This is a genomic window from Blastococcus capsensis, assembly GCF_030165005.1.
GTDB lineage: Bacteria > Actinomycetota > Actinomycetes > Mycobacteriales > Geodermatophilaceae > Blastococcus > Blastococcus capsensis.
The window spans coordinates 1-111172 of the sequence record NZ_JASNNW010000010.1 but is presented as its reverse complement, the minus strand read 5'-3'; the positions used below and the strand labels follow the sequence as shown (position 1 = coordinate 111172).

General features: G+C 74.4%; 110 protein-coding genes, 5 pseudogenes and 2 riboswitches (1 of these 117 cut by a window edge). Of the genes and pseudogenes, 62 read left to right on the top strand and 53 right to left on the bottom strand.

Features of this window, described 5'->3' with window-relative positions; genetic code table 11:
* Positions 1-1050, bottom strand: partial view of a phosphoglycerate dehydrogenase gene (gene serA, locus QOZ86_RS10520; protein WP_284491912.1) — the 5' portion only. The gene continues 159 nt to the left of window position 1, outside the view; 1050 of the gene's 1209 nt are visible here — the first part of the coding sequence; it begins with the start codon at positions 1048-1050; its stop codon lies off the left edge, out of view.
* Between the two features lie 89 nt (positions 1051-1139).
* Positions 1140-1964, bottom strand: a complete 825-nt coding sequence (locus tag QOZ86_RS10515) for a sulfite exporter TauE/SafE family protein (protein ID WP_284491911.1) — start codon at positions 1962-1964, stop codon at positions 1140-1142.
* Positions 1965-2122: 158 nt separating this feature from the next.
* Here QOZ86_RS10515 and QOZ86_RS10510 point away from each other — a divergent pair, with 158 nt between their 5' ends.
* Positions 2123-2995, top strand: coding sequence for a polysaccharide deacetylase family protein (locus tag QOZ86_RS10510; protein WP_284491910.1), 873 nt, complete (start codon positions 2123-2125; stop codon positions 2993-2995).
* A 175-nt stretch (positions 2996-3170) separates the two neighbouring features.
* On the opposite strand, the gene QOZ86_RS10505 is transcribed toward QOZ86_RS10510, so the two are convergent.
* Positions 3171-3926 carry an alpha/beta hydrolase gene (locus QOZ86_RS10505; protein ID WP_284491909.1) on the bottom strand — a complete coding sequence of 252 codons (756 nt, stop codon included), beginning with the start codon at positions 3924-3926 and terminating at the stop codon, positions 3171-3173.
* Positions 3927-4046: 120 nt separating this feature from the next.
* On the opposite strand from QOZ86_RS10505, the gene kynU reads away from it, so the two are divergent.
* Complete coding sequence (gene kynU / locus QOZ86_RS10500) at positions 4047-5300, top strand: kynureninase (RefSeq protein ID WP_284491908.1); 1254 nt, start codon at positions 4047-4049, stop codon at positions 5298-5300.
* Here the strand turns inward: kynU and QOZ86_RS10495 are convergent.
* On the bottom strand, positions 5220-5579 hold the full coding sequence (locus QOZ86_RS10495; RefSeq protein ID WP_284491907.1) for a hypothetical protein: 360 nt from the start codon (positions 5577-5579) through the stop codon (positions 5220-5222). The two genes, kynU and QOZ86_RS10495, sit on opposite strands and share 81 nt — an antisense overlap.
* A gap of 206 nt (positions 5580-5785) precedes the next feature.
* On the opposite strand from QOZ86_RS10495, the gene QOZ86_RS10490 reads away from it, so the two are divergent.
* Both QOZ86_RS10490 and QOZ86_RS10485 read left to right on the top strand, forming a co-directional pair.
* Positions 5786-6748 carry a coiled-coil domain-containing protein gene (locus QOZ86_RS10490; RefSeq protein WP_284491906.1) on the top strand — a complete coding sequence of 321 codons (963 nt, stop codon included), beginning with the start codon at positions 5786-5788 and terminating at the stop codon, positions 6746-6748.
* A 60-nt stretch (positions 6749-6808) separates the two neighbouring features.
* Positions 6809-8215: a DUF2252 domain-containing protein gene (locus tag QOZ86_RS10485; RefSeq protein ID WP_284491905.1), complete on the top strand. Its 1407-nt coding sequence runs from the start codon at positions 6809-6811 to the stop codon at positions 8213-8215.
* On the opposite strand, the gene QOZ86_RS10480 is transcribed toward QOZ86_RS10485, so the two are convergent.
* The 3 genes and pseudogenes from QOZ86_RS10480 to QOZ86_RS10470 all read right to left on the bottom strand — a co-directional run bounded on the left by QOZ86_RS10480 (position 8206) and on the right by QOZ86_RS10470 (position 11219).
* Positions 8206-9279, bottom strand: coding sequence for a YihY/virulence factor BrkB family protein (locus QOZ86_RS10480; protein ID WP_284491904.1), 1074 nt, complete (start codon positions 9277-9279; stop codon positions 8206-8208). The two genes, QOZ86_RS10485 and QOZ86_RS10480, sit on opposite strands and share 10 nt — an antisense overlap.
* A 24-nt stretch (positions 9280-9303) precedes the next feature.
* A pseudogene (locus tag QOZ86_RS10475) lies at positions 9304-9822 on the bottom strand (UGSC family (seleno)protein).
* Positions 9819-11219 (bottom strand): thioredoxin family protein, encoded by a 1401-nt coding sequence (locus QOZ86_RS10470; RefSeq protein WP_284491903.1) that lies wholly within the window; start codon positions 11217-11219, stop codon positions 9819-9821. The pseudogene QOZ86_RS10475 and the gene QOZ86_RS10470 overlap by 4 nt, the downstream one beginning before the upstream one ends.
* A gap of 110 nt (positions 11220-11329) precedes the next feature.
* On the opposite strand from QOZ86_RS10470, the gene QOZ86_RS10465 reads away from it, so the two are divergent.
* Positions 11330-11587: a hypothetical protein gene (locus QOZ86_RS10465; RefSeq protein ID WP_284491902.1), complete on the top strand. Its 258-nt coding sequence runs from the start codon at positions 11330-11332 to the stop codon at positions 11585-11587.
* Between the two features lie 136 nt (positions 11588-11723).
* Positions 11724-13214 carry a GGDEF domain-containing protein gene (locus QOZ86_RS10460; RefSeq protein ID WP_284491901.1) on the top strand — a complete coding sequence of 497 codons (1491 nt, stop codon included), beginning with the start codon at positions 11724-11726 and terminating at the stop codon, positions 13212-13214.
* A 23-nt stretch (positions 13215-13237) separates the two neighbouring features.
* On the opposite strand, the gene QOZ86_RS10455 is transcribed toward QOZ86_RS10460, so the two are convergent.
* Positions 13238-13882: a TetR/AcrR family transcriptional regulator gene (locus tag QOZ86_RS10455; protein ID WP_284491900.1), complete on the bottom strand. Its 645-nt coding sequence runs from the start codon at positions 13880-13882 to the stop codon at positions 13238-13240.
* A 161-nt stretch (positions 13883-14043) separates the two neighbouring features.
* On the bottom strand, positions 14044-15384 hold the full coding sequence (gene paaK / locus QOZ86_RS10450; RefSeq protein ID WP_284491899.1) for a phenylacetate--CoA ligase PaaK: 1341 nt from the start codon (positions 15382-15384) through the stop codon (positions 14044-14046).
* A 123-nt stretch (positions 15385-15507) separates the two neighbouring features.
* Between paaK and paaA the strand changes: the two genes are divergently transcribed.
* From paaA to paaE, 5 genes are all read left to right on the top strand, one after another.
* Entirely contained in the window at positions 15508-16479 is a 972-nt protein-coding gene (paaA, locus tag QOZ86_RS10445; RefSeq protein ID WP_284491898.1) for a 1,2-phenylacetyl-CoA epoxidase subunit PaaA, read from the top strand.
* Between the two features lie 82 nt (positions 16480-16561).
* Positions 16562-16978, top strand: coding sequence for a 1,2-phenylacetyl-CoA epoxidase subunit PaaB (gene paaB / locus QOZ86_RS10440; RefSeq protein WP_348637964.1), 417 nt, complete (start codon positions 16562-16564; stop codon positions 16976-16978).
* Positions 16979-17020: 42 nt separating this feature from the next.
* On the top strand, positions 17021-17932 hold the full coding sequence (paaC, locus tag QOZ86_RS10435) for a 1,2-phenylacetyl-CoA epoxidase subunit PaaC (RefSeq protein WP_284491897.1): 912 nt from the start codon (positions 17021-17023) through the stop codon (positions 17930-17932).
* Positions 17929-18435: a 1,2-phenylacetyl-CoA epoxidase subunit PaaD gene (paaD, locus tag QOZ86_RS10430; protein WP_284491896.1), complete on the top strand. Its 507-nt coding sequence runs from the start codon at positions 17929-17931 to the stop codon at positions 18433-18435. Before paaC ends, paaD begins: the two co-directional genes overlap by 4 nt.
* 147 nt (positions 18436-18582) lie before the next feature.
* On the top strand, positions 18583-19620 hold the full coding sequence (gene paaE, locus QOZ86_RS10425) for a 1,2-phenylacetyl-CoA epoxidase subunit PaaE (RefSeq protein ID WP_284491895.1): 1038 nt from the start codon (positions 18583-18585) through the stop codon (positions 19618-19620).
* Positions 19621-19641: 21 nt separating this feature from the next.
* Here paaE and QOZ86_RS10420 read toward each other — a convergent pair whose 3' ends face one another.
* Positions 19642-20670, bottom strand: a complete 1029-nt coding sequence (locus QOZ86_RS10420; RefSeq protein ID WP_284491894.1) for an ATP-dependent 6-phosphofructokinase — start codon at positions 20668-20670, stop codon at positions 19642-19644.
* A gap of 94 nt (positions 20671-20764) precedes the next feature.
* The gene (locus tag QOZ86_RS10415) at positions 20765-21598 is read right to left on the bottom strand and encodes an acyl-CoA thioesterase (protein ID WP_284491893.1); all 834 of its coding nucleotides are present in this window, start codon (positions 21596-21598) and stop codon (positions 20765-20767) included.
* Between the two features lie 115 nt (positions 21599-21713).
* On the opposite strand from QOZ86_RS10415, the pseudogene QOZ86_RS10410 reads away from it, so the two are divergent.
* Positions 21714-22139, top strand: a pseudogene (locus tag QOZ86_RS10410) (siderophore-interacting protein); the annotation flags it as partial.
* A gap of 4 nt (positions 22140-22143) precedes the next feature.
* Here the strand turns inward: QOZ86_RS10410 and QOZ86_RS10405 are convergent.
* The 11 genes from QOZ86_RS10405 to QOZ86_RS10355 form a co-directional block, all read right to left on the bottom strand.
* Positions 22144-23652 carry a class I adenylate-forming enzyme family protein gene (locus QOZ86_RS10405; RefSeq protein ID WP_284491892.1) on the bottom strand — a complete coding sequence of 503 codons (1509 nt, stop codon included), beginning with the start codon at positions 23650-23652 and terminating at the stop codon, positions 22144-22146.
* Between the two features lie 28 nt (positions 23653-23680).
* Positions 23681-24805 carry an acyl-CoA dehydrogenase family protein gene (locus QOZ86_RS10400; protein WP_284491891.1) on the bottom strand — a complete coding sequence of 375 codons (1125 nt, stop codon included), beginning with the start codon at positions 24803-24805 and terminating at the stop codon, positions 23681-23683.
* Positions 24802-25992: an acyl-CoA dehydrogenase family protein gene (locus QOZ86_RS10395; protein WP_284491890.1), complete on the bottom strand. Its 1191-nt coding sequence runs from the start codon at positions 25990-25992 to the stop codon at positions 24802-24804. The genes QOZ86_RS10400 and QOZ86_RS10395 overlap by 4 nt, the downstream gene beginning before the upstream one ends.
* Before the next feature lie 48 nt (positions 25993-26040).
* Entirely contained in the window at positions 26041-27078 is a 1038-nt protein-coding gene (locus tag QOZ86_RS10390) for an ABC transporter ATP-binding protein (RefSeq protein WP_284491889.1), read from the bottom strand.
* Positions 27079-28191 (bottom strand): ABC transporter ATP-binding protein, encoded by a 1113-nt coding sequence (locus QOZ86_RS10385; protein WP_284491888.1) that lies wholly within the window; start codon positions 28189-28191, stop codon positions 27079-27081. It abuts the gene before it with no gap.
* Positions 28188-29177: an ABC transporter permease gene (locus QOZ86_RS10380; protein WP_284491887.1), complete on the bottom strand. Its 990-nt coding sequence runs from the start codon at positions 29175-29177 to the stop codon at positions 28188-28190. Before QOZ86_RS10380 ends, QOZ86_RS10385 begins: the two co-directional genes overlap by 4 nt.
* Complete coding sequence (locus tag QOZ86_RS10375; protein ID WP_284491886.1) at positions 29164-30129, bottom strand: ABC transporter permease; 966 nt, start codon at positions 30127-30129, stop codon at positions 29164-29166. The genes QOZ86_RS10380 and QOZ86_RS10375 overlap by 14 nt, the downstream gene beginning before the upstream one ends.
* 47 nt (positions 30130-30176) lie before the next feature.
* Positions 30177-32015: an ABC transporter substrate-binding protein gene (locus QOZ86_RS10370; protein WP_284491885.1), complete on the bottom strand. Its 1839-nt coding sequence runs from the start codon at positions 32013-32015 to the stop codon at positions 30177-30179.
* Between the two features lies 1 nt (position 32016).
* Entirely contained in the window at positions 32017-32316 is a 300-nt protein-coding gene (locus QOZ86_RS10365) for a hypothetical protein (protein WP_284491884.1), read from the bottom strand.
* A 128-nt stretch (positions 32317-32444) separates the two neighbouring features.
* Positions 32445-35414, bottom strand: coding sequence for an ATP-binding protein (locus tag QOZ86_RS10360; protein WP_284491883.1), 2970 nt, complete (start codon positions 35412-35414; stop codon positions 32445-32447).
* An 86-nt stretch (positions 35415-35500) separates the two neighbouring features.
* Entirely contained in the window at positions 35501-36049 is a 549-nt protein-coding gene (locus QOZ86_RS10355) for a DUF1643 domain-containing protein (RefSeq protein ID WP_284491882.1), read from the bottom strand.
* A gap of 48 nt (positions 36050-36097) precedes the next feature.
* Here QOZ86_RS10355 and QOZ86_RS10350 point away from each other — a divergent pair, with 48 nt between their 5' ends.
* On the top strand, positions 36098-36568 hold the full coding sequence (locus tag QOZ86_RS10350) for a heme-degrading domain-containing protein (RefSeq protein ID WP_284491881.1): 471 nt from the start codon (positions 36098-36100) through the stop codon (positions 36566-36568).
* A 123-nt stretch (positions 36569-36691) separates the two neighbouring features.
* On the top strand, positions 36692-37936 hold the full coding sequence (locus QOZ86_RS10345; protein ID WP_284491880.1) for an MFS transporter: 1245 nt from the start codon (positions 36692-36694) through the stop codon (positions 37934-37936).
* Positions 37937-37953: 17 nt separating this feature from the next.
* Here QOZ86_RS10345 and QOZ86_RS10340 read toward each other — a convergent pair whose 3' ends face one another.
* Positions 37954-38931, bottom strand: a complete 978-nt coding sequence (locus tag QOZ86_RS10340; RefSeq protein WP_284491879.1) for a patatin-like phospholipase family protein — start codon at positions 38929-38931, stop codon at positions 37954-37956.
* A 171-nt stretch (positions 38932-39102) separates the two neighbouring features.
* Between QOZ86_RS10340 and QOZ86_RS10335 the strand changes: the two genes are divergently transcribed.
* Positions 39103-39492 (top strand): universal stress protein, encoded by a 390-nt coding sequence (locus tag QOZ86_RS10335; RefSeq protein ID WP_284491878.1) that lies wholly within the window; start codon positions 39103-39105, stop codon positions 39490-39492.
* Between the two features lie 30 nt (positions 39493-39522).
* On the opposite strand, the gene QOZ86_RS10330 is transcribed toward QOZ86_RS10335, so the two are convergent.
* Complete coding sequence (locus QOZ86_RS10330) at positions 39523-41655, bottom strand: ATP-binding SpoIIE family protein phosphatase (RefSeq protein ID WP_284491877.1); 2133 nt, start codon at positions 41653-41655, stop codon at positions 39523-39525.
* A gap of 670 nt (positions 41656-42325) precedes the next feature.
* Here QOZ86_RS10330 and QOZ86_RS10325 point away from each other — a divergent pair.
* From QOZ86_RS10325 to QOZ86_RS10310, 4 genes are all read left to right on the top strand, one after another.
* Positions 42326-42613, top strand: coding sequence for a Dabb family protein (locus QOZ86_RS10325; RefSeq protein ID WP_284491876.1), 288 nt, complete (start codon positions 42326-42328; stop codon positions 42611-42613).
* A gap of 329 nt (positions 42614-42942) precedes the next feature.
* A complete protein-coding gene (locus QOZ86_RS10320; RefSeq protein ID WP_284491875.1) occupies positions 42943-43542 on the top strand; it encodes a TetR/AcrR family transcriptional regulator in 600 nt (199 codons plus the stop codon).
* Positions 43543-43548: 6 nt separating this feature from the next.
* Entirely contained in the window at positions 43549-45744 is a 2196-nt protein-coding gene (locus QOZ86_RS10315) for an MMPL family transporter (protein ID WP_284491874.1), read from the top strand.
* 146 nt (positions 45745-45890) lie between these two features.
* The gene (locus QOZ86_RS10310) at positions 45891-47699 is read left to right on the top strand and encodes a helicase-related protein (RefSeq protein ID WP_284491873.1); all 1809 of its coding nucleotides are present in this window, start codon (positions 45891-45893) and stop codon (positions 47697-47699) included.
* Here the strand turns inward: QOZ86_RS10310 and QOZ86_RS10305 are convergent, their stop codons facing one another.
* A complete protein-coding gene (locus QOZ86_RS10305) occupies positions 47700-48587 on the bottom strand; it encodes a mechanosensitive ion channel family protein (RefSeq protein WP_284491872.1) in 888 nt (295 codons plus the stop codon).
* A gap of 205 nt (positions 48588-48792) precedes the next feature.
* On the opposite strand from QOZ86_RS10305, the gene QOZ86_RS21180 reads away from it, so the two are divergent.
* Positions 48793-49158, top strand: coding sequence for a WhiB family transcriptional regulator (locus tag QOZ86_RS21180; RefSeq protein WP_284491871.1), 366 nt, complete (start codon positions 48793-48795; stop codon positions 49156-49158).
* Between the two features lie 60 nt (positions 49159-49218).
* Here QOZ86_RS21180 and QOZ86_RS10295 read toward each other — a convergent pair whose 3' ends face one another.
* The 3 genes from QOZ86_RS10295 to QOZ86_RS10285 are packed head-to-tail and all read right to left on the bottom strand — an operon-like array spanning position 49219 to position 51307.
* Positions 49219-50490, bottom strand: a complete 1272-nt coding sequence (locus QOZ86_RS10295) for a cytochrome P450 (RefSeq protein ID WP_284491870.1) — start codon at positions 50488-50490, stop codon at positions 49219-49221.
* Positions 50487-50693 carry a ferredoxin gene (locus QOZ86_RS10290; protein ID WP_284491869.1) on the bottom strand — a complete coding sequence of 69 codons (207 nt, stop codon included), beginning with the start codon at positions 50691-50693 and terminating at the stop codon, positions 50487-50489. Before QOZ86_RS10290 ends, QOZ86_RS10295 begins: the two co-directional genes overlap by 4 nt.
* The gene (locus tag QOZ86_RS10285; protein WP_284491868.1) at positions 50690-51307 is read right to left on the bottom strand and encodes a TetR/AcrR family transcriptional regulator; all 618 of its coding nucleotides are present in this window, start codon (positions 51305-51307) and stop codon (positions 50690-50692) included. The genes QOZ86_RS10290 and QOZ86_RS10285 overlap by 4 nt, the downstream gene beginning before the upstream one ends.
* Before the next feature lie 61 nt (positions 51308-51368).
* Here QOZ86_RS10285 and QOZ86_RS10280 point away from each other — a divergent pair, with 61 nt between their 5' ends.
* The 4 genes from QOZ86_RS10280 to QOZ86_RS10265 all read left to right on the top strand — a co-directional run bounded on the left by QOZ86_RS10280 (position 51369) and on the right by QOZ86_RS10265 (position 55105).
* A complete protein-coding gene (locus tag QOZ86_RS10280; protein ID WP_284491867.1) occupies positions 51369-52283 on the top strand; it encodes an acyl-CoA thioesterase in 915 nt (304 codons plus the stop codon).
* A gap of 53 nt (positions 52284-52336) precedes the next feature.
* Positions 52337-53815: a protein adenylyltransferase SelO gene (locus QOZ86_RS10275; RefSeq protein WP_284491866.1), complete on the top strand. Its 1479-nt coding sequence runs from the start codon at positions 52337-52339 to the stop codon at positions 53813-53815.
* Between the two features lie 50 nt (positions 53816-53865).
* On the top strand, positions 53866-54021 hold the full coding sequence (locus QOZ86_RS10270) for a hypothetical protein (RefSeq protein ID WP_284491865.1): 156 nt from the start codon (positions 53866-53868) through the stop codon (positions 54019-54021).
* A 115-nt stretch (positions 54022-54136) separates the two neighbouring features.
* Positions 54137-55105: an NADPH:quinone oxidoreductase family protein gene (locus QOZ86_RS10265; RefSeq protein WP_284491864.1), complete on the top strand. Its 969-nt coding sequence runs from the start codon at positions 54137-54139 to the stop codon at positions 55103-55105.
* A gap of 7 nt (positions 55106-55112) precedes the next feature.
* On the opposite strand, the gene QOZ86_RS10260 is transcribed toward QOZ86_RS10265, so the two are convergent.
* The 4 genes from QOZ86_RS10260 to QOZ86_RS10245 all read right to left on the bottom strand — a co-directional run bounded on the left by QOZ86_RS10260 (position 55113) and on the right by QOZ86_RS10245 (position 60982).
* Positions 55113-56978: a serine/threonine-protein kinase gene (locus tag QOZ86_RS10260; RefSeq protein ID WP_284491863.1), complete on the bottom strand. Its 1866-nt coding sequence runs from the start codon at positions 56976-56978 to the stop codon at positions 55113-55115.
* 225 nt (positions 56979-57203) lie between these two features.
* On the bottom strand, positions 57204-58133 hold the full coding sequence (locus QOZ86_RS10255) for a VldE C-terminal domain-containing protein (RefSeq protein ID WP_284491862.1): 930 nt from the start codon (positions 58131-58133) through the stop codon (positions 57204-57206).
* A gap of 281 nt (positions 58134-58414) precedes the next feature.
* Positions 58415-58576, bottom strand: a riboswitch (cyclic di-AMP (ydaO/yuaA leader).
* 152 nt (positions 58577-58728) lie between these two features.
* Entirely contained in the window at positions 58729-60387 is a 1659-nt protein-coding gene (locus QOZ86_RS10250; RefSeq protein WP_284491861.1) for a bifunctional 3'-5' exonuclease/DNA polymerase, read from the bottom strand.
* 46 nt (positions 60388-60433) lie between these two features.
* Positions 60434-60982 (bottom strand): DNA-directed RNA polymerase subunit alpha C-terminal domain-containing protein, encoded by a 549-nt coding sequence (locus QOZ86_RS10245; RefSeq protein ID WP_284491860.1) that lies wholly within the window; start codon positions 60980-60982, stop codon positions 60434-60436.
* Positions 60983-61071: 89 nt separating this feature from the next.
* Between QOZ86_RS10245 and QOZ86_RS10240 the strand changes: the two genes are divergently transcribed.
* The 5 genes from QOZ86_RS10240 to QOZ86_RS10220 all read left to right on the top strand — a co-directional run bounded on the left by QOZ86_RS10240 (position 61072) and on the right by QOZ86_RS10220 (position 65170).
* Complete coding sequence (locus QOZ86_RS10240) at positions 61072-61272, top strand: hypothetical protein (RefSeq protein ID WP_284491859.1); 201 nt, start codon at positions 61072-61074, stop codon at positions 61270-61272.
* Positions 61273-61527, top strand: a complete 255-nt coding sequence (locus tag QOZ86_RS10235) for an OsmC family protein (RefSeq protein WP_284491995.1) — start codon at positions 61273-61275, stop codon at positions 61525-61527. It begins immediately after the preceding gene.
* Between the two features lie 453 nt (positions 61528-61980).
* Complete coding sequence (locus QOZ86_RS10230) at positions 61981-63243, top strand: globin domain-containing protein (protein ID WP_284491858.1); 1263 nt, start codon at positions 61981-61983, stop codon at positions 63241-63243.
* A 29-nt stretch (positions 63244-63272) separates the two neighbouring features.
* Positions 63273-64412, top strand: a complete 1140-nt coding sequence (locus QOZ86_RS10225; protein WP_284491857.1) for a globin domain-containing protein — start codon at positions 63273-63275, stop codon at positions 64410-64412.
* Positions 64409-65170 carry a DivIVA domain-containing protein gene (locus QOZ86_RS10220; RefSeq protein WP_284491856.1) on the top strand — a complete coding sequence of 254 codons (762 nt, stop codon included), beginning with the start codon at positions 64409-64411 and terminating at the stop codon, positions 65168-65170. The genes QOZ86_RS10225 and QOZ86_RS10220 overlap by 4 nt, the downstream gene beginning before the upstream one ends.
* Before the next feature lie 37 nt (positions 65171-65207).
* On the opposite strand, the gene QOZ86_RS10215 is transcribed toward QOZ86_RS10220, so the two are convergent.
* Entirely contained in the window at positions 65208-66437 is a 1230-nt protein-coding gene (locus tag QOZ86_RS10215) for a saccharopine dehydrogenase family protein (protein WP_284491855.1), read from the bottom strand.
* 146 nt (positions 66438-66583) lie between these two features.
* On the opposite strand from QOZ86_RS10215, the gene QOZ86_RS10210 reads away from it, so the two are divergent.
* Positions 66584-68215, top strand: coding sequence for a glycoside hydrolase family 13 protein (locus QOZ86_RS10210; protein ID WP_284491854.1), 1632 nt, complete (start codon positions 66584-66586; stop codon positions 68213-68215).
* A gap of 63 nt (positions 68216-68278) precedes the next feature.
* Positions 68279-69898, top strand: a complete 1620-nt coding sequence (locus tag QOZ86_RS10205; protein WP_284491853.1) for a tetratricopeptide repeat-containing diguanylate cyclase — start codon at positions 68279-68281, stop codon at positions 69896-69898.
* 100 nt (positions 69899-69998) lie between these two features.
* Here QOZ86_RS10205 and QOZ86_RS10200 read toward each other — a convergent pair whose 3' ends face one another.
* Positions 69999-70379: a hypothetical protein gene (locus tag QOZ86_RS10200; RefSeq protein WP_284491852.1), complete on the bottom strand. Its 381-nt coding sequence runs from the start codon at positions 70377-70379 to the stop codon at positions 69999-70001.
* Positions 70380-70592: 213 nt separating this feature from the next.
* Here QOZ86_RS10200 and QOZ86_RS10195 point away from each other — a divergent pair, with 213 nt between their 5' ends.
* Entirely contained in the window at positions 70593-71009 is a 417-nt protein-coding gene (locus tag QOZ86_RS10195; protein ID WP_284491851.1) for an alpha/beta fold hydrolase, read from the top strand.
* Positions 71010-71018: 9 nt separating this feature from the next.
* Here QOZ86_RS10195 and QOZ86_RS10190 read toward each other — a convergent pair whose 3' ends face one another.
* Positions 71019-71855, bottom strand: coding sequence for an HpcH/HpaI aldolase/citrate lyase family protein (locus QOZ86_RS10190; protein ID WP_284491850.1), 837 nt, complete (start codon positions 71853-71855; stop codon positions 71019-71021).
* Between QOZ86_RS10190 and QOZ86_RS21175 the strand changes: the two genes are divergently transcribed.
* Positions 71819-72391: an ATP dependent DNA ligase gene (locus QOZ86_RS21175; RefSeq protein WP_431521213.1), complete on the top strand. Its 573-nt coding sequence runs from the start codon at positions 71819-71821 to the stop codon at positions 72389-72391. The genes QOZ86_RS10190 and QOZ86_RS21175 overlap by 37 nt on opposite strands.
* Positions 72392-72482: 91 nt before the next feature.
* Here the strand turns inward: QOZ86_RS21175 and QOZ86_RS10180 are convergent, their stop codons facing one another.
* The 4 genes from QOZ86_RS10180 to QOZ86_RS10165 all read right to left on the bottom strand — a co-directional run bounded on the left by QOZ86_RS10180 (position 72483) and on the right by QOZ86_RS10165 (position 76079).
* On the bottom strand, positions 72483-73511 hold the full coding sequence (locus QOZ86_RS10180) for an LLM class flavin-dependent oxidoreductase (RefSeq protein ID WP_284491848.1): 1029 nt from the start codon (positions 73509-73511) through the stop codon (positions 72483-72485).
* A gap of 231 nt (positions 73512-73742) precedes the next feature.
* The gene (locus QOZ86_RS10175; protein ID WP_284491847.1) at positions 73743-74792 is read right to left on the bottom strand and encodes an alpha/beta fold hydrolase; all 1050 of its coding nucleotides are present in this window, start codon (positions 74790-74792) and stop codon (positions 73743-73745) included.
* 28 nt (positions 74793-74820) lie between these two features.
* Positions 74821-75456 carry a DUF2238 domain-containing protein gene (locus tag QOZ86_RS10170; RefSeq protein ID WP_284491846.1) on the bottom strand — a complete coding sequence of 212 codons (636 nt, stop codon included), beginning with the start codon at positions 75454-75456 and terminating at the stop codon, positions 74821-74823.
* A gap of 158 nt (positions 75457-75614) precedes the next feature.
* Positions 75615-76079: an SRPBCC family protein gene (locus QOZ86_RS10165; RefSeq protein ID WP_284491845.1), complete on the bottom strand. Its 465-nt coding sequence runs from the start codon at positions 76077-76079 to the stop codon at positions 75615-75617.
* A gap of 48 nt (positions 76080-76127) precedes the next feature.
* Between QOZ86_RS10165 and QOZ86_RS10160 the strand changes: the two genes are divergently transcribed.
* Both QOZ86_RS10160 and QOZ86_RS10155 read left to right on the top strand, forming a co-directional pair.
* Positions 76128-76598 carry a DUF1622 domain-containing protein gene (locus QOZ86_RS10160; protein WP_284491844.1) on the top strand — a complete coding sequence of 157 codons (471 nt, stop codon included), beginning with the start codon at positions 76128-76130 and terminating at the stop codon, positions 76596-76598.
* The gene (locus QOZ86_RS10155) at positions 76595-76942 is read left to right on the top strand and encodes a DUF1622 domain-containing protein (RefSeq protein ID WP_284491843.1); all 348 of its coding nucleotides are present in this window, start codon (positions 76595-76597) and stop codon (positions 76940-76942) included. The genes QOZ86_RS10160 and QOZ86_RS10155 overlap by 4 nt, the downstream gene beginning before the upstream one ends.
* Positions 76943-76972: 30 nt before the next feature.
* Here QOZ86_RS10155 and QOZ86_RS10150 read toward each other — a convergent pair whose 3' ends face one another.
* On the bottom strand, positions 76973-77914 hold the full coding sequence (locus tag QOZ86_RS10150) for a Gfo/Idh/MocA family protein (protein ID WP_284491842.1): 942 nt from the start codon (positions 77912-77914) through the stop codon (positions 76973-76975).
* Between the two features lie 170 nt (positions 77915-78084).
* Here QOZ86_RS10150 and QOZ86_RS10145 point away from each other — a divergent pair, with 170 nt between their 5' ends.
* The 6 genes from QOZ86_RS10145 to QOZ86_RS10120 all read left to right on the top strand — a co-directional run bounded on the left by QOZ86_RS10145 (position 78085) and on the right by QOZ86_RS10120 (position 83272).
* Positions 78085-79737 carry a RecQ family ATP-dependent DNA helicase gene (locus QOZ86_RS10145; RefSeq protein ID WP_284491841.1) on the top strand — a complete coding sequence of 551 codons (1653 nt, stop codon included), beginning with the start codon at positions 78085-78087 and terminating at the stop codon, positions 79735-79737.
* 52 nt (positions 79738-79789) lie between these two features.
* Positions 79790-80623: a dihydropteroate synthase gene (folP, locus tag QOZ86_RS10140; RefSeq protein ID WP_284491840.1), complete on the top strand. Its 834-nt coding sequence runs from the start codon at positions 79790-79792 to the stop codon at positions 80621-80623.
* Between the two features lie 14 nt (positions 80624-80637).
* Entirely contained in the window at positions 80638-81255 is a 618-nt protein-coding gene (locus tag QOZ86_RS10135; protein WP_284491839.1) for a DNA-methyltransferase, read from the top strand.
* 57 nt (positions 81256-81312) lie between these two features.
* Positions 81313-81474 (top strand): zinc ribbon-containing protein, encoded by a 162-nt coding sequence (locus tag QOZ86_RS10130; protein WP_014376651.1) that lies wholly within the window; start codon positions 81313-81315, stop codon positions 81472-81474.
* A 141-nt stretch (positions 81475-81615) separates the two neighbouring features.
* Entirely contained in the window at positions 81616-82827 is a 1212-nt protein-coding gene (locus QOZ86_RS10125) for a zinc-dependent alcohol dehydrogenase (RefSeq protein WP_284491838.1), read from the top strand.
* 133 nt (positions 82828-82960) lie between these two features.
* Positions 82961-83272 (top strand): DUF2795 domain-containing protein, encoded by a 312-nt coding sequence (locus tag QOZ86_RS10120; protein WP_284491837.1) that lies wholly within the window; start codon positions 82961-82963, stop codon positions 83270-83272.
* Here QOZ86_RS10120 and QOZ86_RS10115 read toward each other — a convergent pair.
* Both QOZ86_RS10115 and QOZ86_RS10110 read right to left on the bottom strand, forming a co-directional pair.
* Entirely contained in the window at positions 83244-83954 is a 711-nt protein-coding gene (locus tag QOZ86_RS10115; protein WP_284491836.1) for a dienelactone hydrolase family protein, read from the bottom strand. The two genes, QOZ86_RS10120 and QOZ86_RS10115, sit on opposite strands and share 29 nt — an antisense overlap.
* Positions 83944-85239, bottom strand: coding sequence for an erythromycin esterase family protein (locus tag QOZ86_RS10110; protein WP_284491835.1), 1296 nt, complete (start codon positions 85237-85239; stop codon positions 83944-83946). Before QOZ86_RS10110 ends, QOZ86_RS10115 begins: the two co-directional genes overlap by 11 nt.
* A 231-nt stretch (positions 85240-85470) precedes the next feature.
* Here QOZ86_RS10110 and QOZ86_RS10105 point away from each other — a divergent pair, with 231 nt between their 5' ends.
* On the top strand, positions 85471-86133 hold the full coding sequence (locus QOZ86_RS10105) for a phosphoribosyltransferase (protein ID WP_284491834.1): 663 nt from the start codon (positions 85471-85473) through the stop codon (positions 86131-86133).
* Between the two features lie 546 nt (positions 86134-86679).
* On the opposite strand, the pseudogene QOZ86_RS10100 reads toward QOZ86_RS10105, so the two are convergent.
* Positions 86680-86757 (bottom strand): annotated as a pseudogene (locus tag QOZ86_RS10100) ((2Fe-2S)-binding protein); the annotation flags it as partial.
* A 144-nt stretch (positions 86758-86901) separates the two neighbouring features.
* Here QOZ86_RS10100 and QOZ86_RS10095 point away from each other — a divergent pair.
* The 6 genes and pseudogenes from QOZ86_RS10095 (at position 86902) to QOZ86_RS10070 (ending at position 91595) form a co-directional block, all read left to right on the top strand.
* Complete coding sequence (locus QOZ86_RS10095; protein ID WP_284491833.1) at positions 86902-87609, top strand: DsbA family oxidoreductase; 708 nt, start codon at positions 86902-86904, stop codon at positions 87607-87609.
* Entirely contained in the window at positions 87606-88103 is a 498-nt protein-coding gene (locus tag QOZ86_RS10090) for a periplasmic substrate-binding domain-containing protein (RefSeq protein WP_284491832.1), read from the top strand. Before QOZ86_RS10095 ends, QOZ86_RS10090 begins: the two co-directional genes overlap by 4 nt.
* Positions 88104-89216: an ABC transporter substrate-binding protein gene (locus QOZ86_RS10085; protein ID WP_284491831.1), complete on the top strand. Its 1113-nt coding sequence runs from the start codon at positions 88104-88106 to the stop codon at positions 89214-89216.
* Between the two features lie 280 nt (positions 89217-89496).
* The gene (locus QOZ86_RS10080; protein ID WP_284491830.1) at positions 89497-90219 is read left to right on the top strand and encodes a DUF4383 domain-containing protein; all 723 of its coding nucleotides are present in this window, start codon (positions 89497-89499) and stop codon (positions 90217-90219) included.
* Positions 90220-90340: 121 nt separating this feature from the next.
* Positions 90341-90640 (top strand): annotated as a pseudogene (locus QOZ86_RS10075) (MFS transporter); the annotation flags it as partial.
* 85 nt (positions 90641-90725) lie between these two features.
* Positions 90726-91595 carry an acyl-[ACP]--phospholipid O-acyltransferase gene (locus QOZ86_RS10070; RefSeq protein ID WP_284491829.1) on the top strand — a complete coding sequence of 290 codons (870 nt, stop codon included), beginning with the start codon at positions 90726-90728 and terminating at the stop codon, positions 91593-91595.
* Positions 91596-91602: 7 nt separating this feature from the next.
* On the opposite strand, the gene QOZ86_RS10065 is transcribed toward QOZ86_RS10070, so the two are convergent.
* The 3 genes from QOZ86_RS10065 to QOZ86_RS10055 all read right to left on the bottom strand — a co-directional run bounded on the left by QOZ86_RS10065 (position 91603) and on the right by QOZ86_RS10055 (position 93749).
* On the bottom strand, positions 91603-92220 hold the full coding sequence (locus tag QOZ86_RS10065; RefSeq protein ID WP_284491828.1) for a flavodoxin family protein: 618 nt from the start codon (positions 92218-92220) through the stop codon (positions 91603-91605).
* A gap of 112 nt (positions 92221-92332) precedes the next feature.
* Complete coding sequence (locus QOZ86_RS10060; RefSeq protein WP_284491827.1) at positions 92333-93088, bottom strand: maleylpyruvate isomerase family mycothiol-dependent enzyme; 756 nt, start codon at positions 93086-93088, stop codon at positions 92333-92335.
* Positions 93089-93104: 16 nt separating this feature from the next.
* Positions 93105-93749, bottom strand: coding sequence for a TetR/AcrR family transcriptional regulator (locus QOZ86_RS10055; RefSeq protein ID WP_284491826.1), 645 nt, complete (start codon positions 93747-93749; stop codon positions 93105-93107).
* 273 nt (positions 93750-94022) lie between these two features.
* Positions 94023-94174: riboswitch (cyclic di-AMP (ydaO/yuaA leader) on the top strand.
* 14 nt (positions 94175-94188) lie between these two features.
* On the opposite strand from QOZ86_RS10055, the gene QOZ86_RS10050 reads away from it, so the two are divergent.
* From QOZ86_RS10050 to QOZ86_RS10015, 8 genes are all read left to right on the top strand, one after another.
* Positions 94189-95553, top strand: coding sequence for a C40 family peptidase (locus QOZ86_RS10050; protein WP_284491825.1), 1365 nt, complete (start codon positions 94189-94191; stop codon positions 95551-95553).
* Between the two features lie 81 nt (positions 95554-95634).
* Positions 95635-96864, top strand: coding sequence for an MFS transporter (locus tag QOZ86_RS10045; protein WP_284491824.1), 1230 nt, complete (start codon positions 95635-95637; stop codon positions 96862-96864).
* Positions 96865-96999: 135 nt separating this feature from the next.
* Positions 97000-97614 carry a DUF4178 domain-containing protein gene (locus QOZ86_RS10040; RefSeq protein ID WP_284491823.1) on the top strand — a complete coding sequence of 205 codons (615 nt, stop codon included), beginning with the start codon at positions 97000-97002 and terminating at the stop codon, positions 97612-97614.
* Complete coding sequence (locus tag QOZ86_RS10035) at positions 97611-98120, top strand: DUF2617 family protein (protein WP_284491822.1); 510 nt, start codon at positions 97611-97613, stop codon at positions 98118-98120. Before QOZ86_RS10040 ends, QOZ86_RS10035 begins: the two co-directional genes overlap by 4 nt.
* 5 nt (positions 98121-98125) lie before the next feature.
* A complete protein-coding gene (locus QOZ86_RS10030; protein WP_284491994.1) occupies positions 98126-98527 on the top strand; it encodes a DUF4247 domain-containing protein in 402 nt (133 codons plus the stop codon).
* Positions 98528-98576: 49 nt separating this feature from the next.
* Entirely contained in the window at positions 98577-99041 is a 465-nt protein-coding gene (locus QOZ86_RS10025) for a DUF350 domain-containing protein (protein ID WP_284491821.1), read from the top strand.
* Positions 99042-99046: 5 nt separating this feature from the next.
* Positions 99047-100621, top strand: coding sequence for a polyamine aminopropyltransferase (locus QOZ86_RS10020; protein ID WP_284491820.1), 1575 nt, complete (start codon positions 99047-99049; stop codon positions 100619-100621).
* Between the two features lie 153 nt (positions 100622-100774).
* Positions 100775-102394 (top strand): peptide chain release factor 3, encoded by a 1620-nt coding sequence (locus QOZ86_RS10015; protein ID WP_284491819.1) that lies wholly within the window; start codon positions 100775-100777, stop codon positions 102392-102394.
* Positions 102395-102398: 4 nt separating this feature from the next.
* Here QOZ86_RS10015 and QOZ86_RS10010 read toward each other — a convergent pair whose 3' ends face one another.
* The gene (locus QOZ86_RS10010; protein WP_284491818.1) at positions 102399-103271 is read right to left on the bottom strand and encodes an alpha/beta fold hydrolase; all 873 of its coding nucleotides are present in this window, start codon (positions 103269-103271) and stop codon (positions 102399-102401) included.
* 78 nt (positions 103272-103349) lie between these two features.
* Here QOZ86_RS10010 and QOZ86_RS10005 point away from each other — a divergent pair, with 78 nt between their 5' ends.
* Both QOZ86_RS10005 and QOZ86_RS10000 read left to right on the top strand, forming a co-directional pair.
* Positions 103350-103823, top strand: a complete 474-nt coding sequence (locus QOZ86_RS10005) for a hypothetical protein (protein WP_284491817.1) — start codon at positions 103350-103352, stop codon at positions 103821-103823.
* Positions 103824-103854: 31 nt separating this feature from the next.
* Positions 103855-104625, top strand: a complete 771-nt coding sequence (locus QOZ86_RS10000; RefSeq protein ID WP_284491816.1) for an SDR family oxidoreductase — start codon at positions 103855-103857, stop codon at positions 104623-104625.
* Between the two features lie 30 nt (positions 104626-104655).
* Here the strand turns inward: QOZ86_RS10000 and QOZ86_RS09995 are convergent, their stop codons facing one another.
* From QOZ86_RS09995 to QOZ86_RS09985, 3 genes are all read right to left on the bottom strand, one after another.
* Positions 104656-106305 carry a thiamine pyrophosphate-binding protein gene (locus QOZ86_RS09995; RefSeq protein WP_284491815.1) on the bottom strand — a complete coding sequence of 550 codons (1650 nt, stop codon included), beginning with the start codon at positions 106303-106305 and terminating at the stop codon, positions 104656-104658.
* On the bottom strand, positions 106302-107078 hold the full coding sequence (locus tag QOZ86_RS09990) for a cyclase family protein (RefSeq protein ID WP_284491814.1): 777 nt from the start codon (positions 107076-107078) through the stop codon (positions 106302-106304). Before QOZ86_RS09990 ends, QOZ86_RS09995 begins: the two co-directional genes overlap by 4 nt.
* Positions 107079-107149: 71 nt before the next feature.
* Complete coding sequence (locus QOZ86_RS09985; protein WP_284491813.1) at positions 107150-107332, bottom strand: PspC domain-containing protein; 183 nt, start codon at positions 107330-107332, stop codon at positions 107150-107152.
* A 319-nt stretch (positions 107333-107651) separates the two neighbouring features.
* Here QOZ86_RS09985 and QOZ86_RS09980 point away from each other — a divergent pair, with 319 nt between their 5' ends.
* Positions 107652-107843, top strand: a complete 192-nt coding sequence (locus QOZ86_RS09980) for a hypothetical protein (protein ID WP_284491812.1) — start codon at positions 107652-107654, stop codon at positions 107841-107843.
* Positions 107844-107972: 129 nt separating this feature from the next.
* On the opposite strand, the gene QOZ86_RS09975 is transcribed toward QOZ86_RS09980, so the two are convergent.
* A complete protein-coding gene (locus QOZ86_RS09975) occupies positions 107973-108125 on the bottom strand; it encodes a hypothetical protein (RefSeq protein ID WP_284491811.1) in 153 nt (50 codons plus the stop codon).
* 278 nt (positions 108126-108403) lie between these two features.
* On the opposite strand from QOZ86_RS09975, the gene QOZ86_RS09970 reads away from it, so the two are divergent.
* Positions 108404-108607 (top strand): cold-shock protein, encoded by a 204-nt coding sequence (locus tag QOZ86_RS09970; RefSeq protein WP_041775763.1) that lies wholly within the window; start codon positions 108404-108406, stop codon positions 108605-108607.
* A gap of 481 nt (positions 108608-109088) precedes the next feature.
* Here QOZ86_RS09970 and QOZ86_RS09965 read toward each other — a convergent pair whose 3' ends face one another.
* Positions 109089-109529, bottom strand: a complete 441-nt coding sequence (locus QOZ86_RS09965) for a flavodoxin family protein (protein WP_284491810.1) — start codon at positions 109527-109529, stop codon at positions 109089-109091.
* 9 nt (positions 109530-109538) lie between these two features.
* Between QOZ86_RS09965 and QOZ86_RS09960 the strand changes: the two genes are divergently transcribed.
* A complete protein-coding gene (locus tag QOZ86_RS09960; protein WP_284491809.1) occupies positions 109539-109937 on the top strand; it encodes a YciI family protein in 399 nt (132 codons plus the stop codon).
* Here QOZ86_RS09960 and mug read toward each other — a convergent pair.
* The gene (gene mug, locus QOZ86_RS09955) at positions 109855-110379 is read right to left on the bottom strand and encodes a G/U mismatch-specific DNA glycosylase (protein ID WP_284491808.1); all 525 of its coding nucleotides are present in this window, start codon (positions 110377-110379) and stop codon (positions 109855-109857) included. The two genes, QOZ86_RS09960 and mug, sit on opposite strands and share 83 nt — an antisense overlap.
* A 280-nt stretch (positions 110380-110659) precedes the next feature.
* Here mug and QOZ86_RS09950 point away from each other — a divergent pair.
* Positions 110660-111172 (top strand): annotated as a pseudogene (locus QOZ86_RS09950) (hypothetical protein); the annotation flags it as partial.

The following is a 111172-nucleotide window of genomic DNA, read 5'->3' as shown; positions in this document are numbered from 1 at the left end:
CACCCCGGCGAGGTGGGCCAGGGCCCCGGGCTGGTTCCGGTGCAGGAGAAGCAGCCGGGTGGCGCCGTCCAGTCGCGGCAGCTGCACCTCGGGGAGGTTCACCGACAACCCCGTGGCCCCGGCGCGCAGGTACCCCAGCAGCTTGCCTGCGACGAAGTCGCCGATGTCCTGCTGCGCCTCCTCCGTGGAGCCTCCGACGTGGGGCGTCAGGATGACGTTGGGCAGCCCCCGCAGCCCCGACTCGAAGGGGTCCCCCGGCCCGGCCGGCTCGTTGGGGAAGACGTCGACCGCGGCGCCGGCCAGGTGGCCGCTGACGATCCGCTCGCGCAGGGCCGAGTGGTCGACGAGGAAGCCTCGGGACAGGTTGAGGAAGACCGCGCCCCGGGGCATCAGCCCGAACTGGGCGTCACCGAACATCCCGCTGTTGCCCGGTCGGCCGTCGACGTGCAGCGAGACGACGTCGGAGTCGCCCAGCAGCTCCTCGAGGGTGGCGCACCGGCGGGCGTTGCCGAGGGCGAGCCGGTCGGCGGTGTCGAAGAAGCGCACGTGCATGCCCAGCGCCTCCGCCAGCACGGACAGCTGGCTGCCGATCTTGCCGTACCCGACGATGCCCAGCCGCCGGCCGCGCAGCTCGTGGCTGCCCTTCGCCGACTTCCGCCACTGCCCCGCGTGCATCGCGTCGTCCTGGACGGTGAGCCGCCGGGTCAGCGCGATGATCTCGGCGATGGCGAGCTCCACGACGCTGCGGGTGTTGGAGAACGGCGCGTTGAACACCGCGATGCCGCGCTCCGTGGCGGCCTGCAGGTCGATCTGGTTGGTGCCGATGCAGAAGGCGCCGATGACCCGGAGGTCCGGCGCCTGCGCGAGCACCTCGGCGGTCACGTGCGTGCCCGAGCGCAGCCCGAGCACCTGCACCCCTGCCAGCCGGGAGACCAGCTCCTCGCCACTCAGGGCCCGGCTCTCCCGGTCGACCTCGATACCGGACGAGGCCAGCACGTCGACGGCGACGGGATGGATCCCTTCGACCAAGAGTGCCTTCAAGTCGTTCACCCGTTCTCCCCTGCTGATCAGCACCGCCGTCGACGGTGGGCGTCTGCCCGCCCAGCGCCCGAGGGCACGCCAAGCATGCCCGACCGCTGTCAGGCCAGGAGCGGGCGGAGGTTCTCCGTCCACACGTCCCAGCCGAGCCGGCAGATCAGCGCGGTGACGACGACGAGGAAGACGACCCGGATGAAGCGGGTCCCTCGCGCGGTCGCCGCCCGGGCGCCGAGGTACCCGCCGAGCATGTTGGCCAGGCCCATGAGGATCCCGAGCCCCCAGAAAACCGCACCATGGGGGACGAAGAACAGCAGCGCCCCCACGTTGGTGGCGACGTTGACGATCTTCGCCTTGGCACTGGCGTTCAGGAAGTCGTAGCCCAGCAGCGAGACCATGGCGAACACCAGGAACGACCCGGTGCCCGGGCCGAGGATGCCGTCGTAGAACCCGATGGCGGCCCCGACCGCTGCCGCGATGCCGTGATGCCGACGGCCGCTGTGCCGCAGCGCGGTCACCTCTCCCAGCGAGGGACGCAGCACGGTGAACGCGGCGATGCCGACGAGCGCGACGACGATGACCGGTTTGAACACGCTGGCCGGCAGCGCGGCGGCGACCGACGCGCCGGCGAAACTGCCCACCAGGGCTATCCCGGCCATCGGGAGTGCGGTGCGCAGATCGGGGTGGACGCGGCGGTAGAAGGTGGTGGCGCTCGTGGCGGTGCCGAAGATCGAGGCGAGCTTGTTCGTCGCCAGTGCCTGCACCGGGCCGATCCCGGGAACCAGGAGCAGCGCGGGCAGCTGGAGGAGACCGCCGCCCCCGACGACGGCGTCGATCCACCCGGCGGCGAGCGCGGCGAGCAGCAGGAGCAGGAGGACGCCGCCGCTCAGGTCGGCGGGCAGCAGATCGGAGGGGAAGGCATCCACCATCCCCCGGCCGCCCCCTCGTCTCCCCTGCCCACCCCGGGCACGCCAGCAGAACGGTAGGACGCGCCGGCTCCCCACCGAACGGCGGGTTCCGGGCCGGTCCGCGCGGCCGGGGTCGGCGGGTCTTGCCCCTTCGTCGGCCACCCGTGAGGGTTGCGGGCATGCGCAGACGGACGTTCCTCGCCGCAGCCGGGACGGTGCTGCTCGGCGCCTGCTCGGCACCGACCACCGACCGGTCGACCGCGCCGACGGCCCGCGCCCCCCGCTCGCCGGCGCAGTCATCACCGGCCGCTCCCAGCACGCCGCCGGCCAGCAGCGCCCCGCCTCCGCCCGCGACGGCGGAGGAGCTGCTGGCCCGCTCCACCGTGCCGGTGCTGTGCTTCCACCAGCTGCGCGAGTTCCGTGCCGGCGACAGCGCGTACGCCCGCACCATCATCACCCCGCCGTCGGTCTTCCGCGCACAGCTGCAGGCGCTGCGCGACGGCGGCCGGACACCTATCGGCACGGCCCAACTGCTGGACCACCTGCAGTTCGGCGCGCCCCTCCCCGACCGGCCGGTGCTGCTGACCTTCGACGACGGCTCGGCGACCCACCATTCCGTCGCCCTCCCGGTGCTGACCGAGTTGGGCTTCCCGGCGGCGTTCTTCCCGATGACCGTCGTCCTGGGCAAGCCGGACTGGCTGAGCGCGGACCAGCTGCGCGATCTCGACCGGGCCGGCATGACCATCGGTGCGCACAGCTGGGACCACCAGCGGGTCGATCGGCTCACCGGCGACCAGTGGGCGACCCAGCTGGACCGGCCGCGCGCCGAGCTGGCCGGGATCCTCGGCCACCCCGTGGACCTGCTGGCCTATCCGCACGGCGTCTGGTCACCCGAGGCGCTGCCCCGGGTCGAGGCGGCGGGCTACCGGGCGGCCTTCCAGCTTGCCGACCCGCAGGATCCGGCGTTTCCACTGTTGACCATCCGCCGGATCATGCCGCCGCCGACCTGGGACGGCGCCACGCTGCTCGCCCGGCTGGATGCCGCGTTCTGATGCGGCTACCGCTCGGGGTGAGCCCCTCCCCCGGCGGCCCGGGACCGCAGCATGGCCTGCCGGCGGCGTCCTCGGGTCGGCGTCGATCGGGCGCCGTCGATGCTGTCCGCGTCCCCCGGGGCGGCACATGGTGCAGACGTCCCCATGGCGGTCCCGATCGCGGGTGCTCCCACGGTCAGCGCGAGTCGAGCTCCTCGAGCGTCGCGAGCACCGTGGGCCAGACGACGCTGAGCGGGTCGATCACGGCGAAGTGCCCGGCCGGGACGGGCAGGAGGACCGCACCGGGACGGCGCCTGAGGTAGCACTCGCTCACCTCGATCGGGACGATCCCGTCCTCGGTGCCGTGCACGATCCGCACCGCGCCCGCCGGGGCCGGCAGCCGGGCCGGGTCCAGGTCGGGGCGGCCTGCGGCGTCCTGCCCGAGGAAGGCCAGGACGGCGTCGTTCCCGAGCCCGAGCCGCTGTCCCTGCCGGAGATCGGCCACCGGCGCCAGGGCCAGCACCCCGGCGGGCACGTGCGGAGCGTCCAGGGTCGCGGCCGCCTGCAGCGCCAGGTGCCCGCCGGCGGAGTGCCCGACGAGCAGCACCCGCGGGTCGCCCCGCCGGCCCAGCTCGAGCCGTGCCGCGACGCTGCGCACCGCGGCGTGGACGTCCGCCACGGTCAGGTCGGGCCGGCCGGGGATGCGCCGGTACTCCGGCGTCAGCGTCGGCCAGCCGGCCGCGGCCAGCGCCTCGGCCATCGGCCCCAGGTGCGCCCGGTCGTACTCCGGCCGCCAGAAGCCCCCGTGCACGACCACCAGCACCGGCCGATCGGGCGCTGCGGCCGGGGGGAACCGGACGTCGGCCACCTGGTCCGGGCCGGGGCCGTAGCCGAGCACCGCGTCCGGAGCGGCGGCGGGCCGGGTGAGCACCGACCGGTCCTCCGAGCCCACGGCCCTGATCATCGACGGCGCCGCCTGCCGCGTCCAGCCGGTCCGGGCGGGAACGCCGGACGGCGCTACCGTGCCGGGGAGCTCAGCCCCCCGCTGAGCGCCGCCGACCCGAGGACACCCATGTCACCGCCCGACCCGATGGAGCTGCTCCCCCCGGAGTTCGTCCGGCTGGCGGCCGACCTCGACGAGCGGGACCCGCTGGCGGCCTGCCGCGCCGAGTTCGTCCTGCCCGAGGACGTCGTCGCCTACCTCGACGGCAACTCGCTCGGCCGGCCTCTCCAGATCACCCGGGATCGTCTTTCCGCGTTCGTCGACCACGACTGGGGCGAGCGGCTCATCCGCGCCTGGGACGAGCAGTGGATGGACCTCCCGACGGCCGTCGGCGACCTCATCGGAAGCGCCGTGCTGGGGGCGGCGCCCGGTCAGACCGTCGTCGGCGACTCGACGACGGTGCTGCTCTACAAGCTCATCCGGGCCGCGGTGGACGCCCGTCCGGAGCGCTGCGAGATCGTCGCCGACACCGAGAACTTCCCCACCGACCGCTTCCTCCTCGCCACGATCGCCGCGGAGACGGGCCGGACGGTCCGGTGGATCGAGCCGGACCCGGCCACCGGCGTGCAGCTCGCCGAGGTGGCGGCGCTGCTGTCGGACCGGACGGCGCTGGTGCTCCTCAGCCACGTCGCCTACAAGTCGGCCTACATCGCCGACCTGCCGGCGATCACCGCGGCGGCGCACCGGGCCGGTGCCCTCGTGCTGTGGGACCTGTGCCACTCCGCCGGCGTGGTGGAGGTCGGGCTGGACACGGCGGAGGTCGATCTCGCCGTCGGCTGCGGGTACAAGTTCCTGAACGGCGGGCCTGGCGCGCCCGCGTACGGCTACGTCGCCCGGCGGCTGCAGGACGAGCTCACCCAGCCGATCACCGGCTGGATGGGCCACGCCGAGCCCTTCGCGATGGGGCCGGACTATGCGCCGGCCACCGGCATCCGCCGCTTCCTCAGCGGAACGCCTCCGGTCCTGGGCATGGTTCCGGTCGAGGACATGCTGGAGCTCATCCAGCGGGCCGGGATGCCGGCCGTCCGGCAGAAGTCCGTGGCGCTCACGGAGTTCGTCATCGGGTTCGCGGACGAGGTGCTCGCCCCGCTCGGCGTCGGGGTGGCCTCCCCCCGGAACCCGGACCGCCGCGCGGGGCACGTCACGCTGGAGCACGACGCGATGCGGACGGTGGTCGCGGAACTGTGGCGTCGCGGCGTCATCCCCGATTTCCGGCCGCCGCGGGGCCTGCGGATGGGCCTGTCACCGCTGAGCACCAGCTTCACCGAGGTCGCGACCGCCCTGGCGCACCTCGCCCAGCTCCTGCGGGCCGCCGGGGGCTGAGCACCTGAGGCCGGTTGCGAGCGCGACCGGCGCCCCCCGGCGCACCGAGCGGTCCCGTTCGGCCGCGTCCGGGGCGGGCCTCGCCGCCCCGGTCGGCCGGGAATCGAGCCACCCCCGCCACTCCGACCGTCGGCTGCCCGCCGCGGCAGCCGCGAGGGCCACGACGAACAGCACCGCGGTGACCACGGCGAGGACCACGACGGTCACCAGGTTCTCCCAGCCGAACAGCACCGGGACGGTCAGGTTTCCCGGCATCTGCGGGGTCGGAGCGGGCGCCATGGACGGAGGGTGCGCCCCGCCGGGCGCCACCAAACGCCCTTGGCCGGGCCCGTCACCCGCAGGAGGGAGGGCCTGCCTGGCCCTCGGCCCGCCACACCAGGCGGGCCCCGCCCCGGACGGGTGACACCGGTCCCGGCAGCGGGCGCGCTCCCGAGACGGGAGCCGTAGCGTTCCGTGTTCGACCGACTGCGGGGGAGGCAGCTGGGATGACCATCGAGTTGCACACGCACGACCGGCCGGCCGGCGCACCGCTCGGGCACGACGCGGGAGCGGACGAGGAGCCGCTGGGCCGCCCGCGCCCCAACGTCTCCGGTGACCTGCCCACGATCTTCGAGATGGCGCCGATGTTCCGGCGGGTGCTGGGAGGCTACGACCGTTTCCAGGTCGACACCTACGTCCAGTGGGCGGAGCACCAGCTGACCACCGCCGAGCAGGAGCGGGAGCACCTGGAGAGCCGCCATCTGCACGCGCTCGCCGAGCTCGACGAGGCACGCGAGCTGCTCTCCCACTCCTCCGGGGGAGCCGAGTTCGTCTCCCTGTCCCGGCGGATGGGCGCCATGCTCGCCGTGGCCGCCGACGAGGCCGACGGCATCCGGGCCGAAGCCGCCGCCCACCACTCCGCTGTCGCCGCCGAGTCGGAGGCGAGGCTCCGGCTCGCCGAACGACTCCTGGCCGACGCCGAGACCGAGGCCGGCCGGGTGGTCGCCGCGGCGACCGCCGAGGCGCAGGAGTCGACCGCCCACGCCGACCGCATCGTGGAGGCGGCCGAGGCGACGCGGACGGCGGCCCACGCCGAAGCCGCGGCACGGCTGGAGGAGATTCGTCTCCGCGAGCGCCGGGCCGTCACGCAGGCCGAGCGGATCCGGCAGGAGGCCGGGAAGGCAGCCGCCGCCGCCCGCCTGCAGGCGCGCGAGGAGATCGTGCGGATGCTCACGGCCGGCCGGGGGCAGCGGCGCCGGGCCGACGCCGAGGCCGCGACGGCCCGGGAGCGCCTGGACCGGCAGGCCGCCGCCCTCCGCTCCGAGGTCGGGGCCCTGGAACAGCGGCGAGCGGCACTGCAGGCCGAGGTGGCGCTGCTGACGGACCAGGTCAGGGCACCGGTCGCCGAGCAGCCAGCGGGTGTCCTGCGTCGGCTCCGGATGGGAAGCCGGGCGCTGCGCGCCCGCTGACCGGGAGCTGTCACGGAACCGTCGTGCCTGGCCGCCCCGGCGGCGGGTAGCCCGTGGACCATGGACTCCTCTCCCCGGCTCGCGACCACCACCCCCGCCGAGGGCCGCCAGCGGATCAGCTCACGGGTGGAGGCGTTCCGCACGCTCGCCGAGTCGCGGGCGGCCGGGCAGATGGTGCTGATCCCGCGCATGCTCGCCGGGAACGACCGCCGGGTCCACGTCCGGGAGACCGTGCGCGAGGACCACGAGACCCGCATCGCCAGCCACGACGTGGAGGCGCAGCAGAAGTTCGACAAGCTGGCCCGGTCGGTCTTCCACTTCTTCCGCGGCACCGCGCTGCTCTTCTACCGGGACCTGGCCGGCGAGGACGCCCGGATGCCCACGGTGCTCGCCCTGGGCGACGTCCACCCGGGCAACTTCGGGGTGATGCCCAGCGCGGACAACGTCCCGATCTTCGGGGTCAACGACTTCGACGACGCCTACTACGCCCCGTTCACCTGGGACCTCAAGCGCGGCGCCGTCGGCTTCCTGCTCGCCGCGGCGGAGAAGGGCGGCCACGGCCCGAAGAAGCAGCGGGCCATCGCCGGCCGCTTCCTCTCCGGCTACGTCGCCGCCATGACCTCGTACGCCGCCGAGGCCACCGAGGACGGCGAGCAGCTGCGGCTGGACAACGCCCCGCCGCTGGTCGCCGGCCTCATCGCCGGGGCCTTCGAGCTTCCCCGGTCCGACTGGCTGGCCGGCCTGCTGGACGACTCCCGCAGCGGATTCCGGGCGAACGAGGAAGTCGTCCCGGTGAGCAGCCGCCGCGCCGAGTTCCAGGAGATCATCGACCGGTTCGTCGCCGAGAACGAGGTGCCGGTTCCCGAGCGGGCCGGCCGGATGCGGGTGAAGGACGTCGCCGAGCGCAAGGGCGCGGGCACCGCCTCGCTGGGCCTGCCCCGCTTCTTCGTGCTCGTGGAGGGCCCCCGGGCGGACGGGACCGACGACCTCCTGCTGGAGTTCAAGCAGGCCCGGCGATCGGCCCTGCTCGGCCTGGTCCCGCTCACGGAGTACCAGCAGGACGGCATGGCCGACCGCATCCGCCACGCCCAGCGGGTGCACCTGGTCAACGGCGACGTCTTCTACGGCAGCGTGGACATCGACGGCCGCAGCTTCCTGGCCCGCGAACGGGCGCCGTTCCGGGACTCGATGAGCCTGGGCTCGCTGTCGGGCCGGGAGTGGAAGGACTACGCCGAGATCTGCGGCCGGGTGCTGGCGCACACCCACGCCATGTCCGACGACAGCGGCAACGTCGACTACGACGTCGAGCCCGCGATCCTCGACGCGATCGGCAGCCGGGACCTGTTCGTCGACGACGTCCTGCGGTTCGCCGAGGAGGCGGCCGCCCGGGTGCGCATGGACCACGAGCACTTCGTCGCCGACCACGCGCTGGGCGCCTTCCGGAGCGTCGACGTCGTCTACCGGTGACGGCCCCGCGGAGGGCGGTCGCCGTCGCTGTCCGCCTCGTCCTGCGCGACGTCCCCGGGGAAGCCCTCGGCGTCGGGTGGAGGTTCCCGCTCCTCCTTGCGGAACGTGGCCTCCACCCGCTGGAACCCCTTGTATCGCTCGCTCCGCGCGTAGCCGGTGTAGACCCGCACGTCGGCCGGGGTCAGCTCCACGTCATCGGTGAAGGGGGTCAACAGCGAGCGGGGGTACAGCCGCCGGTGCCGGACGACGTTGATCTCCGCGGCCAGGACGACGACGAGCGCCTGCAGGTAGATCCAGACGATCAGGCCGAGGATGACGCCGAAGACCCCGTAGACGTCGCTGGACCGCATCACGTACGTGCCGAAGTAGTAGGTGCCGAGCAGGTGCAGCAGCTCCCAGAGCACCGCGGCGATGACGGCGCCGACGGCGACGTTGCGCCAGCCCAGCCGGCGCGCGGTGAGCACCTGGTAGACGACCAGGAAGATGCCGACGTTGATCGCCAGGCTGGTCAGCGTGCCCGTGGCCGTGACGACCGGCTCCGGCACCGGCAGGGCGCCGGAGAACGTAGACACGAATGCGGTCAGCCCCGTCGATGCCACCGCGGCCAGGCCCAGGACCACGACGAGGAGCAGGCTGCGCAGCCGGGACAGCACGGGGTTGGGCTGGGCGAAGCGGGGCACGGCGTAGATGCGGTTGAGCGCCGCCTGGGCCGCCTGCATGACGCCCAGCCCACCGTAGAGGCTGCCCACGATGCCGATCACCAGGGCGGCTCCGCTTCCCCGGAAGCCGCCGATGTTCTCCACCAGCGCCGGGCCGAGGAGCGGGAAGTCGGACAGCGCGGACTCGAGGATCCGCTGCTGGAGGCCGGGATCGTCCTCCAGCAGGAAGCCGAGCGTGGAGGTCAGGATGAGCAGCAGCGGGAACAGCGAGACGAACCCGTAGTAGGTGATCAGCGCGGCCAGGTGCGGCCCGCGGTCGTCGACGAACTTGTAGACCACGGCCAGCGGGAAGGCCGCTGCGGGATGCCTGGCCTGGAACGCATCCAGCCGTGCCACGACCGGCATGCGTGCACCCTCCCTCGTCGGCGGCTACCCGCGCGTCGTCAGGGTAGCGAGCACCGCGGGGTAGGCCTGCTCGGCGACGGCCCGCAGTTCGGCGTCCGTCCGGTCCTGGACGGGGTGCGGGACGAGCACGCACGGCGCCGGGAAGCCCAACGCCGCGCCCTGCACCCGGGCCGCCTCGGCGAACGCCTCGCTGGCGAGGAAGACCCCGACCACGCCGCGGCGCTCGAGGTCTGCGATGTCGTGCACACTGCACGACGTGCACGAGCCCTAATCGGCCAGCGCCTCGATGACCACCTCGCACTGCTCGGCGATCTCGTGCCGCAGGTCCACCGGGGCGGTCCGGGCGAAGGTCGGCTTGCGGTAGCGGCGCACCACCGCGCCGTCCGCGGTCAGCAGCTCCTCGAGCCGGTCGAGGACGACGTCGCCACGCGCCTTGCTGATGTCGAGCAGGCCGACGCTGCGGCCCCGGAGCGACGCCGGACGGGGCAGCAGCTCCCGGGCCGACGTCCGCCGCTCGCCGGTGGGATCCAGGACGGTTCTCATGCGTTCACCTCTCTGGTCACCGGGGCGCTCCCGGTCTTCCCGGCCACCCAACCGCCGACGATCGCACTGAACAGCCCCGCGTCGCCGCCGGCGTGCGCCACCAGCAGGCCGCCGGGGCGGAACTTGGGCAGCTCGCTGCCGGCCAGGGCGGCCGCCGGCACACCCTCGGCCATGCCCCCGGCCCCGCGCACCAGCTCGTCGGCGGGGAGGGTGAGCAGGTCGTCGAGCTCGGCGAGCAGGCGGGCACGGTTCCAGCCGGCCTCGCGGAACACCCGGCCGTGCTCCGGCGAGACGACGAGCATGGCGTCGAACGCCATCGGCAGCTTGGGGTGGGCGTTGACGCGCAGGCAGGCCGCGAACGTGCGGGCGAGCGATCCGGGCTCGCGGCTGAGCTGGTCCACCACCGGCTGCACGCCCGACCCGGCGAAGACGGTCACCGCGTTCCCCGGCACCCCCCGGTCGGCGGCGAGCGGGGCGAACGGGCTGTCCTGCTCCCGCTCGGCGAAGCAGAAGGTGAACTTGCCGGGGTTGCCCAGCGTGGCCCGGTCCACCTCACCGGGGCGCCCGCCCCCGACGTTGCGCACAACCAGCTGGAGCGCCCGGCCGATCGTGGCGTTGGCGCGGTTGCCCTGCCCGAGCGCGTTGACCCCGCCGTTCATGCCGATCCGCTCGGCCACCGGCCCGTTCACCACCACGACCGGCCCGGAGAAGTACGTCGTCGCCAGCAGCCCGTGCAGCGCGAACTCCTCCGCGGACGCCGCCTCCAGCGCGGCCAGCACGACCGGCAGGTGCTCCGGCAGGCAGCCAGCCATCACCGCGTTGACGGCCACCTTCTCCACCGTGCACTCGACGAGATCCGGCGGCACGACCGCGACCACCTCGCACGGGTCACGGGTCGTCCCGCGCAGCATCCGCAGCACCCGTTCCGGCGTGGGCGGCACCACCGGCAGCCCGTCGGTCCAGCCGCGGTCGAACAGCGCCTCGTGCTCGTCCTCGAGGTCGGCCAGCTCCACCCGGCGGCTGGCCAGGCCGCTGCCGCCGTACCGCGCCTCCAGGGCGTCGAGCCGGAAGGGGTCCACCGACAGCGATCCGCAGCCGGGCCGGTGCTCGGGCAGCCCCTCTCCCAGGCCGGGCACCCCGGTGAGCTGCGCCCACTGCTCCCGGCTCCACCCGACCACGCGCGCCGTCTCCGCGCCGTCCGCCACGCGCAGGAGCGTGGGAACGGTCTCGATACCCAGGCGGTAGGACAGCTCCAGCTCGGTGTCGTCGCCCTCGAACCACCCGGCGTCGTCCTGGCACCACACGGCCGCGCCCAGCCGGCGCAGCACCGGCTCGACCAGCACGCAGGTCGGGCAGTCGCGTTTGACCACGGCGACGAGGCCGTCCGGAAGCCGCACGCCCGCGACCGTAGCCCAGTCGCCGGGCTCCGCGCGCATCCACCGACCGCCCACCGGCCGAAGACCCGCAGGGGCCCGACCGGGCCGCGTCACGCGCACGGGAGGGCCGCATGTTCCTGCTCGGGCTGGCCGTCCCCGCCTTCCTGGTCGTGCTGGTCGGTTACGTGGTGGGCCACGCGCTGTGGACCTGGATCGGTGGTCTGGTCGACGCCGCTGCCGGCTCCTCGCCGGCCTCCGGAGCCGAGGTGGCCGGCTGGCTCACCGGCGCCCTGCTGCTGGTGGGCGTGCTGGCCACCACGTGGGCGGTGCGGCGCCGCGCCGGACACCCACGCGCAGGTGGGCCAGCTCCGGATGTGCCGGAGGGCTGACCCGGTCCGGTGCCCGGCGAACCGGTCCGCGCGTGTCTCCCCCCGGCGAGGACGAGATTCCGCAGAACGTCCGGCGAGAGTTCTCAAGCTTCTCCTGCGCGGGCCGATGCCATGGCAACGGCCAGAGGAGGCATGGGTGTCGAGCGATACCAGGGAGAAGCCCACGACGGGGCGCCGCAACAGGGGCGCACTGGTGGTGTCCGGCCTGCTGGTCGGGGTCATGGGCGTGCTCGGCCTCGTCTCCACGCATCAGGCCGGCGACCTCGCCATCGAGCAGCACCGGGAGGACCGGACCGACCAGGCCGAGGTGCTCGGCCAGCTGAGCGCGCAGCGGGTGCGGGACGGTTTCGTGCAGCTGGCCGCGGTCCTGGCGGTGCAGAACCAGGCCGGCGTCGCCCCCTTCGGCGCCGTGCCCGGCGACGGGCCGGAGGCGCAGCGGGACGCAGCGCGCATCCAGAGGATCGTCGACACCTCGGCCGGCGCCATGGACCTCGGCGCCGCCGTCTTCAACGCCCGGGGCCAGATCGTCGCCTCCTACTCGCCGACCGGCGCATCCGCCTCGCCCGCCGATCCGGGGTTCCGGCCGCTGGTCGCGGCGGCCGCCGATCCGGGCGCCGGCCAGGTACCGCTGTCCGGGATCGTCACCATCGGCGACGAGCCCGCCCTCGCGCTGGGCGCGCCGGCGCAGCTGTCCGACGGCAGCTGGGGTCTGTTCGTCTGCTTCTGGTCGGCCCGGAACACCACCACGGAGTTCTTCACCGCCGGTGAGGGCGAGGGGTGGATCGTCGACGCCGAGGGCCTCGTCGTCGGAGCGCCGGAGCCGGAGCTGATCGGCACCGAGCTGCCCTACCCCGCGGCGCTCGAGGCGGTGCGCGCGGGCGGGGACAACGGCATCGTGGACACCTCCGAAGGCGGGACCGACCACGTCAGCGCCTGGCAGCACATCGACGGCACCACCTGGACCGTCATGAACGTGCAGACCCGGGACGCCTTCCAGGGGCACCTGGAACGCGCGAGCCTGCGCACGGAGCTGCTCGTGCTGGGCATGCTGCTGATGACCGGCACGACGCTCGTCGTGATGGGCCGCCGCCGCGAGCGGGCCATGGCCGTCATCGCCTCGACCGACGAGCTCACGAAGATCCACAACCGGCGTGGCTGGTTCGAGCTGGCCGAGCAGGAACTCGTCCGCGCCGCCCGGACCGGCGAGACCCGCCTCGCCGTCTTCCTCGACCTCGACGGGCTCAAGCAGGTCAACGACGTCCTGGGTCACGAGGAGGGCGACCGCGCCATCGCGTCGGCCGCAGCGGTCCTGCGGGCGGCGTGCCGGTCGGGAGACGTCCTCGGCCGCCTCGGCGGGGACGAGTTCGTCGTCCTCCTCGGGAACGGCGCGGACGCCAGCGAGGCGCGCCGGCGGGTGCACGAGGCCCTCGACAGCTTCAACGCCGGGTCGAGCGCCGCCTTCCAGCTGCGCTTCTCCATCGGCGCAGAGCTCTGGCACCCGGAGCGGCCGTGCTCGGTCGACGACCTGGTGCGGCGCGCCGACGAGCGCATGTACGCCGACAAGCAGTCCCGCACCGACCGCTACGACAACCTCATCCGGGTGCCGGCGAAGGTCCCGGTCGGCTGACCGGTGCCCTCCGGTGGGTACGGTCAGCCGCGCCGGGGGCGGGCCACGCCGCGCAGCCCGTCGAACATGGTGGCGACCAGCGCGTCCGCCACGGCCGTCGCGTCGAGCCCGCCCTCGGGGCGGTACCACTCGGTGAGCGAGTTGACCGCGCCGAACAGCAGCCGGCTGGTGACGGCGGGGTCGACGTCGGGCCGGACGTCGCCCTGCTCCTCCGCGGCGCGCACCAGCCCGGTGACCAGCCGGTCGAACTCGCGCCGCCGCGCCAGCGCCTCCTGCTCGACCGGCGAGTTGCCGCGCACCCGCAGCAGCAGGGTCACGAACGGCAGTTCCCGGGTGAGCACCCGCACCGAGCCGCGGACGACGTGCTCCAGCCGTTCGATCGCCGGCCCGCCGGTGGCGCCCGGCTCCCTGGTGACCGCGAACAGGGCGTCGAGGGCCCGGTCGAGGGCCAGCCGCAGCAGCTCCCCCTTGCCCGGCACGTGGTGGTAGATCGCGGACTTGGTGACGCCGAGCCGGGTCGCCAGGTCCTCCATGGTGGTGGCGTCGTAGCCCCGCTCGTTGAACACCGCGACGGCGACCCCGAGCAGCGAGTCCAGCGAGTGGCCCGGACGGCCCCGCCGGGCCGGGCCGGCGTTCCCGGGCGGCGTCATGCGCGCTCGCGGTGCCATCGGCTCGCTCCCGCGGGGCGCTCCGCTCCTCGCTCGGGCGTCCAGGCCGCCTCCGCGGTCGGTCCGCTCCTCGCTCGTTCCGCGCTGCGATGCTCCCTCCCTGTCGGCGACCGCCTCGCTGCGATGCTCCCTCCCTGTCGGCGGCCGCCTCGCTGCGATGCTCACGCCCCTGTCCGCTCACGGTTGTCGGTGAGCCGCTTGAGCTTGCCCAGCGAGCGCTCCAGGGTCTCCGGGTCGACGACGAGCACCTCGACGCTGGTGCCGACGCCGTCCTTGACCGCCCGCGCCACCTCGGCGGCGGCGGCCGGACGACGCTGCGCCGGGCAGTCGGGCCGCGCCTCCACCCGGACGGTGAGGTGGTCCATCCGACCGCGGGTGCTGAGCTCCAGGGCGAAGTGCGGCGAGAGGCCGGGGGTGCGCAGCACCACCTCCTCGATCTGGGTCGGGAAGAGGTTCACCCCGCGCAGGATGATCATGTCGTCGGTGCGGCCGGTGATCTTCTCCATCCGGCGCATGCCGGGGCGGGCGGTACCCGGCAGCAGCCGGGTCAGGTCCCGGGTGCGGTAGCGGACGACCGGCATCGCCTCCTTGGTCAGCGAGGTGAACACGAGCTCGCCCTGCTCGCCGTCCGGCAGCACCTCGCCGGTCGCCGGGTCGATGACCTCCGGGTAGAAGTGGTCCTCCCAGACGTGCAGGCCGTCCTTGGTCTCCACGCACTCCTGGGACACCCCCGGGCCCATGACCTCGGACAGGCCGTAGATGTCGACGGCATGGATGTCCAACCGCTGCTCGATCTCGCGGCGCATCTGCTCGGTCCAGGGCTCCGCGCCGAGGATGCCGATCTCCAGGCTGGAGGCCCGCGGGTCCAGGCCCTGCTGCTCGAACTCGTCGAGGACGGTGAGCAGGTAGGACGGCGTCACCATGATGATCCGCGGCGCGAAGTCGGTGATCAGCTGGACCTGGCGCGGGGTCATGCCCCCGGAGACGGGGACGACCGTGCAGCCGAGCCTCTCCCCGCCGTAGTGGGCACCGAGGCCGCCGGTGAACAGGCCGTACCCGTAGGCGTTGTGCAGCCGGTCGCCGGCGCGGCCACCCGCGGCCCGGATGGAGCGGGCCATCAGGGCGGCCCACGTGTCCAGGTCGCGCTCGGTGTACCCGACCACCGTGGGGCGACCGGTGGTGCCCGACGAGGCGTGCACGCGGCGCACCTGGTCTTGGGCGACCGCGAACATGCCGAAGGGGTAGTTCTCGCGGAGGTCGGCCTTGCCGGTGGTGGGGAACGCGGCGAGGTCGGACAGCTCCCGGCAGTCGTCGGGGTGCACCCCGGCCGCGTCGAAGGCCCGCCGGTGGTGCGGCACGTTGTCGTAGGCGTGCCGCAGGGTCCACCGCAGCCGCTCGAGCTGCCGGGCGCGCAGCTCGTCGACCGACATCCGCTCGGCGGGGTCCAGGAGGGCGGGGTCGGGCGCGGACCCGAGCCGGCGGGTGCTGTCGGTCGTCGTCATCCTCGGCCGTCCCCTCGGACGTCGGCCCGGGCCGGTCGGCCGGAGCGCTTGTGCGGTGCCGTGTCGCGGGTCACACTATTACCGACCGCCCGGTCGGTAAATGCCGCCCACTGGAGGAGTCCGATGTCCGCGCCCGCCCTGGAACGGCCCCCCGCAGGCGGCCCCCTCGATCCCCCCGCGCTGCAGCGCCGGTTCGACGCCACCATCGCCGCCGGCCAGCGGATCGAGCCGCGCGACTGGATGCCCGAGGGCTACCGGAGGACGCTGATCCGGCAGGTCGCCCAGCACGCCCACTCCGAGATCATCGGCATGCAGCCCGAGGGGGACTGGCTGCTGGCCGCGCCCAGCCTGCGCCGCAAGGCGATCCTGCTGGCCAAGGTGCAGGACGAGGCCGGGCACGGGATGTACCTGTACGCGGCAGCCGAGACCCTCGGCGCGGACCGCGCCGACCTGACCGACAAGCTGATCGAGGGCCGGCAGAAGTACAGCTCGATCTTCAACTACCCGACCCTGAGCTACGCCGACGTCGGCGTCATCGGCTGGCTGGTCGACGGCGCCGCCATCTGCAACCAGGTGCCGCTGTGCCGCTCCTCCTACGGGCCCTACGCCCGGGCGATGATCCGGATCTGCAAGGAGGAGTCCTTCCACCAGCGGCAGGGCTACGAGCTGCTCATGACGATGATGCGCGGCACCGACGAGCAGCGGGCGATGGTGCAGGACGCCGTGGACCGGTGGTGGTGGCCCTCGCTGATGATGTTCGGCCCGCCCGACGACGACAGCCCCAACTCCGCGCAGTCCATGGCCTGGGGCATCAAGCGGCACAGCAACGACGAGCTGCGCCAGCGCTACGTGGACATGTCGGTCCCGCAGGCGGAGTTCCTCGGCGTCACGCTGCCCGACCCGGAGATCGCGTGGGACGCCGAGCGCGGGCACTACCGGTTCGGCCGGATCGACTGGGCCGAGTTCAAGCGGGTGATCAGCGGCGACGGCCCGGCCAACACCGAGCGGATCGCCCGCCGGCGGACCGCCCGCGACGACAACGCGTGGGTCATCGAGGCGGCGACCGCGTACGCCGCGAAGGCGACGCGCGAGTGAGCATCGCAGCGAGGAACGAGCGAGGAGCGGAGCGAGTGCCGAGACGAGCCTTGAACGCCCGCAAGCACCGCGGGACCGCGGCATGACCGGCCTCACCGCCGAGGGCGGCCACGGCGCCAAAAACACCCCGTCCCCCCCACCCCTCGGAGAAGGACCCCGTCCTCCTCACCGCTCGCAGGCTCGCGGCGAGCCTCCGGACGGGGCCGGCCCTGGACGGGGCCGGGACTGGCCGCTCTACGAGGTGTTCGTCCGCGGCAAGCGGGGGCTCAACCACGTGCACGTCGGCTCGCTGCACGCCCCGGACGACGAGATGGCCGTGCATGCAGCCCGCGACGTCTACACCCGCCGCAACGAGGGCGTGAGCATCTGGGTGGTCCAGGCGGCCGACATCACCGCCTCCAGCCCCGACGAGAAGGACCCGATGTTCGCGCCGAGCGGCGACAAGGTCTACCGGCACCCCACCTTCTACGAGATCCCCGACGCCGTTCCCCACATGTAGGACCCGGCGGCCGGTCACTCAGCGACGGAAGGAACTGTTGGTATGGGGGACGAGGAGACCGTCTACGACGCGCTGGACTCCGCTCACGACGGCGACGGGCACTGGGCGTTCGGCACCGGGTTCGACGAGCCGCTGGCGGGGGTGGACACCACCGTTCCCGAGGGCATCGACGCGGGCGACCTCGGCGCGTACTGCCTCATGCTGGGTGACGACGCCCTGGTGCTGGCCCAGCGGCTGACGCAGTGGGTGACCAGCTCCCCGGAGCTGGAGGAGGAGGTGGCGGTCGCCAACGTCGCGCTCGACCTGCTCGGTCAGGCCCGGCTGCTGCTGGCCCGCGCCGGTTCGGTCGGCGTGCTGGGTCGCAGCCGCGACCACGCGACCGCGAGCGTCCCCGACGAGGACGCGCTGGCCTACTTCCGCGATCCGGACGAGTTCCGCAACACCGGCCTGGTCGAGGCGCCGAACGGCGACTTCGCGCAGACGATGGTCCGGCTCCTGGTCGCCGCCACGGTCCGGCTGGCGGTGTTCGCCCGGCTCCGCGAGTCCCGCGACCCGGTGCTGGCCGCGATCGCCGCCAAGGGCGTCCACGAGCTCACCTACCACCGCGACCACGCCGCCCGCTGGGTGCTCCGCCTGGGCGACGGCACGGCGGAGTCCCACCGCCGGGCGCAGGACGGGGTCGACGCCGTGTGGCCGGTGCTGGCCGATCTCTTCACCGCTACCGCCGTCGAACAGCGGCTCACCGCCGCCGGCGTCGCCGTCGACCCGGCCGACGTCCGCGACGAGGTGCGTGACGTGCTGAGAACCGTGCTCGACCGGGCCACGCTCCAGCTGCCGGCCTGGCCGGCGGACGTGCCGCCGCGCGGCCGCACCGGTGGGCACGGCCCCGAGCTCGCCGAGCTGCTGGCCGCCCTGCAGGGCTTGGCCCGGGCGCATCCGGCAGCCACGTGGTGACCGCCGGGCGGGCGGATCCCCGCGCCGTCGCCGAGGCGGTCACCGACCCCGAGCTGCCCCTGGTCACCCTCGCCGATCTCGGCGTGCTGCGGGACGTACGCACCGAGGGGGACGGCACGGTCGTCGTCGAGATCACCCCGACCTACAGCGGCTGCCCCGCGATGGGCGTCATGCGCGCCGATCTGGTGCACGCGCTGCACAGCGCGGGCTTCCCCGACGTGGAGGTCCGGACCGTCCTCTCCCCCGCCTGGACCACGGACTGGATCTCCGATGCCGGGCGCCGCAAGCTGGCCGCCGGCGGGATCGCCCCACCGGGCGCCGCGCCGGTCCGCATGGACGGCCCGGTGCCGCTGCAGCTGGGACCGTCCCGGCGCACCGCAACCTGTCCGCTGTGCGGCTCGCCCGACACCGAGGAGCTGAGCGAGTTCAGCGCGACCGCCTGCAAGGCGCTGCGCCGGTGCCGGAGCTGCCGGGAGCCCTTCGAGCACGTCAAGGAGGTCTGAGTGGCGCGACAGGGAGCGAGCATCGCAACCGGGTACCCGGAGCCGACAGGGAGCGCGCATCGCAGCGAGCGAGGAGCGGAACGACCGCGGAGCGACACCGGGCAGGACAGGACTGCGTCCACCCGCAGGCGGCCGCGGTTCCACGCGTTGACCGTCGCCCACGTCGAGCAGCTGACCGACGACGCGGTTGCGATCACCTTCGACGTCCCCGAGGAGCTGGCCGTGGACTACGCGTTCCGGCCTGGCCAGGCCCTCACCCTGCGCCGGGTCGACGGCGACCGCGACGAGCGCCGCTCGTACTCGATCTGCGCACCGGTCGGCGCCCCGCCGCGGGTGGGCGTCCGCGAGGTGCCGGGCGGCTTCTTCTCCTCCTACCTGGTGCACGAGGTCAGGGCCGGCGACCGGATCGAAGTGCTGCCACCGTCGGGCACCTTCACCGCGGACCTGTCCGTGCCCGCCGACCACGTCTTCGTCGTCGCCGGCTCCGGGATCACCCCGGCGCTGTCCCTGGCCGCCAGCGCGCTGTGCGACGGACGGTCGACGGTCACCGTCTTCTACGGCAACCGGCGCACGAACACGGTGATGTTCGCCGACGAGCTGGCCGACCTGAAGGACGCCTACGGGCCACGGTTCCAGCTGGTGCACGTGCTCTCCCGGGAGCCCCGGGACGCGGAGGTCACCAGCGGGCGGCTCGACGGCCCCCGGCTGCGCGTCCTCGTCGAGAACCTGGTCGACGTCGAGCACGTCGACCACTGGTGGCTGTGCGGGCCGCACGGCATGGTCGGCGACGCCCGGGAGCTGCTGGCCGGGCTGCGCGTGCCGGCGGAACGGGTGCACCAGGAGCTCTTCTACGTCGACGACGTCCCGCCGCAGCCGGTGCGCGGGGACCAGGAGGTGGTCTCGGGGCCCAGCAGCGAGGTGACGGTCGTCCTCGACGGCCGCACGACGATGCTGGCCCTCCCCCGCGACGTGCCGGTGCTCGACTCGGCGCAGCGGATCCGCGGCGACCTGCCCTTCGCCTGCAAGGGCGGGGTGTGCGGCACCTGCCGCGCGCGGGTCACCGGGGGCCGGGTGGAGATGCGGCGGAACTACGCCCTGGAGGCCGAGGAGGTCGAGGCGGGGTACGTGCTCACCTGCCAGAGCCTGCCGCTGTCCGACACCGTGCGGGTCGACTTCGACGCCTGAGCCGCCCGGCCCGCGGCCGGCTCAGCCGGTGAAGGCGCGGGTCTCGGCGAGCCGGGCGGGGGTCACGGTCTTGAGCCGGGCGACGGCGCGCGCCAGCGGGACCAGCTCGATCTCCGTGCCGCGCAGGGCCACCATCTGGCCGTGGTGCCCCTCGTGCGCGGCGACGGTGGCGTGCAGGCCGAAGCGGGTGGCCAGGACCCGGTCGAACGACGTCGGCGTCCCGCCGCGCTGGACGTGCCCGAGCACCGTCGCCCGCACCTCCTTGCCGGTGCGCCGCTCCAGCTCCTCCCCCAGCTGCTGGGCCACGCCGGTGAACCGGCGGTGGCCGAACTCGTCGATGCCGCCCTCCCGGAACGCCATCGTCCCGGGCAGGGGCATCGCACCCTCGGCGACGACCCCGATGACGTGCGAGTCGCCGCGCGCGAACCGTCCGCAGACCAGCCGGACGACGTCGTCGACGTCGAACGGCTCCTCGGGCACCAGGGTCAGGTGCGCGCCGGCGGCCAGCCCGGCGTGCAGCGCGATCCACCCGGCGTGCCGGCCCATCACCTCCACCAGCAGCACCCGCTGGTGGGACTCCGCGGTCGTGTGCAGCCGGTCGATGAGCTCGGTGGCGATGCTGACCGCGGTGTCGAACCCGAAGGTCAGATCGGTGCCGTCGATGTCGTTGTCGATGGTCTTGGGGATGCCCACCACCGGGACGCCGGCCTCGGACAGCACGTGGGCCGCGGTGAGGGTGCCCTCCCCGCCGATCGGGATCAGCACGTCGATGCCGTGCTCGTCGAGGGTGGCCCGCATCTCGGCGATGCCGGCGCGCAGCTTCTCGGGCGCGACGCGGGCCGAGCCCAGCGTCGTCCCCCCACGGGTCAGCAGGCCGTCGACGGCGGCGACGTCCAGCGCCGTGGACCGGTTCTCCAGCAGCCCCCGCCAGCCGTCGCGGAAGCCGATGACCTCGCTGCCGTAGTGGACACCCGCGGTGCGGACCACCGATCTGATGACCGCGTTGAGGCCGGGGCAGTCGCCGCCTCCGGTCAGGACTCCGATGCGCACCGGCTGGCTCCTCGCGGTCGTGGGCCGGGACGCGACCGACCATACGTCATGACGTCTCGACGACTCGGCGCCGCGCGCGACACGCGGCCCGCTGTCAGCGTCCCGGACGGAACGGGTTCCGGCCCGGCCGGAACAATGTCTCCTGCGTGAAGCTCGCCGCCAGGACACCGCTCGGGGTGGCGAGCGAACCGGTGTACCAGCCGCGCCCCCCGGAGACGGTCCGCGGGACCATGTCCATGAGCACCCAGTCGTCCAGTCGGGCCGGCCGGTGGAACCACAGTGCGTGATCCAGCGTCGGGCCGGGGCTCGCCTCGTCCTCGGGCAGCGCGGACAGCCCCGTCCCGATGTCGGACAGGTAGGTGAGCACGCAGGCGTGCACCAGCGCCTCCTCCGGCAGCGGCACGGTCGCCCGCGCCCAGAACCGGGTCGGGAAGTGCCCCTCGTACGGCTGCGACGGACGGCGGCTCTCCATGGAGAACAGCCGCGGCAGCGCCAGCGCCGGCAGCGTCTCGGGCGGCTCCACCCGGGGTGTCTCCTGCACCTGCACGTCGGGGCCGGGTGTGGGCACCTGGAAGGAGGCCGACATGCTGAAGACGACCTCCCCGCCCTGGATGGCGACGACCCGCCGCGCCGAGAACGACCCGCCGTCCCGGTCCCGGTCGACCCGGAAGATCGTCGGCCGGGCGGCGTCCCCGCTGCGCAGGAAGTACCCGTGCAGCGAGTGCGGCGGGCGGTCGGCGCCGACGGTCCGGCCGGCGGCGTACAGCGCCTGGGCGGCGACCTGGCCGCCGTACAACGGGAACGGGTCGGCGAACAGCAGGGTGCTGCGGTAGAGATCGCGGTCGATCTCCTCCAGCGCCAGCACGTCGAGCACCGTCGGCCCGGCGGCCGATCGGTCCCCGGCGGCAGCAGCAGCGACGGTCTCCACCTCCGGACCATAACCGGGCGCCGGGAGGTCACCTCTGTACCGTCGCCGGTCGTGACGAGCCAGCCAGCCCCGACCGGGCGACGGCCGGCCGCCCCGGCCGGACGCCGACTGGCACCCGCTGGCCGGCGACGGGTCCGCGCTGCCCGCGATCACGGCCACGCTCGGCCGGCTCCCGCCCGGCGCACGGGCGATGGTGTTCGTCGAGGTGGCCGGCCCGGTCGAGGAGCAGGACGACCTCGCCGTCGGGCCGGGCGTCGAGCTGCGCTGGCTGCACCGCGGCGACACCGAGCCCGGCACGGCCCTGGTCGCCGCCGTGCGGGAAGTTCCGCTGCCGGCCGGTTCCGGGCACGTGTTCGTGCACGGTGAGGCGCACGCCGTCCGGGAGCTGCGCCGGCACCTGCGGGCGGAGCGCGGGCTGGACCCGGCGTGGACGTCGGTCTCCGGCTACTGGCGTCGCGGGGACACCGAGGACCGCTGGCAGGCGACCAAGCGGGAGTGGAACGCCGCCCTCGAGGCCGAGGACACCGGCCGCGCGCGCTGAACCCTCACGACCGGTGCCGCGCCCGCAGCGCCTTGCGGTCGATCTTGGCGACGGCGGTCAGCGGGATGGCGTCGACCACGTGGACCTCGCGGGGGTACTTCGCGGCGCTCACGTGCCGCCGCGCGTGCTCGACGACGTCGGCCGGCTGCAGCGCGGACCCCGGGACGAGTGTCACGTAGGCGACCACCTCCTCCCCCACCCGCGGATCGGGACGGCCGACGACGGCCGCCGCGGAGATCTCCGGATGGGCCACCAGCGCGTCCTCGACGTCCCGCGGGTACACGTTGAACCCGTTGCGGATGACGACGTCCTTGAGCCGGTCGACCACGTACAGGTAGCCGTCCTCGTCGAAGGTGCCGACGTCACCGGTGTGGAACCAGCCGTCGCGCACCGCCTCCGCCGTGGCCTCCGGAGACCGCCAGTACCCCTGCATCAGCACCGGTCCCCGCACCCGGATCTCCCCGTGCACGCCCGGCGGGACCGTCCGCCCCGCCTCGTCCACCACCTCCACCTCCGCGCCGGCGACCGGTTTGCCCACCGAGCCGAGCCGGCGTGCGCCGGCCGGCTGGGCGGAGATCAGCGAGCTGGTCTCCGTGCATCCGTAGCCCTCCCGCACCTCGGCCGAGGGCACCCGCCGCTCGAACTCCCGGGCCACCTCCCGGGGCAGGGGGGCACCCCCGCTGCTGACCAGCTGCAGCGAGGACAGGTCGTGCTGCTCCAGCGGCTGCTCGAGCAGGCGCTGGAACATCGACGGGACGAACGCCGTCTGCTGGACGCGGTGCTGCTCGACCAGCGCGAGGAACCCGGCCGGGTCGAACCAGCGCATGACGACGCTGCGCCGGATCTCCGGCATGTGGTAGCCCGCCACGGACATCAGCAGCCCGTAGACGTGCGCCATCGGCAGGCACAGGAGGCCCACGACGACGTCCGGCTGGGCGGCGGCGGCCAGCGCCGCGCCCGAGGCGTCCAGCCCTCCGTGGGAGAGCGCCACCCCCTTGCTCCGCCCCGTCGTCCCGCCGGTGTAGAGCAGCACCGCCAGATCCTCGGGACCGCGCGGGACGATGCCGAGCTCGGCGGCGGACTCGAGTTCCCCGAGCGCGAGGGTGCGCCCGTCACCGCCCCCGACGACGACCACCGGCAGGTCGTCGGCCACCCCGGTGACCTTGGCCGCGAACTCGGGCGTCGTCACCACCGCCACCGCGCCGGAGTCGCGCAGGACGTGCCGGAGCTCGTCGTCGCTGAGCAGGAACATCGCCGGGGTCACCACGGCGCCGGCCCGCCAGAGGGCGGCCGAGACGATCATCACCTCCGGGCAGTTCGCCATGAACAGCACCACCCGGTCTCCCGGGCGCACGCCCAGCCGGGCGAAGCCCCCGGCGGTCCGGCGGGCCCGAGCGGCGAGCTCCTCTGCGCGGTGCCAGCGGCCCTCGAACCACAGCTGGTCGTGGTCGCCCAGCCGCTCGAGGCGCTGTTCGGCACGCTGGGTCAGCGACACCGGGGTGCTGCTGGTCATGTCGTCCCTTCCTGGCGGGTCGCCGGCGTCACGGGGCGGCCGGTGCGGGCAGGTCCAGCAGGTCGGCCAACCGGGCACGGTGGGTCCCGGGCGTGCCGAAGGCGAGCTGGTCGGCCTTGGCGCGCTTCAGGTACAGGTGCGCCGGGTGCTCCCAGGTCATGCCGATCCCACCGTGCAGCTGGACGGCCTCCTCGGCCGCCCGCACGGCGACGTCGCCGCACCAGGCCTGGGCCACGGCGGTGGCCACCGTGCGGTCCGGGTCGTCCTCGGCGACGGTCACCGCGGCGTAGCGGGCCGCCGCGGCCGCCTGCTCCACGGCGACGAAGAGGTCGGCCAGCCGGTGCTTGAGGGCCTGGAACCCGCCGACCACCCGACCGAACTGCCGGCGGTCCTGGAGGTAGCCGACGGTCGTGGTCAGGCACCACTGCGCGACCCCGGACTGCTCCGACGCCAGCAGCGCGGCACCGACCTCGAGGCCGGAGCGGACCGCGGCGTCGCCCGCTTCCGCACCGAGCACCCGCTCGCCGGCCGCTCCGTCGAGCACCACGTCGGCGAGCTGACGGCTCATGTCCAGGGAGATCACCGGGTCGATCCGCGCGTCACCGGCCGGCACGGCGTGCACGCTGGTGCCGTCGGGGCCGGCGACCGGCACGAGCAGCACGTCGGCCTCGAGGGCACCGGCGATCCCGCGCACCTGCCCGGCCGGCCTTCCGGACCCGTCGACGGCGAATCCGGGCAGGCGGCCGCCGGGGGCGGTGCCCAGCGGCACGAGCAGCGCTGCGGTCCGCTCGCCGGCGGCCAGGGCGGCCAGGAGGCCGGCACCGGCACCACCGGGCCCGGCCGCCGAGAGCACCGTGGTGGCCACGACGCTGCTGGTCAGGAACGGCACCGGCGCCACGGCCCGGCCCAGCTCCTCCAGGACGACGGCGGCCTCGCGGGCCGACGCCCCGGCCCCGCCGCGTTCCTCCGGGACCAGCAGCCCGGCCAGGCCGAGGTCGGTGGCCAGCGCCCGCCACAGCGGCGCGATCGACGACCGGTCGCCGTCGTAGACCGGCACCACCGCCGAGGGCGGGCACCGGTCGGCGAGCAGTTCGCGGACGCTCGCGCGCAGGTCGTCCTCGACGTCGGTGGGCAGCAGGTCGAGGTCGCTCATCGGGGCAGGTCCTTCCAGGGCAGGTCCTTGTCGACCCGTGGCTCCGGTGGCAGGCCGAGCACCCGCTCGGCCAGGACGTTGCGCAGGATCTCCGAGGTGCCGCCCTCGATGGAGTTGCCCTTGGCCCGCAGGTAGCGGTAGCCGGCGTCGCGTCCGGTGAAGTCCACCCGCTCGGGGCGCACGAGAGTCCAGTCCGAGTAGCGCAGGCCCTCGTCCCCGAGCAGCTCGAGCTCCAGCCCGCTGGTTTCCTGCGCGATGCGGGCGAAGGCCAGCTTCATGCCCGCACCCTCCGGCCCGGGCTGGCCCACGGCCAGCTTCTGCGCCAGCCGCTTCCCGGTGAGCCGGGTGACCTCGGCCTCCACCCACAGCCGGAGCAGCCGCTGGTGGGCGTCCGCGGTGCGCAGCTCGGGCCGCTGCCGCCAGGTGCGGGACAGCACGCCGACCATCCCGCCCTCGCGGGCGGCGCCGCCGCCGATGGCGACCCGCTCGCTGTTGAGGGTGGCGGTGGCGACCCGCCAGCCCTCGCCCTCCGCGCCGAGGCGGTGGTCGTCGGGGATGTGCACATCGGTGAGGAAGACCTCGTTGAACTCCGCCTCGCCGGTGATCTGGCGCAGCGGCCGCACGTCGACGCCGGGCGCGGCCATGTCGCACAGGAAGTAGGTCAGCCCGGCGTGCTTCGCGACGTCCGGGTCGGTGCGCGCCACCAGGATCGCGAAGCGGGCCTTGTGCGCCCCCGAGGTCCACACCTTCTGCCCGTTGACGATCCACTCACCGCCCTCCCGCACGGCGCGGGTGCTGACGGCGGCGAGGTCGGACCCGGCGCCCGGCTCGCTGAACAGCTGGCACCACAGCTCCTCCCCCGTCCACAGCGGCCGGAGGAAGCGGCGCTGCTGCTCCTCGGTGCCGAACGCGAGGATCGTCGGCGCCGCCATGCCCAGGCCGATCCCGTTGGCCCGGGGGTCGTTGTCGGGCGCGCCGGCCCGGGCGAGCTCCTCCTCCACCTGGGCCTGGAGGCTCCGGGGCAGCCCCAGCCCGCCGGAACCGGGCGGGAAGTGCACCCACGCCAGCCCGGCGTCGTACCGGGCACGGAGGAACTCCAGCCGGTCGGTGCCGGCCGGCGGGTGCTCGGCCAGGAAGTCCGCGACCCGCTGCCGCAGCTCCCCGGGAGTGGTCGGTCCGTCGCTCATCGGTGCTCCCTGCCGTCGTCGATCCTGGTCCCGGCCGTGCGGAGAGGATCACGACATCGTCGCGACCCCCGCCACCGCGTCGGCCGGGGCGTCGGCGGCGTGCACCGGGAAGTGGCAGGCGACGAAGTGGTCCTCGCCCACCGGCCGCACGAGCGGCTCCTCCAGCGCGCACCGTTCCTGCGCCCGGGGGCACCGGGTGCGGAACCGGCAGCCCGACGGCGGGTCGACCGGCGAGGGGACGTCGCCCTCGAGCGGCACCGACGTGGAGCCGGCCTCCGGGTCGGGCCGGGGCACCGCGGCCAGCAGGGCGTTGGTGTACGGGTGCGTCGGGCGGGCGTAGAGCGACTCGGCGGGGCCGACCTCGCAGACCTTGCCCAGGTACATGACGGCGACCCGGTCGCTGATGTTCTTCACCACGGCGAGGTCGTGCGCGATGAACAGCATGGTGAGCCCGTACCGGGCCTTCATGTCCTCGAGCAGGTTGAGGATCTGCGCCTGCACCGACACGTCGAGGGCCGACACCGGCTCGTCGCAGATCAGCACGTCCGGGTCGAGCACCAGCGAGCGGGCGATGCAGATGCGCTGGCACTGGCCGCCGGAGAACTCGTGCGCCCGCCGGCCGCCGGCGGTCTCGGGGTCCAGGCCGACCGCCGACAGCAGCTCGTCCACCCGGCTCCGCGAAGCGCCGTCGCGGTCCCGGTTCCAGATGGAGAGCCCCTCCCCCACGATGTCGCGCACGCGGCGACGGGGGTTCAGGGAGGAGATCGGGTCCTGGAAGATCATCTGCATCTGCGGACGGGTCTTCCGCAGGTCGTCGCCGTGCAGGCCGGTCAGCTCCCGGCCGCGCAGCCGCACCGAGCCACGGGTCGGCCGGGGCACCTGCATGATCGCCTTGCCGGTGGTCGACTTGCCGCAGCCGGACTCCCCCACCAGGCCGAGGGTCTCCCCCTCGGCGAGGTCGAAGCTCACGCCCGACACCGCGTGCACCTTCCGGCCGCGCCCCAGCGGGAACTCCACGACCAGGTCCTCGACGGTGAGGACGATGTCGTCCCGGTCCCGCAGGTGCGCCGTGCCACTGCCCGCCATCTAGGCGCTCGCCTTCGTCAGGAGGTCCATGGTCGTGCCGGCAGCCGTGGAGCCGGCGCGTTCGTTGCGCTCGAGCGCCTCCGCGCCGGCCGAGGTGCCGACCGGGAAGAAGCAGCGGTACTCGTGGCCGGGCTCGTCGCTGAACAGCGGCGGGTTCTCGGCCAGGCACTCCGGCTGCGCGTAGCGGCAGCGCGGGGCGAAGCGGCAGCCCACCGGCAGGGCGGCCAGGTCCGGGGGCCGGCCGGGGATGGCGTCCAGCCGGGTGTGGCTGGGATTCTCCACCCGCGGGATGCAGCGCATCAGCGCCTCGGTGTAGGGGTGCCGCATGCGGCGGAACAGCGTCCGGGTCGAGGCCTTCTCGACGATCTGGCCGGCGTACATGACGGCGATGTCATCGGTCCGGTTGGCGACCACACCGAGGTCGTGGGTGACCAGCACCATGCCCATCGACCGCTCGGCCTGCTGCCGCGCCAGCAGGTCCAGGATCTGGGCCTGCACGGTCACGTCCAGGGCCGTGGTCGGCTCGTCGGCCATGAGCAGCTTGGGTCCGCAGGCCAGCGCGATCGCGATCGTGACGCGCTGGCGCATGCCACCGGAGAGCTGGTGCGGGTACTCGCCCAGCCGCCGTTCGGGGGCCGGGATGCCGACCGAGGTGAGCAGCCGGACGGCTTCGGCGTCGGCGTCCTGGCGGCTCAGGTCCAGGTGCTGGCGCAGGCCCTCGGTGATCTGCCGCCCGATCTTGACCACCCCGTTGAGCGACGTCATCGGGTCCTGGAAGACCATCGCCATCTGCGGCCCCCAGTAGGACCGCATCTGCTTGGACGACATCGGTCGCAGGTCGCGGCCCTCGAACAGGACCTCCCCCGAGGCGGGTACGGCTGCCTTCTTCGGGAGCAGGTTCATGATCGACCGGGACAGCACGGTCTTCCCCGAGCCGGACTCCCCGACGATGCCGATGCTCGCCCCGCGCCGCAGGGTGAAGGAGACCCCGTCCACGGCGCGGACCATGCCGCGGGGGGTGTCGAACCAGGTGTGCAGGTCCCGGACCTCCAGCAGCGGGTCCACGGGATCGGGCGTGGCCGGCGGCACCGGCAGCTCGGCGGCGATGCTCACAGGTTGGCCTCCCGGACGTCGAAGCGGCTGCGCAGGACGTCGCCGACGAGGTTCAGCGACAGGACGGTCAGGAACATGACGACCGAGGGGATCAGCGCGATGTGGATCGCGTCGTCGAGGTGCCGCTTGCCCTCGGCGATCATCGAGCCCCAGGTCGCGGCGGGAGCCTCGACGCTGAGCCCGAGGAAGGCCAGCGAGCCCTCGAGGACGATGACCACACCGAGGGCGATGAGCCCGAACGCGGCGACCGGCAGGATGACGTTCGGCATGATCTCGCGGAACAGGATGCGGGTCGTCTTCCCTCCCATGAGCCCGGCCGCCAGCACGTACTCGCGCTGGCTCACCGCGAGCGTCGCCGCGCGCGCCACCCGGGTGTAGACGGGGATGGAGAGGAACCCGATCACGACGGTGATCGCCAGCAGGCTCTGCCCGACGAAGGCAACCAGCGCCAGCAGCAGCACCAGGCCGGGGAAGGCCAGGATGACGTCGATGACCGCCATCACCGCCGTCTCCAGGCGGCCGCGGAAGTAGCCGACGACCATGCCCAGCGTGCCGCCGACGATGATCCCGACGGCGACGGCGGCCACGCTGATCACCAGCGACACCCGGGCCCCGTAGGCCAGCCGCGAGAGGATGTCGCGGCCGAGGCCGTCGGTCCCCAGCAGATGACCCTCGCTGAACGGCGGGGCCGTCTTGTTGATGATGTCGATCGCGTTCGGGTCGGGCAGCGGCAGCCAGTTGGCCGCGATCGCGGCGAGCACCACCAGGGCCAGCCAGCCCAGGCAGAACCAGTACACGACTCCCTTGCCGCGCTTGCGGCGGCCGGCGGGTGGATCCGGCGTCAGCGGGGTGACGCCGGTCTGCGTGCCGGCCTGGAGCTCCGCGGCGGCGGTGCCGGACGGGCCGGCGCGCTCTGCGTCGGCGCCGACCAGGGCGCCGGTCCGGTTGGGAGCCACCGGGACGGCGGCGTCGTCAGGCGCGGACACGGGCGGCTCCTGAACGGATGCGGGGATCGAGGAACGTGTAGAGCAGGTCGACGACGAAGTTGACCAGGACGAACGACACGGCCAGCACGAGCACGACGCCCTGCACCATGAGCAGGTCGCGGCTGTTGATGGCGTCGAACAGCAGCCGGCCCACGCCCGGCAGGGCGAAGATCGTCTCGACGATGACGGTTGCGCTGAGCAGCGTCCCGACCTGCAGGCCGGCCACGGTGAGCAGCGAGAACGACGAGGGCCGCAGTGCGTGGCGGAACAGGATCCGCCAGGTCGGCAGCCCCTTGGACCGCGCCAGGGTGACGTGGTCCTCCTGCAACGTGGTGATCATGTCGGTGCGCAGCAGGCGGGTGAACACCGCGATGTTGGTCACCGACAGGGCGAGCGCCGGCAGGAACGCCGACTGCAGGTTCTCCACCAGGCCGTCGGAGAGCGGCTGCCAGCCGGTGGCCGGGAACAGGCCGAGCCGGACGGACAGGAAGAAGATCAGCAGCAGCGCGAAGATGAAGTTCGGCAGCGCCAGCAGACCGAACGTCGTGCCGGTCACCAGCTTGTCGAACCGGCTGCCGGCGCGGTAGGCGCTGAAGACCCCGAGCGGGATCGCCAGCACCAGCGCGATCGTCAGCGACAGGACCATCAGCTCCAGCGTCACCGGCAGCCGGTCGAGGATGGCGCCGGTGACCTCCTGCTGGGTGATGTAGGACCGCCCGAGGTCGCCGGTGGCGGCGGCCCCCAGCCACGCCAGGTAGCGCACCGGGAGCGGGCGGTCGAGCCCGAGCTCGGCCCGCACGGCGGCGATGGACTCCGCCGACACCGACTCCGGGCCGAGCACGAGCAGCGCCGGGTCCCCGGGGAGGAGGTTCAGCAGCAGGTAGGTCAGCAGCGAGACCGCGAGCAGCACGGGCACCAGCGTCAGCAGTTTCTGGCCGATCAGTCGTGCCACGGTCCTCGCTCCTCCTGCCCCGGGGTCGGCGTCATCGGATCTTTCGTCTACTCAGCGAGCCAGGTCTGGCCCCACATGGCGGTGCCGCCGGTGAAGAGACCGGTCCCGATGCCTTCGGACCCGCTGGGCAGCTGCCAGCTGGACACGTTCTGCACCTCCGGACGGGTGCCGATGAGCGTGACGGTGGTGCCGGTCCACAGCCGCGGCGTGTTCTCCGCGAGGTCCAGGCCGATCTGCTCCACCGCCTCCTTGCGGGTCTCGAGGTCCTCCGTCGTGGCCAGCACCTTCAGCTGCTCGTCGATCACGTCGCTGGTGTAGTTGGTGAAGTTCAGCGGCTGCTTGGCCACCGGCCCGAACTCGTTCCGCAGCACGATGTACGGATCGTTCTGGCTGCCCGACCGCCAGCAGTTGACCTCGTAGTCGCCCATGAACGGCGGGTCCGTCGCGGGCGACCCGATGGCGTTCTGGATGTGCGAGGCCTGGTCGACCGCGTTCAGGGAGACGTCGACCCCGACGTTGCTCCAGAAGGCCTGGTATGCCTGCGACAGCTCGACCAGGCTCGGATCGGGCTGGCAGTTGTACTCCAGCGCGATCGGCGAGCCGACCGGCAGGCCGTCGGAGCGCTGCGGGTCGTCGACGTACTCCTGCAGCAGCTCCTCGGCCCGCTCCGGGTCGTAATCGGGGTAGGCCTCGGCCACCTCCTCCGAGTAGTACGGGCTCTCCTCACTGAAGAACTGCGTCTGCGCCGGGCTGATGCCGGTACCGCCGAGCACCTCGATGAGCTGCGCCTGGTCCACGGCGTGGACGAGACCGCGCCGCACCCGCGGGTCGTCCAGCGGCGGCACCAGCGTGTTGAAGATCGAGTTGCCGGCGTTGTTGCCGAGGAACGTGTGCAGCGCGATGTCGCCGTCGGCGGCCTCGTCCTGCGCCTGGCGGATGATGCTCTGCCGCAGCGTCTGGAACGCGTCGACGTCACCGGAGAGCAGGCTCTGCAGCCGGCTGTCCTCGTCCGGGATGGGCCGGAAGGTGATCTCGTCGAGGTACGGGCCCAGGCCCAGGTCCGTGCCCCAGTACGACTCGTTGGCCGTGACGGTGAGCTGGTCGTCGCGCCGCCACTCCTGGAAGACGAACGGTCCGGTGCCGACCGGGGCGGCGCTGGCCGCCTCCTTCCCGACCGCGTTGTAGTTCTCCATCGAGAACGGCATGCCGGGGGTGGTGGTCAGCAGCGCCGGGAAGGCGGCGTTCGGCGCGGCGAGGTCGTAGCGCACGGTGAGCGGGTCGACCACCGTGGCGCCGGTGACCTCCGCCAGGGAGCCGGCGAGGTTGGAGGTCGGCTCCTTGATGATCGCCAGGTTCTGCGCGAGCACCTCGGCGGTCAGGGGGCTGCCGTCGTGGAAGGTGACCCCCTCGCGGAGCGTCACGGTCCAGGACGTGAAGTCCTCGTTCGGCTCGATCGACTCGGCGAGGTACGGCTCGTAGGTGCCCTCGGCGGTCTGCATGGCCAGCGTGTCGTAGACGGCGTACAGCACGTTGTAGCCCGGTGCGGCGGCCGCGGTTACTCCCGGCAGCCAGCCGTTGGTCTCCCCCTCCAAAGCGACCGAGATGCTCCCGCCCTCCTGCGGCTCCCCCGTCGGCTGCGGGTTGTCGGTGGCCAGCGGAGCGTCGCCGCCCCCGCCGCCGCCGCCGCCCTCTTCACTGCCGCCGCCACCGCAGGCCGTGGCGGCCAGGGCCAGGGCGGTGAGCCCGACGGCGAGGCGGCGTGCGGACCTGTTCGGCCGCGCTCCGGGGATGGAGGTCATGAAGCTCTCCCTGCTGTTCGACCGCGAGGCGCGGCGGGACCGGTCCTGAGCGACCGCCGGGATGGCGGCCCGTCCTGTGGTGCGCATGTCAGCTCTCTCCTGGAAGTGCTGTCGCCGGCACGGGCCCCGCGGCCGCGGACGGCTGCACCGGGTGCCCACCACCGGTCTCGATCGGATCGGCGACCTGCGGGCCCGGCGCGATCAGCCGCTCCAGGTGGCCCAGCAGCTCCAGCCACCCGCTGAAGGGCAGGCCGTCGGCGACGGGGTGGTTCGGACCGGTGCTCGCACTCTGGCCCGACTCGGGCAGCCGCCGCAGCACCCCCTCCACCTGACGCGCGGAGCCATCGACGGCATCTGCCGCGGTGAGCGACACGAGGACGTGGACCATGCCGGACCTCCGATGACCCGTGGACCCGGCCGCCGGGATGCGGCGGCCGGGGTCGGTACGGAGACGACGCTAGGTGTGACGTGGCTTACAGACGATGGGGTGGGTCCCTACGGTCCCCTCCAGGGTCCCTACGACCTGGAACCGGCCGCGGTGGCGCTGAGCCAGCCCTCGCGCTCGGCGGTGAGGACGAGGCTGATCCGGGAGGTCGATCCGGTCTTGCGGTAGAGCCGGGAGAGGTAGGCCTCGACGGTCTTGCGGCTGTAGTGCATGGCCTCGGCGATCTCGCGGTTGTTCAACCCGTCGCGCACCAGCTGCAGCAGCTGCAGATCGATGTCGGCGAGCCGCGGTGCGGAGTCCTCCGGCACGGGTCGGCTGCGCACCAGCGGGATCCCCCGTGCCTGCGCCAGCGCCTGCGTCCGCTGCGACCAGGCCCGTGCGCCGAGGGCCTCGAACCCGCAGGCCGCCGCCCCGAGGTGGCTGGCCGCGTCGTGGTCCAGCAGGGCGAGGAGGAAGTGCGCGCGCGCCGTCGCCAGCGGGATGCCGGCGGCCTGCTCCCGCCGGAGCACGTCCACCGCGCTCGCCGGGTCGCGGTGGAGCAGCGCCTCCGCGGCGTCGACCGCACGCACCAGCCGGAGCGGGAGGGAGTCCGCACGCTCCGCCAGCCGCCGGACCAGCACAGCCGAGGACTCCAGCGCGCCGGGGTCGTCCCGGTCCATCGCCCGGTCGACCAGGGCGCCCAGGCTCTCGGCGACCACGTCGTGCCAGCCGGTGCGCACACCCGAGCGAAGGCACTCGGCCAGCCGCTCCGCGCCGTCGCCAGCCGGGTCCCTCGCCACGTCCAGGCGCGCCTGCAGCACGTCGCGCTGGGCGCACCAGTAGGCCGACTGCTCCGGCAGCCGGACGCCGTCCACCACCTCCTGGGCCGGGGCGGGCGCCCCCTGGGCCAGCAGGATCCGTGCCTCGAGCATCCGCAGCCAGGCGAGATTGGTCGACAGGCCGGCGAACTCCAGCGCGATGACGCCGCTGTGGATCGTGTCCAGTGCGGCGTCCCATTCCCCGCGCAGCCACTGGACCCGCGCGAAGGCCGACACAGCCTGCCCACCCAGGTCGAGCCAGCCGGTCCGGCCGGACAGCGACTCGATCAACTCCCGGGACACCGGCGTCTCGTCGGTGCGATCGGTCAGCCGGCTGATGTACGTCCATGACTCCAGCGCGCTCAGCCGCGCCCCCACGGGGAGCGCGTCTGCGCCGTCGGTCGCCAGATGCCAGAGCCCGTCCAGCGCCTGCTCGGCCCGAACCCGGCTGCCCACCATGTTCTCGACGAACGCCAGCGAGCTGTACGTGACGGCCCGGGCCTCCGGGTCGCCGCAGCGGAGCCGGGTCCAGGCCAGCGCCGCCAGCTCCGCCGCCTCCTCGGCGCGCCCCACGTAGGTGAGCAGCAGGCTGCGCTGGGCGACCATCGCCGCCGGTGCGTCGTCCCCGGGCATCAACCGCTCCGAGAGCTCCAGCGCCTCGCTCAACCGGCCGGTGGCGTACGCGGCGTTGATGACGGTGAGCGCCGTGGACGTCCGCCGGCGCCCCGCCGGGAGCAGCTCCGATGCCCGGATCCCCGCGTCGATGGCCAGGTCCGGACGAGAGCCCTTCCAGTACGCCTGCGTCTGCTGGGCGAGGATCTCCCCCGCCTGCCCCGACCCCGGCGGAGCCAGCTCCAGTGCCCGGTTCAGCCAGCGGGCGGCCGACAACGGCGCGGTGTCCCGGGTGGCCCGCGCCGCCTGCAGCGCCGCCTCGATCGCGACCGGATCGCCCGGGCTGGCCGCCTCGACCGCATGGGCGGCGCGTTCCAGCAGTCCGATCCGCGGATCGGGGTGGGCGTCCGTGTACGCGCTGATCGCGGCGTGCACGCGGCGCCGCTCGACCGGTCCCAGGTCGTCGTAGAGCACCTCGGCCATGAGCGGGTGCGCGAACTCGAAGCCACCCGAACCGACCCGGGCGAGCACCGCGGACTCGGTCAGCGCGTCGAACGCGCGCTGGACCCTCGGCTCGTCCAGCCCGGTCAGCTCGGCGACCAGCGACAGCTGGTCCAGGTGCACCCGCCCGAACGCGGACATGACCCGCGCGAGGCGCCGGGCGTCCTCGTCCTGCTGGAAGATGCGGTGCAGCAGTGCGCCACGCCGGGACACCAGGCCGCGCCCTGGCTCCCCGGACAGGTACAGCCGGCCGTGCGCGCTCCGGATGGCCCGCTGGGCGGTGAGCGCCAGCAGGGTCTCCCAGGCGAACAGCGGGTTGCCCCGGCTCTGCGCGAACACGTGCTGGACCAGGCGCGGGTCCGGCGAAGCGTCGAGCGCCGTGCAGATGAGCGTCCGGGTGTCCTCCTCGCTCAGCGGCGCGAGGTGGACGACCGGCCCGGAACCCTCCTCCACCAGCCGGCCGACGGTCGCCGCGAATGCGGTGCCCGGGACCGGCCGGCCGCTGCGCAGGACGAAGACGAGCAGCAACGGCCGGTTCCGCAGGTGGCGTGCGGCCAGGCAGAGCGCCGCGAGGCTCTCCTCGTCGGCCAGGTGCGCGTCGTCCACGGCGATCACGCAGGGACGTTCGTCGGTCAGCGAGCGCAGCAGCCGGGTGGTCATGACGTACGGGGACTGGCGGCGGCTGACCTCGTCGCCCTCGGGACCGGTCACCGACCGGTCCATGGCGTCGACCAGCCCGTCGAGTTCGGCCCGCACCCGCGCGCCGATGTCCGCCCGTGGCGTCGATGCCAGCGCATCCTTGAGGACGGCGTAGGCGATCGAGCTGTCGTACTCCTGCGCCCGGCCGTGGAGGACGTGGTGTCCCTGCGCCCGGACCCGGCCGAGCAGCTCGCGCAGCACCCGCGTCTTGCCCACGCCGGGCTCGCCCGTGAGCACGCAGATCCCGCTCCACCCGGTCGCGAGGCGCTCGGTGAGCTCCATCAGCGTGCCGAGCGTGCCGTCGCGGCCGACCGGTGGCAGCTCCGCGATGCGGGGGCCCACCAGGGTGGTGGCATCGCCGTCCGGGCACGCGGGCGATGTCGTCCCCGCGGCCCGGTGCCGCGGCGCAGCGTCCTCGGGCGAACCGCGCATGCGGGCGACAGTAGGACATCAGGGCGACATGTCGGGGTAACGCTTTGGTTGCCGTTGGCCGCCGCTCACCGAGCCGAGCTGCAGGATCAGGGCGCCGTCCACGGGATCAACGGGGCCTCCACCGGCACGTAGAGCGGGTGCCGCGGCTCGCCGCGGCGGGTGGTGCCCAGGCAGAGCGCCCGGTCGAGCAGCGGAGCCACGGCGCCGGACCGCCCGTGCAGCCCGCCCCCACCGCCCCAGGCGGCGATGGTCCGCGGCGCGGCGGTGGTGAACAGCCGCAGTGCGTCGTCGTCGGCGGGACCGACCGGATCGCCGGCCTGCCGGAGCGTCCTCGGGTCGGTGTGCCGGTGGGCGAAGAGGTTGACGACGACCAGGCCGCTGCGTCCGGTCGCGCGGCTGCGCGCGATGCACCGGCCCAGCGTCGGCCGCCGCCGCTCGGTGTCACCGCTGGCCGGGTCGAGCAGCACCCACACGTCCGTCGTCGCCAGGTCCTGCCCGCCCCACCAGCGGCCGAAGCCGTACCGGTAGGCCATGTCGGGCGAGTACAGGTACCGCTCGGGCAGCCCGTCCGGCGACGTGCCCGGGCGGTCCTCGAGGCCGTGCCGCCCGGCGAGCACCGAGAACACGTCGTCCATCCGCCCGACGCCAGCCACGATCGGGAACCGAGGCAGTAGGAAGGACCGATGACCGAGCCGTTCCCGTCCCTTCCCCAGCTCGCCGCCGACGAGGAGGACCTGCAGTTCACCTCGTTCACGAACGAGGACGCGTGGGAACTGGGGTCCGCGCTCGTGGCCGCCGCCCGCCGCGACGCCGCACCGGTCGCGGTCGAGATCACCCGCAACGGGCACCGGCTGTTCGCCGTCGCCCTGACCGGCGCCACCCCGGACAACTGGAGCTGGATCGAGCGCAAGTCGCGGGTGGTCCACCGCTTCGGGCACGCCTCCCTGTACGTGCGGCAGGCCAGCATCGAGCGGGGCACCACCTTCGAGGCGGAGTTCGGGCTCGACCCGCAGCGGTACGCCGCCCACGGCGGCGCGTTCCCGCTGCTCGTGCGCGACGTCGGCCCGGTCGGCGTCGTCGCGGTGTCCGGGCTCCCCCAGCTCGACGACCACCGGATGGTGACCGGAGTGCTCCGCGAGCACCTACACCGCTGACGGTCGGCCGGGCGCGTGGACCCCGGGGAGCGATAATCACGCGGGGCCGCGTCCGGCCGGGTGCCGGCGCTGCGGCCCGGATGTCCTGGTCCAGCGGCGGCGACGAGGAGGGCACGGGTCGGCATGCAGCCTGCACCACCACCGACCCGGCCGGCGGACTTCGCCGGCCACCGCGTCGGCGAGCCCGGCTACCGACGGATCACCGGAGCGCTGTTCGCGGCGGGGCTGGCGACGTTCGCCCTCATCTACAGCACCCAGGCGCTGCTGCCGGAGTTCTCGCGGGTGTTCTCCGTGTCCGCCGCCGAGAGCACGCTGTCGGTCTCGCTGACCACGGTCGCCCTCGGCGTCGCGCTCCTGCTGGCCGGCCCCCTGTCGGAGGTGGTGGGACGGACGCGGTTGATCCACCTCTCCCTGGCGGCGTCCGCGGTGGTGGGGATCGGGTGCGCCGTCGCGCCGACCTGGGACGTGCTGCTCGGCCTGCGCCTGCTCCAGGGAGTCGCGCTGGCCGGGCTGCCCGCCGTCGCCACGGCCTACCTGCGCGAGGAACTGCACCCCGGCACCCATGCCCGGGCGGCCGGCGTCTACATCGGCGGCACCGCGCTCGGCGGGATGACCGGCCGGCTGGTCACCGGTCCCGTCGCCGAGGTGGCGGGCTGGCGGTGGGCGCTGGCCGCCGTGGCCGCCATCGCCCTGGTGTGCGCCGTCGTCGTCCGCCTGCTGCTGCCGGCCTCGCGCAATTTCGTGCCGGTCCCGGCCCGGGTCGGCCACCTGATGGCCATGACCCGGCGGGCACTCGGTGACCGGGCCCTGCTGGCGTTGTACGGCATCGGGGCCTGCTCGGTCGGTGCGTTCATCGGCGTCTACAACGCGCTCGGCTTCCGGCTCACCTCGCCGCCGTTCGACCTGGGGCTGGGCGCGGCCGGGCTGGTGTTCCTGGTCTATCCGGTCGGCACCCTGGGGGCGATGGTCGCCGGGCGCCTGGCCGACCGCTTCTCCCGGCGTGCCGTGGTGCCGGTCGGCTGCCTGATCGCCGTCACCGGGATCCTGCTCACCCTGGCCGGCTCGCTGCCGGTCGTCGTGCTGGGCCTGGCGGTGATGACCGCCGGCTTCTTCGCCGTCCACGGGGTCGCCAGCGGCTGGGTGCCGACCCGCGCCCACGCGGGTGGAGCAGCCGCCGGGCAGGCCGCGTCGCTGTACCTGTTCGCCTACTACCTCGGGGCGTCGGCGTTCGGCAGCCTGACCGGCCGGGCCTGGACGGTGGCCGCCTGGCCCGGCGTCGTCGTCCTCGCCTGCGCGCTGCTCGCCGTCACTTGTCTGCTGGCCTTCTGGCTGCGGCGGTTGCCCCCGCTGGACCCGCTCCGCCGATGAGCGGCCGGCTCGCCCGGCTAGCCGGCGCGCGTCGCCGCGGCCCGGAGCAGCTCGGCGACCTCCGGCGTGGCCGCCTGGGCCCCTGCCCTCAGGAACGACTGCTGGACCACCTCGTCCAGCCGGCTGCGCGACATCATGTCGGTGCCCATGACCTGCTGCTCGCCGGGTCCGGGGGTGAAGACGACCGTCCGGATCCCGTCGGCCTCGAGGGCGCGGACCTCCCGCTGCAGGAGCCGATCGGAGTACCGCCGGGCTGCGGGCAGGACCCCTGGGCGCCAGCCCGCGGGGCCGCTCATCGGGGCGATGACGATGACGACGTCCAGACCCTGCCCGCGCAGGACGGCGGCGTTGGTGGGCGAGTGCACACCGCCGTCCAGATAGGTGTGCCGCCCGATCCGCACCGGGGCGAAGTAGCCCGGCACCGCGCACGACGCCCCGATCGCCAGGTGCAGCGGCGCCTTCTCGGTCCCGGGACGGCCGAACACGACCCGGCGGCCGTCCCGGCGGCGCACCGCGCAGATCCACAGATCCGGTTCGGGCCACCCCGGTCCCTCCAGCTCCCGGAGGGCCGCCAGCTGCTCGAGGATGTCGTGCCGGCCGGGCGCCATGAGCGCCATGCCGGCCGCCATCGGCCGGAACTGCAGCGGCCGGGTCAGCGCCCGCGCCACCATGTGCCGCCCCGGCAGCCGGAGCGGGCGGCGGAGCAGCTCCCACGCCCGGAACGGCGCGAGCTCGGGCACCGGAGCCTCCGCCATCTGCCGGAGCACGTCCTCGGTACCGGACAGGGGTGCCTTCACCGTCCAGGCGGCCAGGTTCTCCGCGGAGACGCCCAGCCGCAGCAGCGCGCCGGTGATCGACCCGGCCGAGGTGCCGACGACCATGTCCGCCCTGCGCGCGTCGAAGGCGAAGTCGTGCTGGAGGACGGCGAGCACGCCCGAGTGGTACGCCTGCCCGACGACGCCGCCGCCGCCGAGCACCAGCCCCACCCGAGTCACGGCCCCGAGCCTGCCACGGGCGCAGCAGCCAGGCAGTTCGTCCCCGGCCGGTGCGAACCGCTCGCTCCCGGCTCCCGGCTCGTACTCTTCCTGCTGGGGTCGTGGTCCCGTGGTCCGCGCCCCTCGCCCGCCGGCACCCCACCGGCGCCACAGCGACACCGAGGAGCTCGTATGACCGTCCTGGTCGGCTACGTCCCCACGTCCGAGGGTGACGCCGCGTTCACCGCCGCGCTGCAGGAGGCCCGGCGACGAGCCGAGCCGCTGGTGCTGCTCAACTCCGCGCGCGGCGGCGCTCCGGTCAACATGGACGTCGCTCCCGAGGAGGCCATCGAGCGCATGACCGAGCGTGCGAAGGCGGACGGCGTCGAGGTCGACGTCCGGCAGAACATGCACGAGGGCGACGCGGCCGACGAGGTGCTCCGGGTGGCGCGGGAGGTCGACGCGTCGGTGATCGTGATCGGGCTGCGCAAGCGCTCCCCCGTCGGCAAGCTGCTGATGGGCAGCAGCGCCCAGCGCATCCTGCTCGACGCCGACCGGCCGGTCCTCGCCGTCAAGCCCTGACGACTGCGGCGCACCCGGTGGGACCGCGCGTCAGCTCCCCCACCGCAGCGCGAGGATGACCGTGTCGTCCCGCCCGCCGTCGTCGATCGGCAGCTGCATGAGCCGATCGAGGACGGCGGGCAGCGGCTGCCCGGCCGCGGCCACCGCAGCGGTGCGCAGGCGTTCCAGCCCGGTGTCGACGTCCTCCCCGCGGCGTTCCACCGCGCCGTCGGTGAAGGCGAGCAGCGTCGCTGGGCCGACCACCCGCGTCTCGGTCACCGCCGGCACGTCGGTGGCCACCCCGACGGGCCGGCCGACTTGGCAGTCCAGGTAGCCCGTCCGGGAGCCGCTGATCAGCAATGGGGCGAAGTGCCCGGCGGAGACGATCCGGACGACGCCCTCGGTCGGGTCGAGCTCCCCGAGCAGCACCGTGGCGAACTGGTGGTCGACGTGGACGTCGAGGAGCGCGCCGAGCTTGTGCAGGACGGTCGCGATGTCGTCCCCCTGCGCCACGTAGGCGCGCACCGCGAACCGCAGGGACGCCATGGTCGTCGCGGCCGGCAGTCCCTGGCCGGAGATGTCGCCGACGACGAACACCCACCGGCCCGACGGCCCGGGGATCACGTCGTACCAGTCGCCTCCGACCTCCAGCTCGTCGGCACCGGCGACGTAGCGGGCCGCGAGCTCCAGTCCCTCCACGCGCGGCACCTCGGGCAGCAGCGCGTGCTGCAGGGTGCCGGCGATGCCGCGCTGGCGCCGGTAGAGCTCCGCGTTGTCGACGGCCAGCCGTTCGGCGACCGCCCGGCGGCGGGACAGGATCTCCACGATGGCCCCGCCCCCGACCGCGAGCACCCCGCCGACCCCGAGCACGATCCACGGCAGCGCCGCCGACAGCGGGCCGGTCACCGAGGAGCGGGGCGCCGCGACGACGGTGAACTCGCTGTCCCCGAAGGGCACCCGCTGGGTGGCCGTGTCCCCCTGGATCGGGAGCGGTGCGGTGGTCTGCACCAGCTGGTCCGGCGCCGTCGTCCGCCCCAGGAAGACGGCGAGGTCCAGGCCGCTGTACGCCTCTCCCGGCGGCACCGACACCCGGCGGTTCAGCGGCACCTCGGCGTGGACGACCAGCCCCCCGGTGTCGCCCGGCCGCAGCGCGTAGGCCAGCCGCGGCTCGGGCCCGTCGAGGATGCCGGCGACGCTCAGCTGACCGGTCGGCTCCAGGCCCGTGAAGAAGGAGGCCGCCTCGTCGCCCGCGAGCAGGGGGGCGGGGCCGTGCACGGCGAGCTGCTCGACCTGGTCCCCGCTGACCCGCCACAGCGAGAGGGACAGCTCCGGAGCGGCGACCGTCGCGGCGGCGAAGCGCGTGAACGGGCCGGGGGCACCCGCGGTGGCGGCGGCGACCTGCCCGGCATCGGCCATCTGGGTCTGGAGCACCGCGAGCTGGGCCGACAGGAGGGTGGCGATCTCGTCGATCTGCTGGGCGAGCAGGCGCTCGTTGTTGCTGGCGTTGACCGCCGAGGTCACCCAGGCCAGACCCAGGGTGAGCAGCAGTACCACGATGGCGACGACGACGCTCAGCCGGCGCGGCAGCTTCCGGGAACGGCGGCGCCGGTCCGGTGCCGTGGCGGCTCCGAGGTTCACCTCGGAGCCGGCACCGGACGGGGACACCGGCGAGCCACCCCCGACGGTGGCTGTCGTCACCGGGGCCGCCGGCGTGCCGACCGGAGCCGAGGAGCCGATGTCGCCGGTGAAGTCCACCCGTGCCCACACGACCTTGCGCCCGTCGCCGCCCGCCGTCCAGCCGTGCGCACCGGCGATCTGCGCGACCAGGTAGAGCCCCAGCCCGCCGAGCGCGGCGTCCCGGCCGACCGCGGGGACCGGTGGGACGTCGCCGGAGGCGTCGCCCACCTCGATCAGCCAGCCGTCGCCGGGCTCTGTGACGACCACCTGCACCGGCGCTCCACCGTGCCGCAGCCCGTTGCTCACCAGTTCCTCGAACACCAGCAGCAGCCGTTCGAGGTCGTCCACCGCGGCACCCGGCGGCAGCCCCCCGTCGTCGAGGGAGGCGCGCAGGCGCAGCCGCAGGGAGCGCAGCTCGGCCAGCGTCGTGGGCCACCCGTCGACGACCGTCCGCGCGGGCGGTTCCTGCTGGGGCAGGGGCCGGCGGCACCACAGCGCCTCGGTCATGACCCTCGTTCCGGCGACGGTGCCGGCCGGCGGCACAGATTGGTTCCGACCGGGGAGTACGACGTCCCCCCGCACACCGGAAGCGCGCCACAGCGGCAGCGTCCCGACCGAATGCCCACGCTACCCAGTCGAGGGACCCTCGCGCCGGACGACCGCAGCTGACTCGCCGCCGTGAGCCGTCGCCGGTCCAGTCCCCTGCGACGTTGCAGCGCTGCTCAGCGGCCGGCCGGCCGCGAACCCGACCGGGGCGCTGCCGCGAACGGTGAGCAGGCGGTGCAGGCCGGCGGCACGTCCCCGGGCGCTTCGTCCCCGCCGCCGTCCAGGCCGCCGGCGAGCCCCTCCGTCTCGGCACTCTCCGACGCCTGCGCCAGCAGCCTCCCTGGGTGTTCCCGTACCTCGTACCGATCCTCGGATTCGCCTTGCTCCTCGCACCGGCGCTCGAGGAGATCCCGTTGTCGGAGTGCGCCGGAATCGTGGCTCGCGGCGAGGCGGTCGACTCGGAGGTGGATCTGGCCACGCTGTCGCCGCCTTCCGCGCCCGACGGGGTGTCGCGCGGTGGTGCCGGTCGTCGTGTCCGCCAGGTACGGGCACGACGACCTCCGGGACGCCGACGTCCGCCTCTGCGAGCGACCGACCTGCGCGCACCCGGCTGCTGTGCTGGAGTGGGTCCGTGATCCGCAACGTCGTCGTGGGCCGAGTGCGAGCCGGGGTCCGGCGTGAACAGGTCGAGCAGGCACTGGCGGCGATCGTCGCCCTGCACCCGCCCGGCTGCCTCGACATGCGGGTCGGCGTCGACGCGGGCCTGCGCCCCGGCAACTGGAGTTTCTCGATCACCGCGGACTTCGAGGACGCGGACGCCTACCGTGCCTACGACGCCGAGGCCGAGCACAACCGGGTCCGGCGGGAGCTGTTCGGCCCGATCAGCGAGGAGATCGTCCGGATCCAGTTCGATACCTGAGCCGGGGTCTTCGCGGAACGGACGGGTGGTCCCCATCCTGAAGCGGTGTTCGACGCGACGCACCGGCGGCTCGACCGGCTCACCGGCGAGTGGGTCCTCGTCTCGCCGCACGGACCGGCGCCGGAGACGGAGACGGTGGCCGCCCGGTTCCGCGAGGCGGGGCGCCGGTGGGGCCGCCCCGGCGGGGCGGGCACCGCACCCCGTCGGACGGCACGCGCGTGGTGCGGCCCCCGGAGGCTGAGGATCCCGCTCGGCGGGCATGACGAAGATTACCGACCGTTTCGGTCGGTTCACCTACCGAAACGGTCGGTACCCCGTACCCTGAGCGCGTGACACGACCGTTCCGGCAGCAGGTCGACGAGGGCATCCTCGACCGCGCCGCAGCCCTCTTCGCCCGGCGCGGCTTCGCGAAGACCTCGTTGCAGGACGTCGCCGACGCGGTCGGGTTGTCCAAGGCCGGGCTGCTGCACCACTTCCCCAGCAAGGAGGCGCTGCACGGAGCGGTGCTCGCGCAGGCGGGCTCCCTCGGGCAGCGGGTGCTCGACCGCGTCGCCGACCTGCCGCACGGGCCGGCGCGCGACCGGTACGCCATCGATGTGCTGGTCGACGTCGCCCTGGCGCACCCGGGCCTGGTGGCCCTCCTGCTGGCGCCGGTGATGCAGGCGGACCCGGGGGCGCCTGCTCCCGAGGTCGACGTGGCGGCTGCGGCCGCGCTGCAGGCGTTCGGCGTGGAGGCCGGGGCGCCGGTGTCGGAGCGGGCCGTCCGGGTGGTGGGCGCGCTGAGCGCGCTCGCCGTCCTCGTGCTCGCCGCCCGGCAGCAGGACGCGGCCACCACCTGGCGGCCCTACATCGTCGCCACCTGTTTCGACGCGCTCGGGCACCCCGGTGCCGGCGCTGCTCTTCCCCGTACCGACCAGGTGGAGGCCTGATCCCGCATGGCTGTTGCGCTGTCCCCACTCGGCGCGTTCGCGCACCGGCACCGGCTCCCGGTGATCGCCGTCTGGCTGATCCTGCTCGTCGGCGGAGGGGCCGGCGCGGCCACCCTGGCCGGGGAGACCTCGAGCAGCTTCTCCATCCCCGGGCAGGAGTCCACCACCGCGCTGGAGCGGATCGGCGAGGAGTTCGGCGCGCGCGGTGAGGGCGCCACCGCCCGGGTCGTCGTGGCCGCACCGGACGGCGGGACGCTGACCACGCCCGAGAACGCCGGCGCGGTCTCCGCGCTGGTCACCGAGCTGGGCGGGCTGCCCGGTGTCGCCGGCGCGACCAACCCGCTGGACCCGGCCACGCCGTCGGTCAACCAGCAGCAGGACACCGCCTACAGCACGGTCACCTACGACGCAGTGCCCGGCGAGGTCACCCCCGAACAGCAGGACGCGCTGCTCGCGGCCCTGGAGGACGCCCGCGCGGGCGGGCTGACCGTCGAGGTGTCCGGCGAGGCCACCCAGCAGGCGCCGCACGTCGGCGGGCCGACCGAGGCGATCGGCGTCGTCGTGGCGCTGGTGGTCCTGGCGGTCACCTACGGCTCGCTCGCCGTGGCCGGCATGAACCTGCTCACCGCGATCGTCGGCGTCGGCATCGGCGTCCTGGGCGTCACGATCGCGACCGGCTTTCTCGACCTGTCCTCGACCACCCCGACGCTGGCCGCGATGCTGGGCCTGGCCGTCGGCATCGACTACGCGCTGTTCATCGTGACGCGGTACCGGCAGGAGCTGCGCTCCGGGGCCGACGTCGGCGCCGCGATCGCCACGGCCGTCGGCACGGCGGGCTCGGCCGTGGTCACCGCCGGCCTGACCGTGGTCATCGCGCTGGCCGGGCTGTCCGTCGTCGGCATCCCGTTCCTGACCCAGATGGGTGTCGCCGCGGCACTGACCGTCGTCATATCGGTCCTGGTCGCCCTGACCCTGGTCCCGGCCGTCCTCGGCTACCTCGGCCACCGGGCGCTGCCCGAGAAGCAGCGCGCCGCCGCGCAGGCGGCGACCGCCGGCGACGCCGCGCCCGCCGGAGGCCGCGGCTTCCTCGCCGGCTGGGCGCGCGCCGTCACCCGCCGGCGCGTGCTGTCGCTGCTGCTGACCATCGCGGCGCTGGGGGTCGTGTCGATCCCGTTCTTCTCGATGCGGACGACCCTGGTCCAGACCCCCGGCGAGGACTCCACCCAGGCCCGGGCGCAGGAGCTGCTGGCCGAGGGCTTCGGCGCCGGCTCCAACGGGCCGATCACCATCCTGTTCGAGGGCGACGACGCCGCCGGCGCGGCCGCCTCGGCGAGCACGTCGGTCGCCCAGCTGGACGACGTCGCACTGGTCACCCCGCCGGTCCCGAACCCCGACGGGAGCGCGGCGCTGCTCACCGTCATCCCGCAGTCCGGCCCGACCGACCCGGCGACCGAGCAGCTGGTCGCCGACCTGCGGGCCCAGCTCGCCGGCCTGGACGGGGCCGAGGCGTCGGTCACCGGCCAGACCGCGGTCAGCGTGGACGTCGCGCGCAGCCTGGACGAGGCGCTGCCGGTCTACCTCGCCCTGGTCGTCGGCCTGGCGCTCGTGCTGCTCGTGCTGGTCTTCCGCTCGCTGCTGGTGCCGCTGGTCGGAGTGCTGGGCTTCCTGCTGACCATCGCGGCCTCGCTCGGGACCACCGTCGCGGTGTTCCAGTGGGGCTGGCTCGCCGACCTGGTCAACCTCGACACCACCGGCCCGCTGATCAGCCTCACCCCGATCCTGGTGATCGGCATCCTCTTCGGGCTGGCGATGGACTACCAGATCTTCCTGGTGTCGCGGATGCACGAGGCGCACAGCTCCGGCGCCCGTGCGGTGGAGTCCATCCGCACCGGCTTCCGGCAGGCCGCCCCGGTCGTCGTCGCGGCGGCGCTGATCATGTTCTCGGTGTTCGCCGGCTTCGTCCCCGCGGGTGAGGCGACCATCAAGTCGATCGCCTTCGCCCTGGCGACCGGCATCGTCTTCGACGCCTTCGTCGTCCGGATGGTGCTGGTGCCCGCGGCCCTCGCGCTGCTCGGCGGTCGGGCGTGGTGGCTGCCGCGCTGGCTGCACTGGCTGCCCGCCCTCGACGTCGAGGGCGCCGGACCGCAGAAGGCGGCACCCGCGCCCGGGCGGCACCGGGAGACGGTCAGCGCCGCCTCCTGACACCGGATGCCGCATGCGGCCGGCGCGGCCTCCACGGCCGGGCCGGCCCCCGCGGGCATGGATCGATCACTCCCGGTGTTTGCTGGAGAGACGGTCCGTCGCCCGCGCGGCGTCGACCCCCATGCTGCTCATCCGAAGGATTCCGCTTGCCTGACACCCCCGCCCGGTCCGCCGCCACCTCGCGGCGCCGGGAACGCTCCACCGGCCGCCAGTCGGCGGCGCGCGACATCGACCGCGCCGCCGCCCGCCAGGAGCGGCTCGCGCAGGCGAGCTGGGTGGAGGGCGCGTCCCCCGCGCTGCCGATGCGGACGGTGCGGCCGGCCGAGGTCGTATTCCACCTCGGCCCGACCAATTCCGGAAAGACGTACGAGTCGCTGCAGGCGCTGGCCGCCACCGGCTCCGGGGTCTACGCCGCACCGCTGCGCCAGCTCGCCCACGAGGCCTACGCCAAGCTGTCGGCCCAGCTCCCGCCCGGCACGGTGGGCCTGTCCACCGGCGAGGAGGAGATCGATCCGTTCGCGCCGATCGTCTGCTGCACGGTCGAGAAGGCGCCGCTACGCGGCGAGCTCCTCGTCCTCGACGAGTCGCACTGGATCGCCGACCCCGACCGCGGCCACCACTGGGCCCGGCTGCTGCTCACCGGCGAGTACCGCGAGATGCACCTGATCTCCGCGGCCGAGGCCTACCTGCTGCTGAAGCCGCTGGTGTCCGACGCCGAGCACGTCACGGTCGTCAACCACAAGCGGCTGTCGCGGCTCGACGTGCTCCGGGCACCGGTCCGGCCCGCCGACGTGCGCCCGCAGACCCTCGTGGTGGCCTTCTCCCGCAAGACCGTCTACGCCGCCGCCGCGGAGCTGGACCAGCACCGGCCGGGCAAGGTCGGGGTCCTCTACGGGGCGCTCCCGCCGGCCACCCGCCGCGAGGTGATCGAGCGCTTCACCAGCGGCGAGGTCGAGGTGCTGGTCACCACCGACGTGATCGGCCACGGCATCAACGTGCCGGCCACCACGGTGCTGTTCGCCGAGACCACCAAGTTCGACGGGACGAAGGTCCGCCCGCTGCGCAGCTGGGAGACCGCCCAGATCGCCGGCCGCGCGGGGCGCTACGGCCTCACCGGCCACGGCCAGGTGGGCGTGCTGACCGGGGTGACCGGGCTGCGGGCCGACCAGGGGGTGCTGACCGCCGGCGCGGCCGTGGCGCGCGGGGACGCGATGAGCGACCTGCCCAAGCGTGCTCCCCGGCTGCGGCCGGAGCTGGCCGACCTCGGCGCGTTCGAGGCCGTGGACCTGCCCGAGGCGCTCACCCGGTGGATGGCCTGGGCCCGGGCCGCCACCCGCGACCACGCGATGACCCCGGACGACGTCACCAGCCTGATCGTCCGCGTGCACGCCCTGCTGCCGCTGCTGCGCGGCCCACTCGACGCCGCCGGCGACCTCGACACCGTCTGGCGGCTGGTCAACCTGGCCATCGACTACAACCCGCCGCGGCGCACCCGCTGGCTGGTCCTCGCGCAGGCCGCGCTGCGCCACGCGGCCGGGCTGCCCGTGCAGCCGGAGACCGTGCTGCCCGACGTCCCGCGTGGCGCCGGCGTGGAGGAGTTCGAGCAGGCGGCCGCCGCTGCCCGCGACGCGCAGACGCTGCTCCGCCAGTTCCCCGGTGTCGCCGGCCTGACCAGTGACGACGCCGCGTGGGTCGAGGAGGAGTGCGCGGAGATGATCAGCGAGCTGCTCCCCGACGCCATCGCGCTCGGCCGGTCGGGCAAGTGCGCGGAGTGCGGCAGCGCGATCGCGCCGTGGTTCACCACCTGCCGGCCCTGCAGCGCCCCCGCCGGCCGCGGGGGCGGCGAGCGGGACCGCCGCCCGAGCACGGGCGGTCGCCGGACCGCCGGCCGGGCGGCCGGCCGGGCCTTGGGCGGGCGGCAGGGCGGCCCCCGGGGCCGCAGCCGCCGCGGCTGATCAGTCCGCGCGCCGCCCCGGGCCGCCCGCGTCTGCGCCCGAGACGGCGGCCCCGCTCTCCGGGGCGAACCAGAGCACCCGCTGCGGGAACGGGATCGAGATCCCGGCCGCGTCCAGCGCCGTCTTGAGGGAGACGGCGACCGCGCTGCGCACCCGCCACCGGCTGGCGATGTCGGCCGGGTGCCAGTAGCGCACGGCGACGTTGATCGAGGAGTCCGGCAACTCCTCCACCCAGACCTCGGGCGGCGGGCTGCTCTGCACCTCGTCGGTGTCGCGGCAGGCCTGCAGCAGCACTTCCCGCGCGCGCTGCAGGTCGGCGTCGTAGGGCAGCCCCACGGTGAGCGACGTGCGGCTCACCGGTGTCCGGGTGTAGTTGATGATCGGGTTCTTGAGCACCTCGGCGTTGGGCAGGTACACGACCAGGCCGTCGTACGTGTTCAGGACCGTCGTGCGCAGGTTCACGTCGTCGACCACGCCCTCGTGGTCGCCGCTGCCGATCTGGTCGCCCACACGGAACGGGTGCCGGACCTGCAGGAGCACTCCCGCGATGAAGTTCTGCAGGATGTCCTGGGCGGCGAAGGCGATCGCGATGCCACCCACGCCCAGCGCGCCGAGCAGCGGACCGATGCGCACGCCGACCATCCCGAGCGCGTAGACCGCACCGACGGCCGCGATCACGACGCTCACGAACCGGCCGACGACGCGGCCGACGTGGCGGCTGCCCTCGCGGTCGATCGCCCGGACCATTCCCCTGCGGACGACGGCGGCCAGCACGATGCCGAGCACGAAGACGACCAGCGCCTGGACCGCCTCCTGCCAGGTGATGGTGTCGGTGACCACCACCGGGTCCTCGGCCGCCCATGGGATCACCAGATGCTGTACGGCCACCCCCGGAGGCTAGGCAGGGCCGGCCGGTTCCGCTGGTCAGGTGCCACCGGGGCGCTGCGCCACGGCAGGACTTTCCAAACGGACGCGACCGTTTCGGTTTTTTGTGCCGGTGCCCCGTCGGCCCGCGTGCCCGTAACGTCACTGACAGCAAGCACGCCCTGCCAGACCGTCATCCGGCGTGCACCCCACCTCCGAGGAGCTTCCCATGCCTTCCTTCTCCCGCCCGTCCCTGACGCTCCTCCCCGGCGTGCCCGCCGCCCCGCCGGTGCCCGAGCCGTTCGACGCGCCCGAGTGGAACCGGCCCTTCGACGCCCCGGAGTGGGCAGCCACCGGCGCCGACGACGAGTGGCGGCTGGACGCGCTGTGCGCCGAGACCGACCCCGAGGCCTTCTTCCCGGACAAGGGCGGCTCCACGCGGGACGCCAAGCGGGTCTGCGCCGGCTGCCCGGTGCGGGCCGAGTGCCTGGAGTACGCCCTGGCCAGCGACGAGCGGTTCGGCATCTGGGGCGGGCTCTCGGAGCGGGAGCGCCGTCGGGTGCGCCTGCAGCGCCGCAGCTCGATCAGCGCCTGACACCGCCGCCCCGACCACACCGACCGCCGGGGACGGCCGACCGTCCCGGGGTGCGGGACGTCAGCCGATGGTCAGCGGGAGCGTGCGGGGCCCGCGGATCTGACCGGCCGACCACACGACTCCAGCGGGGTCGGCCAGCGAGAACTCCGGCACCCGCTCCAGCCACACCTCGAGCGCGACGCGCAGCTCCATCCGCGCCAGGTGCGAGCCGACGCAGCGGTGGATGCCCAGGCCGAATGCGGCGTGCCGGTTCACCTGCCGGTCGATGACCACCTCGTCGGCGCGGTCGACGTGCTCGGGGTCGCGGTTGGCGGCCGGGAAGGGCAGCAGTACCCAGTCGTCGGCTTTCATCTCCACGCCCTGCCAGTGCATGTCCTCCTTGACCAGCCGCGCCATGGTGACCGGGGCGTAGGCGCGCAGGAACTCCTCCATCGCCGTGGGCAGCAGCTCCGGCTCCGCGAGCAGGCGCTCCCGGTCCGCGGGATTGCTCGCCAGGTGCCACAGCGAGGCTCCGATGGCACTCCACGTGGTGTCGATCCCGGCTATGAGCAGCAGGGCCATCGTGCCGGCGACGTGCATCGGCTCGAGCTTGCTGCCGTACAGCTCAGCGCCGATCAGGTGCTGGGTCAGGTCGTCGCGCGGGGAGGCGACGTGGTCACGGATCTGGGTCAGCAGGTAGTCGAACAGGGCGGCGCTGCGCTCGATCCGCTCCTCGGGCGGCTGGTTGGCCGACTCCAGCGCGTCCGCCACGAACACCTGGAACTGCGGTCCGTCCTCGGGTGGGAAGCCGAGCATGTCCGCGATGACCCGCATCGGGATGTGCATGGCGTACTCGGCGGCGGCGTCGACCACCGGCCGCCCCTGGAATGCGTCGATCAGCGAGTGGCAGAACGCCCGGGTGGACGCCTCCTGCTTCGCCACGGCCGTCTTCGTGAACGCGGGCAGGAGCAGCTTGCGGGCGTCGTGGTGGAACGGCGGGTCCGACGAGATCGGCGGGGCGCCCCCGACCGGCGCGAGGCTCACCGGCGGCCGGAAATTGCTCACGATGATCGCGCGCGAGGAGAACCGGTCGGTGTCGTAGGCGATCGCGGCGACGTCCTCGTAGCGGGTGGGCAGCCAGGCCCCGCCGAAGCGGTCGGTGTGCGCGATCGGGCAGCGCTGGCGCAGGTCGTCCCAGACGCCGATGGCACCGTCGGCGTACTCCGGCTCGAGGTGGGAGAAGTCGGAGGTCCAGTCGGTGACCGGCCCGGTGACGGCCTCGTTGCTGCGGCCCTCCTGCACGTCCCGGCGCAGGTCCCGGTAGTCGGCGGCGAACCGGTCGTCGACGGTCATCGCACGGCCCCTTCCAGGACGGCGACGGCCGACTCCGGGCAGTTGGCGGCCGCCAGCCGGGCACCGTCCTCGCGCCCGGGCGGCACCTGCCCGTCGCCGGGCACCGTGCCGTAGCCGTCCTCGTCCTCACCGAACAGGTCGGGGCTGAGGTCGTAGCAGCGGCCGTGCCCCTGGCACAGCCCCGCGTCGATCTGCACTCTCATGCGTCGGTTCCCATCTGTTCTCCGGTGTGGGCGGGGACGAACGCGGCGACGAGCCAGACCAGGACGTCGGTCCACTCGTCGTCGTCGACGTCGTCCACGTCGGTGGTGACCAGCGCCGCGCCGACGGCCAGGGACAGGCACAGGTGTGCCACCGCCCGCCGCGGCAGGGCCGGATCGAGCTCGCCGCGGGACTGCGCCTCTCCGACGAGCGCGGCGAGCCAGTCGGCCCGTTCGCGGACGTAGTCGCGCATCGGCCCGGCGACGTCCTGGTCCCTCCGGGCGGCGACCAGCGCCTCGATCACGAGGAAGGCATCGGCCTCCGGCCGTCCGCGCAGCGACCGGCCGGTCTCCAGCAGCAGGTCGGGGATCGACCGGGCCGGGTCGGCGGCGACCAGATCGGCGAGCTGTCGCCGGCCGTGGGCCCGCAGCGCGCCGACGAGGAGCTCGGCCTTCGAGGAGAAGTAGGCGTAGAGGGCGCCGTTGCTCACGCCGGCCGCGTCGGCGATGTCCGAGACGCGGGTGCCCTGGTAGCCCCGGCCTGCGAAGACGTCGGCGGCCGCCCGCAGCAAGCGCTCACGCGTCTCGGCGGCGGTGGCTCCCGCGGTGCGGCCCATGGCCTGAATTGAAGGGTGATTCAATTCACAGGTCAAGGGGCCCCGACGGGAAGGACGGCACATGGACCCGCACCGCGGCGACTACCCGCCGGCAGTGGTCCGCCGCCCCGGCGCGACGCCCGCGGGGCTGGCCGGTCTGCTGGACCTGACCCCGGTCGAGGAGGGGGTGTTCACCGCCGCTCCCCGCAGCACCGTCGCCGGGCACGCCTTCGGCGGCGCGGTCGCCGCCCAGGCGCTGCTGGCCGCCGGGCGCACGGTGCCGGCCGAGCGGGCGGTGCACTCGATCCACGGTCACTTCCTGCGGCCGGGCGACGTCACCGCCCCCACCGACTTCCGCGTGGCACCGGTACGGGACGGCGGGAGCTACACGCTCCGGTCCGTCGTCGCCGAGCAGCACGGCGCCGCCGTCTTCGTGCTCACCGCGTCGTTCCAGGCGCCCGAGGAGGGGTGGCGGCACCAGCTGCCGCAGCTGGACGCGCCCGCCCCGGATGAGCTGCCCCCGCTCGAGGAGGCGGCGGCCACGACCGACGGCCCGGTCCGCCAGTGGCTCGACTGGCTCGCCGAGCGGCACGCGTTCGACTTCCGCTTCGTCGGCGAGCTGCCCCGGGCCGCCGCGGCCCGGGGCGAGACCGCCGACCCGCGGCAGCGGTTCTGGCTGCGCAGCCGCGAACCGCTGCCCGACAAGCCGCTGGCGCACAGCTGCGGCGTCGCGTACGCGTCGGACATGCTGCTCCTCGGCGCCGCCCTGGCCCCGCACGCGACCACCATCCGGGCACCCGGCGTCGCGGCGGCGAGCCTGGACCACGCCGTCTGGTTCCACCAGCCGGCCCGGGTGGACCAGTGGCTCTTCTACGACCAGGAGAGCAGCTGGGCCGGCGGCGGCCGGACCCTCTGCCGTGGCCGGATCTTCGACCGGTCGGGCCGGCTGGTCGCCACCGTGGCGCAGGAGGGCATGGTCCGCCGGCGCCCCCGCTGATCACCCGGCCCGGGCCCGGTGGGCGAGCCGGGATTCCACGTACCCTCGATCCGGTGAGCGTCGCACCGCCGCCGACCCTGTCCCTCTCCGACCGTTTCTTCCGGGAACTCGGTGAGCTGGCGGTCCCCTGGCGGGCCGAGGAGGCGCCCGAGCCGCGGCTGCTCGCGCTGAACGAGCCGCTGGCCACCGAGCTCGGCCTCGACCCGGCCGCACTGCGCACGCCCGCGGGTCTGCGCCTGCTCGTCGGCACCGAGGTCCCCGACGGCGCCACCCCGGTGGCGCAGGCCTACGCGGGTCACCAGTTCGGCGGGTTCGTCCCGCGGCTGGGCGACGGGCGGGCCCTGCTGCTCGGCGAGCTGGTCGACGCCGAGGGCCGGCTCCGGGACCTGCATCTCAAGGGATCCGGCCGGACGCCGTTCGCCCGCGGCGGCGACGGCCTCGCCGCGGTCGGGCCCATGCTGCGGGAGTACGTGATCAGCGAGGCGATGCACGCCCTCGGCATCCCCACCACCCGCTCCCTCGCCGTCGTGGCGACCGGGCGCCAGGTGCGCCGGGAGACCCTGCTGCCCGGAGCGGTGCTCGCCCGGGTGGCGAGCAGCCACCTGCGGGTGGGCAGCTTCCAGTACGCGCGGGCCACCGACGACCTCGACGTGCTGCGCCGGCTGGCCGACCACGCGATCGCCCGGCACGAGGTCGGGACGGGTGGAGGAGGAGCCGCCCGCGCGGAGAACCCCTACCTCGCGCTGTTCGAGGCGGTCGTCTCCGTCCAGGCCTCGCTCGTGGCGTCGTGGATGCTCGTCGGCTTCGTCCACGGGGTCATGAACACCGACAACATGACCGTCTCCGGCGAGACCATCGACTACGGTCCGTGCGCCTTCCTCGACGCGTTCGACCCGGCCACCGTCTACAGCTCCATCGACACCGGCGGCCGGTACGCCTACGGCAACCAGCCGCTGGTCGCCGAGTGGAACCTCGCCCGGCTGGCCGAGGCGCTGCTCCCCCTGCTCCACGACGACGAGGCGCAGGCCGTCCCGGTGGCCGTGGAGGCCCTCCGCGGCTTCCGCCCCCGGTACGAGGCCGCCTGGACCGCCGGCATGCGGACCAAGCTCGGCCTGGCCGGGAACTCCGACGACGACACGGTGGCGAGCCTCGCCGTCGACCTCCTCGAGCTGCTCCACCGAGACCACGTCGACCTCACGACGTTCTTCCGCGGCCTGGCGGCGGCCGCCCGGGGCGACGTCGAGCCCACCCGGTTGCTCTTCCTCGACCTCGCCGGCATCGACGGCTGGCTGGCGCGCTGGCGCGCCCTGCAGCCGGACCCCGATGGCATGGACCGGGTCAACCCCGTCTACATCCCGCGCAACCACCTGGTCGAGGAGGCCCTCGACGCAGCGACCGGCGGCGACCTGGGCCCGCTGGACCGGCTGCTGGAAGCGGTGACCGCGCCCTACGACCAGCGGCCGGGCCTGGACCGCTACGCCGCCCCCGCGCCGCAGGACTTCGGCGTCTACCGCACCTTCTGCGGAACCTGACCGCGGGCCCGGCCGCGTTCGGCCCCACCCGGGCCGGGTAGACGGTGCCCGTGCCGCGCGAGATGGACCCCCAGGACCCCGACACCCTGTACGCCGAGGGGCCGGTCGCCGCCGAGCCTCCGGACGACGACCTGCCCGACACCTCGCCGCTGCCCGACTCCGGTGGCACCGACCCCGGTCCGGACGACCTCGACCGGCTGCTCTGAGCGCCCGATTCCCGGCCGGACCGGGCGCGGGCGGCGTCTGACACGCTCGCTCTCCCCGGTCCGGTGCCCCGATCCCGCGGTGCACCGGCCACTCCCCCACCGCAGGAGGACAACCGTGCGCGCCGCCCAGATCAGCTCCCACGACGGCCCCGCCGCGATCCAGGTCGTCGACCTCCCCGAGCCCGACGGCGAGGGCAAGGTGCTCGTCGACGTGCACACCGCCGGGGTCACCTTCCCCGAGGTGCTGCTCAGCCGCGGCGAGTACCAGCTCAAGCCGCCGCTGCCCTTCGTGCCGGGCAGCGAGATCGCCGGCACCGTGCGCAGCGCCCCGGAGGGCAGCGGGCTGCGGGCCGGCCAGCGGGTGGCGGCATTCCCGGCCTTCGGCGGGTTCGCCGAGGTCGCCGCCGCGGATCCGGCGCTGGTCTTCCCCCTGCCGGAGGGCGCCAGCTTCGAGCAGGGCGCCGCCCTCCCGATGAACTACCTGACCATGCACTTCGCGCTGCACCGGCGCGGCCGGCTGGCCGCCGGCGAGACGGTGCTCGTGCACGGCGCCGCCGGTGGCCTGGGGACGGCTGCCGTGCAGCTGGCCAAGGCCGCCGGGGCCCGGGTGCTCGCCGTGGTCTCGACCGAGGACAAGGGAAGGGTGGCCCGGGGCGCCGGTGCCGACGACGTCGTGCTCGCCGACGGGTTCCGGGACCGGGTCCGGGACCTCACGGGCGGCGCCGGCGCCGACGTCGTCGTCGACCCGGTCGGCGGGGACCGGTTCACCGACTCCCTGCGCAGCCTGGGGCGGGAGGGCCGGTTGCTCGTGCTCGGCTTCACCGGCGGGGAGATCCCGACGGTCAAGGTCAACCGGCTGCTGCTGAACAACGTCTCGGTGGTCGGTGTCGGGTGGGGCGCGTTCTGGAGCGGGGACCCCGGCTATCCGCAGCAGCAGTGGCGGGAGCTGCTGCCGCTGCTGGAGCGCGGCGCCCTGGAGCCGCCGGTGGGCTCGATCCACCCCCTCGAGGACGCCGCGCGGGCGGTGCTCGAGCTCGACGAGCGCCGGGCCACCGGCAAGGTGCTGCTGCGCCTCCGCGGCTGAGGGCCGGTCAGGCCGACGCCGGCGTGGTGGGTTCGGCGTCCGCCGTCGGGGTCGCGCCGGTCTCCGTGCCGCCGTCCTCCGGCGGCGAGGTCGGCGCCTGGGTGCCGCCGTCCTCCGGCGGCGAGGTCGGCGTCTGGGTGCCACCGTCCTCCGGCGGCGAGGTCGGCGTCTGGCTGCCACCCTCCTCCGGCGGCGAGGTCGGCGTCTGGCTGCCACCCTCCTCCGGCGGCGAGGTCGGCGTCTGGCTGCCGCCATCCTCCGGCGGCGAGGTCGGCGTCTGGCTGCCACCCTCCTCCGGCGGCGAGGTCGGCGCCTGGCTGCCGCCGTCCTCCGGCGGCGAGGTCGGCGTATCCGTGCCGGGATCGCCGTCGTCGGTCGGGGTGGTCGGCGTCGCGGTGTCCGTGCCCTCGCCTGCCGGCGTGTCCGGGGTCTGGTCCGCCGGCGTGGCCGGGGAGTCGCTGCCCGCGCCTGTCGTCTCCTCCGCCGGCGGTGCCGGTGAGGGGACCACCGGGGCCTCGTCGCTCTCCGGGGCGCTGGTCACGACAGGTTCGGGGGCCGGCTCCGGGGTGCCGACCGGGGACGGCACGTCGGCCGGCGGGGCGACCACGTCGGCCGGCGGCCCCGCGACGCGGAGCAGGACCTCGGCACCGCGCTCCAGCGCCGTGCCGGCCGGTTCCAGCCCGACCACGGTGCCCGGGGCGCTGCCCGAGATGACCTCCTCCTGGCGGACGGTGAGGCCGAGGGCGGTCAGGTCGGCGACGACGTCCTCGACCGGGCGCCCGACGTAGTCGGCGGCGGCCAGTTCCATGCCGGTCGCCGTCGGTGCCGAGGTCACCTCCGCGGACCTGGCGACGTCGGAGGGCGGTGAGTCGACCAGCACGACGTACGCGCCGAGCCCGAGACCCAGGAACGCCAGCAGCGGCAGGAGGACCAGCAGGGCGCCCCGCCGCAGGGGCTGCTGCTCGACCGGCGGGCTCACCACCGGCCGGGCCGCGACGGACACCGGCCTGGTGAGCGAGGCCGTGACCGACGGCCGGGCGAGGGTCTCCTCGACGGCCGTCAGGAACGCCTCGCCGTCGGGCAGCCGTTCTTCGGGGTCCTTCACCAGGGCGGCGTCGATGAGCGCACGGACGTCCTGCGGGAGCTCGGCCGGCAAGGGCTCGGGACGCTCCTGCACCTGCTTCAGCGCGACGGTGACCGGGTTGTCGCCCTCGAACGCCGTGTGGCCGGTCAGCGACTCGTACCCGACCATGCCCAGGGCGTAGACGTCGCTGGCCGGGCCGACCTGCTCCCCCATGGCCTGCTCGGGCGACATGTACTGCGCCGTGCCGATCACCTGGCCGGTACGGGTGAGAGGCACGCTGCCCGCCGACCACGAGATGCCGAAGTCGGTGAGCTTCACCGTGCCGTCGGGCCGGACCAGGATGTTGGCCGGCTTGACGTCGCGGTGGACGACGCCGGCGCGGTGCGCCTCGGCCAGGCCGGCGGCCGCCTGCCGCAGCACCGACAGCGTGGTCGCCGTGTCGAGCGAGCCCTCGGCGCTCAGCCGCGCGGACAGCGGCGCGCCATCGACCAGTTCCATCACCAGGTAGGCCAGCTTCTCCCCGGTGCCCGCGGCCGTCGTCTCCCCGTAGTCCAGGACGGCGGCGATGTTCGGGTGGCTCAGGGCCGCCGCGTGCCGCGCCTCGGAGCGGAAGCGGGCGATGAAGACGGGGTCGCCGGCGGTCCCGCTGCGCAGCAGCTTGACCGCCACCAGGCGGTCGAGTAGCACGTCGCGCGCCCGCCAGACCTCGCCCATGCCGCCGACGGCGATCAGGTCCTCGAGCTCGTACCGGTCGTCGAGGAACCGGTGGCCCGTCTCGACGGTGCTCACTCCCGGTCCCTCCGTGCTCCCCGGTGCGGGATCGTCCCCGCCCGTCGTCCGGTCGCTGTCCAGGGGGTGGAGTGCCCGCCCGGCGCGGCGCTGAACCCTCGGCGCGGCCGGGATCCGAAGGCCTACGTCCGCACCCGGCCCTGGGGGTCCATCGGCCTGGCCTTGCCGGTCCTGCCGAGGCCGGCCGTCCGGAAGCTGACGTAGCGGCCGACCGGCCCCGGCGGCTCAGCCCCGGTAGTTCACGTGCACGTGGTCGTAGTGGTTGGCGGTCGCGCTGCCCCGGTTCTCCATGGCCTTCCAGGAGCCGCCCGGGGAGGACAGCATCCGCTGCTGCCAGATCAGGTAGTCCACGCCCAGCTCGGCCCAGTGCGCCCGGTGGTAGGCGACGATCGCGTCCCCGAGGGCGGCGTCGGACATGACCATGTAGTCCAGCGCCAGGCCCGAAGGGTGCCCGCCCGGGTCGGCCGCGCTGGCCCGGGTGCCGCCGAGGGTGATGCTGCCGGCGCCCGGGACGTTGCTGACCACCGCGTCGGCGGCGCGCTGCACCTGCGACCGGACGCTCCCGGCGCTGTTGGTGATCCGGGCGACCGCGGTGGCCGCCACCGAGGCGGCCGCGGTGGCCGCCTCGGTCGCCTGCTGCCGGGGGGTGGGCGCGGCCGCCTGGGCCTGGGCGGCGGCCCGTTCCTCGGCAACCCGGGCCTCTGCCTCGGCAGCCGCCTGGGCGGCCGCGGCCGCCTGTGCCTGGGCGGCCGCCTGTGCCTCCGCGGCCGCCTGTGCCTGGGCGGCCGCCTCTGCCTCGGCCTTCTGCTGGTCGAGCACGACCTGGTCGGCAGCGGCCTGCGCCTGCTGCGCGGCGGCCTGCTCGGCTTCCCGCGTGCTGCGGCTGGCCGCGAGGTCCTGCAGCGGCTCGAGGTCCTCGGTCACGTCGACGGGTGCGGACTGGGCGGAGAGCCCCAGTTCCTGGGCGACGCTGATCGACCGAGGCGTCCCGGGCTCGGCCTGGGCGGCGGGGTCGACACCGACGAGCACGTTGACCATGACGGCGCCGGCGGCGGCCACGCCCAGGTACAGCGCGGGGCGGCGGACGGTCGCCGGCGGACGACGGCGGGCGCGGGGGGCCCGGCGACGACGGCCGGTGGTGGTGCGGGGATCCATGGGTACGGGGTGCTCCGGGGCAGAGGCGCGGCCGGCCCTCGGGGGCGCGGCTGCGGCGGGGATGCGGCAGCGAGGGGCTCACCCGTGCGGCGGGAGACCTGCTGGGGGCCACCAGGCGACGGCGGTCAGCCGGTCGAGCGCGAGATGCTCGGGGATGGTGGGCCGGCAGGTCGGGCGCGCCGGGTGAGGTGCGCTCAGATCCGCGGACGCGCCCGGAGCCGGCGGTGTCGGGGCGAGCAAGGTCGTGCAGCAGGGCAAGGGCGCGCCATCCGGCGGCTCTCCGTTCTTCCGTCTGCCGCCTACCGAGTTAGCTGACGGATTCGGGCGGGAAGCGGCCCTACCCGCGCCGCGACGAGCGTGGCGCGCGATTCACCCCAGTACTGCGGTGGGTCCCCGGCTCGCCCGCGGCTCGATGACTGCGGGCGATTCGGCGGCGCCCGTTCGGACTCCCCGGGTGGGGAGGTGCGACCGACCGGACGGCGCCACGGTAGTCGCCGTTATGCAGTCGTGACAATTGCGTCCGACGATTTTCCGTACGTGACGCGTGTCGCGTGGCCGGACACGGGGCTCCACGGGTGTACGGGACGACGCACGTTCAGCCGGCGTCGGCCCACGACCGGACGACGGCGACGTCCAGCGGGAAGTCGACGGGGAAGCTGCCGAAGAGCAGCCGGCCCGCGGTCGCCGCCGCGGCCCGCACCTCCTCGACCACCGCCCCGGCGAGGTCCGCCGGGGCGTGCACCACCACCTCGTCGTGGAGGAAGAGGGCCAGGTGCGGCCGCTCGTGGAGCGGTCCGGTGCCCCCGAGCCGCCAGAGCCGGTTGCGCAGGTCGGCCAGCCAGCACAGCGCCCACTCGGCGCCGGTGCCCTGCACGACGAAGTTGCGGGTGAAACGCCCCCATGCGCGTCGGGCGCGGTCCCACTCGTCCCGCGGACCGGCGGCCCCGGCCGGCTCCCCGAGCTCGGCCTCGCGCTGCGCCCACGCACCGGTGGGGAGCGGAGAGCCCCGGCCGAGCAGCGTGTGCACCACCTCCCCGCGCTCACCGGCCCGGGCCGCCTCCTCCACCAGGCCGATCGCCCGGGGGTAGCGGCGGGCCAGCCGGGGCATCATCCGGCCGCTCTCGCCGCGGGTGCCCCCGTACATCGCCCCGAGGATGCCGACCTTCGCCTCCGCCCGGCCGGGCACCACACCCGCATCGACCATCCCCTGGTAGAGGTCTTTCGCGCGCGCCGCCTCGGCCATCGCCGTGTCCGCGCTGATGCCGGCGAGCACGCGGGGCTCCAGCTGGGCGACGTCGGCCACCACGAGGCACCAGCCGTCGTCCGCGACCGCCGCCGGGCGGATCTGGGTGGGTACCGAGAGCGCCCCTCCCCCGCTGGACGCCCAACGCCCGGTCACCACCCCACCGGGCAGGAAGGTGGCGCGGAACCGGCCCTCCCGCACCCAGCTGTCCAGCCAGCTCCAGCCGTTGGCGGCGAGCAGGCGGCTGAGCTTCTTGTACTCGAGGAGCGGGAGGATCCCGGGGTGGTCGACCTGCTCGAGCGTCCACGACCGGGTGTCGCCGACGGGCAGGCCCGCGTGCTGCACGGTCCGGAGGAGCTCGACGGGCGAATCGGGGTTCAGGGCCGGGGCGGCGAAGGCCTCCCGGATTTCCCCGAGCAGCCGCTCGAGCTCGGCCGGCCGCCCGCCGGGGACGGGGCGGGGCCCGAGGAGGTCGGTGAGCAGCCGCTCGTGGACGTCGGCCCGCCAGGGCATCCCGGTGTGCGTCATCTCGGCGGCCACCAGCGCACCGGAGGACTCCGCGGCGAGCAACAGCCCCAGCCCTTGCCGCCGCGGCGAGGCGCAGAGCGCCGCCTGCTGGCGGGCGTGCTCGGCGACCGGGTCCAGCCGGTCGGCGGGGTCGGCCGGCGGGAAGAGCGCGGGCTCGGCCACCGGCACCGGCTGCAGCGCGTCCCACCCGGCGGTCTCGTCGGCCGCCAGGAGTGCCTGGTCGGCGAACGGTGACCGCCGCAGGATCGCGTGCGCGAGCCGCAGGTCCGTGCAGCGCTCGATCCGCACCCCGGCGGCCAGGAGCGCCGGGTACCAGCGGGTGGTGTCGTCCCACACCCAGCGGACCGGCGTACCCTCCCGCTCCCGGACGTACGCCGGGAAGGTCTCCGCCGGAACCCGGGTGACACCGGCCGTCGCGCCGCCGTCGCCGAGCTCGTGCGCCTCCACGGCGGCATCCCGCCGTCGGAGCACGACCCGCTGCACTCCGCCAGTCTCACCGACGCCGCACGCCAGGTCCGGCGATGCCGCCCTATCCGCCGAGCGCCCGGTGCAGGCAGCCCATGGACCACCGGGTCACCGTGAGCGGCGCGACGGCCAGTGCCCGGGCGACGTGCACCCCCAGGCGGAGCAGGTCGGCGTAGTCGGGCGGGCGGACCGGCGGCACGGTCGACGGCACGGTCGACGGCGGGGTGGGCGGCGCGGTCGCAGCCGCGGGCGACGTTTGCGGCGCGTCCGGCAGGAGCAGGTCGACCGCCGAACGACGCCGCGGACCGCGCAGCGAATCGAAGGACGGGATCGCCGGCGCGGCCGGCGACTCGTCGTCGTCGGGGGCGAGGTCGGGCACCCCTCCCGGCGCAGCACCACGCGGCAGGACCGCGGGGGGTTCGGGGACGACGGCACGGATGGCGGCGATCATCCCTGCCCCGAGGCCGGGGACGGCGGCCAGTTCGCGCCGGGTGAGGCCCGCGAGCGCTGCGGCGTCGGTGATGCCGGCGCGGGTCAGCGACGTGACCGCGCGCGAAGGCAGACCGAGCTCGCGGACGGTGTGAGCGGGCTCTTCGGGCGACCTGATCGGCATGGCGGGCCACCCTATCGCCGCCGCTCGGGAGGTGCGGCGCAGCTCCTGCTGGAAGACTGCCGGGCAGACCCGATCGGTAGGAGGTTCCGGTGGCAGAGATCGCGTACGTCTCGGAGGTCCGCGTCGAGCGCCTGGGAGGACCGCTGCGGGCGGCCTACCTGCCGGGCGAGGAAGAGCCCACCGTCTACGGCATGCACGGTGCCATCGCCGAGCACTACGGGATGGATCCCGGCACGGCACCCAGCCACGCGAGCACGATCGACCATCTGGTCGGTGCGGCCCTCGGTTAGCTGACCGGCACGTTCGCCGGAGCCCTGGCGGCCCGGCGGATCGACCCCACCGGTCTGGTGGGGCACGCGCGCGGCGAGGTGGAGCTCGAGGGAAAGGTGCTGGTGCTCAAGCGGATCCAGGTCACCTACACCGGCCTGGACGTTCCCGAGCAGGACGCCGCCAAGGTCCAGCGGGTGCTCGCCGTCCACGCCGACGGCTGCCCCGTCGCCCGGAGCCTGCAGGGGGCCATCGACATCACGACACGACTGGGCTGAGCCTACGAGCACCATGCTGCTGACGACCGCGCGGCTGCGGGTGGCAGTGCACGACAGCGTCTGGCGGTCACTGGCCGGCCAGGGGCTGCTGGAGCAGGTGTCGTCGGCGCTGGGCACCAGGCGGGCGCCACCCGGGCCGGCGCCGGGGATCTGCTGCAGCGTGCGCTCCAGGCGGCCGCTCAGGTCCCCGTGCGGGGCGCCGCGGCCCCGGCCGCACTGGACGGGGCCGGTGTGGCCGACGCGCTCCCGGGATGGCTGCCATCCTCGACGCCCACGCGGTGACCCTCGCGCGCTGGCGCTGGTGGCCTCCAGCCGTGATGGCGAGGGGCCGGCGGATGACCGGCGACACGCCCGGGAGGATTCGGAGGACTCGAACGCGGACGACCGGGTAGCGGGTGCCTAGCGGAACGTGACCGCGCCAGCGGGGGGCTAGTCGACTGGCAAGGAGGACACGTGCTCTCAGATCGATCGCGTCCCGTCATCGAGGCGACGCTGCCCGTGGTGGCCGACCACATCGAGGAGATCGCCACCCGGTTCTACGCCCACCTGTTCGGGGAGCACCCCGGACTCTTCGACGGGGTGTTCAACCGCGGGAACCAGGCGGAGCAGACCCAGCAGCTGGCGCTGGCCGGCTCGGTGGCCGTCTTCGCCTCCTCCCTGCTCAAGGTGCCCGAGCAGCTACCGGAGCACCTGCTGTCGCGGATCGCGCACAAGCACGCCTCGCTCGGCATCACGCCGGCCCAGTACGACGTCGTCCACGAGCACCTGTTCTGGGCGATCGCCGACGTGCTGGGCGACGCCGTGACGCCGGAGGTGGCCGCGGCCTGGGACGAGGTCTACTGGCTGATGGCCTACGCGCTGATCAACCAGGAGCGCGGCCTCTACAGCGCGCGCGGGGTGCGCCCGGAGACGGTGTGGCGCGAGTGGGAGGTGGCCGAGAAGGCCCAGGAGACCGCCGAGGTCGTCACCTTCCGGATGCGCAAGGTCGACGACCGGCTGGTGAAGACGTCCCTGCCGGGCCAGTACGTGACCGTCCAGGTCCCGATGCCCGACGGCGTCCGCCAGCCCCGGCAGTACAGCCTGACCCGGGCCGACGACGGGGAGCACCGCCAGTTCTCGGTCAAGCGGGTGCAGGGCGCGGGCAAGCCCGACGGCGAGGTGTCCAACCACCTCTGCGAGCGGGTGCAGGTGGGGCACCGGCTGACCATGTCGGTGCCGTTCGGCGACGTCGTCCTCGACGACTCGGGGCGCCCGGTCGTCTTCGCCAGCGCCGGTATCGGCATCACGCCGATGGCCGGCATGCTCTCCCACCTCGCCGCCGCGGGGTCCCGTCTCCCGGTCACGCTGCTGCACGCCGACGCCGACGAGTCCTCGTTCGCGCTGCGCGAGCAGGTGCTGCAGGACCTGCGCACGCTGTCCGGCGGGACGGCGCACGTCTGGTACGAGCGCGGGGCGGAGAGCAGGCTGCCGGTCGAGGTGCACGCGGGGGTCATGGACCTCGACGGCGTCGACCTGCCCGAGGGGGCGGTGTACTACCTCTGCGGCCCGCTGCCGTTCATGCAGGCCGTGCGCAGCGCGCTGGTCGACCGGGGCGTGCCCGCCCGCGACATCCAGTACGAGGTGTTCGGTCCCGACCTCTGGCAGGCCGACCTCGCCACCGAGGAGAGTCCGGGCGTATCCGAACGCAGCGGCCAGCACGCCGCCGCGGGCGTCTGACCCGGACGCACCGACCCCAGGAGATCCGCATGGACATCCCGGCGATGCGGGCCAACTTCGCCAAGGCCGCGGCCACCGGCGACGAGGCGCCGCTGTACTTCTACTCGCACCTGTTCCTCAGCCACCCGGAGACGAGGGAGATGTTCCCGGTCTCGATGGCGCACCAGCGGGACCGCTTCTTCGCGGCGCTGGGCGAGGTCGTCACCCGCGTGGACGACCTCGACGCGCTGGTGCCGATCCTGCGCCAGCTGGGCCGCGACCACCTCAAGTTCGGGGTGCTGCCGGCGCACTACCCGGCCGCCGGCGCCAGCCTGCTGGCCACCCTGGAGCGCTTCGACCCGGAGTGGACGCCGGAGCTGGCCAAGACCTGGGCCGAGGCCTACGACGTCGTCGCCACCGTGATGGTCCAGGGGGCCGAGGAAGCCGCCGGGCAGCCGGCGTGGTGGGACGCCGACGTGGTGGGGCACGAGCGCCGCAGCCTCGACGTCGCCGTGCTCCGGATCCGGCCGCGGGTGCGCTACGACCACCTCCCGGGGCAGTCGTTGTCCCTGGAGACGGAGCTGCGGCCCCGGTTGTGGCGGTACTACTCCCCCGCCAACGCGCCCCGGCCCGACGGGCTGATCGAGCTGCACGTGAAGGCGCGCGACGGCGGCCCGGTCAGCTCGGCGCTGGTGCGCAGCGTCGGGATCGGCGACGTCCTCCGCCTGGGGCCGCCGCTGGGCCATCTGACCGTGGGCGAGGACTCCGACCGCGACCTGCTCCTGGTCGCCGGCGGCATGGGGCTGGCCCCGCTGAAGGCGATGGTCGACCAGGTCGCGCGGCAGGGACCGCCACGACGGGTCGACCTGTTCGCCGGGTTCCGCACCGAGGACCAGATCTACGACCGGGCCGACCTGGAACAGCTGGCCCGGGAGCACCCGTGGCTCAGCGTCACCTTCGCCGTGTCCGACGACGCCGTCTCCTCCCTCGCGCACGGCGAGGTCGGCGACGTGGTGCGACGCGCGGGTCCGTGGTCGAGCCGGGAAGTGCGTGTCGCCGGGCCCGAGCCCATGGTGACCGCCACCGTGGCCGGGCTCCGGGAGGACGGCGTCCCGGAGCAGCGCATGTCCAGCGAGGTCTTCGCCCCCAGCCGACCGGGGCCCAGTGTTGACGGAGAGGTGACCGAATGACCAGCGCACCGAGCGGCGACGGGAGCACCGGCCGGGGGCTGACCCCGGCCGACCTGCGGCACGTGCGGTTCACCCGCGCCTCCATGCTGCACCCCGGCTACGTCGAGACCGAGGTCGACCGGGTGATGCACCGGGTCGCCGAGGATCTCGCGCGGCACATGGCCGAGAAGGCCCAGCTCCGCGAGCAGGTACGCACCCTGCAGGCCCAGCTGAACGGCGCGCCCGCGCACGAGCCGCCCAGCGAGCAGGCGGTGCGCATCCTGGCCAGCGCCCAGCAGACGGCCGACAACTACGTCGCCGAGGCGGAGAAGTTCAGCCGGCAGGTGACCGGCGAGGCGCGGGCCGAGTACGAGGAGGCGGTGCGGCTCGCCCGGGAGAACGCCGGGGCGATCATCCAGGCCGCCCAGGAGGCGGCCGCCCGGCTGACCGGCCCGGCGCCGGACGGCCCCGACCAGAGCGGCGGGCGCACCGTGGCCGAGCTCGAGGAGCAGGTGGCCTACCTCAAGGCGTTCGGCCAGGCGTGCCGTGTCCAGCTGCGGTCCTACCTGGAGGCGCTGCTGAGCGACGTGGAGAACGAGTGGGGCCACGCCGACCCGGCCGCTCTCCCCGTGCCGGCCCGCCCACCGGCCCGGCGGATTCCGGAGGACGCCGACGGCGACCGGTCGACGACGTTCGAGGCCAACACCGCCACGGAGAACCAGGGCGGCGAGGACGCGGTCAACGGTGTGCCGGCGGCGACCGGAACCCGCCCGGCGTAGCCCGGCGCACGGGCCGGACCGGTCCACCCCCCGCGGTTCAGCGTGCCGTCACCTCGTAGGTGTGCCCGGCCGCGCGCAGGCGCTCTACGAGCACCTCGCCCAGCGCGGTCGCCGGGGTGAGGGAGCCCGCGCGGTCGGGCAGCCGGTCGCCGTCGAGGGCCAGCGCGAGGGCGGCCTCGCCGAGCATGACCGCGGTCGCCGCGTACCCGGGGTCGCCCGTGCCCCCGGCGGTGGCGCGGTAGCGGCGGCCGTCCTCGGTCTCGGCGTCGACGACCATCCGGAACCACCCCTTCTCCCGGGCCGCCTCGCCGGGCCCGGTGCCCGGTGCCGGGAGAACCCGGTCCAGCAGGGCCCGGGTCGGCGCGAAGCCCATGGCGGCGAGGGTGCCGGCCAGGCCCGCGGTGACGGCCGCGGCCGTCGCGGCGCCGACCGGACCACGGCCGGTGCCCATGACCTCGCCGTAGCGCAGGGACCGGCCGTACGCCCAGTCCTGGAGCGCGTTGCTGCGGCGGACGATCCGGGTGTTGAACCCGGCCATCACGAACGGCGCGGTCCAGCGGCCGTCCGGGGTGCGGGCGGGCGGGACGGCGTCGCGCGGCTGGCGGGTGTCCGGCTCGGCGTCCCGGTCGGGGCTGAGTGCGTAGGGGTCGGTGAGCCGGCGGCGCAGCGACGGGTCGCGCTGGACGGCTTCGAGCTGGGCGCGCATCGAGTCGATCGTGCCGCCGCTGAACCCACCCCGTGCCGTCGCCACCAGCTGGACGTCGCGCAGCCCTCCTGCTCCGTCCTCGCGGGCACGCCGCGCGAGCAGCATCGTGCTCAGGTCCGACGGGATGGAGTCGTAGCCGCAGGCGTGCACGATCCGGGCGCCGGTCTCCCGCGCCACGGCGTCGCACCGGTCGATGGCGTCGCGGACGAAGAGCACCTCACCGGTGAGGTCGGCGTAGTGCGTCCCCGCCCGCGCGCAGGCCTCGACCACCGGCAGCCCGTACCGGGCGTACGGCCCGACCGTGGTGGCCAGCACCCGGGTGCTCCCGGCGAGCGCGCGCAGCGAGGCGGGGTCGGTGGAGTCGGCCTCGAGGAGTGCCCAGTTCCGCCCGGCCGGCGGCAGTCCCGCCCGGACCTCCTCCAGGCGCGCCCGCGACCGTCCGGCCAGGGCGATCCGCGTCCCCTCCGGGACGTGGCCGGCCAGGTAGCCGGCGAGCAGCCTCCCGACGAAGCCGGTGGCTCCGTAGACGACGAGGTCGTGGGCGCGCACGGTCTCTGCCATGGCGCCATCCTGGCCTGCCGCACCTCGGCCGTCAGCCCGTGCCCCTCTCGCCGAACGAGGTCACGGAAAGGTCACGGCCCGCCACGCGGACCACTCGGTGCCCAGCGGTGCGCAAGCCGCAGGGACTTCCTGCCGATAGAGGTCGCATGGCAGTGCGGCTCGCAACGGTGCGGACCACGACCGACGAACAGGTCGCGGCCCAGTCGGCGTCCCCGTGGTGGCGGACGGCGGTGGTCTACCAGGTCTACCTGCGCTCGTTCGCCGACAGCAACGGCGACGGCATCGGCGATCTCGCCGGCCTCCGCTCCCGGTTGCCCTACCTGTCCTGGCTCGGCGTGGACGCGGTGTGGATCAATCCGCACTACCCCTCCGGCGGCGCCGACGGCGGCTACGACATCGTCGACTACCGCGCGGTCGACCCCGAGTACGGCGACGTCGCCGACCTCGAGGCACTGGTCGCCGACGCCCGGGAGCTCGGCCTGCGGGTCGTGCTCGACGTCGTCCCCAACCACACCTCTGACCGGCACCCGTGGTTCCAGGCGGCGCTGGCCGACCCCGACTCCCCGGAGGCCTCGCGCTACCACTTCGCGCCGCCGTCGGAGGAGCCGCCGAACAACTGGCAGTCCCTCTTCGGCGGGCCCGCCTGGTCGCGCACCCCCGACGGCCGCTGGTACCTGCACCTGTTCGCCCCCGAGCAGCCCGACCTCAACTGGCGCGACCCCGCCGTGGCCGCCGACTTCGAGCGCACCCTGCGGTTCTGGCTCGACCGCGGTGTCAGCGGCTTCCGGGTCGACGTCGCCTACGGCCTGTTCAAGGACGCCGGCCTGCGGGACAACCCCGGCGCCTACTCCCCCACCCTGTTCGGGCACGGCCCCGAGCAGGCGATGACCTGGAACCAGCCCGAGGTGCACGACGTCTGGCGCCGCTGGCGCTCGATCTGCGACGAGTACCCCGACACGATGCTGGTCGGCGAGGTGTGCCTGGCCGATCCGCACGAGGTCGCTCTCTACTCGCGGCCCGACGAGATGCACCAGTCGTTCTGCTTCCGGCTGCTGAAGTCGCCGTGGTCCCTCGCGTCCTTCGCCGACGGCGTGCGCTCGGCGCTCGACGCGTTCGGCCGGGTCGGCGCGCCGGTGTCCTGGGTGCTGGGCAACCACGACAAGGACCGCCAGGTCACCCGGTTCGGCGGCGGCGCAGTGGGCACCGCGCGCGCCCGGGCGGCGGCGCTGCTGGTCCTGTCGCTGCCCGGCTCGGCGTACCTGTACGCCGGTGACGAGCTGGGCCTGCCGCAGGCGGTCGTGCCCGACGCGGCGAAGCTCGACCCGATCTTCCTCCGCAGCGGTGGCGTCCGTGCCGGGCGCGACGGCTGCCGGGTGCCGATGCCGTGGAACGGTGAGCCCGGGGTCGGCTTCTCGCCGGCCGGGGCGGCCGAGCCGTGGCTGCCGATCCCGGACGACTGGGACCGGTACGCGGTTTCCGCGCAGTCCCGGGACGGCGGCTCGGTGCTCACCCTGTACCGCCGGGCGCTGGCCCTGCGCGAGGCCCACCCGGCGCTGGGGTCGGGTGCGGCGACGGTGAGCACCCGCGGCGACGTCCTCACCGTCCGGTGCACCGGCCCGGACGGCAGCGTCATCCGCTGCGTGGTGAACATGGGCTCGGGCACGGCGCTGGTGCGCTCCCGCGGCACGGTCCTGCTCGCCTCGAGCACGTCGGTGCGCCGGTCGCCCGCCAGCGTGGCGCTGCCGCCGGACACCGCTGTGTGGCTCACTGACAGCTGAACAGCCCGTACGGGTGTCTTTCCGCGCCGTGCCGCTCAAGTCCCGGCGCCGACCGTCCGATGGGTGCTCGTGACCAGCCTGGCGGAACGATCCGGTGGCGACCGCGACCCCACCGCGCCGGCACCGGTTCCCGGCGACGCCGGAGCGGTGCTGTTGTGGGCGGAGATCGCCGAGCTGGAGGACCGCTCACGGTTCGACGACGACGACATGGAGCCGCGTGCCGAGCGGGCCCTGGCCGCGGCCCGCGAGGTCGGGCTGCCCGAACTGGAACGGCGCGCCCGGCTGGTCCAGGCCGACCTGGTGCGCCGCCGGGGCAACGTCGCCGAGGCGGGCCGGCTGGCCGAGGAGATCCACCGCTGGGCCGCGGACAACAGCTCCCGCTACCTCCTGGCGCGCAGCCACTTCGTGCTGACCGCGGTCTTCCAGGAGCTGGGTGACCTCTCCCTGGCCCTCGAGCACGCCGTCCGCGCCGTCGAGCTGCTCGACGACGACGTGCGGGCCGAGATGCGCATCGACCACCACGCCCGGCTGGCCGACTGCCTCGGGCTCAACGGCGACCTCGCCGCCCGTGACCGCTACGACCACGTGCTCCAGCTCGCCGAGGAGGTCGGCGACGTCGACCGGCAGCTGCTGGTGCTCAACAACCGCGCCTACTCCGAGACCCTGTCCGGCCGCTTCGACGAAGCGTTGGTCTGGAGCACGGAGCTGCAGGCCCTGGCGGCGCGGCACGGCGTCCCCCTCCGGGTCGGCCGGCTGGACACCGTCGGCCGGGCCCTCATGGAGCTGGGCCGGCTCGAGGACGCCGAAGCGGTCATGCTGCCCGGGTTGCACCCCGAGGTCCTCGACGCCTCCCTGGACGGTGACGCGGGGGCTGATTTCCTGCTGACCCTGGCCGAGATCCACCGTCGCCGCGGACACCTCGAGCAGGCCCAGGAGAGCCTCCACGAGAGCGTGCGCCGCTGCGAGCGGTACGGGCTGACCTCCATCCGCGTGCGCGCCCGCCGTGAGCAGGCCGAGCTGCACGCGGCCGCCGGTCGCTTCCGGGCGGCGTACGGGGAGCACAAGCTGTACTGCGACGAGCTCATGGAGCTGCAGTCGGCCGAACGGGACGCGCGGGCGCGGGCGCTGCAGGCGATGTACGAGACCACCGAGGCCCGCCAGCAGAGCCGCCGTTACCGGGAGCTCTCGCTGCGGGACGCGCTCACCGGCCTCTACAACCGTCGCTACGTCGACGAGGAGCTGCCGCGCCTGCTCGCCGCGCACCCGGGGAACGTCACCGTGGCACTGCTCGACCTCGACCACTTCAAGCGGATCAACGACACCTGCTCCCACGAGGCCGGGGACCGGGTGCTGGTCGCCGTCGCCGAACTGCTGCAGCAGTGCGGCGGCGCCGGCCGGGCAAAGGGCTGGTTCGTCGCTCGTCTGGGCGGCGAGGAGTTCCTCCTCGTGCTCACCGACAGCGACCCGGGCACGGCCACCGCCCACCTGGAGGACGTGCGCCGGACGATCGCGGCGCACCCGTGGGCGGAGCTGACCGGCGGCCTCCCGGTCACCGTCAGCATCGGGGCGGCCGGCACCGAGGACGCGCCCGACCCGGCTCCCGCGGACCTGCTGGGCCGGGCCGACGCCCGGCTGTACGCGGCCAAGCGGCAGGGCCGCGACCGCGTCGTCATCGGCGGCTGAGCGCCCCTCAGCGGGGCCGGCCGATGTGCGCCAGTGGTGCGTTCCCGGCCGTGGGGGCGCGGCTCGCGCTCGTCGCTCGGCCGCCGGCGATGTACCCCGGTCAGTCCTTCCGCAGCCGGATCGCCAGCGCTGCGCCACCGTAGGCCAGCGAGCTGAGGACGGCGCGGGTGGTGGTCGGCCGCCCGGACCCCCGCGCCGCACCCAGTGCGGTGAGGGTGTCGAGCAGGTTCGCGCCGGCCAGCAGCGCCAGTCCCCGGTCGACCTCCTCGTCGGTGCGAGCGGTCAGCGCCGCCACCGAGATGGCCAGGGCCCGGCTGCCGACGAGCCGCTGGAGCTGCAGGCCCTGCGGTGTCAGTGGTACGCCGTACCCCTTGGCGACCGTGCGGGGCGCCAGCGCGCTGGCCAGGCCGAACCCGGCCCCGGCCGCGCCCAGTGCCCTCGCCAGCGTGCGCTTGGACGTTCCGGTGCTGCTGCGTGCCATCGGCGGTGTCCCCCTCGGCGAGCCCGGCGACCGGACGATCCGGCCGCTCGTCCGGAGCTAACCAGCCTGCTGCCGGTCACGCAGCCCGTGGCCGGCCGGTTCCGCACGAGAGGCCGGGCCGGGCGGGACCGGCCACACTGGCCGGCACGCCGCGCGACCAGCTGGAGGTGCCCGGGTGCCGACCGAACCGGCGACGACCGACCGGGAGACGCCGTGCGGCGCCCGCCCGGGGTCCGCGGACTGGTGCTGGCCAGCCCGACGGTCGACCCTGGGTCCCGGACCCTCGGCGGGGTGCTCCGGGCCTGGTACCGCGACAACCGCGGGAACCCGGCCGACCTGGCCGACGTGCACCGGCCCGAGCGCAGGCGGGCGGGCCTCCCCCGGGTGGTGCAGGCGGTGCGGGCGCACCTGGCCGACCGGCTGGAGGACGTCGTCCCCCAGGTGCAGGTACCGGTCCTGGTGCTGTACGGCGACCGCGACCTGCTGTGCACCGAGGAATGGGCGCGGTCGCTGTCCGACCGGGCGCCCGACGGCCGGTTCCGCACCGTCGCCGGGGCGCACAGCTTCCCGTGGACCGCACCGACCGCCTGGTCCGGACCGATCCGCCGGCTGGCCGAGGAGGTGGCCTGATCGGCGCACTCAGACCGGCTGGACGCCGAACACCTGCGCCAGCCGCTCGATCTTGCGGGCCCGGCCGAGCCGCGGCAGGTCGCTGCCGTCACGGATCACCTGGCCGCGGGCGTCGAAGTCGGCCAGGAAGTCCCGGGCCCACGCCACGTCGGACGGCGTCGGGCTGATCACCTCGTTGATGACCGGCAGCTGGTCCATGTCCAGGCACAGCTTGCCGGTGAGCCCGAGGGACACCGTGACCGCGGTCTGCTCGCGGAGCACCGGGTGGCTGCTGCTCACCGTCGGGCCGTCGATCGGGCCGGGGAGCCCGCCGATGCGGCTGGCCACCACCAGGCGGGACCGCGGGTAGGCCATGGCCAGCTCGTCGGCGCTGGTGCCCGTGTCGCGGCGGTAGTCACCGCTGCCGAACGCCAGCCGGAACGCGCCGCGCGCCCGGGCGATGTTCACCGCCTCCTCGATGCCGAGGGCCGACTCCACCAGCGCCAGCACCGGGGTGGACCCGCCGAGCCGGTCGAAGGTCTCGGTCACGTGCTCGGCGACCTCGGCCTTGGCGAGCATGACGCCGAGCAGGCCGGGCAGCCCGGCCAGCCCGGCCACGTCGTCGGCCCAGAACGGCGTCGAGTGGTCGTTGATCCGCACCCAGGCGCCGCGGTCCTCGCGGGACAGCCACTCGACGAGGCCGTTCCGGGCCTCGCCCTTGTGCGCCGGGTCGACGGCGTCCTCGATGTCGAGCACGATCTGATCGGCACGCGAGTCGTGGGCGACGTCGAACAGCTCCGTGCGGGCGCCGTTGACCAGCAGCCAGGAGCGTGCGTGTTCGGGTCCGACCTTCCGGTTCTTCACCACGCCCCCCATCCTCGCGCGGATCGCGCCGTCCCACCGGTCGGGGGGCCCGCGACGCGCCGGGGCTCGGCTGCGCATCGCCTCGTGGCCGATCCACGCTGCCACGATGGCGGAATGCTGCTCGCCGAGGTCGTGGCTGCGTCCACCGCGGTGGCGGCCGCCCCGCTGCGCATGCCGGGCGTCCGCCGGCCGCGGCCCGATCAGGCCGCGGCAAGCTCTCGAACATCCACCTCGGCGCCCGCGACCCCGGCGGTGGCGAGCCGGTGATGGTCGGCAAGACGTTCAAGGGCATGACCGACGAACTGCTGGACTGGCAGACGCGCACCTTTCCCGGCCACGTACGGGAGGAGACGGCGTGGGGCGTGCTCCTGGAGCCGGGGCTCGTCGTCGAGATCGCCGTGGACGGTGCGCAGCGGAGCCCCTGCTACCCCGGCGGCGTCGCCCTGCGGTTCGCCCGCGTGCTCCGGTACCGGCCCGACAAGACCCCGGCCGAGGCCGACACCCTCGAGGCGGTGCAGGCGCTGCTGGCGGGGAGCTGATCGCCCCGGGCCCCGGTCGGGCGACGCCCCGGCCCGCTCCGCCCGGTCCGCGCATCGCTAGACCACCGCGGCGATGCTCCGGTGGCTCTCGTCAGGCGGATGCCACGCGCGGGGCGACCTCGGTGCCGAGCAGCTCGATCCCGCGCAGCAGGTCCTCGTGCGCCAGCCGCGGGTTGGTCATCTGGATCGACACGCGGTCGACCCCACCGAGCTGCCCGGAGATCCGGGCCAGCTTCTCCGCGACGGTGTCGGGGTCGCCCATGAAGAAGGCGCCGTCCGGCCCGCTGGTGGCGTCGAACTGCGCGCGGGTCGGTGCGGCGAAGCCCCGCTCCCGGGAGACCTTCGTGAACAGTTCGTGCCAGCCCGGGAAGATGGTGTCCGCGGCGGCCTGGGTGTTCTCGGCCACGAAGCCGAACACGTGCAGCCCCACCTGCAGCTTCTCGGGGGCGTGCCCGGCGTGCGCCCCGGCCCGCCGGTAGAGGTCGATCAGCGGGGCGAACTGCCGGGGCTCCCCGCCGATGATCGCCACCATGAGCGGCAGCCCGAGCAGCCCCGCGCGGGCGAAGGACTCCGGCGTCCCGCCCACGCCGACCCAGATCGGCAGCGGATCCTGCAGCGGGCGCGGGTACACGCCCTGGCCGGTCAGCGCCGGCCGGTGCGTGCCCGACCAGGTCACGTGCTCGGACTCGCGGATCCGCAGCAGCAGGTCCAGCTTCTCGGCGAACAGCTCGTCGTAGTCGGCCAGGCTCAACCCGAACAACGGGAACGCCTCGGTGAAGGAGCCGCGGCCGACCACCAGGTCGATGCGCCCCTTCGAGATGAGGTCCAGGGTCGCGAACTGCTGGAAGATGCGCACGGGGTCGGCGGCGCTGAGGACCGTCACGGCACTGCCGAGCCGGATGCGCGAGGTCCGGGCGGCGGCGGCGGCCAGGATCACCGGCGGCGCGGAGTCGTAGTACTCGGTGCGGTGGTGCTCCCCGATGCCGAAGGAGTACAGCCCCACGCGATCGGCGAGCTCGATCTCCTCGAGCAGGTCCGCCATGCGCTCCTCGGGACCGATGACCCGCTCGGTGCGGGGATCGGTGACGGCGGAGACGAAGCTGTCGACGCCGAGGTGCATGGCCGTCCTCCGGACTGCTCGGGTACGGGCCGGCCGGGCGACCGGTCCCAGCGGCAGTCAACGCCACGCGGGCCAGGCCATTCCCCGGGCCGCACGGTCGTCGTCTGCACCGTGAGGTTCTGCATCGCGCGCCTCCGTCGTCGGGGGATGCGACGGCGCCCGCCCCGGCTGGGGAGGGCCTGGGAACGACCTGGGCGGCGGCGGTGAGACCGGGCGGACGCGCCCGCCCGGTCAGCTCGCGGGCACCACCCGATCGAGCCAGCGCAGCAGGTCGGCGACGACCTCGGCCCGGTTGGTCTCGTTGAACACCTCGTGCCGGGCACCCTCGTAGACCCTGAGCGCGACATCGCTCAGGCCCGCCGCCTGGAGCCGCTGCACGAGGCCGTGCACGAGGGCCAGCTGGCCGGTGACCGGGTCCTGGTCCCCGACGGCCACGTACACCGGCAGGTCGGGGCGGATCCGGGCGAGCCGCTCGGGGTCGGCGAGCTGCCGGGCCGAGACGAACATCTGCTTGTTGTCGGGCGCGGCCAGGCCGAACCCGCACCGCGGGTCGGCCACGTAGGCGTCCACCTGCGCCGGATTCCGGGACAGCCAGTCGTAGTCGGTGCGGGCCGGCTCGAACGCCGCGTTGAACGCGGACAGGTCCGTCGGCCCGTCGAGATCGACGGCCGGCTCCAGCAGGTCCAGTGCGGCGGTACCGGTGAGGACCAGCCCGGCGAGCTCGGCGGAGTGGTCGAGGACGTACTGCTGGGCGGCGAACGAGCCCATGCTGTGGCCGAGCAGGACCAGCGGCAGGTCGGGGAGGTCCGCGCGCACCTGGGCGCTCATCCGGCCGATGTCGCGGACGAGCTCGTCCCAGCCGCCCGGGCCGAGGTCGCCCCACGCCCCGTCGCGCGCCGTCGCACCGTGGCCGCGGTGGTCCTGTCCCACCACCACCCAGCCGGCGCCGGTCAGGTCCGCGGCCAGCGACCCGTAGCGCAGCAGGTGCTCCCCCATGCCGTGGGTGAGCTGCAGGATGCCCCGCGCGCGGCCGGCCGGATCCCACCGGTACGCGGTGACGGGGACGTCGTGGGCGGAGACGATCGAGAAGGTCTGTGCCGGCATGCCCGGCAGGGTACGGGCGGGAGCCCGCCCCGGCCCGGATCCGGCAGCGGCGCCGCCCCCGGGATCGGCGAGCCGCTCGTCGGCCTCCTCCTGGGCGAGCTGTCCGTCCTCGACGGCCGCGGCGATCCGGTCCTGCTCGGCCTGGACCAGCGCGTCGACGAGGGCGTCGACCGCCACCCCGTGGGTCTCCGCGACCTCGGTGAGATCAGGCGTCGACCGCCTCGTGGGTGTTCACGCCGGGGATCCGGCGCACCGAGCCCCATCCGAGGCGCGCCCACGCCACCAGCAGCGCCGCGCCGGTGAGCGAGCCGAGGGTGTCGCGCACGAGGTCGCCGTTGGTGTCGTCGTTGCCCTCCGACAGGTCGGTACCCAGCCACGCATCGGACCGCCACTCGTAGATCTCCCACAGCGCCCCGACCGTGATGCCGAGTGCCGCGGTGACCACGGCGATGCCCACGTAGTGCCGCAGGTGCGTCTCGTCGCGCGGATCGGGGACGACGTCGAGGCGGGCGAGGGCGATGTAGACGACCGGCGCGGTGAGCATCGGCAGGGTGAAGTGCACGAGGTCGTCGAACCGCACGAAACGGTCGTAGAGGCCCCAGACCTCACCGAACCCCTGCAGCGCCATGCCGAGGGTCACCGACAGGTCGTACACCCGTGGCAGGTTCACCGCGCGGGCGAGGAGCGTGACCCCACCCATGACGGCCAGCACCGCGGCCGCTCCGGTGTCCCCGGCGAGCGCGTACCAGGCCGCGGCGCCGAGGAGGACCAGCCGCAGCAGGTCGATGCCGTCGCGGACGATCGGCGTCCAGTCCCCCAGCACGAGCCTGCGCGTGTCCACGGCGGGCGCCTACCCCGCTCCTGCGGCGCCCATCCGGACGCCCGAGGGGCTTCTAGGGCCACGAGGAGGTGGAGGTCCGGTCCGGGCGCAGGGCGACCCCCGCGCCCGTCGCCGCGCACCTGGTCGGCACCGGCCAGATGCTCGTCGAGCGCTGACGGTCAGCCGGTCTCGGCGATCCGCCTGATCGCGGCCAGCGTCGCGGGGATGCCCTCGTGGGCGTCCCGGGTCCGCCGGTCGATCTGCTCCTGGGCGGTGTCCCCGTACCGCTGCGCGAACAGCGCCAGCCCGTCGGGCAGGAACTCCCACGACTCGGTGACCTCGGTGCCTCCGTCGACGGGGCGGAAGGTGAACCGCCAGCTCACGTTCGAGCCGCCGACGACGAAGGCGAACTCCCGGCCGCGGTCGGCCGCGACCACCCGCGACCGCGTCTCCCAGGTGCGGTCCGGGGTGACGTTCCGGCCGGTGAACCAGTCCCCCACCTGGCCCGAGGCGCCCTCGTCCCACCAGCAGGCGGTGCAGATCGGGCTCCACTCGCCGGTGCGCGTCACGTCGGAGACCAGGTCGTAGACCTCCTCCGGGGACGCGGCGACCGTGATCGACCCGGAGTGACGCAGCTCGCTCATCCGTGGAGTCTCGCAGTCGTCATGCGTGGCCACGGACACCGCTCGGGTATGCGCGTCGACGTGGAGGAGCTGCTGCAGGAGATCGTCAACGTCCTGGTCGTCATCGTGGAGGCCGGCGGCGCCGCGGTCATCATCATCGGGGCGGTCTGGGCGTTCCTGCGCTTCCTGTGGGCGGGGCTCACCCACCGGAACGCCGGCTCGTTCGTCCCCGTCCGGCTGACCCTGGGCCGCTTCCTCGCCCTCGGCCTGGAGTTCCAGCTCGCCGCCGACATCCTGAAGACGGCCGTGGCGCCCAGCTGGGAGGAGATCGGGCAGCTCGCCGCGATCGCCGCGATCCGGACCGCGCTGAACTACTTCCTGGGCAAGGAGATCGCCGAGGAGCGCCGCCAGGTCGACGAGGAGAAGGAGAGGTCCTCCGACGGGGCGGCGGAGTCCTCGTCCGGATCGACGTCCGGCGATTCGTCGGCGGAGAGCACGGGCGGGACGACGTCCAGCACGCGGACCGGGCGCACCGGGTGAGCTCGACGCTGACCGCCGTCCCCGGCATCGCCTCGCATTTCATCGCGGCAGCGGCCCTCGTGGCCGCCCTCCTCGCCCTGGCCGCGACCCGCCGGCCGGCGCTGGCCCTGGGCATCCTGCTGGACATGCTGGTCGCCGCCGGTCTGCTCCGGCTGGTCGGCGACCCCAGCTGGCGGGCCATCGCCACCGTCGCGATCGTCATCGCGATCCGCCACCTGGTGGCGCACGGCCTGCGGCTGGCAGCGCGGTCCTGGAAGGAGACGGAGCAGGAGCGACCGGACCGGACGCGACGGCGGTACGACCAGGTCGCGCATCACCTGCTCCGGCCGGCCTGGCGGCGGTGAGGCCGCCGCCGGGTCACGGCGAGGAGCGGCTCAGCGCCACGCCTGCTCCAGCACCGTGAAGGTCCGGCGGCCATGAGCTCGGCGTCCATCCCGGCCACCGCGCGTCGCCGCGCCCGTCGGCCCAGTCCGGCACGGCGCGCCCCGTCGGGTCAGCAGGCCGGCCAGCGCCGCGGCCAGCGCGGGGGCGTCGCCGGGGGGCACCACCACGGCGTCCTCGCCGACCGCGACGGCGACGTCCCCCACGTCGGTGAGGGTGCGCACGGCCTCGGCGAGCACGTGGAACCCCTTCTGCGCGGTCAGCCGGCCCAGCGCGCCGACCCGGGGCACCGGGTGCCCCGCCGGGCCGCTGGGGATCTCGGGGACGTCCACCCCGTTGGGGACGACGCGCATCCGGGAGGCGACCGCACCCGACTCGAACCGCAACGCGGCCGTGCAGACGTCGAGCATGCCCCCCGGGCCGTCCGGCGACCGCGAGCCGACCGCCGACCCACCGGTCACCTCGCCCACCAGCACCCGCGCGACGTCGAACAGGTGGGTGGCCTGCTCGACGGTCTGCCCCCCGGACCGGTCCAGGCGGGCCCACCAGTCGGCACCCGGGGCCTTGTCCAGCCAGGCGGCCAGCACCATCCGGGCCGGGGTCTCCGCCAGCAACCCGCGCGCGGTCTCGAGGGTGTCCAGGTACCGCCAGTGGTAGCCCACCGAGGTCAGCAGCCGGGCGGCCTCGATCCGGGCGGCGAGCCGTTCGGCGGTGGCCAGGTCGGTGGCCAGCGGCTTCTCCACGAACAGCGGGAGCCCGAGGTCGGTCGCCGCCTCCTCGACCGCTCCGTGGCCGTGCGGCGGCACGCAGACGTAGAGGGCGTCGAGGGCTTCCCCGTCGAGGCGCTGCTCCCAGCCCTCGTACGCCGTGGCTCCCGCGCGGGCGACCAGCTCACCGGCCCGCTCGGCCCGGGGATCGGCGACGCCCCCGACCACCGCGACTCCCTCCTGCGCGGTCAGCGACTTCAGGTGCCGGCCGCCGATGAAGCCAGCCCGACCAGCCCGATGCGTGTGGTACCTGCCGCACCTTCCCCGATGGCCCGGCGGCAGCAACCGCGACCGGTGCGAGCCGGTTCCCCGGCCGCGGCCCGGGGTAGCCGCCGACGGTGTCGGAGTGGTCGAAGGCGTTGCAGCAGGTCGCCGCGGAGACGTTCGGGTGGGCGGAGCTCCACCCCGAGCAGCTGGAGGCGATGGAGCAGATGATGGCCGGGCGGGACGCCCTCGCCGTCCTGCCCACCGGCGCCGGGAAATCGGCGATCTACCAGGTGCCCGCGCTGCTGATCGACGGCCCGACACTGGTGGTGTCACCGCTGCTGGCGTTGCAGCGCGACCAGATGGAGGGCATCGAGGACTCCAGCGCCCCCGAGGCGGTGGCGGTCAACTCGGCGCAGCGGGCCGGGGAGACCCGGCACGCCTGGGACGCCGTGCGCGAGGGCGACGCCGAGTACCTGTTCCTCTCCCCCGAGCAGCTGGCCAAGGACGAGGTGCTCGACGAGCTGGCCGCACTCGGCGTGGGCCTCTTCGTCGTCGACGAGGCCCACTGCGTCTCCGCCTGGGGGCACGACTTCCGCCCCGACTACCTTCGGCTCGGCACGGCGATCGAGCGGCTCGGGCATCCACCGGTGCTGGCGCTGACCGCTACGGCGGCGCTGCCGGTGCGCCGGGACATCGTGCAGCGGCTGGGGCTGCGCGACGCCGCCGAGGTCGTGGCGAGCTTCGACCGGCCCAACCTGCGCCTGGCCGTGGAGCGGGAGAGCGACGACGGCCGCAAGCGGTCCGCGGTCGTGGTGCGGGTGAGCGGGCTGATGGCCGATCCGGCCACCCGGGGCGGTCTGGTGTACGTCGCGAGCCGCAAGGACGCCGAGTACTACGCCGGCGAGCTGGAGCAGCTGGGGCACCGGGTCGCCGCCTACCACGCCGGGATGAAGGCGGCCGACCGGAAGCGGGTGCACGAGCAGTTCCTCGGCGACGAGCTGGACGTCGTCGTCGCCACCTCGGCGTTCGGCATGGGGATCGACAAGCCCGACGTCCGGTTCGTCGTCCACGCCTCGGCGCCGGAGTCGCTGGACTCGTACTACCAGCAGATCGGCCGCGCCGGCCGGGACGGCGACCCGGCCGAGGCCTACCTGTTCCACCGGCCCGAGGACCTGCACCTGCAGACGTTCCTCACCGCAAGCCGCGCCCCGGAGGACGCGCTGGAGGACGTCGCCGAGGCGCTGGACGAACGCGCGGCACCGGTGCGGGCGGCCGACCTCGCCGACGACGTCGAGGCCCCCGCGGCCAAGCGCACCCGCGCGGTGAACCTGCTGGAGCAGGCCGGGGCGGTGGGCACGACCGAGGACGGCCGCCTCGAGTACCTGGACGACGAGCTCTCACCCGACGAGGCGGTCCATCGGGCCGTCGAGGTCTCGGAGACCCATCAGCGGCTCATCCGCTCGCGCATCGAGATGGTCCGCGGCTACGCCGAGAGCACCGGCTGCCGGCGGCAGTTCCTGCTCGGCTACTTCGGCGAGCAGCTCCCGCACCCCTGCGGCAACTGCGACACCTGCGAGGCCGGCACCGCGCAGGACCACCTGGCCGCCGACGCCCCGTTCCCGGTGAACAGCGCCGTGCGCCACCGCGAGTGGGGCCACGGGGTGGTGATGTCCGTCGAGCCGGACCGGCTCACCGTCCTCTTCGACCAGGAGGGCTACAAGACCCTCGCCACGTCGGCCGTGGAGTCCCAGCACCTGCTGGAGGCCGACCAGCCGGGCGTCTGACCTGCTGCGTTCTCGACGGGCGCGGCAGCCGTGCGTCCGGTAGGCCGGGGGCATGCATCTGCAGCTGGGCACGCGACGGTTCGACCTCTCCGACCGGCCGGTGGTCGTCGGGATCCTCAACCGGACCCGTGACTCCTTCTCCGACCACGGCGAGTACTTCGAGCTCGACCGGCTGCTGACCCGGGCCGAGCAGCTCGTCGGCGACGGCGCCGACGTCCTCGAGGTCGGGGCCCGCCCGGGAGGCGTCGGCGTCGCCGAGGTCTCCCCGGACGAGGAGTGCCACCTCGCCGCCGGGACGATCGCCGAGCTCCGGTCCCGGTTCGACCTCCCCCTGGCCGTGGACACCACCCGGGCGGCCGTGGCCGCGGCCGCCTTCGCCGAGGGTGCGGTGCTGGGCAACGACATGAGCGGTTTCCTCGATCCGGGCTACCTCTCAGCGGCGGCCGCGGCCGGGGCTGCGGTCATCGCGACGCACATCCGCCGGCCGCCCGGCGTCCCCGACCCGGAGCCGGTCTACACCGACCTGATCGGGGAGGTCTGCACCCGCCTGACGGCGCTGACCGGGGCCGCCGAGGCGGCCGGCATCGACCGAGAGCGCATCGTCCTCGATCCCGGGATCGACCTCGGCAAGTCCTGGCAGCAGTCGCTGCGGCTGCTGGCCCGACTCGACGACGTCGCCGCGCTCGGCCTGCCGGTGCTCGTCGCGGTCTCCAACAAGATCTTCCTGCGGCGTGCCCTGGGGCTCGACGACGCCCCGCTGGACGTCGCGACCGCGGCGGCGTGCGCGCTGGGCGCGATGCGGAGCGGCTCCGTCGTACGGGTCCACGACGTCCGCGTCGGCCGGCAGGCCGCGGACCTGGCCTACGCCGTTCGGGCGGCGGGCTGAGCTCGCCCGCGAGCATGGTGGTGCGCGCCGACGCCGCCCACCTGCTGCCCGGGCTACCGGACGGGTGCGTCGACGCCGTCGTCACCGACCCGCCCTGGAACCTCGGCCGTGCCTACGGCCGGCACGGAGATCGGCTGGCCGACGAGGAGTACGAGCGCTGGCTGCGGGCGATCCTGTGCGAGTGCGCGCGGATCAGCCGCGGCCCCGTCGTCGCCTGCATCGGCACGCACAATGCCGCACGGGTCCCCCGACTGCTGGACGGCACCGGTCTGCACGCCGCCGCCTGGCTGTCCTGGCATCGGGAGCCGGGCAGCCCGGAGACCGTGGTGGTGGCCGCACAGGCTTCGTGGGAGGTCCCCGGCCGCCGGTTGGACACCGCCCGCCGGGTGCTGGCGCGGACCCCGGAGACCCGTCGCCGCTGGGGTCACCCGGTACCGAAGCCCCTTGCCGTGATGGCGGCCCTGGTGCACCTCGCCTGCCCACCGGGCGGCGTGGTGCTGGATCCGTTCGCCGGCGTGGGGGCGACCCTCCTCGCCGCCCGCCGGACCGGCCGCCGCTCGATCGGGGTGGAGCTGGAGGAGCGGTTCTGCCGGACGGCCGCGGCCCGGCTGACCGCGGGCCCTCGCGTGTGACCGGGCCCCGGCTGGGCACACCGGCCTCGACCACACCCCGACCCGAGAGGAACGGCCATGGCTGCGCACGCCGGCGAGAAGGCGCAGAAGACCGGGGACTTCTACTGCGCCTCGTGCAGCGAGAAGGTGCACGTGACGCAGGGGGACGAGATCCCGCCCTGCCCCAACGGGCACAAGACGTTCGAGGCACGGCGGAACGAGCCGGGCAACAAGAGCTGAGCTCGGCATCGCCGCCGGCGAATCGGACGGCCCCATCGCGGGTGACCGCCGGAGCAACGGGTAGGGCGGCGGCGACGCGAACGACCGGGACGAGGTCGGCGGCGCGAAGCGCAGCGTCGACCCAGAGCGCGAGGAGGACACGTGAAGGCAGTTGTGTGGCACGGCGTCGGGGACATCAGGCTCGACGACGTCCCCGATCCGACGATCCAGGACCCGACCGACGCGATCGTGGAGATCACCGCGACCGCCATCTGCGGCACCGACCTGCACTTCGTGCGCGGCACGATGGCCGGCATGGTCGAGGGCACGATCCTCGGCCACGAGGCGGTCGGCGTGGTCCGGGAGACGGGGCCGGGGGTGCGCAACCTGCGCCCGGGCGACCGGGTCGTCATCCCATCGACCATCGGCTGCGGCACCTGCTCCTACTGCCGGGCCGGCTACTACGCGCAGTGCGACAACGCCAACCCCAACGGCGCCGCAGCGGGCACCTGCTTCTTCGGCGGGCCGGAGACGACCGGACCGGTCGACGGGTTGCAGGCCCAGTACGCCCGGATCCCGTTCGCGCACGTGGGCCCGGTCTGGCTGCCCGAGGAGGTCAGCGACGACGCGGCGATCATGCTGTCGGACATCTATCCGACCGCCTGGTTCGGCGCCCGCCTGGCCGAGGTCACGCAGGGCGACACCGTGCTGGTGCTCGGCGCCGGCCCGGTCGGGCAGTTCGCGGTCACCAGCGCCTTCCAGCAGGGCGCCGGCCGGGTGCTGGTCGTCGACGGCATCCGGTCACGGCTGGACCAGGCCCGCGCCCGCGGAGCCGAGGCGATCGACTTCAACGCCGAGGACCCGGTCGCCGTCGTCGAGGAACTGACCGGGGGCATCGGTGTCGACCGGGTGATCGACGCCGTCGGCGTGGACGCCCAGCGGCCGAAGCGTGGACCCGCGGCCGAGGCCGCCGAGCAGCAGGCCGGGCAGTTCGACCAGGAGCGCTCCCAGGTGGCGCCCGAGCAGAACCCGCACGACGGGACGTACGTGGCGGGGGACGCGCCCAGCCAGTCCCTGCAGTGGGCGGTCGAGGCGGTGGCCAAGGCCGGCAGCATCGGGATCATCGGCGTCTACCCGCCGCAGATGACGAGTTTCCCGACCGGTGCGGCGATGAACAAGAACCTCACCGTGAAGATGGGGAACTGCAACCACCGCCGGTACATCCCGGACCTGCTCGACCTGGTCCGCACCGGTGCCATCGACCCCTCGACGGTGCTCACGCAGGTCGAGGACCTGCCCACGGTGCTCGACGCCTACGAGACCTTCGACCAGCGGCAGAGCGGCTGGACGAAGGTGGTGCTCGGCCCCTCCTGACGCCCGACCCGGCCGGCGAGGTGACGCCGACGGCGGTCCGTCCGCCGTTCTGCGTTACCTCGCCGGCCCAACGGGTAGCCCTGCGCAGTCGCGCGGGACCACGCGCGGCCGGGCGTATCGGGAGGGCAGCAGCGTGGCCGAAGCGGTGACGGCGGACGAGGTCATGGGACACCTGACCGACGTGGACTACCCGGCGGACAAGGACGCGCTCCTGGCAGCCGCGTCGAGCCGGGGTGCCCCCGAGGAGGTGCTGCGGGCGATCCGGGCGATCCCGCCGGTCGACTACGGCAACGACGACGAAGTGATCAGGTCGCTGCGGCTGGATCCGTCACCGGGGCAGGAGCCGGGCGCGCAGGCCCGGGCCGAGGCGGCCCAGGGCGTCGGCCAGGCCGTCCGGGACCCGCAGGAGGACCGGGTCACGGGCGAGGAGCGCCGCAAGGTCTGACGTCGGCGGTAGCGGATGGCAGCCACCGGCCGAGCCAGTCGACGGTCCGGTGGATGACCTGCTCGAGCGCTCCCGGCTCGGGAAACAGATGGGTCGCACCGGGGACCACTGCGATGTCGTGCTCCGCGGTGAGCCGGGCGGCGGCCTCCCGGTTCAGGTCCAGGACCTGGGCGTCGGCACCCCCGACGACGAGCAGGGTCGGAGCCCGGACGCGGCCCAGTGCGTCGCCGGACAGGTCGGGGCGGCCCCCGCGGGAGATGACCGCGGCGACCCGGCCCGGACGGTCGGCGGCGGTGATGAGCGCGGCGGCCGCGCCGGTGCTCGCGCCGAAGGTGGCCAGTGACAGCCCCGCGGTCTCCTCCGCCCGGCCGAGCCAGTCGGCAGCGTCGGTCAGCCGCCCGGCCAGCAGCCCGATGTCGAACCGCAGCTCCCGGGTACGGGCGTCGACCTGCTCCTCGGCCTCGGTCAGCAGGTCCAGGAGCAGCGTGCCGAAGCCGGCGTCGTGCAGCGCTGCGGCCACCTGCTGGTTTCGGGGGCTGTGCCGGCTGCTGCCGCTTCCGTGGGCGAACAGGACCACCCCGCGGGCCGCCCTCGGGACGACGAGATCGCCGGCGAGTGCCGCCTCGGACGAGGGCACCTCGACGGTTCGACGGACGGGCGCAGCCGCTCGCTCAGTCGGCATCGGGATAGGTCTCCATCTCCGCTCCTGATGGGTGGACGTCGTGCAGTGGGGTCAGGGCGCGGGATTCGTCGAACCAGCAGAACGCGTCGTAGCGGCGGCCGAGGACCGTGGGCACGTAGTTGCCCCACCGTTCGGCACCGGGGTGGTAGACGACTCCGACGGCGCGGTGCGCCCGTTCGTCCCCCAGCCATCTGGGAAGCTCGCGCGGGAAGACGAACAACGCGCTGGCGTCGACCACCGCGTCGTGCAACAGCGCCTCGGTGCTGCCGCGGCGGGCCGGCGGCAGCGGCATCCGCTGCATCGGCGCTCCCCAGCTGTCCCCGGCGATGACACTGCCGTGGTGGCTGCCGAAGCCCACGATGACGACGTCGTCCTCGCCGTACCGCTCGCGGGCCAGCTGTCCGACGTTGACCGTCCCGGTGTCCGCCATGTCGGTGTACCGCGCGTCGCCGACGTGCGTGTTGTGCTCCCAGACGACGGCCTTGGCGCCGTCGCCGTGGTGGGTCAGGAGCCGGTCGAGGGTGTCGGCCATGTGGTGGTCGCGGACGTTCCAGGACTCCGGCCCGCCGCGGACCATCGCCCGGTAGTAGGCCTCGGCACCGGCGGCGACGCGGGCATTCTGCTCGGCGTTGAACGCCGCATCCCGGTCCGGTCCGCCGTCGGAGGCGGCCCGGCCGCGGATTTCGCCGAGCATCCCGACCACGGCGTCCTCGCAGCTCGTCGGCACCAGCCGGGTGGCCCGGGCGTAGGCCTGCGGATCCTCCGCGTACGGCTCGAAACAGCGGAGAGCGGCCAGCGCGGTCTCGACGTGCTCGGGCTCGTGCTCCCGCAGGTAGCCCAGGGTCGCCCGGAGGGAGTCCCAGAGGCTGTAGACGTCGAGACCGTAGAAGCCGACCCGTTCCTCCGGCGGCTGCTGGGCGTTGTGGGCGCGCAGCCAGCGGGTGAAGCCGGCGATCTCCTCGTTGGCCCACATCCACGTCGGCCACCGCTCGTAGCCACGCAGCACCTCGCGCGGATCCGCGGCGGCCGAGGCCAGCGTCACCGAGCAGTTGACCCGGTAGCAGTCGGGCCAGTCCCCCTCCACGCCGACGAAGGAGAATCCCCGCTCGGTGACCAGTCTGCGGGTGAGCGCCGCCCGCCACGCGTAGTACTCGTGCGTGCCGTGCGAAGCCTCCCCCAGCAGCACCACCCGCGCGTCTCCGATCCGTTCCAGCAGCGGATCGAGGTCCCCGGGATTCCGCAACGGCCGAGCAAGCTCCCGCACCTGCGCGGTGGCATCAGGCATCGCTCCGGTCCTCCTTGTCGATGGCTCTCGCCGCCGTCGTGGCCAGCGGCCTTACCCCCTCTCCCGGTGGCGATACCTGTGCACCGCCACGATCCACGCAGCCGCCCTGCGACGGGACGGTCACACCGCGCGGCAGCGACTCGGGTGCTGATACGTGTGGCCGGTGGTGACCGGGTAGGGGCGGGGGAACGACCGTGTCGAACAGCCCCGTGCTCGTCAGGAGGAAAACCGGTGTCCCCGTCGTCCCCGCCCTTCACCGACCGCACCGAGGCCGGTCGCGCCCTGGCCGCGCGCCTGGCCGAGCACAGCGCCCCGGGCCTCGTCGTGCTCGGCCTCCCGCGCGGCGGGGTGGTGATCGCCGCCGAGGTGGCCCGCGCCCTGCGGGGAGCTCTCGACGTCGTCGTCGTCCGGAAGGTCGGCGTGCCGTGGCAGCCCGAGCTGGCCATGGGCGCCATCGCCGCCGTGGACCAGGACGTCGAGACGGTGCGCGACGAGCGGGTCGTCGGGCACCTGCAGATGGACGACGAGACCTTCGACCGAGCGCGCGAGCGGGAGATCGTGGAGCTGCGCCGCAGGGAGGAGGCCTACCGCCAGGGTCGCCCGGCTTCACCTCTGGCCGGGCGTCCGGTGATCCTGGTGGACGACGGCCTGGCGACCGGCTCCACCATGCGCGCCGCTGTCGCGGCGGTCCGCCGGCAGCAGCCCGCCCGGCTCACCATCGCCGTGCCGGTGGCCTCGCCGCAGGCTTGCGCGCGGTTCACGACCGAGGTCGACGACGTCGTCTGCCTCTGGGCCCCGGAGACCTTCTCGGCGGTCGGTCAGGGATACGAGGACTTCCGCGCCACCACGGACGACGAGGTGCGCGAGGCGCTGGGCCGCTCGGCCGCCGCATGACCGGCCGCCCGGGCGCTCGGCAGTCCCGAGCGGGGCTACCGTCGCACCATGACCGCGCCTCCCCCACCTCCCCAGCCGCCGTCGCCGTCGCCCTCTCCGACGGATCCCATCGCACCTCCCGGGCCGGCGCCCGTGCCGCAGCCCGGCCCCGCAGACCCCTTGGCCCCACCACCGGAAGGACCGCAGCCGGTCTGACCGGGAATCGGTCGCCGCGCATCCCAGGCGGTGTCGTCGGCCATGCGCCCCCTCCGCCTCGGACGGCGTGGTCGGCCGGGTTTCAGTTGGTCGACGAGGTTGGTGCCGCCGCCGAGGAACACCGCCGCCGGCTCGCCAGCGACGGCGCGCACCGCCTCGGCGACGTCGCCGGTCCAGGCGAAGGCGAACGGCTTCACGGCGCCGCACGCCGGCCGGGTGCAGACCATCGTCGGTGGCCAGGCCGTCGGCGGTGGTGATCTCGGCCCCGTCGTGGGCGACCGCGAGCGCGAGGCAGGTCAAGGCGCGTTCGCCGTCCAGCAGCACGGTGCAGGCCCCGCACTGGCCGTGGTCACACCCCTTCTTGGGGCTGGCGTTGCCCAGCCGCTCGCGCAGCGCACCCAGCAGCGTCGTCCGGGTGTCTACGCGCATGGTGTGCCGCTCGCCGTCGACCGTGGGGATGACCTCGGCGTCCATGACTCGCGCGGTGCCATCGTCGCGGTCGGCAAACGCATCCGGGACCCGGGGACCCTGCTCGCGCGCGTGACCGCCGGCGTCCCGGGTAGTGACGCGGCCATGCCTGTCGACGTCGCCCCCGGGACCGTGACCGTCTACACCGACGTGGTCTGCGCGTGGTCCACCGTGGCCCTGCACCGCTTCTACGCGGCGCGCTCCCGCCTGGGACTGGACGACGACCTGCGGGCGGATCTCCGCCTGTTCTTCCTGGAGGACGTCAACCGCTTCGCCATCCCGCAGCGGATGCTCGACGCCGAGATCCCGGTCGTCGGGCAGCTGGAGCCGGGCCTGGGGATGTCGCCGTGGCAGCAGGAGCCCGACGCCTGGCCGGTGACGGCCCTACCGGCCGACGAAGCGGTGCACGCCGCGAAACAGCAGTCCCTCGCTGCGGCCGAGCAGCTGGACATGGCGTTGCGGCTGGCCTTCTTCCGCGACAGCAGGTGCATCAGCATGCTGCACGAGGTGGTCGACGTCGCCCGCGGCTGCGATCTGGTGGACGCCGACGGCATCGCGGCGGCTCTCGACGATGGGAGGGCGCGCGGCGCGATGATGGCCGACTACCGGGTGCACCGCGACGACGTCCAGGGCAGCCCGCACTTCTTCCTCGCCGACGGCTCTGCTGTCCACAATCCCGGCATCACCATGCACGCCGACGAGGACGGCGGCTACCCCGTCGTCGACTCCGACGACCCGTCGGTCTACGAGGATCTGGTTCGCCGCGCAGCCGCCGCGGCGGCTCCCTCCAGCACCGGGCGCACGGACCGATGACGCTTCTCCAGCGGCTGGCCGGGAGTGCTCGGCGGGAGCCCCGGGGAACGCTGCGCGTGGTGGACCCCAACCCGCTCAACTGGCTCTACATCACCTACAACACCGTGGAGGAACCGGTACGGGTCACCCGGCGCGGCAAGGTCCGCCCCGCGGCGATGAGCTCCTACCGGTGGCGCGGGAGCCGCACCATGGAGATCCGCGTGCGCCCGGGCGGGCGGTTCGCCGACGGCACATCCCTCGACGCCTGCTCCGTGCACCGGTCGTTCACCGAGCAGACCCGTTGGCACTCCCCGCACCCGCCCGGCACCCACTTCAACATCGACCCGCGCACCCGCGCGGAGGTCGTCGACGAGCGCACCGTGCGGCTGCACCTGCCCGAGCCCGACGGGCTGGTGCTGGGCAAGCTGCGGGCCACGCACGTCATGAGCGAGCGGTTCTGGCGCGACCTCGGTTTCGGCTACGCCCGCGACGAGACCGGCGAGGGTCATTGGTAGGTGATCGACGCACCGGGGCCGTGGGCCTCCGGACCGTTCACCCTCGTCGAGGGCCGCTCGATCATCTCCACCGAACCGGTCGTCACCGACGGCGAGGACCGGACCTGGCTGCAGACCGAGGACCGCTCCCCCACCGTGCGGCTGCGCGCCAACCCGCACTACTGGGACCGGGTGCGCGGGCCCCGGGTCCGGGAGGTCGAGTTCCGCAACGACGTCGACCGCAGGCGGGCGCTGGACCTCGTCTGCGACACCGTTGGGGAGGTCGACATCGTCACCGAGGTCCCGCACCGGGAGGCCGAGCGGGTCCGCCGTTCGCGGCACGCCCGGCTGGTGGCCGTCGACTCCGTGCGCGCGCTGGCCGGGGCGATCGACCGCGGCGTCGACGGCCTGCCCCTCGACGACGTCCGCGCGCGGCGCGCACTCAACCTGGCCGTCGACCGGTCCGCGCTGGTGCGCGACCTGTTCGGCGGGCATGCCCGGCCGCTGGCCGGTCTCACCCCGCCGACGCCGCTCACCGCGCTGCACCGGGCACCCGGGCGGCTGCGTCCGTACCCGTACGACCCGTCCCGGGCCGCTCGGCTGTGGCAGGCGGCGGGCGGCGGGAGCCGGCCGCTGCGGCTGGCCGCCATGACGGACTGGGAAGCGGTGGCCCACGCGGTCGCCGCCCAGTGGCACACGGTGCTGGGTCTCGCCGTCGAGGTCCGCATCCTGCGCAGCGACGAGGAGCAGCGGGAGGCGCGACGCCGGCAGGCGGCCAAGGAGCCGCGTGACTGGGATGTGCTGCTGCTCGAGCAGGGCTCGCAGAGCGCCGACGTGCCCCCGCTCGAGCTGCACCGGGCCTTCGTCGGCCGGTCCGGCGAGTTCCGCGCCGGGCCGGTCGACCCGAAGTTCGAGCGGCTCTTCGACCACCTGCGGTCCCGGCGGTCCCAGCTGTGGCAGGTGCTGGCGGCCAACCGGTTGGACCGGTACGTGACCGACCAGGCGCTCGCGCTGTTCCTCGTCGCACCGCGGGTGCTCTACGCGGTGAACGAGCGGGTGGACTTCCAGCCGTACGCGACCACGTTCGAGCTGGCCGACACCTCCGTCCGCCGCGGGCACTGGTCGCTGCGGTGACGCCGTTCCGTCCGCACCGGCTGCCACAGAGGTAGCCCTCGCCCGCTGACGCCGGGATGACGGCACCGACCGGGACCACCCCCGCACCGTCGTCCCTCGGCGACGACGACGTCACCGACGCCGCCGGCATCCGCGCGGACGAACTCCGAGTGCAGGTCCCGCTGCGCCATGCCGGGACACGCATCGGCCGGTCGGGTTCCTCCAGAATTCGTGGCCGTAGCGCATCCGACCAGGCTCGGGAGGAGAAGAATGGTCACTGCCCCACCCACAGGGAGTCCTCATGGCACGGCGACCGCACCTCCGGAACCGCACGACGCCACGCTCCGCACCGGCCGGCGAGCCACACCTCGGGGCGCGGGTGTTCATCGTCCAACGCGCCGGCGCCGTGCTGGTGGCGGTGTTCCTCCTCGTCTTCGGCATCCTCGGCTTCGCCGGCGGCCTGGACTACTTCTCGACCGACGGCCAGCGCATCCTCGGCCTGTCGTCCAACGGGTTGCTGTCGACGATCTCGGTCATCGTGGCGCTCGTGCTGCTGGCGGCCGCCGCGCGCAGCCCACGAGTCGTGTCGACGGTGATGATCGTCATCGGCTTGCTGTTCCTGGCCTCCGCCCTGGTGAACCTGGCGGTGCTGCGCACCTCCGTCAACCTGCTGGCGTTCGAGTTCGAGAACGTCGTCTTCTCGGTCGTCGTCGGGCTTCTCCTGCTGACCCTCGGCGCCTACGGCCGGATCAGCGGGCACCTGCCGCCGGACAGCCCGTACGCCCGGCCGCGCACGGAGGACGACGAGGACGTCGACCTCACCAGCGAGATGCCCTCCGGGCCGGCCGAGGTCGCCGCGGAGCAGGCGATGCGAGATGCCGAGGTGGCCGTCGTCCAGCACGTCGCCACGGACGACCAGCGCCGCCGGGTCGCGGCCATGGCGGGGTTGCACAGCCGCGTCGAACGCCGCCGCAGGTGGATGTCGTTCGACAAGGGCCCCCGAGGCCCGGCCGTCAGGCGGTGAGGCCGTCCCCGCGGTCGGCGTCCCGCCGCTGAGCTCGGGGAGCGACCGCGGTTGGGGCCGAGAGCGACTACGCGAGAGGGCGGAGCTCGCGCCGGTGCGCGAGCCGACCCGCCGGCCGGGAATGCCCGGGAGATCGTTGCTCTTGGCCACCATCGTGGCTCCCCCGACCCTTGGCAGGACCCCGGCGTTCTGGGTCACGGCGGCCCTGCTCCTGCTGGTCCTCGCCGCTTCGGGCGTCCCGACCCCCCTGTACCGGGTCTACCAGGAGCAGTTCGGCTTCGGGCCCGGGGTGCTGACGGCGGTGTTCGGCATCTACGCCCTCGCCCTCCTCGCCGCCCTGCTGGTCGTCGGCGGCCTCTCCGACCACGTGGGCCGCCGGCCGGTGCTCGTCGGAGGGCTGCTGCTCCAGGCCGTCTCGATGGTCGTCTTCCTGGCCGCCGACGGCGTCGGCTGGCTGCTGGCCGCCCGCGTCCTGCAGGGGCGCGCTCACCGGCACGCTGGGCGCGATGCTGCTGGACACCCAGCGCGCGCGCCGGCCGCTGGGAGCGCTGGTGAACAGCGCCGGGCCCGGCATCGGGCTCTCCCTGGGGGCCGTGGGTGCCGGGCTGGTCGTCGAGTACGTGGCCTCACCCACCCGGTGGGTGTTCGCCGTGCTCACCGCCGTCCTCGTGCTCGGAGCCGCCACCGCAGTGGTGCTGCCCGAGACGTCGCCCCGCGCGCCGGGCGCCCTGCGTTCGCTGCGCCCGGCCGTCCGCGTGCCCCGGGCCCAGCGAGCGGCGTTCCTCACCGCCCTGCCGGCGATCGTCGCCGTCTGGGCGCTCGGCGGGCTCTACCTCTCGCTGGGGCCGTCCCTGGTCGCCACCGTCTTCGGCATCGACGACCACCTGGTCGGCAGCCTGCTGGTCCTGGCCATGCAGGGGACGGCGGCGGCCGGCGCGGTCCTCGGTCGCAACCTCCTCCCCGAGCACGCCATGGTCGCCGGCGCCTCGGTGTTCGCCGTCGGCGTCACCGGCACGACCGCGGCGGTGCTCTCGGGGCAGGTCACCGTCCTGTTCGCGTCCGCCATCGTCTCAGGGCTCGGCTTCGGCCTGGCCTTCCTGGGCGCGGTCGCCACGGCGAGCGCCGGGGTGGCCCCCGCCGAGCGGGCCGGGCTGCTGTCCAGCGTCTTCGTCGCCGGCTACCTGAGCTTCAGCGTCCCGGCGGTCGTCGCGGGCGTGGCCACGGGCACGGTCGGACTGCAGACGGTCACCGAGGTCTACGCCGCCGTGCTGATCGTCCTGGCCCTGGGCGCGGTGGCCGGCGTCCGGCTGCGCCGCCGGGCCACCCGGCGAACCGAGCCCGCGCAGGGCGCGGCGCCGGAGTCGCTGGCGGCCTGACGGTCGGTCAGCTGCCCGGGTACGGGGTGGCCCGCAGTGCCCGGGCCAGGTGCGCGGCGTTGGCCGCCAGGGTCGCCGTCGTGGACGCCACCGCCTCGGGGGTCTCGTCGAGGGCCATGTAGTCCGTGCCGCCCATCGCCTGGTCGTTCCAGTAGGTGCTGCCCTGGGACGGGATGGTGAAGCCGATGTCGCCGAGCCCCTGGAACAGGTCGGCGACGATCTTGTGCGCGCCGTCCTCGTTGCCGACGACGGAGACCACGGCGACCTTGCCGGCGACCAGCGGACGCCCCGAGTCGTCGGTCTCCGACAGCTCGCCGTCCAGCCGCTCCAGCACCCGCTGGGCGATGCTGCTCATGTGGCCCACCCAGGTCGGGGTGGAGACGACGAGGATGTCGGCGGCCATCATCTTCTCGCGGATCGCCGGCCATCCGTCGCCCTCGCCCATGTCCACCTCGACGCCAGGCTTCACGTCGTGGTCGGCGACGCGCACGACCTCGCCGGTGACCCCGTGCTCGGCCAGCTGCGCGAGCACCTGGCGGGCGATCAGGTCGCTGCTGGACGGCGCCGGCGAGGGCTTGAGGCTGCAGACGAGGGCGAGGGCACGGAGGGACGCGGTGTCGGTCATGGCAGTGGACTGCCCCGTTGACCAGCGGCTGCACACATGACGATCGGATTGCGCGCAACCGAGGTCGGACCGCACCGTCGCACCGGGTGGCGACGGCGGGGCCCTGCCGGTCTCAGAACGGGACCTGCTGACCCAGGAGGCCCGGCCCGCTCCCCCGGCCCGACAGCACCCGGCAGAACTCGACCGCGTCGAGCTCGAGCTGCTCGCCGTCCGAGCCCGACGACCACTCGCCGCCGGCCGGGCCCGTGAGCACCAGCCGGTAGGGCCGGCCGTGCCGCTGGGCCCACTCGGCGACGACGTCGGCGACCAGCACGCCGTCGTGCCCGGGCGTGAGCTCCAGGCCGCGTTCGGTGGCACGGGCCACGTCGACGCGGTGCATCCAGACGTCGCGGGTCAGCACGACGTCGAGCAGGAAGCCGATCCGCCAGTGCTCCCGGATGTTCCCCATGACCTGTTCCTCGGGCAGCGTCGCCCGGCCCGCGATCCGGGACATCCGGCGGCGGCCGCGCAGGGCCCGCGGCGCGGTGGCCTCCAGCTCGGCGACGATCGCCGCGCCGTCGAGGTCGGCGTGCTGACGCACCTGCACGCCGGTCAGCGCATCGATGCCTCCACCGGCCTTCGCCGCGAGCCGGTTCTGCCGGGCCATCTCCCGGACCGAGGCGGCCAGCCGCGCCATCCCCAGCACGTGCGCGGCCATCGCCCGCACGTCCCATCCGGGACAGTCCGTGGCCCGGCTCCAGTCGTCGGGGTCCAGGTCGCGGAGGACGGCGAGCATGCGCTCGTACTCGGTGGCGGCCAGCCGGTGGGCGGCGTACCGATCCAGCGCGGCCGAGCGCGGGCGGGGGCGGGCAGGAGCGGGAGCGGTCACGACGGACCTCCTCGGATCAGCGGGCGGGCGGGTTCCTGCGGTGGTGGGCGAGCCACATGTCCATGACGTCGGGCAGGACGGCGGTGAAAGCGCCGGTCTCGAACGGCTCGCCGGGCGCGTTCGACAACTGCTGGGAGATGACCCCGCCGACCAGCGCCGTCCAGGTGCGGTAGGCGCGGTCGATGTCGACGTCCGGGGCGAGGACCCCGGCGTCCCGGAGCCGGACCAGCAGGGCGCGCGACTGCGCATCGAGTTCGAGGGCCGGTGCGTATGCCCGCTCCGAGGGCGCGAAGCCGGGCACCGGACGCCAGAACATGAGCGCCGAGTGAGCGGGGTGCTCGACCGCCCAGCGAACGAGGTGGGCAGTGCCGTTCCGCAGGACGGTGAGCGGGTCGGCGTCCTCGTCGGTCGCGCCGGCCGCCCGGATCGCCTCCTGGAGTCTGCGCCACCCCCGCTCGAAGAGCGCGTCGTAGAGGGCTTGCTTGCCGTCGAAGTACCCGTAGAGAGAAGGCGGCCGGATGCCCATCCGGCGGGCCACCTCGCCGAGGGTCAGCCCGGCGGTGCCCTGCTCGGCCATGACGTCGAGGGCGACGTCGAGCACCTGCTCGATCGTCTCCTGCCGCCGCCGCTGGCGACGATCCGGCGGTGTCGCTGCGCCCACGGCACCCATGCTCCTACGGGCGTTAGGACATCAACATGGCCATAGGTCCCTGTTTCCCACCCGGGCCGGGCCGTGTCGGGCCCCGGCGAGCGGTCGCCGGATGACAACCACCCCGGCGTGTCCGTGACGCAACGTGCACGCACCCCATGGCAAGGAAGAAGATCACTGTGAACTCTTCCGCTCCCCTGGTGACCCGGCCGCTCGACACCTAGCGTGGGGCCGTCCGTACGGCCCCCCTCCGTCGCTCAACCGGTGACAGCCGCCCGGACGCCGCCGAACCACCCGCCGGCACCGGCCGGCAGAGGACCGGGGACCCACCTGCAGCACCGGGGTGAAGCGACCGACGGCCCGCACGGCCGCCGGACGCCGGGCGCCTTCCCGCCCGAACCCGTCAGCTAACCCGGTAGGCGGCCGTGGAAGAAAGGACGACCCGCCGCACATGGCGAGTTCGCACAACCCTGCCCACCGACGGATCTCCGGCCGTCGGGCGCTCGTGGCCCTCGTGGCCGCCGGTGGCGTCGGTCTGACGGCGTTCCCCGCAGCCGCCGATCCCCAGCGGCCGAGCACCTCCCAGGAAGCCGCGCAGCTCATCGCCGCGAAGGCGCACGACCTCGAGGTCCTCACCGAACGGTTCAACGAGACCCGCGAAGGACTCAAGGCCGCCCAGGAGGCCGCTGACCGGGCCGGGGCGGAGCTCGCCGCCGCGGAGGCCGACCTCGCAGAGGCACAGGACCGCGTCCGCACGGTCGCCCGAAGCGCCTGGACCGGGAACGGGCTCGGCACGCTGCAGGCCATGCTGACCAGCGAGTCGGCCACCGACCTGGTGGACCGGGTCGGTCTGCTCGGCACGATCGCCGACCACAACAACGGCGTGCTCGGTGCGGCCGAGGCAGCCGGTGCGGACGCCGACCATGCCTCGGCCTCGGCGGAGCAGGCCGCGGCGGAGGCGCAGGAACAGGTCCACCGCGTGACCGCCGGGCGGGCCCGGCTCGACGAGCAGATCGCGATCTACCAGGCCCAGTACGACCGGCTCAGCGCCGAGGAGCAGCGGGCCTCGCGGGCGGCCGCCGAGCGGCACGCGATCCAGCAGGCAGCGGCCGCCGCGGCCGCGGCCGGCGCACCGGAGGAGGAGGCGCCCGTACAGGAGCCGCGGGCCCAGGACGCCCCCGCACCCGCCGCCGCAGAGCCCGCACCGGCACCTGCACCGGCTCCGGCTCCGGCTCCGGCACCGGCTCCGGCTCCGGCTCCGGCTCCGGCTCCGGCTCCGGCTCCGGCTCCGGCACCGGCTCCCGCACCGGCTCCCGCTCCGGCTCCCGCTCCGGCTCCGGCTCCCGCACCGGCTCCCGCTCCCGCACCGGCTCCGGCTCCCGCACCGGCTCCGGCTCCCGCACCGGCACCGGCTCCGGCTCCCGCACCGGCACCGGCTCCGGCTCCGGCGCCGGCCGGTGGCAGCTCGGCCGCCCGCGTGGCGGTCGACACCGCCCTGGCCCAGGTGGGCGACCCGTACGTCTGGGCGGCCGCCGGGCCGAACGCCTTCGACTGCTCGGGCCTGACCCAGTTCGCCTATGCCGCGGCCGGGATCAACCTGCCGCACTCCAGCCGGATGCAGTCGCAGATGGGCACCCCGGTGTCCCGCGCGGCCCTCCAGCCCGGCGACCTGCTGTTCTACTACAGCCCCGTCAGCCACGTGGGCATGTACATCGGCAACGGGCAGATGGTGCACGCCTCGACGTCCGGCGTCCCGGTGAAGGTGGCCTCGATCGACTCGATGGGCAACTTCGCCAGCGCGCGGCGCATCGCCTGATCTGCTGGGCGTACGGGGCGGCGCGGCCACCGCCCCGTACGCCGGCGCCCCCGTCCGCGCGACGTGCGAGCATGGTCCGTCGTGCGGGTCGGGACACGGGGAGACCTCCCCCGCGAGGTCATGGTCCTGGCGGTCATCGCCTTCGTCGTCGCCCTCGGCTTCGGCATCGTCGCCCCGGCCATCCCGCTGTTCGCCCGGTCCTTCGGGGTGGGCACCACCGCCGTCGGGCTGGCGATCAGCGCCTTCGCCTTCTTCCGGTTCGTCTCCGCCTTCAGCGGCGGCACGCTGGTCGAGCGGTTCGGCGAACGGCTGGTGCTCGCCTCGGGGCTGGGAATCGTCGCCGTCGCGACCGGAGCCGCCGGGCTGGCCGGGTCCTTCCCGCTCTTCCTGGGCCTGCGTGCCGCCGGTGGAATAGGCAGCGCCATGTTCACCGTGGCGGCGCTGTCGCTGCTGCTCCGGGTGGCACCGCCGTCGCACCGCGGCCGGGCGGCCGCCACCTGGCAGGGCGGCTTCATCCTGGGCGGCATCGCCGGCCCCGCCTTCGGGGGCCTGCTGGCCGAGCTCTCCCCGCGGCTGCCGTTCTTCCTCTACGCCGGGTTCCTGCTGGTGGCCGGCGGTGTGGGGATGCTGCTGCTGCGCTCGGCCGAGCCGAACCCGGCCGCACCGCCGGCGGCGGACACCGCCGGCCCCGACCTCGGCGCCGCCCCGATGGCCCTCGGCACCGCCCTGCGCTCCCGGGTCTACCTCGCCGCGCTGCTGGCCAACTTCGGCGTGGGCTGGGTGCTGTTCGGCGTCCGCAACTCGCTGGTGCCCCTCTACGTGACCGAGGAGCTCGGCCGGACGGTCGCCTGGGCCGGCATCGGCCTGCTCGCCGGGTCGGCTGCCCAGGCCCTCGGCCTGCTGCGGTCGGGCCGGCTGGTCGACGGGTGGGGACGCCGCCCCTCGCTGCTGCTGGGCGCGGCGCTGGCCACCGCGGCGATGGCGATCCTCGTCGGGCCGCCGGCGATCGGCGCCTTCCTGGTCTCGATGGCCGTCTACGGCCTCGCCGCGTCGCTGCTCGCCAGCGCCCCGGCGGCGCTGGTCGGCGACATCACCGCCGGCCGTGGCGGCCGGGTGGTCGCGGTCTTCCAGATGTCGGCCGACCTGGGCGCGATCGCCGGGCCGCTGGTCGCCGGCTGGCTGACCGACGTGGCGTCCTTCCAGGTCGCCTTCGCGGTGAGCACCGCGGTGCTCGCGGCGGGCCTGGTCGGGGGTTCGTTCATCCCCCGGGACACGTCCCACCCGGCGCCGGTCGCCGTCTCCCGGGTCTGAACCACCGGTGCGGACCTCAGCGGCTCCGGTACAGCCGGGTGGTCAGCGGCAGGGTGCTCCGACCGTGATCGGCAACGGCGTGGAACGCGATAGGTTCGGTGCGGCCCGCACGCCCCGTCGCAAGGAGGCCATCCGATGTCCGACGTGCTCCTCGTCCTGCTGATCGTCGTCCTCGTGGCCCTGGGGGCCCTGGCCGGCGTCATCCTCGTCCTCCGCCGCCGGAACCTCGCGAAGGCCGCCGGTCCGCGCCGCCGGGTCGACCCGCTGGCTGACGAGCCCGACCTCTACGACCCGCACGGGATCGGCGTCGGCGACGTGATCACCTACGCCGGGATCGACCACGTCGTCCGCGGCACGATCGTGCTCGAGGAGGGCGGGATGACCTGGCGCGAGCACTTGCTCGACGGGTCGACCGGCCGCCGCTGGCTCACCGTCGAGGACGACGAGGGCGACCTCGAGATGACGTTGTGGATGCGCCGCGAGGGCACCAACCTCACGCCCGACGGCGACGTGATCCTCGACGACCGGGTGCACCGGCAGATCGAGCGCGGCCGGGCCGCCTACACCGCCGAGGGCACCACCGGCACACCGCCCAGCGGCACCGTCGACTACGCCGACTACGCCACCGCGGACAAGACCGGGCTGCTGGCCTTCGAGCGGTGGGCGACCACCCAGTCGTGGGAGGTCTCCACCGGCCGAGCGGTCAGTCGCGGCGAACTCACCGTCTACCACCGGACGCCGGACGCGTGAGCCTCCACCTGCTCGACATCGAGCCGCGGGACGTGTCGGCCGCCGCGCTGGGCCTGCTGCTCGGCCGACCGGCGCCGGCGACGCTGGCGGAGCTGCGGCTGACCGACGGCCGCGGTGGCTCCCTCACCCTCGGGGTGCTCGGCGCCTCGCACGTGGTCACCGCCGCCGTCCCAGGCGCCCGGCTCACCGAGGAGGTCTCCTGCGACGCCGTGGGCGCCGGCGGCGACCGGCTGCCCCGCAGCACCCGGTCGGGCGGTTACGAGCTGACCTCGGCGGTGACCACCACCGGTCGCCTCGAACTGGACGCGACCGCCGACCGGCTCCGGGCCCTCGCCGACGCCGATCCCGGGTGGCTGTGCGGCGCCTTCCCGGGCTCGGCCGGTGCCCTGACCGCCATGACCGCCCAGCCCCTCGCCGGGGGCGGCTGGGCCTGGCAGACCTGGCACCTCTACCCCGCCGGGAACACCGGCGAGATCGTCACCACACGAACCAGGTGGACGCCGTGAGATCGATGCCCCGGGTGCTGGCCCTCGCGCTGGCCACCGTGCTCCTCCTCCTCAGCGGCTGCGGCAGCGGCACCCGCGTCCGCGACTTCCTCGACGACACCTACGAGCGGACCGAGATCCTCGACGACACCTCGGTCTACTCCTCGCCCGACCCCGTCGGCACCACCACCGCGGCGATCGCCGACGCCGTGCCGCCCGCCGAGCGGCAGGCCGACGGCGGCAACGAGTACCTCCGCTACGACGACGACATCGTCATCGTGAGCGCTGCCGCCGGCGGCAGCACGGTGCGCGTCGAGGATCTCGACGGCCGGTACCGCAGCGGCTTCTTCGCCTATCTCGGACCGGGCTTCCGGCCCGGCTCTCCCGCCGGAACCGGCGGCAGCGGCGGCCCCGGGTTCGGCAAGTGACCGCCTCCCGCACTCCCCTCCCGTCCCCCATCCCAGGAGAGAACCCGACATGAGCACCACGTGGCAGGCGCTGGAGTTCGGCACCGTCGACGGCGATCTGCTGGTCCAGGGCGTCGTGGGGACGCTGCTGTTCTTCGTCATCGGGGTGGGCGTGCTGGCCCTCGGCTTCCTGGCGCTGGACCTGCTCACGCCGGGCAACCTGCGCACGCAGGTCTACCTCGACCACAACCCGAACGCGGCGATCCTGCTGGCCGCGAACCACCTCGCGCTGGCCATCATCGTGGTGACGGCGATCATGACCAGCGGCGACGACCTGGGCCAGGGGCTGGTGGACACGGCGGTCTACGGCCTGGTCGGTGTGCTGCTGCAGGCCGTGGCCCTGCGGGTGCTGGACGCGGTCATCCCGGCCGAGCTGCGCGCCCTGGTGAACGAGCCGCGGATACGCGGATCGGCCTGGGCCATCGCCGCCAGCCTGGTCGCCATCGGCGCGGTCAACGCCGCCGCCCTGTCCTGATTCCCGTGTCCGCCCCCGCGCCCGAGGTCGCCACCTCGCCGCCGGCCGGGCGGACGGCGGTGCGCTCCCGCCCGCTGCTGCTGGCCGCGGTCGCCGTCTGCGCGGCCTGCGGGCTGATCTACGAGCTGGTGCTGCTCACCCTGTCGGCCAGCCTCGTCGGTGGCGGGATCACCCAGACCTCGCTGATCGTCGCCGGTTTCGTGGCCGCCCTCGGGGTGGGGGCGTTGCTGGTCAAGCCGTTCCTCGCCTCCGCCGCGGTCACCTTCGTCGCGGTGGAGATCCTCCTCGGCGTCGCCGGGGGACTCAGCGCCGTCACCCTCTACGTGTCGTTCTCCTTCTACGGCACCAGCAGCGCCGTCCTGCTGGTCGCGACGGCGGTGCTCGGCATCCTCGTCGGCGCCGAGGTGCCGCTGCTGATGACGCTGCTGCAGACCGGTCGCACCGGCATCGACGCCGAGGGCAGCGGCAAGCTGCTCGCCGACCTCAACGCCGCCGACTACGCCGGCGCGCTGCTCGGCGGCCTGGCCTGGCCGTTCGTCCTCCTGCCGCTGGCCGGGCAGGTCCGCGGCGCCGCCCTCACCGGCCTGGTCAACCTGCTGGCCGCCGCTGTGGTGGCCGGTCTGCTGCTGCGCCGGCAGATGAGCGCCCGCGCCCGCCGCACGGCCACCGCCGCCCTCCTGGTGGCCGCGGCCGGCCTGGCGGTGCTGCTCGTCCGCGCCCAGGACATCGAGACGACGGCACGCCAGCGGCTCTACGACGATCCGGTGGTCGCCGCCGGGCGCTCGGACTACCAGGAGATCGTGCTGACCGAGCGGTCCGGCGACCTGCGCCTCTACCTCGACGGCGACCTGCAGTTCTCCAGCGTCGACGAGCACCGGTACACCGAGGCGCTGGTGCACCCGGCGCTGGCCCGCGACCCGGAACGCGTGCTGATCCTCGGTGGTGGGGACGGGCTGGCCGCCCGCGAGGTGCTGCGCCACCCCACGGTCCGCGAGGTCGTGCAGGTGGAGCTCGACCCGCAGGTCATCGCGCTGGCGCGCACCCGGCTGGCCGCCCTCAACGACTCCGCGTTCGACGATCCCCGGGTCGAGGTGGTCCAGGAGGACGCCTTCCGCTGGTTGCGGACCCCCGCCGCGACCGGCTTCGACGCGCTGATCGTGGACATGCCCGACCCGGACACCCCCGTGCTGGGCCGGCTCTACTCGGCCGAGTTCTACGGTTTGGTCTCGGCGGCACTGGCTCCCGACGGGCTGGTCACCGTGCAGGCCGGGAGCCCGTACTCGACGCCCACCGCGTTCTGGCGGACCGTCTCCACGCTGGACGCTTCCGGGCTGGCGGCCACGCCGTACCACGTGCACGTGCCCAGCTTCGGCGACTGGGGATTCGCCGTCGCGCAGCACGGGCCGCGGCCACCTGCCCTCGCGCTGTCGTCCGCCGCACCCGCGACCCGGTTCCTCGACGAGGCGGTGTTGCAGGCCGCCGGGGTGTTCCCGGGAGACCGGCCCCGGCAGCGGCTGGCACCGTCCACGCTGGACCGGCCACTGATCGTCGGGGACATGCGCGGCGGCTACACCGGCTGACGCCTGTAGCGTGGAGTCCTCGGACACCTCGCTCCGCCCGCGTGCGGACGGCCCCCGGCACCCGCCTGCGGAGCACCCCGGTGTCCTCCCGCACCACCCGGGCGCAGCCTTCCTCCGAGCGGCGCGCGCCCTCGCTTGGCGAGGAGAACCACCGTGACTGCCGCTCCCACCTCCCCGGACGCCGACCGCACCGCCCGGTCGGCCGTCGCGGAGGCCGCCCGGCGCCGCACCTTCGCCGTCATCAGCCACCCCGACGCCGGCAAGTCGACCCTCACCGAAGCGCTGGCGCTGCACGCGCGCGTGATCGGCCAGGCCGGAGCGGTGCACGGCAAGGCCGGGCGCCGCGGCACGGTCTCGGACTGGATGGACATGGAGAAGGCGCGCGGCATCTCCATCACCTCGGCGGCGCTGCAGTTCGAGTACCGCGACGCCGTCGTCAACCTGCTCGACACCCCGGGGCACGCCGACTTCTCCGAGGACACCTACCGGGTGCTGACCGCCGTCGACGCCGCGGTGATGCTCATCGACGCCGCCAAGGGCCTCGAGACCCAGACGATGAAGCTGTTCGCCGTCTGCAAGCACCGCGGCATCCCGATCGTCACGGTGATCAACAAGTGGGACCGGCCGGGCAAGGACGCCCTCGAGCTGATGGACGAGATCAGCGAGCGCACCGGCCTCACGCCCACCCCGCTGACCTGGCCGGTCGGCATCGCCGGCGACTTCCGCGGCGTGCTCGACCGCTCCGACGGCAGTTACCGCCGGTTCACCCGGACCGCCGGCGGTGCCACGATCGCACCTGAGGAGACCCTGTCCCCCGAGGCCGCGCTCGCCCGCGAGGGCGACGCCTGGCAGCAGGCCGTCGAGGAGGTCGACCTGCTCGACGCCACCGGCGCCGACCACGAGCAGTCCCTGTTCCTGGACGGGGTCACCACGCCGGTGCTGTTCGCCTCCGCGGTGTCCAACTTCGGCGTGGGCGCGCTGCTGGACACCCTGGTCGACCTCGCCCCGGCGCCGACCGGCCGGCCCGACGCCGAAGGTGCGGTGCGCGACCTGGGCGAGCCGTTCAGCGCGTTCGTGTTCAAGGTGCAGTCGGGCATGGACGCCGCGCACCGGGACCGGCTGGCCTACATCCGCATCTGCACCGGCGTCTTCGAGCGCGGCATGGTCGTCACGCACGGCCGGACGAAGCGCCCGTTCACCACGAAGTACGCCCAGCACGTGTTCGGTCGCGAGCGGGAGAGCGTCGACCTCGCCTACCCCGGCGACGTCGTCGGCCTGGTCAACGCCTCCGCCCTGGGCGTCGGCGACAGCCTCTACGCCGACCGGCCGGTCAGCTATCCCCCGCTCACCACCTTCGCCCCCGAGCACTTCGCCGTCGTCCGCAGCCGGGAGACCGCCAAGCACAAGCAGTTCCGCAAGGGCATCGAGCAGCTGGACTCCGAGGGCGTGGTGCAGGTGCTGCGGTCGGACCGCCGCGGCGACGGGTCCCCCGTGCTCGCCGTCGTCGGGCCGATGCAGTTCGAGGTCGCCACCCACCGCATGGAGCACGAGTTCCACGCGCCGGTGGAGCTGGACCGGCTGCCCTACACCCTGGCCATGCGGACCGACGAGGCGTCGCTGCCGCTGATCGCCACCTCGGGCGGGGTCGAGGTGGTGCAGCGGACCGACGGCGAGCTGCTGGCGCTCTTCCCCGACAAGTGGGCGCTGCGGATGCTGCAGCAGCGGCACTCCGGCCTCACCCTGGAACCGCTGGTGGCGGCGCAGCTGGCCTGACCGGTCACTCCAGGAGGCTCCGGTAGACCTCCTCGGCGTGGTCGAACACCAGGAAGTGCCCCTCGCCGGCGAGCCAGTGCCCCGAGCAGTCCGGGAGCATCGCGCTGAGCACCTGTCCCAGGACGGCGGGGACCTGCCAGTCCTGCGTGCCGTGCCAGATGTGCACCCGCTGCCCGATCGTCGACACCGGGAAGCCCCATGGCCGGAACAGCAGCGCGCGGTCCTCGGCGAGCGCGGCAGTGCCGTTCCGCAGCCCCTCGGTGAAGGTGTCGGCCAGGATCCGCCGGACGGCCGGCCGGCCGATGACCCGCCGGTCGGCCGGGTTGAGCCGCAGCTGCAGGTACCGCGGGATCAGGGCCGGGCGCAGCCCCAGCGGGGCGAACACCGGCCGCAGCACTGCCGTCAGCTGCGCCGGCCGGTGCACGGTCGCGCGCACCCGCTGGGGCACCCACCGGGGCCAGGGCCACGGGACGTCGGGCGGCGGCGCGCCACCCAGGATGCCGACGGCACGTACCCGGTCGCCGAAGACGTGCGCGCAGGCCAGCGCGTAGGCCGCCCCGCCCGAGAGGCTCAGGGTGGCGAACCGCTCGACGCCGAGGTGGTCGAGCAGCTGCCGGACGTCGTCCGGCCAGTCCATGACGCGGCGGCCGGGTTGAGGGTCTGAGCGGCCGAAGCCGGGCCGGTCGGGGACGACGAAGCGCACCCCCCACCGCCGGTAGGCGTCAGGATCCTCGACGTGCCGCTCCAGCCGGGAGCTCGGCGACCCGTGGCAGCCGAGCACCGGCTGCCCCTCCGGATCGCCGTACTCGGCGTACGCCAGCGTCCGACCGTCGGCCAGCCGGATCTCGCTCTCCCGGATCAGCGCGCTCGCATGCATGCGGCCTCCCTACCCGGGGCCGCCGGTCTCATCCGGCGGTCGGGGTGTCCACGGAACCTCGGCGGGTAGGGATCACGGATGCATGCCAACAGACGCACATCAACCGCCGGGGTCATCGGGCGCGGCGTCCTCGCCGGCCTCGCGGGAACCGTCGTGATGACGGCCTTCCAGAAGTTCGTCGAGATGCCGCTCACCCAGCGGAGCGAGAGCTACGCACCGGCCGACTTCGCCCAGAAGGTCACCCCCATCGATCCGGAGACGCCGCAGGGCCGTCGGCGGCTGAACTACGCGACGCACTTCTCGCTGGGCATGATGTGGGGCACCGCCTACGGCATCGCTGCCCTGAAGGGCCTCCGCGGGCAGAAGGCCGTGAACACGGTCTTCGCCACCGTGTACACCGGCGACGTGCTGCTCAACACCGCGCTCGGGCTCTACCACCCCACCCGGTGGTCGGCGCGCGACTGGGCGATCGACGTCGCCGACAAGTACGTCCAGGCGCAGGGCACCGGACTGGTCTTCGACCGGCTGCTCGACCCGGCTGGGCGGCGCTGACCGCCCGCTCCACGAACGGTCGGAGGATCACATGGCGGACACCGGTGACGACCGGCGGGTGGCGGTCGTCACCGGCGCCAGCAGCGGGCTGGGGCGGGCGGTGGCGCACCGGCTGGCACGCGACGGCTACCGGGTGGCACTCCTGGCACGCGACGCCGGCGATCTGGCCGGCCTGGCGGAGGACATCGGGCGCAGCGGCGGATCGGCCCTGAGCCGGCCGGTGGATCTGGCCGGCGCGGCCCCGGCGCAGGCCGCGGTCGCGGAGGTGGTCGCCAGGTGGGGACGGGTCGATGTCCTGGTCAACGCGGCCGGCACCGACGTCCCCGGCACCGTCGAGGCCACGACGGTCGAGGACTGGGACCGCGTCCTCGCCGTGAACCTCCGCGCTCCGTTCGTGCTGAGCAAGGCGGTGTTCCCGCACATGCGCCGCGCCGGCGGCGGCACGATCGTCAACGTCTCCTCGGTGGCCGGGCTGCGCGGCTGGGCATCGGCGGCGGCCTACTGCTCGTCGAAATTCGCGCTCACCGGCTTCACCCAGGCCCTCGCCGCCGAGGGCCGGCCGCACGGCATCCGCGCATGCGTGCTCTACCCCGGGGCGATGGCGACCTCGTGGGGCGCCTGGGAGCCGGCGGAGCGCCGGACGACCGACCCGGCCGACCCGGCCGACCCGCAGCGAACCGGCCGCGAGGCACTCGGACCCGAGCAGGTCGCCGACCTCGTCGCCTGGATCGTCGCCGCACCGGGCAACCTGGTGCTCCCCCAGGTCACGGTGACGCCGCTGGACGAGCAGGGCTGGCCGTGACGCGGGGACGGACGGTCACCGCCAGCCGGGTCAGTGGCCCCGGAACGCCTCCTCCAGCCACCACGACGGCTCCTCCCGGGTGACCTTGGCGTCCACGAGCAGCGGCGCCGACCGGGGTCCGGCCAACCAGGCCGCGACGCCGTCCAGGTCCGCCGGGCGCCGCACGGTGACCGCCGCGTACCCGTGCCCGCGACCGATGGCGGCGAAGTCGGTCTCGGGGAAGCGGACGGTGTCCAGCGGGTGCCCGTCCGGGCCGAAGTGGTGCACCTCGGCGCCGTAGCCGGCGTCGTCGTAGACGACGACCACCATGGGCAGGCCCAGCCGGACGACGGTCTCCAGCTCCGCGGCGCCCATGAGCGCGCCGCCGTCGCCCAGGGCCGCGACCGGCAGCCGGTCGGGCCGGGCCAGGGCGGCGCCGATCGCGGTCGCCAGGCCCAGGCCCACCGACTGGAAGGCCTGGGTGAAGCAGAAGCCGTGCTCGTCGGGGACGTCGAGGAACATGCTCGGGTAGCCCATGAAGTTGCCCGAGTCGACGGCGACCACCCGCTCCGCGGGGAGCAGGTCGTCCAGCGCGACGGTGAGGGTGCGCGGGTCGATGCGCTGCTCGTCGCCCGTGTCGGCGAAGGGCTCGTCCCGCCAGCGCCGCCGCCGGGTGAGCGCCTCCCGGACCTCCGCGGTCCGGTAGCCGGTGGGCCGGGCGTCGCCAAGGCGCGCCGTCACGGCCCCGGCCACGCCGCGCACGTCCCCGACCACCCCGAAGGACACCGCGCGCTGCGCGCCGATCGCGCCGGCCTCGTCGTCGACCTGCACCACCACGGCGCCGTCGGCGATCAGCCGTCCGTGCCGCATGGTCCACATGTTCAGCGCGCAGCCCCAGCCGACGATCAGGTCGGCGCCGGAGATCAGCTCGGCGGCCAGCGGCGTGGCGAACCCGCCGGAGACGTCGAGGTCCCAGTCACTTCCCCGGAACAACCCCTTGGCCACCGCGGAGGTCGCCAGCAGTGCACCGCAGCGGTCGGCCAGCGCCTCCAACGCGGCGCGGGAACCGGGGCCGCGCGATCCCCGGCCGGCCACGAACACCGGGCGCCTCGCCGCCCGGAGGGCGTCGGCGAGCCGGTCGAGCTCACCCGCGTCGGCCGTCGGCAGCGCCCGCGGGGGGCCGGCCACTCCGGCGGCGTCCCCGGCGTCCTGCTGCTGCACGTCCAGCGGCAGGTTCAGCACGACGGTGCGCCGCTCGTCCCGCGCGGTGGCCACCGCCGCAGCCGCCTGCACGGCCGCATCCGAGGGTGAGGCCACCCGCACCGGCACCGCGCCGACGGCCTGGGCGAGCGCCGGCTGGTCGACGAAGAAGTTCGAGCGCGGCGCGGTCGCCTCGGCCGTCAGCACGACCAGCGGGGTGCGGCTCTTCGCCGCCTCAGTGATGCCGGTCAGCGCGTTGGTCAGCCCGCAGCCCTGGTGGAGCGTGAGCGCCGCCGGCCGGCCGCTGGTGCGGGCGTAGGCGTCGGCCATCGTGGCCGCTCCGCCCTCGTGCCGGGCGGCGACGTACCGGGCGCCGGCGGCGACCATGGCGTTGGTCGCCACGAAGTTGCCCGAACCGACGACCCCGAAAGCCGTGTCGATGCCACTGCGGACGAGCGCCTCCCCGACCGCGTGCGCCACCGTCCGCCGCGCGCGGCTCATCCCCGGTCGACCAACGCCAGCACCCGTGACGGCGAGCCCGACCCGGAGACGATCGGCAGGGGGGCGGCCACGATCAGCGCGCCGGTCGGCGGCAGCCGGTCGAGGTTCTGCAACTGGGTGAGCCCGTACTTCCCGCTGCCCATGAGCGCCGCGTGGCACGGGAACGGCGGGTCGAACGAGTGCGCCGCGCCGGCGTCGGTGCCCACCGTCTCCACGCCGAGCCCCAGCACCGGGGACTCCTCGGCCAGCCAGCGCGCGCAGGCCGGCGACAGCCCGGGGGTGTGCGGCCCGGTCTCGTCGGCGTTGAGGAACTCCTGCTGCGAGGCCGAGCGCGCGTCCCAGCCGGTGCGGTAGAGCAGCCAACCGCCCTCGGGCAGCGGCCCGTGGGTGGCCTCCCACGCCCGGACGTGCTCGACCTCGAGCAGGAAGTCCGCGTTCTCCGCGGCCTGCGCGGAGAAGTCGAGGACGGCGGCCGGCGCGATCAGCCGGGCAGCCGGCACCGACGCCACGTCGTCGCCGTCCCGGCCGGTGACCCAGTGGTTGGGCGCGTCGAAGTGGGTCCCGGTGTGCTCACCGGTGCGGAAGTTGTTCCAGTACCAGGCCGGGCCGCGGTCGTCGTACCGGCTGAGCTCCTCCAGCTCGAACCGGGCGGTCTGGGCGAACTGCTCGGGCAACTGGATGGTCGGCGTCTCCGCCGACAGCGGCGCGGTGAGGTCGACGACCTCGATCCGCGCGGTGACCAGCGCCTCGGCCAGATCCGACAGCAGCGACATCGCGGTCCCTTCGCAGACGGGCGGAACGGCCGACAGCCAATCACAGCCGGCCCGCCCGTCCCGGACCCCGGTCAGCCCTCCTTGGGGATCATGAACCAGAGGATGATGTAGACGAGTTCACCGATCCCGAAGAGACCGAAGAGCACGAACCCGAACCGCACCAACCCCCGGGAGAGGCCGAACCGGTTGGCCAGGGCGGCGCACACCCCGGCGATGACCTTCTGCGAGCGTGGTCTGACCAGTGCAGATCTCATGCTCCGCCCTCTACCCGGCACGCCGGGCCGGGTACACGTCGGCCATCCGATCAGGCACGCTCCCCCAGCCGCAGGACCGCCTCGGCCACGACGTCGGGCCGGCCGGTCGGTGGCGGTGGTGGCCAGGCCTGTGCCACTCCCCCGACGGGTCGGAGTCGCCGTACCTGAGCGGGTCGACCACCAGCACGCGGCCGACCCCGCGACCTCCGGGACGACGTCGTGCCAGAGAGGTCGCTGCCCGCCCTGGCGGCATCGACGTACGCGGTGTTGCGTCCGGTGGTCGTGGCTATCCGCGACGGCCCCGGGGTAGGGACCGGCCATGGATGCGATCTCCTTGGGAAAGGCCGGCCTCCAGGGCTGGCGCGCGACCGTGGCCGACGCCGTGGCGGGACCGGTCGCCCGGCGGGCTCCGGTCACCGACGACCAGGTGCGCGCGGCGGTGGGGGCGCTGTTCTTCGTGCTCTCGGTGATGTACGTGGTGAGCTCGGTGAAGCGCCTGGCCGCCCGCTGAACACGGTCCGCGGCGGCCAGCCGCCGCCGCGGAAGGCGTGCTCGTGGCCCCCGACGACGTCCCCGTGACGGGCCGGCGCCACGTCCAGCCAGCAGAAGTTCCCGCCGTCGGGCACGCTCCAGTTCCCTCTCACAGCCCGTACTGCGCCACCGCGTCCAGTCCCGAGTCGGCGACGAACCCCCGGTCGTCGCCGTGGAGGACCTCGCCTCTCAGGTAGGCCGGCCGCGCACCCGTCCGGCCACCTCCCAGCGGGTGGACGTGCCACCGGATGGCGTCGTGCACCCAGCCCGGTTCGCCCGGTACCCGTGGTCATGCCCGGCGATGCTGCCCGGCCGGCCGGGTCGGCCTCACCCGTGAAGAGGCCCCGCCACATCCGGTCTACCGCTACGGACCGGTGAGGGGGTACAGTCCTGCCTGGTCGCTGTTGCGCCTCTGCTTTCGTTCTTGGACGTCCGCAGTCGTCTCTGCCTGACGTTCCTCTCGGTCCTGCCGGTCGGTGCGGCGGCCCCGCACCCGGTACGTACCTGTGCGGTCACCTCCCAGCACGGAAGAAGAACGACATGGCTCAGGGCACTGTTAAGTGGTTCAACGCGGAGAAGGGCTTCGGGTTCATCGCCCAGGACGGCGGCGGCGCCGACGTCTTCTGCCACTACTCCGCCATCAGCGGCAACGGCTACAAGTCCCTCGACGAGGGCCAGCAGGTCGAGTTCGACGTCACGCAGGGCCAGAAGGGCCCGCAGGCGGAGAACGTCCGCCCGCTCTGATCATCGCCTGACGAGAGGGGCCACGGCGCGCTGCGCCGTGGCCCCTCAGCCCGTTCACCCCCCCCGGGCCGCGGCGGCCCCGGGGCGGGGGCCCGGCCCCCCCTCTCGCGTTCCTCCCCCCGGGCGCAGCTGCCCCCGGGGGCAGCCACCGGCGACCGCAGGCGGACCGCCCGGCACGACCCGAGGACGACCCTTGACCCACCACGTCGGACGTTGCGCGGAAGCCCATCTCGGTTGTCCCTGCCGGGGCGACGAAACCATCCACGAGGAGCGCAGCCGCGCCGTCAGCGAGGCGCGGGACAGCGCCGGGCAGTCGGTGGAGTGCCCCGAGTGCGGTGGACCCACGACCCCGCTGTGCATCGTCTCGTGGGGCAACTGCCGCGCCTGCCGGACCGCGCACTCGCGGTCCACGCATCCCCTGCGCTGGTGACCGCGGACCACCGGGCCCGCACGTCTGCCCGGCGGGGCGGCTCCCCGGCCCTCAGAGACTGACCGCGACCGTGGCCGCCAGCTCGCGGCAGGCCTCCAGGTCGGCAGTCCCCGGCGCACCGGTGAGGCTCAGCGGTGCGGCCACCTGCTTCCATCGCAGGGCGCCGGTGATCCGCTCGATGCTCCGCAGCGCTCCGGCCGTGTCGTCGGAACCGTGCACGTACACCCCGAACGGCCGCCCCACCGTCGCCTCCAGGCAGGGGTAGTAGACGGTGTCGAAGAAGTGCTTGAGCGCACCGGACATGTAGCCGATGTTCGCCGGCGTGCCCAGCAGCACCCCGTCGGCGGCGAGCAGGTCGGCCGGGCCGGCGGACAACGCGGGACGGAGCACCAGCTCCACGTCGTCGACCAGCGCCACGCCCTCCTTGACCGCCTCCAGGACGGCCTGCAGGGCCGGCGACGGAGTGTGGTGGACGACCAGAAGGCGAGGCACCCCGGCATTGTGCCCGCCCCGCACCCCGCGGCGCTGCGGGTGTGGAGTGGCGGCATGCACCTGGTGCTCGAGTACGCGCTGGCCGAGGACTACCTGGAGCGGCGGGGCGCGCTGCGCGCGGATCACCTGCACCTGGCCCGGGCGGCCCACGAACGGGGTGAGCTCCTGCCGGCCGGTGCGCTCCCCGACCCCTACGACCGGGCGCTGCTGATCTGGACGGCGCCGCGCGAGGTGGTCGAGCGCTTCGTGGCCCAGGATCCGTACGTCGTCGAAGGCCTGGTCACTGCGTGGACGATCCGGCCGTCGAGCGCCGTCGTCGGTCGGGTCAGCACCCGCTGCCCGCGGCGGCGTCGGGCCGCAGCCGGCGATAGACGCGCGCGAGGTCGGGCAGCTGGAAGTGGGCGTTGAGCCCGCTGGGGTTCGGCACCACCCAGGTGTCGGCACCGCCCACCTGCTCGGGCTGCAGGCCGATCCGGGCCTTCGGCCGGCCGAAGCCCTCCCGCCAGGCGGTTATCCCGAGGACGGCGAGCGCCCGCGGCCGGTACCGGGCCACCAGCCGCTCCAGCGCCTCGGCGCCGGCGCGCAGCTCGTCGCCGGAGAGCTCGGCCGCGGTCCGGGTCGGCCGGTCGACGACGTTGGTCACGCCGAGCCCGTAGCGCAGCAGCTCTCGGTCCTCGACCGGCTGCAACCGCCGCGGCGTGAGCCCGGCCAGGTGGATGGCCGGCCAGAACCGGTTGCCCGGCCGGGCGAAGTGGTGGCCGAGCTCGGCCGACATCAGCGACGGGTTGATGCCGCAGAACAGCACGTCCAGGCCCGGGGCGATCACATCGGGAAGTGGCTTGTCGGGCACGGGTCCATCCTCCCCGGAGGGTCGGCCGGCGGTTCCCGGCGGACCGCTGAGGAGCCACGGCCCAGTCTCCCGGTGCGTGCCCGTGCCGTCCCGCTGCGCCCCGAAGCGGACTACAGGGCTGTACGGGGACTTCCGTCCCCGACATGGCGTGAGCCGCAGATGTCCACGGCGATGGCCGTCGCTGCCGTCCAGGGACAGCCGTGCGGCGATCGGGAGCGCTTCTGGGCGGTGTCGTCAGGAGCGGCGGAAAAGTGTCAGACCCCGTCCCTATGGTCGTGGCATGTCGTCGGGTGTGGGGTTCGCGGTCGGGGTGACCGTGATGCCGGTCGGTGACGTGCCTTCGGAGTGGGAGCTGGCCGATCCTGATCCGCTGCCGCGGTTGGGGGAGCCGTTGTCGGCGTGGTTGCCGGCCCGGCGGAGCGCGGGTGAGGCGGCGGCGCTGCTCCAGCAGATTGTGGTGGCCGAGGCGCAGTTGGCGGCGTTGCGGGCGGAGCTGGTGATGGATCTGGCCGCGGCCCGCCCGGCGCCGCCGGACCCGTTACCCGGTGGGGAGGGCGCGGGTGCGGTCGGCCCCGCGGGGGTCAGTGAGTTCGTGCCCGACGAGCTGGCGCTGGTGCAGAACTGCAGCCGGGCGGCGGCTGTCACCCTGCTGGAGCACGCCGAGGTGCTGACCACCGTGCTGCCGGCCACCTATGCGCAGCTGTGCCTGGGGCGGCTGGACTGGCCCCGTGCTCGGGCGATCGCCGCCGAGGTGGCCGTCACCGGGCGGGACACCGATCCGGCGGTGATCGCC

Coding starts and splice junctions, on each gene's coding strand:
- QOZ86_RS10515 (WP_284491911.1), bottom strand. CDS start 1,964: ATGGTGGATGCCTTCCCCTCCGATCTGCTGCCCGCCGACCTGAGCGGC.
- QOZ86_RS10510 (WP_284491910.1), top strand. CDS start 2,123: ATGCGCAGACGGACGTTCCTCGCCGCAGCCGGGACGGTGCTGCTCGGC.
- kynU (WP_284491908.1), top strand. CDS start 4,047: ATGTCACCGCCCGACCCGATGGAGCTGCTCCCCCCGGAGTTCGTCCGG.
- QOZ86_RS10495 (WP_284491907.1), bottom strand. CDS start 5,579: ATGGCGCCCGCTCCGACCCCGCAGATGCCGGGAAACCTGACCGTCCCG.
- QOZ86_RS10490 (WP_284491906.1), top strand. CDS start 5,786: ATGACCATCGAGTTGCACACGCACGACCGGCCGGCCGGCGCACCGCTC.
- QOZ86_RS10485 (WP_284491905.1), top strand. CDS start 6,809: ATGGACTCCTCTCCCCGGCTCGCGACCACCACCCCCGCCGAGGGCCGC.
- QOZ86_RS10480 (WP_284491904.1), bottom strand. CDS start 9,279: ATGCCGGTCGTGGCACGGCTGGATGCGTTCCAGGCCAGGCATCCCGCA.
- QOZ86_RS10465 (WP_284491902.1), top strand. CDS start 11,330: ATGTTCCTGCTCGGGCTGGCCGTCCCCGCCTTCCTGGTCGTGCTGGTC.
- QOZ86_RS10455 (WP_284491900.1), bottom strand. CDS start 13,882: ATGGCACCGCGAGCGCGCATGACGCCGCCCGGGAACGCCGGCCCGGCC.
- paaK (WP_284491899.1), bottom strand. CDS start 15,384: ATGACGACGACCGACAGCACCCGCCGGCTCGGGTCCGCGCCCGACCCC.
- paaA (WP_284491898.1), top strand. CDS start 15,508: ATGTCCGCGCCCGCCCTGGAACGGCCCCCCGCAGGCGGCCCCCTCGAT.
- paaB (WP_348637964.1), top strand. CDS start 16,562: ATGACCGGCCTCACCGCCGAGGGCGGCCACGGCGCCAAAAACACCCCG.
- paaC (WP_284491897.1), top strand. CDS start 17,021: ATGGGGGACGAGGAGACCGTCTACGACGCGCTGGACTCCGCTCACGAC.
- QOZ86_RS10405 (WP_284491892.1), bottom strand. CDS start 23,652: ATGACCAGCAGCACCCCGGTGTCGCTGACCCAGCGTGCCGAACAGCGC.
- QOZ86_RS10400 (WP_284491891.1), bottom strand. CDS start 24,805: ATGAGCGACCTCGACCTGCTGCCCACCGACGTCGAGGACGACCTGCGC.
- QOZ86_RS10395 (WP_284491890.1), bottom strand. CDS start 25,992: ATGAGCGACGGACCGACCACTCCCGGGGAGCTGCGGCAGCGGGTCGCG.
- QOZ86_RS10390 (WP_284491889.1), bottom strand. CDS start 27,078: ATGGCGGGCAGTGGCACGGCGCACCTGCGGGACCGGGACGACATCGTC.
- QOZ86_RS10370 (WP_284491885.1), bottom strand. CDS start 32,015: ATGCGCACCACAGGACGGGCCGCCATCCCGGCGGTCGCTCAGGACCGG.
- QOZ86_RS10365 (WP_284491884.1), bottom strand. CDS start 32,316: ATGGTCCACGTCCTCGTGTCGCTCACCGCGGCAGATGCCGTCGATGGC.
- QOZ86_RS10360 (WP_284491883.1), bottom strand. CDS start 35,414: ATGCGCGGTTCGCCCGAGGACGCTGCGCCGCGGCACCGGGCCGCGGGG.
- QOZ86_RS10355 (WP_284491882.1), bottom strand. CDS start 36,049: ATGGACGACGTGTTCTCGGTGCTCGCCGGGCGGCACGGCCTCGAGGAC.
- QOZ86_RS10350 (WP_284491881.1), top strand. CDS start 36,098: ATGACCGAGCCGTTCCCGTCCCTTCCCCAGCTCGCCGCCGACGAGGAG.
- QOZ86_RS10345 (WP_284491880.1), top strand. CDS start 36,692: ATGCAGCCTGCACCACCACCGACCCGGCCGGCGGACTTCGCCGGCCAC.
- QOZ86_RS10335 (WP_284491878.1), top strand. CDS start 39,103: ATGACCGTCCTGGTCGGCTACGTCCCCACGTCCGAGGGTGACGCCGCG.
- QOZ86_RS10330 (WP_284491877.1), bottom strand. CDS start 41,655: ATGACCGAGGCGCTGTGGTGCCGCCGGCCCCTGCCCCAGCAGGAACCG.
- QOZ86_RS10315 (WP_284491874.1), top strand. CDS start 43,549: ATGGCTGTTGCGCTGTCCCCACTCGGCGCGTTCGCGCACCGGCACCGG.
- QOZ86_RS21180 (WP_284491871.1), top strand. CDS start 48,793: ATGCCTTCCTTCTCCCGCCCGTCCCTGACGCTCCTCCCCGGCGTGCCC.
- QOZ86_RS10295 (WP_284491870.1), bottom strand. CDS start 50,490: ATGACCGTCGACGACCGGTTCGCCGCCGACTACCGGGACCTGCGCCGG.
- QOZ86_RS10290 (WP_284491869.1), bottom strand. CDS start 50,693: ATGAGAGTGCAGATCGACGCGGGGCTGTGCCAGGGGCACGGCCGCTGC.
- QOZ86_RS10285 (WP_284491868.1), bottom strand. CDS start 51,307: ATGGGCCGCACCGCGGGAGCCACCGCCGCCGAGACGCGTGAGCGCTTG.
- QOZ86_RS10280 (WP_284491867.1), top strand. CDS start 51,369: ATGGACCCGCACCGCGGCGACTACCCGCCGGCAGTGGTCCGCCGCCCC.
- QOZ86_RS10255 (WP_284491862.1), bottom strand. CDS start 58,133: ATGGATCCCCGCACCACCACCGGCCGTCGTCGCCGGGCCCCCCGCGCC.
- QOZ86_RS10245 (WP_284491860.1), bottom strand. CDS start 60,982: ATGCCGATCAGGTCGCCCGAAGAGCCCGCTCACACCGTCCGCGAGCTC.
- QOZ86_RS10225 (WP_284491857.1), top strand. CDS start 63,273: ATGGACATCCCGGCGATGCGGGCCAACTTCGCCAAGGCCGCGGCCACC.
- QOZ86_RS10220 (WP_284491856.1), top strand. CDS start 64,409: ATGACCAGCGCACCGAGCGGCGACGGGAGCACCGGCCGGGGGCTGACC.
- QOZ86_RS10215 (WP_284491855.1), bottom strand. CDS start 66,437: ATGGCAGAGACCGTGCGCGCCCACGACCTCGTCGTCTACGGAGCCACC.
- QOZ86_RS10210 (WP_284491854.1), top strand. CDS start 66,584: ATGGCAGTGCGGCTCGCAACGGTGCGGACCACGACCGACGAACAGGTC.
- QOZ86_RS10200 (WP_284491852.1), bottom strand. CDS start 70,379: ATGGCACGCAGCAGCACCGGAACGTCCAAGCGCACGCTGGCGAGGGCA.
- QOZ86_RS10180 (WP_284491848.1), bottom strand. CDS start 73,511: ATGCACCTCGGCGTCGACAGCTTCGTCTCCGCCGTCACCGATCCCCGC.
- QOZ86_RS10165 (WP_284491845.1), bottom strand. CDS start 76,079: ATGAGCGAGCTGCGTCACTCCGGGTCGATCACGGTCGCCGCGTCCCCG.
- QOZ86_RS10160 (WP_284491844.1), top strand. CDS start 76,128: ATGCGCGTCGACGTGGAGGAGCTGCTGCAGGAGATCGTCAACGTCCTG.
- folP (WP_284491840.1), top strand. CDS start 79,790: ATGCATCTGCAGCTGGGCACGCGACGGTTCGACCTCTCCGACCGGCCG.
- QOZ86_RS10135 (WP_284491839.1), top strand. CDS start 80,638: ATGGTGGTGCGCGCCGACGCCGCCCACCTGCTGCCCGGGCTACCGGAC.
- QOZ86_RS10130 (WP_014376651.1), top strand. CDS start 81,313: ATGGCTGCGCACGCCGGCGAGAAGGCGCAGAAGACCGGGGACTTCTAC.
- QOZ86_RS10115 (WP_284491836.1), bottom strand. CDS start 83,954: ATGCCGACTGAGCGAGCGGCTGCGCCCGTCCGTCGAACCGTCGAGGTG.
- QOZ86_RS10110 (WP_284491835.1), bottom strand. CDS start 85,239: ATGCCTGATGCCACCGCGCAGGTGCGGGAGCTTGCTCGGCCGTTGCGG.
- QOZ86_RS10095 (WP_284491833.1), top strand. CDS start 86,902: ATGCCTGTCGACGTCGCCCCCGGGACCGTGACCGTCTACACCGACGTG.
- QOZ86_RS10090 (WP_284491832.1), top strand. CDS start 87,606: ATGACGCTTCTCCAGCGGCTGGCCGGGAGTGCTCGGCGGGAGCCCCGG.
- QOZ86_RS10080 (WP_284491830.1), top strand. CDS start 89,497: ATGGCACGGCGACCGCACCTCCGGAACCGCACGACGCCACGCTCCGCA.
- QOZ86_RS10070 (WP_284491829.1), top strand. CDS start 90,726: ATGCTGCTGGACACCCAGCGCGCGCGCCGGCCGCTGGGAGCGCTGGTG.
- QOZ86_RS10065 (WP_284491828.1), bottom strand. CDS start 92,220: ATGACCGACACCGCGTCCCTCCGTGCCCTCGCCCTCGTCTGCAGCCTC.
- QOZ86_RS10050 (WP_284491825.1), top strand. CDS start 94,189: ATGGCGAGTTCGCACAACCCTGCCCACCGACGGATCTCCGGCCGTCGG.
- QOZ86_RS10040 (WP_284491823.1), top strand. CDS start 97,000: ATGTCCGACGTGCTCCTCGTCCTGCTGATCGTCGTCCTCGTGGCCCTG.
- QOZ86_RS10030 (WP_284491994.1), top strand. CDS start 98,126: ATGCCCCGGGTGCTGGCCCTCGCGCTGGCCACCGTGCTCCTCCTCCTC.
- QOZ86_RS10025 (WP_284491821.1), top strand. CDS start 98,577: ATGAGCACCACGTGGCAGGCGCTGGAGTTCGGCACCGTCGACGGCGAT.
- QOZ86_RS10010 (WP_284491818.1), bottom strand. CDS start 103,271: ATGCATGCGAGCGCGCTGATCCGGGAGAGCGAGATCCGGCTGGCCGAC.
- QOZ86_RS10005 (WP_284491817.1), top strand. CDS start 103,350: ATGCATGCCAACAGACGCACATCAACCGCCGGGGTCATCGGGCGCGGC.
- QOZ86_RS10000 (WP_284491816.1), top strand. CDS start 103,855: ATGGCGGACACCGGTGACGACCGGCGGGTGGCGGTCGTCACCGGCGCC.
- QOZ86_RS09995 (WP_284491815.1), bottom strand. CDS start 106,305: ATGAGCCGCGCGCGGCGGACGGTGGCGCACGCGGTCGGGGAGGCGCTC.
- QOZ86_RS09990 (WP_284491814.1), bottom strand. CDS start 107,078: ATGTCGCTGCTGTCGGATCTGGCCGAGGCGCTGGTCACCGCGCGGATC.
- QOZ86_RS09985 (WP_284491813.1), bottom strand. CDS start 107,332: ATGAGATCTGCACTGGTCAGACCACGCTCGCAGAAGGTCATCGCCGGG.
- QOZ86_RS09980 (WP_284491812.1), top strand. CDS start 107,652: ATGGATGCGATCTCCTTGGGAAAGGCCGGCCTCCAGGGCTGGCGCGCG.
- QOZ86_RS09970 (WP_041775763.1), top strand. CDS start 108,404: ATGGCTCAGGGCACTGTTAAGTGGTTCAACGCGGAGAAGGGCTTCGGG.